Origin of the sequence: Flavobacterium stagni (assembly GCF_004122105.1) — a bacterium.
Lineage (GTDB): Bacteria > Bacteroidota > Bacteroidia > Flavobacteriales > Flavobacteriaceae > Flavobacterium > Flavobacterium stagni.
On sequence record NZ_SBKN01000001.1, the window covers coordinates 865,071 to 980,413 of the forward strand.

Here is a 115,343-nt window from a genome sequence, read left to right on the forward strand (position 1 = left end):
GAAAACAAAAAGAAAATCATCAACGGTTTTTGGCCATCATTCAACGGTTGAAAGAAGTGAAGCAACCTTCTTTACATTCAACCCAAGTAACAGAAGCGTCTGTTGAAAATAAAGCAATGGACCCTGAATTAGTGGAGAAAATACGGTCGGGCTTGTTACGACTAGAAGCCAAAGAATTTTATTTGAAATCGGATTTCAAATTGGCTACTGTGGCCAAAAAACTCACTACCAATACCGCTTATTTGTCCCAGTATTTTAATCAAGTATTGCAAAAATCATTTACCGATTACACCCAAGAATTGCGCGTTGAATATGTTTTGCAAAAGTGGAATGCTTCTTCTCAATTCCGCAATTTTACCCTTCAAGCCATTGCTGAAGAAGTAGGGTATAAAGATGCCAATACCTTTGTACGGGTATTTAAAAAGCAAACCGGACTCACCCCGAACTATTATCTTGAAAATCTTCAAAAGCAAGATGTAGTATCTTGATATGTAAAGTATTACAGATTATTTTCCCGTTGATTTTTTATAAATTATCCTACACACTAATTGTAGGTGTCAACGTGCTGCAATAGATTTACCCTCAATTACAGTAGTACGAGGAATTTTTGATAGGCGAGAGATTGGTTAAGTCTATTGGGAATAACACGCATTACTGTACCCTTGTAACGCTCTTATCAATGTATGGCTTTCCCTCTTTTTTAGTAATTAGTATGAATTATCTGCCTTTTTATCCTTTTGTTAATTCAATCAAAAGCAGTTAAACATGAAAAGAAAACCTTTATCAATCAGACAAAAGGAATTGTAAATCCCAAACTAAAAAAAGGAAGGTTAGCATTCGTGAAGGGGCGTTACTTTTTTAAAAACACATTAGAATCGTTAACTCTTCAAATTTTAATTTTATGATTAGAAAAATTACGTTTTTACTTTTCCTTTTTACACTTCCCATTTTCGGTCAACAATGTTGGCAATCGGTTTCGGGTGGAAATGAACACACCTTTGCGATTGGCAGTAATGGAACACTTTGGTGCTGGGGTGCTAATGACTATGGTCAATTGGGCGATGGAACAGGAATAAATAAATACGATCCTACACAAATTGGAACTGCTACCAATTGGATTAGTGCCGATACGGGGTATGATTACACTTTAGCTTTGAAGTCAGATGGAACGCTATGGGCTTGCGGAGATAATACAGATGGACAATTGGGCGATGGGACAAATACAATTCGCGCTTCCTTTGTACAAGTGGGTACAGCGACCAACTGGCAATCCATCAGTGTGGGTTACGGCCATGTTTTAGCCATTAAATCCAACGGGACTCTTTGGGCTTGGGGATATAATGGTTTGGGCCAACTTGGCGATGGAACAACTACGAGTCGTAACAGTCCGGTGCAAATTGGAACCGCTACCAATTGGGCTAAAGTTTATGCCGGTTCTGATCACACCATTGCCATCAAAACCAACGGAACCATTTGGGCTTGGGGAAAAAATAATTACGGTCAATTGGGAGATGGTACAACAACGAATCGTTCAACTCCAGTTCAAATTGGAACCTTAACCAATTGGTCTAAAATCGCAACGGAAGGCAATCATACCATAGCCTTGAAAACCGACGGTACGCTTTGGGCTTGGGGGCGAAATGATTACGGGCAATTGGGGGATGGGACAACAACCAACCGAACTGCACCGATTCAAATTGGAACTGCAAACAACTGGCAAAATATTTCTGCTGGTGCCGGACATACTTTAGCAGTAAAAACCAATGGAACACTTTGGGCATGGGGCGATAATTATACCAATCAAATTGGAGATGGCTCAACAACCAATCGCACTTCACCCGTTCAAATAGGAACCGAAACCAACTGGCAATTCGTGAATGCCTGTTATGAAAATTCATTTGCATTGAAAACCACTGGTGAACTGTGGACTTGGGGGAGTAACGGGTCAGGTCGTTCTGGAATTAGTAACTTAAGTTTTTCGAATATTACAACACCTAAGCGCATGGTTTGTCCAACCTCTATTTTTGTTCCTGCGATGTGTTGGAAAGCAGTTGCTCAAGGGGAATCGTTTACTCTTGCGATAAAAACTGACAATACGCTTTGGGCATGGGGTAAAAATAATTACGGTCAACTGGGTGATGGAACCAATAGTGATAAAACGACCCCAGTTCAAATCGGGACAGCAAACAATTGGAAAAGTATAGCTGCGGGAACGGCTCATGCTGTAGCAATAAAAACCGACAATACACTTTGGGGTTGGGGGTACAATAATTACGGTCAAGTGGGTGATGGAAGTACGGCAACCTACCGTAATCAGCCAGTTCAATTAAGTACAGCAACCAACTGGGCAAGTGTAGATGCTGGTGAAAATTATACCATGGCTATTAAATCAAATGGTACTTTATGGGGTTGGGGACGCAATAATTATAACCAACAAGGCGATGGTACCTATTTTAATAAAAATGTACCCGAACAAATTGGAACCCAAACCAACTGGTCAAAAGTTGCTTGTGGTTACAGACATACTCTTGGAATAAAAACCAACGGAACTCTTTGGGGTTGGGGCTATAATTTCAATGGAGAGTTAGGGTTGGGGAACACAACCAATCAAGACGAGCCGACTCAAATTGGAACCGATTCAAATTGGTCGATGATTGCAACTGGTTCAGATCACTCTCTAGCCAAAAAAACCAACGGAACATTATGGTCTTGGGGTGAAGGATTTAACGGACAGTTGGGATTAAATATTTATTCGGATGTATTGATTCCAACCCAAGTGGGTACGGCAACCAATTGGAAAAATATTGATTGTGGAGATTCTCTTTCCATAGCGACCCGAACGGATGGTACTTTGTGGACATGGGGGCAACACAGCTATATGCAATTGGGTTATTATGCTTCTTCAGATGAGGAAATTCCAACACAAGTTGGAACTGGAACGAATTGGAATTTAGTCGTAGGAGGATATCATCATACAGGCGCAATTCGATTGGATAACTCGTTGTGGGTTTGGGGAGACAATTATAACGGTGAATTGGGTGATGGTACCACAACTTTTAAAACTTCACCTCAGGCTCTAAACTGTTATACGAGTACGTTAGATGTAGCCGAAATAGCGAACAGTGACTTACTTCAAGCGTATCCGAATCCGGTGCAGGCAATTCTACATGTCACTGCAAGTGAAAATATTCAAAAAGTCGTGATTTACAATTTGATGGGGCAAGAAGTGTTGCAACAAACCTTTGATTCTAATACCGTTGACATTAATGTTGAATCACTATTCGCCGATGTTTATTTCGTAAAAGTAGTAAGCGGTAGTCACGTGAGTACCTTAAAAATTATCAAAAAATAAGCCCCTTCATGAAGAAAATTATTAGTACAGGACTTATCCTTGTTTTGGGAGCTATGTCTTCAATACAAGCTCAATTTAGTAGTACGTCCAATCCTTGGAATATTCCGATTGTTTCCGATTCGGAAGACTATTATGTATCGAGTAGTTTACACCAAGTTTTTGATATTAACGGGGATGGAAAAGTCGATTTTATCGATTCAGAAAATCAAAATTCCTCAGCAGCAGATGTGTTTTTGAATGGGAATCAAAAATATTGGAAAGTCTATTTAGGAAATGGATCGGGATTTAGCGCAACATCAACGCAGTGGAATATTCCGATTGTTTCGGATTCAGAAGAGTATTATGTGTCGAGTAGTTACCATCAAGTGATTGATATGAACGGTGACGGGAAACCCGATTTTGTGGATTCTGAAAATGAAGCTACCTCAGGCTCGGATGTCTTTTTAAATGGCAATCAAAAATACTGGAAAGTCTATTTGAATACGGGTTCGGGATTCAGTGCAACAGCCACGCAATGGAACTTACCGATTGTGTCCGATAACAGTGACTATATGGTATCAAGCGATTATCATCAAGTAGTCGATTTGAATGGCGATGGAAAACCCGATTTTGTGGATTCAGAAAACGAAGCGACTTCAAGTTCGGATACGTTTTTAAACGGCAATCAAAAATATTGGAAAGTCTATTTGAATACGGGTTCGGGTTTTAGTGCTACGGCCACTCAATGGAACATTCCGATTGTGTCCGATGATTATGATTTTATCGTTTCCTATTCCTTCCATCAAATCATCGATATGAATGGCGATGGAAAACTGGATTATGTGGATTCTGAAAACCAAAACTCGTCAAGTTCCGATGTCTTTTTAAATGGCAATCAAAAATATTGGAAAGTCTATTTAAATACCGGAACTGGTTTTAGTGCGACAGCCACGCAATGGAATATTCCAATTGTATCGGATGATAGCGATTATTATGTTTCGTACAATTTCCATACGACCATGGATATGAACGGCGATGGCAAACCCGATTTTGTGGATTCTGAAAATCAAAACTCTTCCAGTGCCGATGTGTTTTTAAATGGAAATCAAAAATACTGGAAAGTCTATTTAAATAATGGTGCCGGATTTAACGCTACTTCGTTGCAATGGAATATCCCCATTGTTTCCGATACAGAAGAATACTATGTTTCGGCTAGTTTCCACCGAGTGATGGATTTTGACGGCGATGGTAAAGTTGATTTTATTGATTCTGAAAATGAAGCGACTTCGAGTGCGGATGTTTTTTTAAATGGCAATCAAAAATACTGGAAAGTCTATACCAATACCTCTGTTTTGGCGATGGAAGATTTTAACAAGGCGGTAGTTTTGGGTTACCCCAATCCTGTTACTGATCAATTGCATCTTACATCGGAATCACCCTTGACTGCAGTAAAAATATATACGATATCGGGTCAATTGCTGGACTCCAAAGTAGTGAATTCATCAGAAGTTAGTTTAGATTTTTCAACCTATTCTCCTGGAATGTATATCGTTCAGGCCATAGCTGAAGCGGGAATGCAAACCCTAAAAATAAGTAAAAGGTAGTTTATTTTAAGTGAAGTGAAGAAGTCCCAAACACCAAAGGTTTGGGATTTTTTTGTTTTATTTTTTTGCAGAACTCCGTTATTGTTTTCTAAAAAGGGAAACATAGGTTTATGATAAAAAACACATTAAATCATTAAAAATCAAAAACATACAACTTAATGGTTTTCGGGTAATTTATAAATAGTCCAATGTATTAATTGTAGGAACAGATCTATCCACATAGATTTGACTTTGTAAACTAAGAGAAATGCGTTAAGGGAACATTTCTCATCCCGGATTATTTCTACGGAATTGGTGCGTGATTTCACAATGCTTTTTTAGTCATGAATACAAAATTCAATTCTCGTTTTGAGTTGCTTTACATCATCATTCAACTATAACTTTATTTAAACTACATGAAAAATCTTTACATGTTTGTATGGCTATTGTTCAGCGGTATAGCTTTCGGACAAAATTACAATTACACGATTTACAACACTACCAACTCCGGAATTGCCAGTAATTATGTTGGCGACATAAAAACAGACGCTAACGGATTATTGTGGATTTCATCCTTCAGTGGTGTTTCCACTTTCAATGGCACGACGTTTACCCAATACAATACAGGAAATTCGGGGATTGCCTCCAATGCCATTCTCGAAATCGAGATTGATAATTTGGGACGAAAATGGATGGCCACACAAAATAACGGAATCGTTTTGTTGAGCGGAACCACTTGGACCAATTACACGAGTTCTAACTCCGGACTCCCAAATAATGCAATTGTGGGTATTGCTGTGGACAGCAACAATAATCTTTGGGTTGCTACAACTTCCGGACTTACTCGATTCAACGGCACTACTTGGACGACATATAACGCTTTGACCGCGATAAATTCGATAGAAATTGATTATGCAAATGGTATTTGGGTTACTCAAAATGGTGTTTTATACAAGTTTAACGGTACCGATTTTAATTTCGTTGCACAAGGCACGGATAAATTATTAAAAACCTACGGCGATCTTATCTATGTGGCCGGTTTTGACAGTTTTATGATCTACACCATTGATGGAACATTTTTTAATAATTTTTACACAAACAATTCGTGTTTGGCAGGTATTCAATTGAATGCATTGGATATTGATAGTAACAACAAGACATGGATCGCATTCCAAGGAAATGGGATTCAAAATTTCACCGATTGTGTTACGTATAATACAACCAATTCGGGTTTACCTGACAATTATTTTAGCGCACTAAGAACGCAATCAAATGGGGTTATTTGGGCTGGAACCTTACAGTTGGGGTTGGTAAAAATGACGCCAAGCAGCACTACATGTAATCCTCCAACCAATTTTTCATCGACTAATATCACGTCATCAACAGCGACTTTAAATTGGACGGCAGCTACACCTGCGCCGACCACTTATTTGTATTTGTATAATACTTCTCAAACTGTTGGTGGAATAGACGGAAGTACAGTTTCTACATCAGCCAACTTATCGGGTTTATTGCCGAATACAGATTACCATTGGTGGGTTGCTTCGGTTTGTGGCAACACCCAAACGAATTGGGTGTATGGCGGTTCTTTCACCACAGCACCTGTAACCTGTTTTTCCAAATTGAGCTGTGCCGCATTAGGAGCAGCCGCTATCAAATCGGATGGTTCATTGTGGGCTTGGGGTTCGAGTGTCAACGGTTCTCTGGGTGATGGTACCAACACCAGCCGTAATTATCCTGTGCAAATTGGCACTGAAACTACATGGCAAAGTGTGTCAGAAACCGCTTTTACTGGAATGGCAATTAAAAATGACGGCTCACTTTGGGGCTGGGGACAAAATATTGGGAACATCAATTCCACCTCGCCTAGCGCTGTTGTATCACCCGTTCGCATTGGAACCGACAATAATTGGCAATCGGTTGCTGCGGGTACAACCCATACGGCGGCGATAAAAACCAATGGAACACTTTGGACTTGGGGCTCGAATGGCTACGGTCAACTGGGATTGTCTACAAGTTTAAATTACTTTGAACCCACCCAATTAGGTACAGGTACATGGACTACAGTTTCTGCAGGCTATGATTATACATTAGCGGTTAAATCCAACGGCACACTTTGGGCTTGGGGTTATAACAATAAAGGGCAGTTGGGTAACGGAACTTTGAGTGACAGTAATACCCCCGTTCAAATTGGTACGGCAACCAACTGGGCTAAGGTGTATGCAGGAAATGGAAGTTCGTATGCATTAAAAACTGACGGCACACTTTGGGCTTGGGGTGACAATCAATACAGCCAATTGGGAGACGGAACGGCAACCAACCGAACTACACCGGTGCAAATTGGAACTGCAAATGATTGGCAACAACTGGGTGTTGGAGGCGCACATGCTGTAGGTAAAAAAACGAACGGGACTATTTGGGCCTGGGGAATGAATAATTATACGCAATTGGGTAATGGCACAAACGTTAGCAGTAGCACGCCCATACAAATTGGCACAGCAACCAATTGGTTAACCATAGACGCGGGTGTTTCCACCACTTCTGCCATTAAAACCGATGGGACAATGTACGTTTGGGGGCGCAATAATTTGGGCCAATTGGGTGATGGAACTACATCACAGCGCAGTGCTCCCATCCCAATCAACTGTCCGACCACTAGCTTAGGCACGGATGAGGTTGTTGTTTTAACCAATGAAATAAAAGCGTATCCCAACCCGATGAATACTACGTTAACCATTGCTGGGGAAGTTGAAATTCAGTCGCTGGCGGTGTACAATGTGTTGGGTCAAGAAGTGATTGCCCAAACAATCAACGCACAAGCAAGTACACTGGATGTTTCCCAATTGCCATTAGGAACGTATTTAGTAAAAGTAAAAACGGACAATACAGTTCAAACGTTAAAAGTGATCAAACAATAATCCATTTTAAGCCATCTAAAATAATCCTCCCAAACTCGAAAGGTTTGGGATTTTTTTATGGTAGAGACGACTTGTTTAGCGCAACTTTTGGGTAACGGTAATTTATCGCAGAGAATTTCTTTTCTTTGTAGAATGCGTGAGCGATAGGAGCAAGTATCCTGCCGGACGAAAGGGAGGCAGATACTGCGGATAGCGCGACCCCACCGCAGGAACGGGTAAGGACAAACCAACTTCTTGGTGGGGGCACGCCCAAAAACAAAAAAACATGCAAAAAAACAAATCAGCGGCGATCGGATTTATTTTTATCACGATGCTCATCGATATTACGGGTTGGGGAATTATTATTCCGGTGATCCCGAAACTCATTCAAGAATTGATTCACGGCGATGTGAGTGAAGCTTCTAAAATTGGGGGTTGGCTGACGTTTGCCTATGCCATTACCCAGTTTGTGTGTGCGCCTTTGGTGGGGAATTTAAGCGATAAATTTGGACGTCGCCCCATCATATTACTGTCGCTTTTGGCGTTTTCGATGGATTATGTGTTGTTGGCTTTTGCACCTACAATCACGTGGTTGTTTGTTGGGCGAATTATTGCCGGACTCACGGGCGCGAGTATTACGACGGCCTCGGCCTATATTGCCGATGTGAGCACGCCTGAGAATCGCGCAAAAAACTTTGGAATGATTGGCGCCGCATTTGGCTTGGGCTTTATTATTGGTCCGGTTTTGGGCGGATTGCTCGGTGCTTACGGAGCGCGGGTGCCGTTTTATGCGGCTGCGGTGTTGTGTTTGCTCAATTTCTTATACGGATTGTTCATATTACCCGAATCTTTAGCGCCTGAAAATCGTCGCGACTTTAGTTTAAAACGCGCAAATCCGATTGGCGCCTTTTTAAATTTACGCAAGTATCCCGTGTTGATTCCGTTGGTAATTTCCATGTTTTTATTGTATGTGGCTTCGCATGCGGTGCATAGCAATTGGAGCTTTTTCACGATGTATAAATTTGGATGGAAAGAACGCATGATCGGAATTTCGTTGGGCGTTATCGGATTGTTAGTCGGATTGGTGCAAGGTGGCTTAATTCGTTGGATTAATCCCAAATTAGGCAATGAGAAAAGTATTTATTTGGGTATGGCGTTGTACACATTAGGCATGTTTTTGTTTGCGTTTGCAACCGAGAGTTGGATGCTTTTTGTCTTTTTAATTCCGTATTGTTTGGGCGGAATTGCGGGTCCGGCCATGCAGGCAGTGATTTCAGGAAAAGTTCCTGCTAATGAACAAGGCGAAATTCAAGGTACGCTCTCGAGTTTGATGAGTGCCTCCGCCATTGTGGGTCCGCCCATGATGACCTCACTCTTTTATTTCTTCACGCACAAAGAAGCGCCGTTCCAATTTGCAGGTGCGCCTTTTATATTGGGCGGTGTGTTGATGATGGTAAGTACGGTGATTTCTTATGTTACTCTTCGCAAAAAAGCATAAAAAACAAAACCGCCCCGAGAGGCGGTTTTTTTATTGTTTGATGATTTTTATGGTTTTCACTTGTTGTTCGCTTTGAACAGTGAGTAGGTAAATGCCATTTTCTAGAGCGCTCAAATCAAGGGTGGATTCGTTGGCGCCAATTTGTTTTTGTAAGACGAGTTGGCCTGTAAGTGTTCGAACCGACAGCCTATCTATGGTGAAAGCATTTGAAAGTGAAAGCAGTCCATTTGTAGGATTTGGCGAAACCTGTAGTTGGGTAAACACTTCTTCTAAGGTACCAAGATTAACAATAGTTGTGGATACCGTATTGGTAGCAATAGGTGCGTTATAATCAAAATAGATAAGCGCGTCATTGGTAATCACATCCCCAATAACGACATTGGTTTTGGGTTTGACTTTGTAAGTAATATACCCGTGACTATTAGGTTCGTCATTTGTTCCGGGAAGATTAATGCGCTCAAATAAAAACTCGTTTTGGTTGTTTTTGTTTTTTACACGACAAAAGAAACTAGACGATACGAATTGGAAAGTACTCCAGTCTAATTTGGGACTTAAAGTATTCAACACTCTGACATTAATAGCAGGTGAGGTTCCAATGTTTTGAAAGCGTATAGTATATTGCAAATAATCTCCCGCTTGTGCTAATGTAATCTGTGGTCCTTCTTGAACTACTATATCATTGGGGTCTTGCGAATTTACGGCAATTTGAGTTAAAGATTTAATGTTGTTTGCAACGGTATTGTCGCCACTTAATGGGTTAACTGTTCCTGTAATTGTAGCAGTTGTACCTAAATCTACCGCAGGTGGTATACCTACAATAAATGTCACCTGACCTAAATACCAAAAGGCAAATGGTTGTGTGTAGTAGTAATTGAAAGTGAGTGAATTGGCTGTTGTTGTATTTGGAGGTACAGTTGAAGATTGATACGTTAATTTAGAATTTTCATATTGTAATGTGATTTGCCCACTTAAGGTTGTTGTTCCCCAATTGCGGACGTAAATGGCATATTTAACCGCTTGTCCTGGAACCACTTGATTCAAAGGTATCAAGTAGAGTTCTACATCATTTACTGTATTATTGGCAGTTACACAAAAGGTAGGTACAATAACGGTTCCCTGAGAAGAAATTGTAAAGGTTTGTGAGGGCGGCGTAACTGTAAAATAAGGGGGTAAATCAAACGATATAATGTTTGTTCCGGCATCACCAATTAAGTAGTAGGAGTATGGATCCAAATTCCAATTTAATCCCGTATATGTTGTGTATGTCGTTGTTCCATTTACATTATTAATTGGATAATTGTTAATTATGAAATCAAAGTTATCACAACCATCGTTTTCATTATCGTATATAACTTTTCCAACAAATCGGTTGTGTAGTACTTCTACATAACTATAATTTGCTGAACATACACTGGGATCGCTATTAAGGCAAATTTGATACGGAACATAATACACACCTTCAGAAACAGATTGTGCAACATTTACATATCCATTACTATCAATCGAAAATCCATTTGGAATAGAGAGTGGTGTGATGGTGACAGGAATAGTGTTGTATAAGAGAGAATTTGCATATAAATCATTTTGGAGAATACTATAAGATGAACTCGAACCAGGGAGTACAACTCCTAAATGGTCAAATACAGCTTGCAAAGGACTTGCGCCAGATACAGTAATCATTACTGTTGTTGAGTTACTACAAATTGTTGCATTTACACATCCTGTATAATTAAGGATATAACTTCCAGGTGCTGTACCAGGCGCAACAGTAATTGTTCCATCTGTATTTAATGTGAATCCTGCGGGGAAATTTACAGGATTGCAAATCGTTAAATTTGTTCCACACGAGCTTAAATCGTTTAATAGTACACTAGGTGTTGTACCGCCAACAATGCTGTAAATAGGATATGAGTTAAAATTGTCAGCTTGAGTAATTGGACTGGGATACATAAAAGTAACAGTAATGAAAGCAAAATTGGAAATATTGTTAGGATTACCAGCTTCTTGTAGTTTATAAGCCAATGAATAACTATTAGTGCTATTCATGGGGTCGCCAGTAAAAAATAAATTTCCATAATCATCAAGGAAAAATGGATTTCCACTAAACCAAGTCAAAACATCCACATTTCTATTGGGTCCACCTGTTGCAATAGATCCATTGAAAAGATCTATGCCATTACCGTTATCTTGGAAAATATTTCCAATTACCTGGGAAAATGTATCACAAAGGTTAATCGTGAAATAATCGTTTTTAGGAACTATTTGAGAAGTAGCTGTGATTGAAAAAAACGTAAAAATAAAAAGGAGTACTGGTTTATACATAGAAAAAACATTTTACTCCTAATTTAAATAAATTGTAGTTAAAATTTTGATTTTAAAGGTTTTTGAGCGATTTTATTGATTAAACACCCTTTTTCAAGTATAATTTGTAATTGGCGTAGTCAATAATAGCATTTCCTAATAATAGCACATCGGCACCAATAATGCCATCAACGGCTTTTACGTTGTATTGGGCTAAGGCGGAATTCACATGGGTGAGATCGAAAACCACAAAGGGAAAATTAGGCTGTTTCCAGCGCCCGATTTGTAAGAGATTGTCCAAGGATTGTTCGGTGAACATTCCCGTGGCACCCGCTCCTGATGCTTTGGTGGCCGAATGTTGGGTCTCCAATTGGAATTTGGCCACACTGTCAAATCCGAGGCAACTATTACTCGCGCCTGTGTCTAGGATAAATCGGCCTTTGACACCGTTCACTTTGGCTTGTACTACCAAATGTTGGGTTTTACTCACTGAAAAAGCAATGCTTGTATAGTGCGCTTGTTGCAGAAAGGCGGGCAGTTGTTCCATAATTCACTGAAAAATCAAGGGCAAGGTTAGTGAAATTTCTTGAATCTAGAAAGGTTTCCTTCGTACCTTTGCGTCCGAAAATTACACCCATGATTTTAACCGATACCCATACCCATTTGTATTCTGAAGAATTTGAAACCGAACGCGATGCGATGATGCATCGGGCTTTTGAAGCTGGCGTACAGCGCTTGTTTGTACCTTCAATCGATTCTTCGTATACCCAAAAAATGTTGGATTTAGAGGCGCACTATCCCCACAATGTCTTTTTGATGATGGGCTTGCATCCGTGTTATGTCAAACCCGAAACGTTTGAAAAAGAGTTGGCTTGGGTGGAGGAACAATTGAATTCACATACCTATTATGCGGTGGGTGAAATCGGAATCGATTTGTACTGGGATAAAACGACATTGGCGATTCAACAAGAAGCTTTTCGTCAACAAATTCGCTGGGCGAAAGCGCGAAAATTACCCATCAATATCCATTGCCGCGAAGCTTTTGATGAGGTCTTTGACGTATTGGAAAGTGAAGCTTCTGCTGAGCTTTTCGGAATCTTCCATTGTTTTACAGGCGATTTTGAGCAGGCACAACGAGCCATTGGATTGGGAATGAAATTGGGAATTGGGGGAGTAGCCACGTTTAAAAACGGGAAGATTGATCAGTTTTTGAATCAAATTGACATCGAACATATTGTTTTGGAAACCGATGCACCGTATTTGGCACCTGTTCCCCATCGCGGCAAGCGAAATGAAAGCAGTTACACCGTGTTGGTTGCCCAAAAATTAGCCGAAATTTACGGTTGTACTGTAGCGGAAATTGCGGAAAAAACGACTGAAAATTCCAAAAATATCTTCGGAATATAACACGGATTTCACGGAAAAGTCATTATTTTTTTGTTCTTTTGTTTTCCTAATCAAACAAAAACACATGCAAAAGTTCGATGCCATTCGTCCGTTTTACGATGCGGAAGTCAATGCGGCACTTCAGGCGGTTTCCAACCATCCGATGATGAAAGCATTAATGAATTTTGCCTATCCCCAAGTGGATGAAGAGGTTTGGAAAGCCCAATTGATGCGCACCCATTCCATTCGTGATTTTCAAATTAATTTTGCCTATCAAGCGGTACAGAAAGTGTTGGAGAAAAGTTCGGACGGCTTGACAACTTCTGGTTTTGAAAAATTAGAACCCAATACGTCCTATTTGTTTATTTCTAATCACCGCGATATTATTTTAGATACATCAATTTTGAATGTTTGTCTTTTTGATCATGGTTTGGTGATGACCGCTTCAGCTATCGGTGATAATTTGGTACAAAAGGATTTTCTAAAAACGCTTTCTAAGTTGAATCGAAACTTTTTGGTTCAACGCGGACTTCCACCACGTGAATTATTGGAGAGTTCGAAACTTATGTCTGAATACATCGCACAATTGTTGTTGCGGGAGAATCGTTCCGTTTGGATTGCTCAACGCGAAGGGCGCACCAAAGACGGCAATGACGCTACGCACAGCGGAGTGTTGAAAATGTTGGCGATGGGTTCGGATGAGAAAAATATCATGAACTATTTCAAACGCATCAAAATAGTTCCCGTTTCCATTTCTTACGAATACGATCCTACCGATGCTTTAAAAATGCCGCAGTTGATGGCTGAGGCCAAAGAGGAGATTTACATCAAAGAGAAAAACGAAGATTTCATCACCTTGTTGAGTGGCATTATCGGTCAGAAGAAGCGTATTCATTTGCATGTAGGTAAGGTTTTGGATGAAGAAATTGACCAAATTTGTGCGGAAAACGACAATACCAATAAACAAATTCAGGCTTTGGCGCAAGCCATCGATGATTCGATTTTACAATCGTATAAACTATGGCCTACGAATTATATCGCTTACGATTTATTGCATCAAACGAATACGTATGCTGCGGAATATACAGAAGCGGAAAAGTCGTTATTTGAACGTCGTTTAGAAATGCGTATTGATGTTCATAATGAAATGGTACGCGATAGCTTTTTGGCGATGTACGCTAATCCGGTCATTAATCAAATGAAATACCGTCATGCAAGCCAAGCCTAAGATATTGTTGATCTACACGGGCGGAACCATCGGGATGATGAAGGATTTCAAAACCGGTGCGCTGAAGGCTTTTAATTTCAGCAAATTACTTCAAAAAATTCCCGAAATAAAACAATTGGATTGTGCCATTGAAACCGTTTCATTTGCCCAACCCATTGATTCCTCCAACATGAATCCGGAGCGTTGGGTCGAGCTGGCTTCTCTTATTGAAACGCACTATCACGATTATGACGGCTTTGTCGTATTGCACGGTTCAGATACGATGTCGTATTCAGCGTCTGCATTGAGTTTTATGTTGGAAAACCTTTCCAAACCTGTCGTGTTTACAGGTTCTCAATTGCCTATTGGAGATTTGCGAACGGATGCCAAAGAGAATTTGATTACCGCTGTTCAAATTGCATCTTTGCAACAAAAAGGCAAGCCGGTGATTCAAGAAGTATGTTTGTATTTTGAATATAAATTGTACCGCGGTAACCGAACGTCCAAGATTAACGCCGAACATTTCAATGCGTTTACCTCTCCCAATTACATGCCGTTAGCAGAATCAGGCGTGCATTTGATTGTGAATCATCATTTGTTAATGAGTTCCAACAAGAAGCCGTTGCAAGTGCATAAAGAATTGGATTCCCATGTAGTCATCATTAAAATGTTTCCAGGAATAAATGAATCAGTTTTAGATTCGTTGATTTCGATACCAAATTTAAAAGGTGTAGTGTTGGAAACCTACGGTTCGGGGAATGCACCTACAGAAGATTGGTTCATCAATGTATTGAAAAAAGCCGTCAAAAAAGGATTGCACATTGTGAATGTGACCCAATGTTCCGGCGGAAGTGTGAATATGGGCCAATACGAAACCAGTACCATGTTGAAGAAAATTGGGGTGATTTCTGGAAAAGATATTACAACAGAAGCGGCGGTTACCAAGCTAATGTATTTGCTGGGCCAACAAGTTGCACCCAAAGTATTCAAAACCATTTTTGAAACCCCAATTCGCGGGGAAATGATTTCCTAAAACATTTTGATAATTCCAGAAAATATACCACTTTTGCAGTCCAAATAGAGAGGTGTCCGAGTGGTTGAAGGAGCAAGCCTGGAAAGTTTGTATGTGGGTAACTGCATCGAGGGTTCGAATCCCTTCCTCTCTGCAAGACAAGGGCAGGCCGGTGGCCTGCCCTTTTTGCATCCGAAAAACCCAAAAGCTATGCTTTTGAAGGGTAGTAGGATGCAAAAAGGGCACAGTGCGAAGCACTGCCCTTTGTTTGTACCGGAATCCCCAAATGGGATCACGGCAGTAATCCCAATACGGAGGATTACATGAGTAATCGCTATGCTTTTGAAGGGTAGTAGGATGCAAAAAGGGCAAAGTGCGAAGCACTGCCCTTTGTTTGTACCGGAATCCCCAAATGGGATCACGGCAGTAATCCCAATACGGAGGATTACATGAGTAATCGCTATGCTTTTGAAGGGTAGTAGGATGCAAAAAGGGCACAGTGCGAAGCACTGCCCTTTGTTTGTACCGGAATCCCCATTGGGGATCACGGCAGTAATCCCAATACGGAGGATTACATGAGTAATCGCTATGCTTTTGAAGGGTTGTAGGATACAAAAAGGGCACAGTGCGAAGCACTGCCCTTTGTTTGTACCGGAATCCCCATAGGGGATCACGGCAGTAATCCCCATTGGGGATCACGGCAGTAATCCCGTTGCAATTTTCTTCGTTTTTTTACTACAAATGACAAAATACTCTTCTTTTGTTTTTCATTAATTCTTATATTTGAAGAGAACCCTAATTTTATAAGAACATGAAAAAAATTATTTTGAGTATTGCTTTGGCCTTTATTGGGCATTTATCTTGGAGTCAGACTAGTATTGGTACCTATGCCGAAATTTCAGAGCCCTCTACTGTTGGTGTGAGCTTTGAATACAAAAACGAAACAAAGAAAGACGGTCGTACAACAACCGGTTTACTCAATGTGGGTTATTCCACAATGACCTTATCCGATGGGCCATTGAGTGTAGATGGGAAAGGATATACCTTACAATTGGGCGGTCGCACCTATTATTCTGGTACTAAAGGTTGGTATGGTGAAAATTTTATAACCTACAGTTCGGTAAAATTTGAGGAAACAATTTTAGGAACTAAAGTGGATGGAAAATACAGTTATTGGTCATTAATCAACCCAGCAGTAGGGTATCGATTTGATTTAGGGAAATACATTATGATTGATCCTTATATCGGATTCAATTGGAAATGGGAAGTTAAAGGCACCGGAATTGTCGATAACAAAGCCGTAGATAATTTAATTTACAAAGCGGGAATAAAAATCGCATTTAAATTGTAATCTCTTCACCCGCCTCGTGCGGGTTTTTTAATGCTTTCTATTCACAATACAGAATTGATGGGAACTCCAAAAAAAGCTGTAGTTTTGTTTTTATAAATCCGCGCTATTTTGAAAAGTAATTGGTATTTGATTGTTTGTGTGCTATTCTTTGGTTCGATGCATTCCATTTGGGCTCAAGAGGAACAAAAAGATAAACCTGAAATTCAGGTCGTGGATTCCCTGTATCGTGAGGATCAATTTTATTTTACGTTTACTTACGACAGCGCCAATAAAGTGGAAGGATTATCACAAAATAAATTTTCTCCGGGAATTTCTTTAGGTTTCTTAAGAGATTTTCCAGTGAATAAAGCCCGTACGTATGCAATCGCTATCGGAATGGGATACAATTTATCCGTTTTCAATCATAATGTCTATCAATATGCCAATACAACGGGTGTGGGAACATCATATCAATACGAGTTTATTTCCTCAGATACCTATTATCAAAAGAATAAATTGACGTTGCATACCATCGAACTCCCCATTGAGTTTCGTTGGCGAGCTTCTACGGTAGGAAGTCATAAGTTCTGGCGAATTTACACAGGATTTAAAGTGGGATATGTGGTGTCCGACCGCTATCGTTTTCAAAATGATGTCCAAAATGTGTTGTTTAAAAACAATAGCGATTTACAACGAGTGCAATACGGTTGTTATATCTCTACGGGTTGGAATACTTGGAATTTCTACGCCTATTATGGGTTAAATTCATTGTACAAAAATGCAACCGTTTCAGGGAAGCCTTTGGAGCCGCATTCGCTAAATATAGGTTTGCAATTCTATATTTTATAGCCAAAAACACCAAAGACAAAGTTGCGGAACAACCCCACAAAGGTAACCCACCGTCAATTCTTCTTGCGTATGGGCGCGCATGTACAATCGGGAGGAAGCAATGATTCCGGTGAGCAAAACCAAGGAAGCAATGGTGTAAATGATATTGATTTGGAAGTGTATGCTGAGTCCGATTACAAAAAAATTCAACGCACTAATGGCCACCATGTGAATACTTGCCTTAAAATGAATGTAAATCAAAAGGAACACAATCAGCGTACTTATCAATCCTCCCAAAAAGAAAAAATACAATTCTGGAAAGCGGTCAATCGTAATGCTTTTTTGAAGTAATACAGCGGTAAGGACCATCTGCATGATCAAAGGGATTTTTCGTTGTTTGACTTCAGCCATCATGATGGAGTCTACTTTTCCAAAGGTTCGCAACAAATAAAAAAAGGATAGCGGTAAAAAAAAAGTAATAATAATTACTTGAAACAATACCAAATAATACTGTTCTACCGTATAGAGTCGCTCGCTAAAAATAATATAACTCAAGGTGCCCAATATCGGTATGAATATAGGGTGGAAAGCATACGAAAAAAAAGGGAGTATTTTTTTCATTGTTCCGAATGAATTACCGCATTCGTTTAAATTTTCTTGCGCATTCGTGCCACAGGGATATCTAATTGTTCGCGGTATTTTGCAATCGTACGACGGGCAATTAAATAGCCTTTTTCTTTTAAAATATCAACCAATTGATCGTCAGGAAGCGGTTTGCTTTTATCTTCCTCTTCAATAACGGTTTTCAATATTTTTTTGATTTCTAAAGTAGAAACGTCTTCGCCTTGATCGTTTTTCATGGATTCTGAAAAGAACTCCTTGATCAATTTTGTACCGTAAGGGGTTTCCACATATTTGCTATTGGCTACACGGGAAATGGTGGAAATATCTAACCCGACCATATCGGCAATATCTTTTAAAATCATCGGTTTGATTTTCAATTCGTCACCTTCTAAAAAGTAATCGTATTGAAAATGCATGATGGCATTCATCGTTACAAACAAGGTTTCTTGCCGCTGTTTAATGGCATCGATGAACCATTTGGCAGAATCCAATTTTTGTTTGATAAATTGAACCGCATCTTTTTGGGCATTCGATTTGTCTTTCGAATCTTTATACGTGCGCAACATGTCTTGGTAATCCCGCGAAACGAGCAAGGTGGGCGCATTTCTTCCGTTCAAGGTAAGTTCCAATTCTCCTTCTACAATTCGGATGGTAAAATCGGGAACAATATTGTCAGTAACGCGGGTGCTGCTTGAAAAACTGCCTCCGGGTTTCGGATTTAATTTCTCTACTTCTGCAATCGCTTTTTTTAATTGGTCCTGACTAATTCCGTATTTTGATAATAATTTGTCGTAGTGTTTACGCGTAAATCCATCAAATTGTTCTTCGATGATTCGGGTAGCTAAATCCACCGATTCAGTAGGGGTTTTATGCTTTAACTGCAACAACAAACATTCTTGCAAATCACGCGCGCCTACACCGGAAGGCTCTAATTCGTGAATGATGTTTTTTAAAATACTTTCTACCGTTTTCTCATCCGTGTAAATCCCTTGCGTAAAGGCCATATCATCGACCATATCTTGGATGCTTCTACGGAGATAGCCATCATCATCAATGCTTCCCACGATAAACTCTGCGATGTCACGTTCGGCATCACTGATGATAAAAGTTTGCAATTGATTGAGTAAATCTTGATGAAAACTCATTGCTGCAGCCAACGGTGATTCGCGATCATCATCGTCGTCACTGTAATTGTTGGCGGCTAATTTATAATCGGGAATTTCATCATCGCTCAAATATTCATCAATGTTGATGTCGTCGGCGTCAATGGATTCATTGCCATAATCATCATCAAAATCATCGCTGTTGTTGAAATCATCGCCTTCATACAATTCCTCTTGCTCGGTTGATCCTTCCAGGGCGGGATTCTCAACCAATTCTTCTTTTAAACGTTGTTCAAAAGCTTGCGTAGGCAACTGAATCAGTTTCATCAACTGAATCTGCTGCGGGGACAGTTTTTGCGAAAGTTTAAATTGTAGGTTTTGTTTTAACATGAAGATTAAGTTTCAAGTTTCAGGTTTCAGGTTTCAAGTTCTTCAAAAAACGCTTAAAATTCGGCGTTTTGTGGTGTTCTTGGGAATGGGATTACGTCACGGATGTTTGTCATTCCGGTTACAAACAATACCAAACGCTCAAATCCGAGTCCGAAGCCCGAGTGGATAGCAGTTCCGAAACGTCGGGTGTCTAAATACCACCACAATTCTTCTTCTGGAATGCCCAACGCGTTCATTTTTTCAACCAATACATCCAAACGTTCCTCTCGTTGTGATCCACCTACGATTTCGCCAATTCCTGGGAATAAAATGTCCATAGCGCGAACCGTCTGTCCGTCTTCATTCAAACGCATGTAAAACGCTTTTATTTTTGCCGGATAATCAAACAAAATTACCGGTGATTTGAAGTGTTTTTCAACTAAATAACGTTCGTGCTCACTTTGTAAATCAGCACCCCATTCTTCAATAATATATTGGAACTTTTTATTTTTATTTGGTTTCGAATTTTTCAAAATGTCAATCGCCTCCGTATAGGAAACGCGTTTGAAGTTGTTTTCCAAAACGAAATTCAACTTCTCCAACAAACTCATCTCACTGCGTTCTGCTTGCGGTTTGTTTTTCTCTTCATCAATCAAACGTTGCTCCAAGAATTTCAAGTCATCTGCGCAGTTTTCCATTGTATATTTGATCACATAACGAATGAAATCTTCGGCCAAATCCATGTTGTCATTCAAATCGTTGAAGGCCACTTCGGGTTCGATCATCCAGAATTCCGCCAAGTGACGTGAAGTATTTGAATTCTCCGCACGAAACGTTGGACCAAAAGTATACACCTGACCCAATGCCATCGCATAGGTTTCCGCTTCTAATTGACCCGAAACCGTAAGGTTGGTTTCACGACCAAAGAAATCTTCTTTAAAATTCACTTTACCGTCTTCGGTTCGAGGTGTACCATCAAAAGGTAAAGCCGATACACGGAACATTTCACCCGCACCTTCGGCATCACTTCCCGTAATAATGGGCGCATTGAAGTAGAAAAATCCTTTTTCATTGAAATATTTGTGAACGGCATACGCCAATACAGAGCGCACACGCATAATCGCTCCAAAAGCATTGGTTCGCACACGCAAATGGGCATTTTCACGTAAAAATTCTAAGGAGTGTTTTTTCGGTTGTATCGGATATTTCTCCGCATCCGAATCGCCTAAAATTTCCAGTTTGGTTACTTGAATTTCGTATTTCTGTCCCGAACCTTGGCTCTCTACCAACGTGCCTTGGATGTCCAATGCCGCTGAGGTAGTAATGCGTTTTAAGGTAGCTTCAGGTGTGTTTTCAAAATCAACAACACATTGAATATTGTGGATGGTCGAACCGTCGTTCAACGCGATAAATTGCTTGTTACGAAATGTTCTTACCCAACCGCGGGTTGCTACTTCCATACCGCCTTTTTCACTTTCAAGTAAGGCTTTAATCTTAGAATATTTCATGATTTTATCTTGATTTTCTGCTACTGCAAATATAATTTAATTCTCGTTTTTTTCCAGCGCATCCAATTCTTCATCGGTATGCTCCAAAATGTCAATGGTGGGTTCTATAAATTCTTGTTTATTAGCGAGTGATTTATTGAGCGAAAGTACCAAAGACGGTAATAAAACCAAATTCGATAACATTCCGAAACACAAGGTAATGGCCACTAATCCTCCTAACGCCACTGTCCCGCCAAAACTCGACAACATGAATACCGAGAACCCGAAGAACAATACGATGGAAGTGTAGAACATACTGATTCCCGCATCGTCAAAGGTTGCAAAAACCGACTTTTTAATTTTCCAATCGTTTCGCGACAATTCCAATCGGTATTGGGCTAAAAAGCGCAAGGTATCGTCGACCGACATTCCAAACGCAATTCCAAAAACCAAAAGGGTAGAAGGTTTTAACGGAATGCCGAGGAAGCCCATCAAGCCTGCCGTCATCAATAAGGGAAGAAGGTTTGGAATAATTGAAACCAATACCATTTTGAAGGAACGGAACATGATGGCAACTAATCCGCCGGTAATGAAAAAAGCAAACAACAAGGAAGATAATAAGTTGTCTAACAAATAATTGGTTCCTTTTTGAAATACCGAAGAACGTCCCGTGATGACCACATTGTAGCGCTCTTTTGGGAAAAGCTTGTCGGCTTTTTGACGAATTTGCTGTTCGATCCATGGCATTTTTTCACCATTTTCATCCTTGATAAAGGTGGTAATTCGCGCAATGGATTTGTCATCGCTTAGATAACTTTTGAAGAGATTGGCGTTTTTGCCTTTGGCAGTATTTTTTATGTAAGAAGCAATAAACAATTCCTCTTGTGAAGAGGGTAATTGGAAGTATTCAGGGTTGCCATTGTAATAGGCTTGTTTGGCATATTTGGCCACACTCACTATCGATAAGGGTTGCGAAAGATCGGGAATGTCGGTGATGGTTTCTTCCAACTCTTCCATGCGACGAAGATTGGTGCCTTTCAGCGCTCCGTTTTTCTTTTTGGTATCAATCATGATTTCCAACGGCATGACACCATCGAATTCCTTTTCAAAAAAGCGAATGTCAGTGAAGAAGTCGGTTTTCTTCGGCATATCCTCAATGATACTTCCCGAAATTTTGATTTCGTAAATCCCAATAATTCCGAAAATCAATAAGATTAAGGAAACGATATACACGCCCAAACGGTTGTATTTAACCGTATTGATGATCCAAACGAAAAATCCGGTGAGGTATTCGCGTTCAAGGTGACCCAAATGTCTTGGAATCGGTGCCGGAATATAACTGAAGAAAATCGGGATCAACAACAAACTCAGCACATAAACGGCTATGATGTTGATGGTTGTGAGTACACCAAATTCTTGAAGCAATACATTGTTCGTGGCAATAAACGTAGCAAATCCAACCGCTGTGGTAATGTTGGTCATCAACGTGGCGGTCCCAGTTTTGGTAATTACCCGTTGTAACGCTTTGGCTTTGTTGGCGTGTTTGTAGTATTCCTGGTGGTATTTATTGATAAAGAAAATACAATTGGGAATCCCAATTACGATCATTAATGTGGGCACCAATGCAGTCAACACCGTAATTTCATACCCCATTCCTCCCATGATTCCGAAGGACCACATTACGCCGATAATTACAACAATCATCGAAATTAACGTCGCACGGAACGATCGAAAGAAGAAAAAGAATATAAGTGAAGTAATCAGTAAAGCCGCCCCAATGAACAATCCAATTTCGTCAGTGATGGTTTTGGAATTGTAGGAACGAATATACGGCATTCCAGAAACCCGTAAATCCACACCATTTGCTTGTTCAAAGGCTTTGATTTTATCCGTAAAACGACCGAGAATATATTCTTTTCGCGCTTTGGTATTGACGATTTTTTTATTCAAATAGACCGCAGAGCGCACTGCTGTTTTGTGTTTGTTGTATAACAAACCGCTGTAAAACGGCAGTTTGTTTAGTAGATCTTTACGTACAGATTGCAAATAGTTGGCATCGGCAATTTTTGTTGAATCGACAAAAGGAACCAATTCAAAGGTTTGCAGCGAATCGTTTTTCTGTAAAATTTTTAAATTATCAACGGATAAAACTAAGCCCACTTCTTTGTCTTTGGCCAAGTTTTGTATTAAGGCGTTGTATGCCTTAAAAACTTTGGGCGTGAAAAGTTTGGGATCTTTTGTGCCAATGACTACCAGGTTTCCTTCTTCTCCAAAAACCTTCAAAAATTGGTTGTAATCCACATTGACTTGGTCATCGGAAGGAATTAAATTGGCTTCGGTATTGGAAAAGCGAATATTCTTCCATTGCAGTGCCAATCCTACTGTAATGAGTACGATGCCAGCAATGAACGCGATGCGGTTGCGAAGAATGATTCGAGCAATCAATTCCCAAAAACCGATTCCGAGTAATTTTTTCATAGGCTCAAAAAGGTGCGCAAAGGTAGTGAAAACCGCTGAAAACAAAAGGGTAACCTTAGAATCTTTTGTCAGAAAATGGAATTGAAATAGGGAGGCACTGCAAACGGATAAATTTAGCGATTCACTAACAGAAATTGCTGAAGAAATTCCCATATTTGTAAAACAAACCGCTTCAATTTTCAAATTCATGAAAAATCTAAAAAATGCACTTTTTTACTTGGGAGTCACAGGAGGCTTTACGGCTCTGATTTTTTGGATTGTTACCAAAGGGAAAGATCTTGAGCTTGGACGTCATATTGTTTCCAATGCCTCCAAAGACACCTTGTTCAATCAGTTTTTGGATTCGATGATTCATAATTTGAAGCATCCTTTGGCGATTTTACTCCTTCAAATCATCACAATTATTATCGTAGCTCGCTTTTTTGGTTGGATATTTCGAAAGATTGGACAACCGACCGTTATTGGTGAAATTATAGCGGGTATATTTTTAGGACCTTCAGTGGTGGGGATGTACTTGCCGGAATATTCCGCATTGCTTTTTCCAACAGAATCACTCGGAAATTTACAGTTTTTGAGTCAGATCGGTTTGATTCTTTTCATGTTTGTGATCGGAATGGAATTGGACTTAAAAGTGTTAAAAAATAAAGCCAATGACGCTGTGGTAATCAGTCATGCGAGCATCGTAATTCCATTTGCCTTGGGGATTGGTTTGTCGTATTTCATTTATCATAAGTTCGCTCCCGAGGGTGTCGAATTTTTAGCCTTCAGCTTGTTCATGGGGATCGCCATGAGTATCACTGCATTTCCTGTTTTAGCCCGTATCGTTCAAGAACGCGGCATTCATAAAACACGTTTGGGAACCATAGTAATCACTTGTGCTGCCGCCGATGATATTACCGCTTGGTGTTTATTAGCCGCCGTTATTGCGATTGTCAAAGCAGGAACATTTATGAGTTCGCTCTACGTCATCGGTTGTGCGACTTTATACGTGTTGATGATGTTGTTTATCGTCAAACCTTTCTTGAAAAAAGTAGGGGATTTGTATGCCAACCGCAGCGATTTAAGTAAACCCGTTGTGGCCATCTTTTTGTTGACGTTAATTGTATCGGCTTACATGACAGAAATTATTGGGATTCATGCGCTATTTGGGGCATTTATGACGGGTGCCATCATGCCGGATAACACCAAGTTTCGAAATATTTTTATAGAAAAAGTAGAGGATGTATCGTTAATCCTTTTGCTTCCTTTGTTCTTTGTGTTTACGGGGTTGCGTACCCAAATCGGGTTGATTAGCGATCCTGAACTCATGCGTATTACGGGTTACATCATTTTAGTGGCGGTGGCTGGTAAATTTGTAGGTTCGGCGTTGGCGGCCAAATTTGTAGGCCAAAATTGGCGCGACAGTCTTACCATCGGGGCGTTGATGAATACGCGCGGATTGATGGAATTGGTCGTGCTTAATATCGGGTATGATTTGGGTGTGTTGTCTTCAGAAGTATTTACCATGATGGTGATTATGGCCTTGGTGACCACGTTCATGACTGGACCCGCAATTGACATTATTAATTTTATTTTTAAACGAAAAGAAGCCATTCTTCCCAAGGAGAGTATTGGTGATGGTAAATTCAAAATTTTAATCTCTTTTGGGAACAATGAAAAAGGGAAATCGTTATTGCGATTGGCCCATAGTTTGGTCAAAAAACAAAAAGAAAACACCAATATTACGGCTTTGCACTTGTCGTTAAGCGATGAAATCCATTCCTATAATTTGGAAGAATACGAACAAGAAACCTTTGCGCCGATTCTTGCAGAATCCCAAGAACTCAATCAAGAAATTACGCCCATTTTAAAGTCAACCGTCGATATCGAAAATGACATTTCTGAAATTGCCGCGGAAGGTAACTTTGATTTGGTTTTGGTCGGACTAGGAAAATCCATCTTCGAAGGTTCATTGCTAGGGAAAGTACTCGGATTCACTACGCGCATCATCAATCCCGATCGTTTGTTGGATAAGTTTACAGGAAAAGAAGGATTGTTTGACAATTCCCCTTTTGATGATCGTACCCGTTTGATTATTTCCAAAAGTAAAAAGCCGTTGGGAATTTTGGTCGACAAAGAATTAAACCAAGTCAACGAAGTGTTTTTACCCATTGTAGTCACGGAAGATGTCTTTTTGCTGGATTACGCCCAAAAATTAATCGTAAACAGCAATGCCAAAGTGACGTTGTTAGATACCAACAATCATTTAAATACCCATTTTGTGGTAGAACAAGCGGTTAATGGTTTGCAACAAAAGTTCCCTGATAAAGTAGCAGTCATAGCAGAAGGTGACATCAAAGCCGGATTTATGGCGCATCAAGATTTAATGGTTATTTCATTGGAAAGTTGGAAACAACTCGTCGATGCTCAAACGTTATGGTTGAGTACGGCACCGTCTACATTAATCATTAAACCTTAAAAACCGAGGTCTAATACATAACTGATTTTCAACGAAAGATTGTCCTCAAATTTTGGCAATCCATACGGACCGTAACGGGTGAAAAAGGTTACACCAAAGCCTTTGAAGAGTTGGTTAACTTCGATACCGCTTTCAAAATAGCCTTTTTCCATCGTTTTATAGGTAAATCCAATATGGCGGTTTTGGTTTTCCATAGTACCAAATGCCACGCGGGATACTACCGAAATTTCGGGTTTGATTTTATAGGCCAATTTGACTTTGTTAAACGTGTGTCGCGCTTGCAAACTCACATACCGACTGGAGAAAAATTCATTGAAAAACATCGTTTCAAAACTGTATTTCCCTGCGAAAGTAATGCGTTTTAAAAGAGCGTCTTTATTTAAGTTGTTAGGCGCAATACTGTACAAATGCGTCAGTGGTGCTTCTCCAAAAACCAAACCGCTTTGAAGAATGAAAGCCGTTTCGTGTCCGGATAGATATTTAATCTCGTGCGTAATACGAAAATCTACTTTGGAATAACTAAAATCGGAACCCAATAAATGATTGAACGACTGGGTGAGTTGTAAGGCAAATTTTGGAAAACGTTTGTCGATTTCCAATCGTCCCGTTGAAGTTTGCATGTACGAACTAAACGGATTCCATTGTATCGCAAACTGCGCTGTGGTGAGGTTGTAATCGGTTAACGCTTCAGTTCCCCGAACATACGTATAATCAAACAGCGGTTTTACAGCACTTCGCGACAAACCAAAATACATTTCAGTCTTGGGAATGTATTTGCTTTCTATAAAAGCATTGGCCGTTTTATGGTTGTAAAAAGTCGAAATATTGATCGGTCGCGGATCGTAAATTTTAAAGCGACGGCTTTGTGTTGCAAATTGAATCTGACCAATTTCGGCGACATCATCGGTGTACGAAGCCGAAACCCAAGTGGTTGTCTCTTTGTCCAAAAGCAACGAGGGTGTCAGTTGGTATTTCCATCCATTGTCTTTTAATCCATATGCAACATAAGCTCCTAAACGGTATTTTTCAGATAATTTATCATTGGTCACCCCGCCAATCCCAAATCGAAATCCTTCGTAATTGTTATACTTCAACAAGGTTCGCAAATCAATATCAAAAAAGCTTACCGGTAAATAGCCGTTAAATATTTTCTTTCCTAAAAAGATTTTGTGCTCGATTTTCTCCGCGGCCGATAAACTGTCAATGTTGATATAAGTAGGCGCTTTTCTTCGGTCGATTGAGTCCCGTTGAAAATTACGCCAATAGCCTTCGGGCTTACTCATGCTCGATTCTGGAACTTCAATGCGAATGGCGGGTTGTTTGATGATGACATTCTCATTGATTTTGACATCATACGGTTTGGATTCCAATTTCAAATACATGCGGTCCGAGGCATTCTGTCCCAAACCTTCAATGCTGGAATTGAATTTGATGGTTCCACCAAAGATTTTTAAATCTTCTGTATTGTTGCCCTTTACAACGGTAAACGTTCGCTTTTCGGGAAACCAAATCTGGTGTTTTTTTAGGTAATTAAAACTAAAGGTCGCATTGATATTGACCACACCATAAACACGATAAAAAGCTTTCGCAATGGCAAAATTCTCGGCATCAATGTATAATAATCCACGAAGTTTGTTGGAGTTTAATTTTTTTGGTTGAAAATAGATGCGGTAGACTTTTCGATCCTGAATTTTAACAGTGTCGATCATTTTGAAAACAAACATTCTTCGCCCTGCATTGGAAACCGGATTTTGAACCGAAACTTCCAAGATGTCCAAATGGTTTTCATACAACGAATAGGAAACCAAATTCAGGCCCAAATATTCATACAACGGTTTTTTAAACCCGGCCATGCGCGAAGCCAAAACCGTTTCCTTTGTACCGTATTTACTGTGTTGAATTAAGTTGACCTTCTCCGTTTGGTAAATGTGCTGTTTTTCAACTAATTTTTTGAATTTATAATTGGTGGAATCCAAGACGAGTTTGGGCTTGCCAAACCAACGCGATTTATAGGTTGTGTCAATTTTTGAAGCAATCGAATCGGGATTTGCCGTTACCAATAAATGCTCGTAATTCTTGTATTCGTAGGTGTTGAGTACTTTCTCGGGTTGGTTTTGGTTCCGACTTTCAATCACCTTTTTAATCACCAAGTTGGTTTGGTTGTCGGTATACATTTCTTGGTTGGCTTGTGAATTGTCCGAAACCATTTTGATGATGATGTATTTGGCGCCCACGCTCAAGTAATGGCTTTTGTCGTGGTAACCTTTGTAGCTCACATTGATGGGTTTGCTTTCATCTTTGATGTCAACGGTGAATCGGCCTTCCCAATTGGTGTACAGTATTTTATTGTTGTAATTGATTTTAGCAAAAGCAATAGGAATCGTCGTGTCATAGTCAATCACTTGACCGTGCATGATTTTTTGGGCAAAAAGAATTTGGGTGAGAAAAAATAACCCGAGTATCCAACTCTTTTTCATGTTGCTTATTGGCTTTTGTAAGAATGACAAAGGTAGAAATAAAAAAATCCGTCAAGGAATTCCCGTTGACGGATTTTGTATAGTTTAACGAAAAACTTACACTTTCATGATTTCGGCTTCTTTTACTGCCAAATGTTCTTCGATTTTTTTGATGAAATTATCCGTTAATTTCTGAACATCGTCTTCTGCTTTTTTACACAAGTCTTCAGAAACACCGTCTTTTTCTAATTTTTTGATTTCCGTATTGGCATCTTTTCGGTGGTTGCGAATACCAATTTTTGCATCTTCCGCTTCATTTTTCGCTTGTTTTACCAAATCACGACGACGTTCTTCGGTCAAAGGCGGAACGCTAATGATGATTACATCACCATTATTCATTGGGTTGAAACCGATATTAGCCATCAAAATCGCTTTTTCAATCGGGGTCAACATGCTTTTTTCATACGGTTGAATGGTCAATGTACGTGCATCCGGCACATTGATGTTAGCAACTTGAGAAAGTGGAGTCATCGAACCGTAATAGTCAACGAAAACACTTCCCAACATTTGAGGAGAAGCTTTTCCTGCACGAATATTTAAAAACGATTTTTCAAGGTGCGCCACTGATGCGTTCATTGCATCTTTCGCTTCTTCCAGAATCAATTCAATATCTTCCATGAGTTTATTTGTTTAGCTACGATTAAATTTTAACTACAGTTCCTACGTTTTCGCCTTGACAAATTTTCAAAAGATTTCCTTCTTTATTCATGTCAAAAACCACAATAGGCAATTCATTTTCTTGACTCAAAGTAAAGGCTGTAGTGTCCATTACATTCAAGCCTTTTTTCAATACATCTTCAAAGGTGATGGTATCGAATTTAATTGCATTTTTATCTTTTTCTGGGTCGGCAGTGTAGACACCGTCCACACGCGTTCCTTTTAAAATTACGTCGGCATCCACTTCCACACCGCGTAAAACCGCAGCAGTATCTGTAGTGAAATACGGATTTCCTGTTCCCGCACCAAAAATCACAATACGCCCTTTTTCCAAATGGCGTACCGCTCTTCGTTTGATATACGGTTCCGCGATCGATTCAATTTTCAAGGCAGTTTGTAAGCGGGTTTGCATGCCTTTGTCTTCCAAAGCACCTTGCAACGCCATACCGTTAATCACCGTCGCCAACATTCCCATATAATCTCCCTGCACACGATCCATTCCATTGCTGGCTCCCGCTACACCTCTGAAAATATTTCCACCTCCAATAACAATCGCAATTTGTACTCCTTGATCGTGGACTTGTTTGATTTCATCCGCGTATTCAGCTAAACGTTTCGGGTCAATGCCGTATTGACGGTCACCCATAAGTGCTTCACCGCTTAGTTTTAAAAGAATTCGATTGTATTTCATAATGGTAGTTCTGTTGTTTCAATTTTTGCATTGCAAATATAGAGATATTCTCTCGTAGAAAAAGTGAGGCGAAAAAAATTATCCAAACTGGGCAGTGAATCGTTTTTTTGCTTCATCATAGCCTATTTGGAAAATTTCATCCATCTTGGATTTGTTGGTTTCAAAGGTACTATAATTGCATAAAGCCTCGGGTTCGATGACCAAATCACAATTACCAAACTTTTGCATGTGCGTGTGCGCATAGAGCAAGTCAAAAGCTCGCGTAGTTACCGCTTTGATGGAACGCAACTGATGGGCTTCTATTTTTTCAATCGGACTCACATAAATGCCAATGATAAAATCGCATTCGTCTGCGAGAATATCAGCTGGAAAATGATTGAGAATGCCGCCATCACTGTACATGGTGCCGTTGATTATATGAGGAGAAATCACCCCCGGAAAGGCAGAAGAAGCGAGCACGGCATCGGCGAGGGGAACTTCCGATTCAAATATTTTCAATTCGCCTTTAACCAGGTCGGTTGCTGTAATATAAAGCGGAATCTGAGAATCTTGAATTAAAGCATTTCCAAATAGCGCTTCAAAATATTTTTTAAACGAATTGGAATCAATCAATCCGGGTTTTTTTAGGGTGAAATGGGTCCAATGAAAAAAATAAATCGACTTGAAGAAATCGAGAATTTCCTCGGGTTTTTTCCCCCAAGCATAAAGTGCTCCCACGATAGAACCCGCACTAGTTCCCGAGATCACAGCCGGACGAATGCCTTGTTCTTCTAAATATTGAAGTGCACCAGCATGGGCCAATCCCTTGGTTCCTCCACCAGAAAGTACAAAACCAATGCGTTGCGCTTGAAAAATTGACATAGGCGTGTAATAAAGGTTACTTACCAAATGTACTAAAAGAACTACCTTTGTACAAACAAATTAACTAAACCCATGAACCCAATCATTGAAAACAGTTTACAATCGAGTTATTCCTATCAAGAATATCGAAACTTGATGCAAACCTACGCACAAGAAGGTAAAACCACGGGCGAATCCACAGAAGCCTATATTCATTACACGCATTTGAACGAAGCACGCATGCACCGTTTAGACAAAACAATGCAATTAACGCCAGAAGTTGCTCAACAATTAAAACAGTTAGCCACCGATTTTCTTTGGGTGGTTTTAGCCGAAACCTGGTGTGGAGATGCCGCTCAGGTATTGCCTGTTTTGGATAAAATGGCATCGCATACGGATAAAATAGAGTTGCGTGTTATCTTACGGGACGAACATCCGGCGGTAATGGATTTGTTTTTGACCAATGGAACCCGTTCAATTCCGAAGCTGATTATTATTGACAAAGTTTCTGGTGAAGTAATCGGTGATTTTGGGCCACGTCCTCAAGGAGCAAAACAGCTTATTCTCGATTACAAAGCAACACACGGTGTGGTCGATGAAACCGCCAAAACGGAGTTGCAAAAGTGGTATTTACAGGATAAAGGGGTCAGTATTCAAAATGAAATTATGGAGTTACTCAAACTTTCCATAGCATAAACAAAGAAAGGATTTGGAAACAAGTCCTTTTTTTATAATTGTTCTTCAAAGGCTATCGGCGTGATACCATTGGTTACGTCAAAATCCCCAATTTTGGTCCGACGTAAAGCCGTTAAATGCCCTCCCGATTGTAACGCTTTTCCGAAATCGTAGGCCAAGGAGCGAATGTAGGTGCCTTTGCTACACGTCACCCGAAAATCAATTTCTGGCAAATCAATGCGCGTGATTTCAAATTCGTAAATGGTCGTTTTTCGCGCTTCAATTTCAACTTCTTCTCCTGCACGGGCATGTTCATACAAACGTTTCCCATCTTTTTTTATGGCTGAAAAAACGGGTGGCTTTTGCATGATTTCCCCTTCAAAGGTTTGAGCAGTTGCACGAATCAATTCCTCTGTAATATGTGCTGTGGGAAAAGTGGCGTCAACTTCGGTTTCTAAATCATACGAAGGTGTCGTTGAGCCTACGGTTATCGTTCCTGTATATTCTTTGGTTTGCCCTTGAATTTCAGGGATTTTTTTGGTGAATTTTCCAGTGCAAATGATCAGCAAGCCCGTAGCTAGTGGATCCAGCGTACCCGCATGACCAATTTTAAAGGTTTTTGGAAATTGGTATTTGCGTTTTAAAGCGTATTTGATTTTATTCACCGCTTGAAACGAACTCCAGGTTAGGGGTTTGTCAATCAAAAGGATTTGTCCTTCTTTGTAGGCTTCAGCGGGTAAACTCATTATTTTCCTAAAGTGAAGTATAACAACAATACGGTTCCAGCAATGATTCGGTAGTAACCCCAGGGTTTAAAGCCGTATTTTTTGATGATGCCAATAAAAAACTTAATAGCCAAAATAGCCACCACAAAAGCGACTGCATTCCCAATTAAAAACAGTTTTAGGTTTTCACTGTGTTGGGTTAACAATTCATAGCCTTTTAAACCCGAATGCTCGTAAGTCTTTAAGAAAATAGAGTACGTTGTCACAGCCAACATGGTGGGAACGGCCAAGAAAAACGAAAATTCAGCGGCTGCAGCGCGTGTCAAACCTTGTTGCATGCCACCTATAATCGAGGCTGCTGACCGACTCGTTCCGGGCATCATGGCTAAGCATTGCCACAATCCGATGAAAAACCCTTTTTTTACCGTAATGTCTTCTTCAGAGGAAATGGTCGGGTTTTGAAAACGGGAATCGATAAACAATAGAATGAAGCCGCCCACGATTAATACAATCGCAATCGGAATGGGATTTCCTAAAACGGCGTCAATTTTATCATCAAACAATTTGCCCAAGACCAATGCGGGAACAACCGCAATCGCTAATTTGAGGTAAAAATGAATTCGTTTAAAATCAAAGAATTTGCGCCAATACAATACGACTACGGCTAATATAGCGCCAAATTGAATCGCCACTTGAAAGAGTTTTACAAAATCATCTTCTTGAATACCAAAAAAGGAACTGGTAAAAATCATGTGTGCCGTTGAAGAAACCGGTAAATATTCGGTTAATCCTTCTACGATGGCAATCCACAAGGCTTGAAGTAAATCCATGAATTAAATAGGTAAAGTACTTGAATTAAGCTTCTCCTTTTCCTTTGCGGAAAATAGAATAAATGGTAATACCAAACCCGATTAACACTACTGTAGGTGCCAAACGAATACGACGGAAACTCATGATGTCTGCATTCCAAACCTCAGGATTGTTGTTGCTGCTTCCCGACATTAGAATGAAGCCCAAAGCGATAACGCCCAATCCAATCAATAAGAATTTATAATTTTCTTTTCCAAAAAGGAAATCCGGTTTTTGTTCGTTGTTACTCATGTTTATTTCCTTTTAGTATAAATCGTCTGTTCGTAAATTTAAAAAGCGTTGCGTCGCAAAATAAGTGCTGATCCAAGTAATCAAAATACTCATACCAAGTACGGCTACTAAGACCAAAACGGTAAGTTCAATTTGGTTAAAAATATCCAATCCCGGGTAAGCCGTTTCAATGTTGAGTAGAACGATAACTAAAGTAACTACCGCTAAAATTCCGCCGATCAATCCCAACAACATACTGCGCAAAATGAAAGGGCGACGAATAAACGACTTGGTAGCGCCCACCATTTGCATGGTTTTAATGATAAATCGGTTGGCGTAAATTGAGAGGCGCATCGAACTGTTAATTAACAATACCGAAATCACCATCAAGACACCCGTAACGATCAACACCCAAAAACTGATTTTTTTGATGTTGTCGTTGACCAAAGTGATCAATTGTTTATCGTATACCACATCAGCGACAAAGGTGTTTTTGCGAATGGCGCGTTCCATATTGGCAAAGCCAGGATTTGAAACGTATTCCGCTTTCAAGTGAATGTCGTATGAATTCTGCAACGGATTCATTCCTAAAAACTGCATGAAGTCTTCGCCAACAATTTCTTTGTGCATTTTTGCAGCTTCTTCTTTGGGAACAAATTTGAAGTCTTTCGCATATTTTCCAGCTTTGATTTCTTCTTCAAATGCTTTAAAAACGGTGTCGTTGGCTTCATTTTTAAAGAAAACCGTCATCACAATATCTTCCTTGAAGTTGTCAGATAATCGCTTGGAATTGATGATGAATAATCCCAAGGCGCCCAACAAGAACAACACTAAGAATACACTCAACACCACCGAAAAATAGGAAGAAATTAATCTGCGCTTTTGATACTTATCGAAAGAAGATGCCATAGAGTTTGTTTTACGCCGTAAAAATAAAAAAGAAAATCATTTTACCCTTAATAACGCACAAAGTTTTCTCTTCTTACAATTATCGTGTAAATTTGCGCTTAATTTTTAAAAACCGCCTGAAAATCCGTGGTTTGTCGCGGATTTCAGGACCAAAGACTATTTTGTAACGCATCATGAAATATTTTCACGAACAAATTGAAGCCAGATGGCAAAAATATTGGGCCGATAACCACACGTTTGCTGCCTCCAATTCCTCCGAAAAACCCAAATATTATGTGTTGGATATGTTTCCGTATCCTTCTGGTGCGGGATTGCATGTGGGGCATCCGCTAGGGTATATTGCCTCGGATATTGTTGCCCGTTATAAACGCCATCAAGGGTTTAATGTGTTGCATCCGCAAGGCTATGATTCTTTTGGGTTACCTGCCGAGCAATATGCCATCCAAACAGGACAACATCCAGAGAAAACAACCCGTGAAAATATTGCGCGTTATCGCGAACAGTTGGATAAAATCGGATTTTCCTTCGATTGGGATCGCGAAGTGCGCACCTCCAATCCGGAGTATTACAAATGGACGCAGTGGATTTTCATTCAGTTGTTTGAATCCTACTATTGTTATGATGCGAATCAAGCATTGCCAATCGCTAATTTGGTGGCAATTTTTGAAAAAGAAGGAAATGCTGCCGTCAATGTTGCTTGTGATGACGATGTGTTTGTTTTTTCAGCCAACGAATGGAACGCATTTTCTGAAGATAAAAAAGCACGTTTGTTGTTGAAATACCGTCTGACCTATTTGGCAGAAACTGAAGTGAACTGGTGTCCGGCTCTAGGAACCGTTTTGGCGAATGACGAAATCGTAAATGGCGTTTCAGAACGGGGTGGTCATCCGGTAATTCGCAAAAAAATGACCCAATGGTCCATGCGTATTTCGGCTTACGCTGAGCGTTTGTTGGAAGGCTTGGAAACCATTGATTGGACCGAATCCTTGAAAGAATCGCAACGCAACTGGATTGGAAAATCCGTTGGAGCTTCAGTGAAGTTTCAAGTTTCAGGTTCCAAGTTTCAAATAGAAGTATTTACAACGCGTCCTGATACCATTTTTGGAGTCACGTTTATGACCTTGGCACCCGAACACGAGTTGGTTCCACAAATCACTACTCCTGAACAAAAAGCAGCGGTAGAGGCCTACATTGAAGCTACTGCAAAACGTTCGGAACGTGAACGTATGGCCGATGTGAAAACCATTTCAGGGGTGTTTACTGGGGCGTATGCCGAACATCCGTTTACCAAAGAACCCATTCCGGTTTGGATTGGGGATTATGTGTTGGCCGGATATGGAACCGGAGCTGTAATGGCGGTTCCGTGTGGCGACGAACGCGATTATGCGTTTGCCAACTATTTTAAAGGAACCTTGGGCATGCCCGAAATCAAAAATATTTTCAACCAAGATATTTCTGAAGCTGCTTTTGCAGAGAAAAGTGGGTTTGAATTGGTAGCTTCCGATTTCCTAAACGGATTGGATTATAAAGCGGGTACCCAAAAAGCCATCGAGGAATTGGAAAAAATCGGAGCCGGTAAAGCTAAAGTGAATTACCGTTTGCGCGATGCCGTTTTTTCGCGTCAGCGCTATTGGGGCGAACCTTTTCCCGTATATTATGTGAATGGCTTGCCGCAAATGATCGACACCCAACATTTACCCATCGTATTGCCCGAAGTAGAGAAATATTTACCGACGGAAGACGGTCAGCCGCCCTTAGGCAATGCGACCACTTGGGCATGGGATACAAAGCAGTGTGCGGTGGTTAGTAATCAGTTCATAGATAACGTAACTGTTTTTCCTTTAGAATTAAATACCATGCCGGGTTGGGCTGGAAGTTCGTGGTACTGGATGCGCTATATGGATGCGCAAAACGAATCCGAGTTTGCTTCTGAAAACGCGATACAGTATTGGCAAAATGTCGATTTGTACATTGGCGGTAGCGAACATGCTACAGGACACTTGTTGTATGCCCGTTTTTGGAACAAATTCTTGAAAGACCGCGGATTTGCACCCACCGAAGAACCGTTCAAAAAGTTGATCAACCAAGGAATGATTTTGGGAATGAGTGCGTTTGTGTATCGTTCAGAAGATTCAAAAACATTATATTCTAAAGGACTAATTGCTGGATTAAACGTACATCCCATCCACGTCGATTTGTCGGTAATCAATGATATTACCAACGAATTGGATATTGAAAAATTTAAAGCACATCCGTTATACTCTGATTATGTGAATGCGGAATTTATCTTAGAAGACGGCAAATACATCGTAGGTCGCGAAGTGGAAAAAATGTCCAAGTCCAAATACAATGTGGTCAACCCCGACGACATTTGTAACGAATACGGTGCTGATACCTTGCGTTTGTATGAGATGTTCTTGGGTCCACTAGAACAAGCCAAACCTTGGAATACTGCCGGAATTACGGGTGTGTACGGTTTCTTAAAAAAATTATGGCGTTTGTATTTTGACGACAACGGTTTGGTTGTGGTAAACGACGAACCTACAGCTGATATGTACAAAACCTTACATAAAACGATTAAGAAAGTAACGGAAGATATCGAGAACTTCTCCTTCAATACTTCGGTGTCGCAGTTTATGATTTGTGTGAATGAATTGGCGCAACAAAAATGCCGTCACCGTGCGATTCTCGAACCTTTAGCGGTGTTGATTTCGCCCTACGCACCACATATCGCGGAAGAATTATGGAATCAATTGGGTCATGAGGGTTCGATAGCCACCGTTGCTTTTCCTCAATTTGAAGCCAAATATTTGGTAGAAAGTGAAAAAGAATATCCGGTTTCGTTCAATGGAAAAATGCGTTTTACCATTAAATTACCTTTGGATTTATCCGTAGCTGAAATCGAAGCAATTGTGATGGCGGATGAACGTACACAGCAGCAATTGCAAGGGCGTACACCAAATAAAGTGATTATTGTCCCTGGGAAAATTATCAACTTGGTGGGGTAATTCATGTGCCGATGAGTCAATGAGCCAATGTGTCGATGTGGAAACCTGCCTGCCGATAGGTAGGTGAGCCGATTTATCAATAAATTAGAAATCCGTGGGGTGTATGCTTCACGGATTTTTTTCTGCCAACTTGTCACCGTTTTACGTACGGCATATATTTTGACGAAGTTTAAAAAAATTAATTAAAAAAATGGGATCAGGTTATATGTTATTGGCCCTATTGATAATGGGTGCCAGTTGGTTGGTGAGTAGTACGCTGAAAAGCAAATTTGAACATTACTCCAAATTGTATTTGCAAAACGGCATGAGCGGAAAAGAAATTGCCGAACAGATGTTGCACGACAACGGAATTTACGATGTAAAAGTAATTTCGACGCCCGGGATGCTCACGGACCATTACAATCCAGCGGATAAAACGGTGAATTTAAGTGAAGGTGTTTACAACCAGCGGAATGCAGCAGCAGCGGCAGTAGCCGCACACGAATGTGGGCATGCCGTGCAACACGCCAAAGGCTATCAATGGTTAACCATGCGTTCGCAGTTAGTTCCCGTGGTTTCCTTTGCATCTAATATTGTGCAATGGGTGTTGTTGGGCGGCATTTTAATGATAAAAGTCTTTCCTTCCTTATTGTTTATCGGAATCGTTTTATTTGCGGCTACCACCTTATTTTCCATCATTACATTGCCAGTAGAATATGACGCGAGTAACCGTGCATTAGCTTGGCTAAAAGACAAACGAATGGTAAATCAAGCGGAATATGCAGGAGCGGAAGACGCTTTGAAATGGGCGGCTCGAACGTATTTAGTGGCTGCTATTGGATCGATTGCCACACTGTTGTATTATGTATCGATTTTCATGGGCAGTCGGGAGCGTGAATAATGAGTCGACCTGCCTGCCGGTAGGCAGGTGAGTCAATGTGTCAATGAATTGATTTGAAATAAACGAATGAAATCCGTGGGGTGAATGCTTCACGGATTTATTTTTTTGCGGAAGAAAAAGCAAATAAGAGTACGAACAACGCTACCCAAGCTACTCCGTGAATCAAGATACATTTGGTGTAATTGCCTTTACCAAAAAGTTGTTTGACCAAATGAACCATGAAATACACCAAACTAATAGGGATGAATAAATACATCAAGGCAATGCCCATATTCGGGTTTTCTGTATCCCCAGGAAAGAGTTCGAAACAAATTCCCGCGGTTAAAAAATAGAGGATATAAAAGCCTAAGGCGATATTTTCTTTGGTGTATTTTAGTGCCATTAGAGTTGAATTTGTCGTTCGATTTGTTGTTCTAAAGAAATAAAAGTTTCGGTACGCGAAACGCCATCGATGGGTTGGATTTTTTTATTGAGGAGTTGCATCAAATGTTCGTTGTCTTTACAGATGATTTTTACCAAAATACTCCAATTCCCAGTCGTATAGTGGCATTCCAACACTTCTGGGATTTTCCGTAGTTCCCGCACTGCTTCTGAGTTGCTGGATGCTTTGTCCAAATAGATGCCTACAAATGCCATGGTTCGGTAGCCCAAGACTTTGGTATTGATGATGAATTTTGAACCTGAAATCACCTGGGCTTCTTCCAATTTTTTTAGTCGTTGGTGAATGGCCGCACCCGAAATTCCGATGCTATGCGCAATCTGTAAAATCGGTTTTCGCGCATCTTCCATCAATTGACGCAGAATCTCTTTGTCAATCCCGTCAATTTCAATTTGTAGCTGATTTATTTTCATTTTGAAAATAGTTTAAGCAAAAATACACATCTTGTTGTAAACAGCAATTGAAATGATTCGGTTTAATCCTTTTTTTAATTAATAAATGAATTAAGTTTTTATTAAGTCGGACTTAAGTCGCTTTAAAGATAGTCTGGCCAACTTTGTTATGTCGAAAGGCAGAAAACAATTATTAATTCAAAAAAATAGAAATCATGAAAAAAGTAGTAATGATGGTTGCTTTGGCAACTTTCGCAATCGGAGGAACAGTTTCAGCACAACAAACAAAAGCAGCAGCTGAAAAACCTAAAAAAGAGGTAAAAGCTGAGAAAAAAGAAGCTAAAAAAGAAGCCAAAGCTGAGGTGAAAAAAGAAGCCAAAGCTGCAACTCCTAAAAAAGAGAAAAAATAATAAAATCCCTGTTTGTTTTTTTAAGCGCCTGATTTTTTTGGTTTTCAATCAGGCGCTTTTCTTTTTATACAGCTTGTGTAATTTTATCAGGGTTATAGCCAATGTACGGCAAGGTTGTTTCTTTAAAAATAACCCCATATTCCTCCAATTCAGCTAAAATAGGTTCGTACACTTCTTTACGAATCGGCAATTGCACACCAGGCGTGGTGATTTTTCCATTTAAAATTTGGAGTGTAGCCATAGCCACCGGTAAACCCACCGTTTTCGCCATGGCGGTATAGGTTTGGTCATCTCCAATACACACCATTTTGGAATCAATTTGCTCTTCTTTTCCATTGAGTGAATACCCAAATTTGTGGTACATCACAATCATGTCTTTATCTTCGGGAGCTAAAGCCCATTTCTCATTTAAAATATGTTCGAGAATCTGCGCAGGCGTAGCATTCGGTAGTCCGACTTTTTTCGACCCATTAAACAAATCCAATTCGATCAATTTATCCCACATCACATCATCTTGCTCGATGCCCAATTGCAAACGCATTTTGATTTCAACGGAGTCGGTTGGGTGATAGGGTAGGAACGAATTCACAAAATCGCGGTAACTCATGTGCTCCGAATTTTCGATCACGTACGTATCATCAGTCATTCCTAATTGCACAAACATATTCCAAGCACGCGAATAACCTACACGACGAATCGTGCCACGATACAAGGTCAGAACATCATCCAATCCATAAACACTGCGGTATTTTAAAGAATCCCGATTGGCATATGCTTCGAATTTTCCATAGCCTTCAACATGTAAAAATTCGGTACGACGGAACAATCGATTATATGGAATGTATTTATATTTGCCTTCTTGAATGAATTTGGCAGCACCACCTTGTCCAGCCAAAACCACATTACGAGGCGCCCAAGTAAATTTATAATTCCAAAGATTAGTATCCGATTCAGGCGCTACTAAGCCACCACAAAACGACTCGAATAAAAGCATTTTCCCGCCTTTTTCACGGATTTCGTCTATCACTTTCATCGCACTCATGTGGTCGATTCCAGGATCGAGTCCGATTTCATTCATGAAAATAAGGTGGTTTGCTTTAGCTTCGGTATCTAAGGCTTGCATCGCATCCGATATATAGGAAGCGGTAACCATGTGTTTTTTGAATAGAATACAGTCTTTAGCCACTTCGATGTGCATGTGGGCAGGCAACATGGAAATGACAATGTCGGCTTTTGCGACTTCAGATTGGCGTTGTTCTTGGTTTTGAATATCCAATTGAATCGCTGTCGCATTGGGATGGTTATTTGTTTTGCGTTGGGCTAATTCCAAGGATAAATCGCCAATAGTTACGTGTAATTGTTGGTCATCAGATTTCTCCAACAAGTATTTGATTAAAGAGGAAGCCGAACGTCCAGCTCCTATGATTAATACATTTCTCATTCGGTTGGTTTGTTGTGCGACAAATGTATAAAAAGGAAGGCGGAATCAATAAAAAAAGTCTGCGATTAAGCAGACTTCCGTTATTCTAGATCTTTTTCTAATTGTTCGAGTTCTTGTTTGGCTTCTTGTTTGGCTTCTACTTTTTGTTGTTCAAAGACTTCATCTTTCGCGATTTCATCTTCCATCAAAAAGGTTTTGCCTAAAACGCCTAATGCACACACATAAGCAACAATAAATAACCGTTTTGGCCATTTGCGTTGGTCGGGAGCTGATTTTATGAAGGTCATGGTGATGAAAATCAAGGCTGGGATTATCATCACAAATGCCAAAGTGTCCAAAGGTAACACAGAGAATACTACACTAAGTGCAGTAAATAGATAAGCTAAAATTAAAAAGGTTTTTCTCATGTTACAATCCGGTTGCTGAGGTCAATTTTAATTCGCCCGTTCCTACAGGAATACTGAATTTCATAAGAGTCGGAACTTTATGATTGTCGGCTGTAAGCCAAATTAAGTTTTTGTCTTTGCCGCGCAAGGCATCCGTTTTGGCACCAATGGATAATTTATAACATGTTTTTGATCCCAAATTACCTGCCGAAATTGTCTCTGTTCCCATGTATTTGAGCGTTACTGGAATTTGTTTTTCGTCGAAAACAATGGTGAAGGATTGGGTTTGTCCTGCTTTCATTTTGGTGAAATCTACGGTACGAACCTTATAAAGTAGCGTAATGGCATCTACAGTATTGGCTCCAATAGTAAAGGTACGTGTCGTTTCCGGTTTGTTGCGTTTTTTGGAAGTACTAGTAACCGAAGTCCCTTTGAAAACATATTTTTCTTTTTTGGTATACCCACCTTCGTCGATGCTTCTTTTGTAAAGGTTGGGTTTTAAAGATCCCGGCGTCACATAGGATTCGTATAAATCTCTAATTTTAAAAAATTTATCCCATTTGCTAAACGTGGATAATTCACAGCTTAAATGGAGGTATTGATTTTTGGAAGTATTCACATTTTCAGTACTCATAGTGATTTGAGCAATATGCGTCATCAAGCCACTCATGTTGTAGGATCCAGCATACACTAATTTTTCACCGGCTTGAATTTCAGTAGCATCATCTGCTTTGAAGGAACTTAATAATAGGGCAAAGCCAAGGAATACAAAAATCTTTTTCATGATTGAAATTTGGTTGCAAATATAAAACTTTAAAATTCGACTCTTGTGAAAGAAAAGTCAAAATGACTTGGTAAATCAGTTGAATAACCGGTAATTTTGTGAAATAGTATTGACTTATGGATAAAAAAATTCTTTCAGCAGCAGGTTTTTTAGGCATGACGGCCATTGTATTAGGAGCTTTTGGGGCTCATGCTTTAAAAAAAGTATTGGATGCAGAGGCCTTAGCTACTTTTGAAACAGGAGTGAAATACCAAATGTACCATGCGTTATTTTTATTGTTTGTGGCGGTAAATAGTGCTTTGAGTCACAAGATGAAACAATGGATATATCGATTGACGTTACTGGGAGTTTTGTTGTTTTCAGGTTCCATTTATTTATTGGCTACCAAGAGTTTAAGTGGAATGGAGTTAAAATTTGTGGGTCCGTTAACTCCGGTTGGAGGCTTCTGCTTAATTAGTGCATGGGGCGTACTTATGGTACATTTTTTAAAGAAAAAAGCATAAAATTTTTCCCAACTACAACGTTGTAATAATTAATTTTTACCTTTGTGCAAAATTTAGATTAACACAACAAACGAATTATCTATGGATAACTACACCCAATTTACGAAAACGATTTCGTTAGAAAAGTACGGAATTACCAATGTACAAGAAATCGTTTATAATCCTTCATACGAGCAGTTGTATAATGAAGAGTTAAGTCCTGAACTTTCGGGCTATGAAAAAGGACAATTGTCAGAGTTGGGTGCGGTCAATGTGATGACGGGTGAATTTACCGGTCGTTCCCCAAAAGATAAATACATTGTCAAAGACAGTGTGACTGAAAATACCATTTGGTGGAATTCAGACAAGGCAGCCAATGATAACAAGCCCATTTCTACAGATACGTGGAATGCTTTAAAAGAAACGACGGTCAATCAGCTTTCTGGGAAACGGTTGTTTGTTGTAGATGCTTTTTGTGGAGCCAATGAAAATACCCGTTTGAAAGTTCGCTTCATCATGGAAGTAGCTTGGCAAGCGCATTTTGTGAAGAATATGTTCATTCGACCTACCGAGGAAGAATTGGAAAACTTTGGCGAGCCTGATTTTATTGTGATGAATGGTTCGAAGACTTCGTTTAAGGATTATGCCGCTCATGGCTTAAATTCAGAAGTTTATATCGCGTTCAATCTTACAGAAAAAATGCAATTGATTGGCGGTACTTGGTACGGTGGTGAAATGAAAAAAGGAATGTTCGCCATGATGAATTACTATTTGCCACTTCAAGGAATGGCTTCGATGCACTGTTCGGCCAACAAAGGAAAAGACGGAGATGTTGCGGTATTCTTTGGGTTGTCAGGAACAGGAAAAACAACATTGTCTACCGATCCAAAACGCGAATTGATTGGCGACGACGAGCACGGATGGGACAATGAAGGGGTTTTCAATTTTGAAGGCGGATGTTATGCCAAAACTATCGACTTGAGTAAAGAAAACGAGCCGGATATTTTTGGTGCCATAAAACAAGATGCGTTACTAGAGAATGTAACCTTAGATGCGGATGGTGTTATTGATTTTACCGACGGTTCGGTAACACAAAATACACGCGTTTCCTATCCTATTTATCATATTCAAAACATTGTTAAGCCAGTTTCAAAAGCGGGGCATGCGAATAAAGTCATCTTTTTAACGGCTGATGCTTTTGGGGTTATGCCACCCGTTTCTAAATTAACTCCTGAGCAAACAAAGTATTATTTCTTGTCAGGTTTTACTGCGAAATTAGCAGGAACGGAACGCGGAGTGACACAGCCTGAACCTACATTTTCCGCTTGTTTTGGAAAAGCATTTTTAACGTTACATCCCACGAAATATGGTGAGGAATTAGTGAAAAAAATGGAAGAGCATAAGGCTACAGCGTATATGGTGAATACGGGCTGGAATGGAACCGGTAAACGAATTTCTATTAAAGATACGCGTGCCATCATTGATGCCATTTTAGATGGATCGATAGAACATGCGGCTACAAAAACAATTCCGGTGTTTAATTTTAATGTTCCAACGGAATTGCCCAATGTGAATCCTGCGATTTTAGATCCGAGAGATACGTATGAAAATGCTGCTGATTGGGAGGTGAAAGCGGCTGATTTAGCGGGTCGTTTTATTAAGAATTTTGTTCAATATACCGACAACGAAGAAGGGCAACGTTTAGTGCAAGCAGGTCCGCAATTATAAAACAAACCAAACAAATTATAACTAACCCAACCTAGAAGTCCGACAATAATATGTCGGGCTTTTTTTATTCCATAAAAAACCCGAACTGTAAAAGTTCGGGTGGATATTTTAAGGATTGAGGGTCTTATTTTCCTTTATTGACTTCAGCGACATATTTTTCAAGCGCCATTGTCATCGAAGGAGTGTCGGGCGTTGGGGCTAAAATGTCGATTCGAAGTCCGTGCTCTAACGCTTCTTTTTGCGTTGTACTTCCAAAGACAGCAATACGTGTGTTGTTTTGTTTGAAGTCGGGGAAGTTTTTGAATAAAGATTTGATTCCAGTCGGACTAAAGAACGCCAAAATATCATAGTACACATCGGCCAAATCCGAAAGGTCACTCATGACGGTTTTGTAAAATGTTCCTGCAGTCCAATCCAATTTTAAATTGTTCAAGGTTTGCGGAATATCAGCATTCAATTGATCAGACGAAGGAAGTAAGAACTTTTCATCCTTGTATTTTTTAAACAAGGAAGACATGTCTGCAAAGTCTTTCTGACCCACATAAATCTTTCTTTTACGATACACCACATACTTTTGTAAGTAGTATGCAATCGCTTCTGATTGGCAGAAATAACGCAAATCTTCGGGAACTTTATAACGCATTTCCTCAGCCACTCTAAAAAAGTGGTCCACTGCATTTTTGCTGGTTAGGATAATGGCCGTAAAGTTGTTAAGGTCAATTTTTTGAGCTCTGACATCTTTTGCACTTATTCCTTCAACATGAATAAAAGAGCGAAAATCAACTTTTACCTTGTGCTTTTGCATCAAATCGTGGTACGGTGAATTTTCAACTTTTGGCTCGGGTTGGGACACCAAAATGGTTCTCACTTTTAGACTAGACATCGTAAACTCTAATTTTTTGTAATCAAATAATAGATGAAATAATAGGGCGCTATTTCAAGTGCGCAAAGATACAAAATAAAATAAAACAACTTCCCTATTACAAAATTTTGATAAATCTTCAAATAAAATAGATAAGTCAGTAAGTTTATTAGCAATAAAGTGCCAATAATGATGATTATAAGAGAATTTGTTGCGTAATCTCCATAATACATGATGGCAGACACTGGAAATAATAGTAATCCAATGTAGGTTCTAAAGTTAACTTTTTGTAAATTAAATTCATCGATAAGTTCTTCGATGTCAAAGGTTACAGCAATGATTTTTTCAATTAAGAATTTGGACAAAATAAATACAGTGAGTCCGGTAAATATTCGGGTAAAAAGCATCCAGTCCTTTTTTTCTCCCAAGCCATAATGGTCGAGCACTAATTGAATGAAAAAAGAAAATGAAACTAGATTTACCAGAAATAATAAGATATTAAAACCGTTCCATAGATGGGAACTATCTCTGTAAATTTTGGTGTATTTGTCCGAGACTAGGAGTCGGATGTAATCATTAAATCTAGATGAAAAGGCCGTGCGGGCAATGACAATTAGTGCCAAAGCAAGAATAAAAATCAGGGTTGCCCAATCTTTGCTCTCATAAACCCTCGGATGTAAAGCCCATACCATCATTGCATGCAAAAATACTAATTTTATTTCGCGCTGTATTATGAAATTATTAGCAGGAACGCATTTAATTTTGATTATTTTTGCCAAAATTTATTTCCTACATGAACAGCGGTATTGTAATTATTCCAACTTACAACGAAATTGAGAATATCGAAAGTATCATTCGTGCCGTTTTTTCATTGGAGAAATCGTTTCACATTCTAATAGTGGATGACAATTCGCCGGACAAGACTTCAGAGAAAGTACGAGAATTACAAGCTGAATTTGCAGATCAATTGTTTTTGGAAGTTCGAACCAAAAAAGCGGGACTAGGTACCGCTTATGTTCATGGTTTTAAATGGGCATTGCAACATCATTATAACTATATTTATGAGATGGATGCCGATTTTTCACACAATCCGACCGACTTAACTCGTTTGCATGACGCAACGGTACAAGGTGCCTCGATTAGTATAGGTTCGCGCTATGTGACTGGAGTTAATGTGGTGAATTGGCCATTGAGCCGCGTACTATTATCTTATTTTGCTTCTGTATATGTTCGTTTGATTACAGGAATGAAAATTATGGATACTACCGCAGGTTTTGTTTGTTATCAACGTCAAGTTTTGGAAGCTATCAATTTGGATCAAATAAAATTTGTAGGCTATGCTTTTCAAATTGAAATGAAGTATCGCGCTTGGGCAAAAGGATTTTCAATTGTTGAAGTTCCAGTAATTTTTACCGATCGAACCAAAGGGCAATCAAAAATGAGCGGCTCCATTATTAAAGAAGCTGTTTTTGGTGTTTTGGCCCTTCGCTTAAAAAAACTACTCAACCGACTATAAAATGAATACAACGCTAATTAAGAATGCCAAAATTGTCAATGAAGGGTTAATAACCGAAGGAGATGTTTTGGTAAAGGATGGTATTATTACGCAAATTGGAACCAATCTTTCCCATCCTACGGCTGTAGTGCTTGATGCAAAAGGGAAGTATTTGTTACCTGGAGTGATTGATGACCAAGTGCATTTTCGGGATCCAGGATTAACACACAAAGGTGATATTGAATCGGAGAGTCGTGCGGCAGTTGCAGGCGGAGTTACTTCATATATTGATCAGCCCAATACAGTACCGAATGCCATTACCCAAGAATTATTAGCCCAAAAATACCAAAATGCTGCGGGTCGTTCGTATGCCAATTATTCGTTTATGATGGGCGGTACGAATGATAATTTAGAAGAAATTCTAAAAACGAATCCGCGCAATGTAGCGGGTTTGAAATTGTTTTTGGGTTCGTCAACAGGTGATATGTTAGTCGATAGTTCAGCGGCAATCGAATCCATTTTTTCAAGTACGCCACTATTAATAGCAGTGCATTGTGAAGATGAGACTACGGTTAAAAATAATTTAGCCCACTACAAAGAACTATTTGGAGAAGATATTCCTGTTTCTTATCACCCGATTATTCGTAGTGAGGAAGCGTGTTATTTATCCTCTTCCAAAACGGTTGAATTAGCAAAAAAGACGGGAGCTCGTTTGCATGTTTTTCATATATCTACCGCTAAAGAGTTGGCGCTATTTGATAATTCAATTCCTTTAGAAGAAAAGAAAATTACAGCTGAAGTTTGTATACATCATTTGTGGTTTTCGGATAGTGATTATGCGACTAAAGGGAATTTTATCAAATGGAATCCGGCAGTAAAAACAAGTGCCGATCGAGATGCGCTTTGGAAAGCGGTGTTGAATGATACCATTGATGTTATTGCTACAGATCATGCGCCTCATACATTGGAAGAAAAGGCACAAGTGTATACCAAAGCACCTTCAGGCGGACCCTTGGTTCAGCATTCGCTAGTTGCTATGTTAGAGAAAGTTCGAGAAGGCAAGATTTCCATTGAGAAAGTGGTGCAAAAAATGGCGCACAATCCGGCGTTATTATTTAAAATTGAAAACCGCGGATTTATTCGAGAAGGCTATCATGCCGATTTGGTTTTGGTTGACCCAAATGCCAAATGGACGGTAGAAAAATCAAATCTTTTGTACAAATGTGGTTGGTCACCTTTGGAGGGGACAGTGTTTCATCATCAAGTGACGCATACTTTTGTCAATGGAAAAATGGTTTTTGAAAACGGGAAAGTCAATGATATTAAAGCAGGGGAACGACTTTTGTTTAATAGAATGTAAGGCAACTATGAAAAAAATAATTGCAATCGGATTATTGGTTTTTTTGGGAATATCATGTAAAGATGATGCCATTACTCCTCCCAAAAATAAAATCGATAAAGAAACCATGATTAATATATTGTATGATATGGCGGTTTTGGAAGCAGCCCGTTCACAATCGTATGTTACTCAGGTGAATTATCCTTCATCAGTGCAGTTTGTAAAGGAGAAGTACAAAATCGATAGTTTGACATTAGCAGAAAATACAAAGTTCTATGCCTCCGATTTGAAAGGCTTCAAAAAAATGTATGAAGAAGTTCGCAACCGGCTAGAAGAAAGTCGGAAAGCTGCGGGAGATGTTGTCAACCCTAATCCTGTGAATGCCTCTGAAGGGGTTGTGAAATAGAGTTACTTATAGCAGTTAATAATTTTTTTAAGGTACTCGTCTATAGCTTCAAACTTAAATTGAAGTGTATTTTTAATTTTTTCATTTGAAATTTGATCCCTATTCAGCAAGGCGTTTGCACTATGTTTGGATAATCTGCGACGGGTTCTAAAGATAAAACTTATCAAGGCATCCAATCGCCATCCCAATTCAAGCATCCCTTTTTTTACCTCGAAAGAGGGTTTTTTTGCGTTGAGTAATGAAGCAATAGAGAAAATAATATCCTTGTAGGTTCGATTTTCTGCCACCAATATGAATCGCTCTCCTGTAATCGATGAATTCATCAATTGGTGCATGGCTTTTACCACATCATTTACGCTGACATAACCAGTGCAGCCACTACTGTAAAAGGGCATTCCTTTTTTTATGGCAGAAAATAATGCTCCGCTTCCTTTAGTTTTGTCCCAATTTTCTGGATAAGGACCTAATATAATACCGGGGTTAACGATCACACATGGTAAACCTTCTTGTAGTCCGCGCCAAACTTCCATTTCAGCGCCATATTTAGAAATAGCATAGTCGCTGTGAGCAAGTTCTGGATTCCATTCCGAAGTTTCAGAAATTAAATGTTCATTTTGAGATAAGTTGCCTAATGCTGCGATAGAGCTCACAAAACAAAGTTTTTGCACCTTTTTTTCAATACAAAAATTGACAATATTAGCAGTTCCTTCGATGTTGGTTTTTCGAAGCAGGTCTTCATCATTTGGATCAAATGAGATTTGAGCAGCACAATGATACACATATGTGATATTTTCAAATGCCTTTTCTAAAGAAGGAATATCAAGTATATTTCCTTCAATCCAGAGAATAGATGAAAATAAATCTTCTTTTTGATAATATGTAAAAAGGGATTTTGTTTTTGCTATTTGTTGCTCAGAACGGTATAAGGCACTTACTTGTTGTTTGTCGTTTTCGAGCAAATACAACAGTAAGTGAGCCCCAACTAATCCAGTGCCTCCGGTAACTAGTATCATAAGTTCAAAGGTAAACTTTTCTTGATTGCGGATGAAAAGTTTGTTACTTCTTTCTGTATTTAGATCAAATAAATTATGATAATAATAAGTGTGACAATCAAAGAATATAGGGCAAATACTTTTAAAAATAATTTTCTCATGGGTTGTAAATTAAAATAGAAAACTGAGCCCTGAGAATCAGGACTCAATTTTCAAGAATTAACGAAAGTGAACGGTTAACCAATTTGATTGGTCAGTTTTATCATTTAGTTAGATAACAAAGTGATGTTGTTGGGGATAAAATAATCCTCATTTGAGGGTGAGATAATAGTGAGATTTACAGCATTGCTATTGAAAGTTAAGCGTACTGGAATAAATGTTTCCGAATAGGTGCTTTTTATCGTGCCTTCAAAAACATTTGTACTTACTTCATTGAGTTGTACTGTATTGGTGTCATTATCATTTGCACAGTCTATTTTTTCACCATTATTAAACACGCCACAATGGGTGCCTGTTATAGTTGTGCCATCCGTTAATAGATCCAAGCTAAAGGTGTTTTTTCCTGAAGGAGATTCCCATCTCCAAGAGGATTCCGACGTTGTCATTGCTTTTTGTGTGGTTTTTGAATGACTAGAATTGGTTGTGAATAAATAATTATTCATACCTGCATAAGTCCCTATTACTGTGAGGACTAACACTACTATTACGATTGGTTTTTTCATAATGTAAAAAATAAAATCTCAAATGGATATTTTTCAATTATGGCAGGAGATTTTCCTCTAGCCTTAATTTTAAGTAGAATTTATTTATCTTATATAGACTTTTAAATGTCCTTTTTGATCTATAAATGATAAAGTATTATTGCCATTTTCATTTATGCTCATGATGACGTTGCAAAATGTATTGTTTATATCATTTGTGAATTTGAGATACTCTACATTAGATGCTGTATTGCCATTGCAATCATTTGTAATTTCATAAGTGCAGGTCTCGGATACATTTGAGTCAACATACCATTTAACTGTTCCATCGTTAAGAAATTCAATTTTGTCTGAAGGTGAATTTTCCAAAGTCCAAACCCCTAAAATTTCACTATTTGTAGGTGGTGTAAGTACTGCTTTGGAGTTGAAAAAATTTTCTAGAATGCCAGAGCTTTTTGTAGCATAAATAATCCCAAAACAGAGGAATAGGCCAATAATAATAATTTTTTTTGTTTTCATGATTTAACAATTTAATTTGGATAGTGTTAGATTAAAATAGTTTTGTCTTTCAATAAGCATGTTTTTTTTAGCGCCTGGGTTAACATACCTTGTTACTCTATCAGAGGGCAGATTGTTTATATCTGTTTTGTCTAAAATATTTGTTTTAAAATACCATAATCCACTGAGTAAAGCATGGATTCCATTAGAGTTGCTCAAATCATTTGGTCCATTATAAGTAACATTAATGTTGTTGTTTTGAATATAATTAGCATAGGCCATATAATTGTCTTTGAATGTAAGTTGGAATGCTCCTCGGCCTCGATAATTCCATCCATCGCCTGAGTTTCTATCACCATTTCCATTGACACAACAATACACATAATTAGCAAGTGCTTGAGGGTTGTGTAAATAATTGTTTGGATTCTCTAGGTTTGGATTGGTGTAAGAGAATTTTCTGCTATACACCTGCAACAAACGTTGTGGGTCACTGTAATCTAAGTTTTCTTCTTGATTTAATAAGTTTACACCTCCAGTTTCCCCTCCAACCTGAGCCAAGAAATGTGCTATTTCCTCTTTGGTGTCAATTCCAAATTGAGAAGCATAGGTTTTAAAGAGATTTAAAAAATTTGTTTTATTCGCTGTAGAAGCATTTGGGAAAATTTCTCCCAATTTACTTACTGTTAGACAGTCTAACGGATTTTTCACAGGTTCCATAATGCCAATTAGTCCGTTTGGATTACAAGGGTCGTCTGCAGATCGGCACAGCGGGTTATAATTAAAACTAATGACAACCGTTACAGTGTAGCCTGGATACATGCCATTTCCGCATACGGAACTTGTGTAATTGTCCCAACTGTTGTAGGATCTACCACACGAACATTCTACAGTCACAACAGCTGTTAAGCAATCACCATTATTGGCGCCTCCAGAAGCGCCACCTCCAGTTCCTGGATTATTGCCCGGATTGTCACCTGGATTACTTGGGTCGGTTGCACCACCACCGCCTGGATTAGTTGGGTTTGTGGTATTTGGATCTGGAATTTCAACAACAACTCCTTGGCAAGGGTCAAGGATGGGTGTGAGACTTGTAGCTCCTACACGACCAGCAAATTCTTGAAAAGATTTCAATTGACTGTTATAGGCTGCTGCAAATTGTTCGGTCATTTTATATTCCATCATAGTGGCTTCAAAAACTCCTTGTTTTTCGGTCAAAATGAGATTATGAAATGTCTTATAATCATCTTGTGGATGATTAATGACTCGGAATGTATAGTTTTTCACACCCAATGTGTCCATAACTTCAAGAATGGAATTAAAATCAATAATTCCGCCATCTGTTCTGGCGAATTCGTTACTTTCGTCTAATACATGTATTGTACCTTTTTCTTTCAGAAGGGACATTAATTTATTACGAACTTGTTGTGCATCTTCGCCGTTTAAGGTTCGGATGGAATTCCCGCTATCTACTTTTTCATGGGGATTCTGTTGCACTTCGTCTTCTAGTTGACAACCGATAAAAATAAGGGTTGCCACAAGTAGTGTAGCCACTACATACAATTTACTTCGCTTCATTGTGTTTGATTTTGGATTATAAAAAATTTTTTGGCTTAGATGAAGGATATCTTAATGAGGAAGTTGAAAGGTGTTTTCTTTTTTAATGTTTCATAGGCGTATAATTTAATAGCATAAAATTAACAGTTCATTTTTAATAATCGGTACACAAAAAGTGTATATCGTGTTAAAAAACAGCGTTTTAGCTATTTTGTTTTTGAACGATTTGCTAAAAATGCGAATTGGATTACAAAACCTGTTGTTTAGCCCTGATCGAAGTGGAAATCCTGTTGGCGGGAGGTTCGGTTTTCCGACCGCCAACCGATTGCAACGAAGAGCAGGAAGAAGCTTGATGAAACGCTAAAGCTGCTGCTCCAAATCAATAAATCGTGTATCTTTGCGCAAAATTTTTATCCGATGAATAATATTGTTGAAGAATTACAATGGCGTGGTTTAGTGCATGACATGATGCCGGGAACGGAAGAGCAACTTTTAAAAGAGGCCACCTCGGTTTATATTGGATTTGACCCGACGAGTGATTCCTTACATATTGGGAGTTTGGTGCCCATTATCTTGTTGGTACATTTGAAAAATTTCGGTCACCGTCCCATCGCTTTAGTGGGTGGCGCTACGGGAATGATTGGTGATCCTTCGGGGAAATCTGACGAACGTAATCTTTTGGACGAAGCGAGTTTGCAGAAAAACGTAGAAGGAATAAAAGGCGTTTTGTCGCGATTTTTGGATTTCAATGCAGAAGGACCTACTGCTCCGGTTTTGGTGAACAACTATGACTGGATGAAAGAATTCTCATTTATTGCTTTTGCGCGTGATGTGGGGAAACGCATTACGGTGAATTATATGATGGCCAAAGATTCTGTGAAAAAACGTTTGACGGGTGAAGCGGGTTCTGGGATGAGCTTTACAGAGTTTACTTACCAATTGATTCAAGGTTACGATTTTTATCATTTGCATAAACACTACAATTGTTTGTTACAAATGGGCGGCTCTGATCAATGGGGAAATATCACGACAGGTACCGAGTTAGTGCGTCGCATGAATGATGAACATGCTAAAGCTTATGCAATGACGTGTCCGTTAATTACGAAAGCTGACGGATCCAAATTTGGTAAAAGTGAAGGCGGAAATGTATGGTTGACTGCGGATAAAACATCGGTGTATAAATTTTACCAATTTTGGTTGAATACGACGGATGTTGATGCAGAAAAGTATATTAAGATTTTCACCTTTTTAGATAAAAATACGGTTGCTGGATTAATTGAAGAACATCAACAAGCTCCCCATTTACGGGTGTTACAAAAACGTTTAGCCGAAGAAGTGACGGTGTTTGTGCATGGTCGTGAAGAATTTGACAAAGCGGTATTTGCCTCGGCCGCATTTTTCAGTCCGACCATGGAAGAGTTGAAGCAATTGGATACGCAAACCTTTTTAGAAGTTTTTGAAGGTGTTCCTGTAGCTGAATTAGCGGCTTCCGAATTGGAAAACGGTTTGGATATGGTAGGCGCTTTGGCTGCAAAAACGGGCTTTTTGAGTTCGAACAGCGAAGCCATGCGTGAATTGAAACAAAATGCGATTTCCTTAAATAAAGTAAAGGTAACTTCAGAGTATAAAATTACCTCCAGTGATTTGATCCACGGCAAATATTTGTTGCTTCAAAAAGGGAAGAAAAATTACTATTTGATTGTAGTAAATTAAAAAATAGAGGGTCCGATAAGGGCCCTTTTTTATAGTACCATCAGATTACAGCCCCGAATATCAGAATGGTCAAAACGGCCCAAAACTTCAAAGGAATTGTCGGAGTATTTTTTGCCTAAGTCTTGTGTAGCGATGAAGGAACACGAATTGTAATTGGCCAAATCAATCACATTGATGCCGCCATTTTTTCCGTTGGGGACATACGACAAGGCATCTTCAGGATCACGGATGAGAATGTGCATCCAATTGGGACATTCAAATAGTCCGTCACCAAATGAATAGGCTTGAGAAAGTAATTCGGTCATCCCGTATTCGGAATGAATCGTTGGCACACCAAATCCTTGGCACAACACCTGATGAAGTTCTTCGCGAATCATTTCTTTTCGGCGTCCTTTCATACCGCCGGTTTCCATGATAATGGTGTTTTTGAGTTGGAAGGTTTCTTTTTCGATGAGATCCAATAAAGCATACGTCACACCAATTAAAAGAATATTTTGACCCGATGCATCTAGTGTTTTTAATGTGGTGATGAGTTCGTCGTAATTGTTCAAATAAAACCCGCTGTTGGCGTTTTGCGAACCTTCAATTAAGTCTTCCACCATATAAATGAGTGATGAACCTTCCCGTTCCAAGTAGGAGGGAAGTAGTGCTAATACGGCATAATCTTCAATATTGCCATAAAAATTGGAAAAAGCGGAACGAAAACTTTGGGTGTACAAACTTAGGTCGGTTACATGATGCTGACTTGTAATTGCGCCAGTGGTACCACTAGAGGTGAAAGTAGTTTGTATGGGCTCGTTGTTTGAAACCACTTTCCGACTTTTAAAAAATTGAATGGGTAAAAAGGGAATGGCTTCGAGTGATTTTACCTCTGTTTTTTCTACTTTTAATAAATCACAAAATTCACGATAGACGGCATTGTTTTCGTGTTGATGGCGAAAAACTTTGAGTGCCATTTTTTCAAATTGCTTGGGATTTGCTATAGAAAATATATCGTGAGGATTCATTGGGCAAAAGTACAGAATAAAAAAAGCCCCGACAAATTGCCAGGGCTTGTGTTTATTTGAACTGTGATAATTATTCGATGATTAATTTTTTCACAGCTGTATTTCCATTTTCAGTGATTTGTACTAAATACAAACCTTTGTTTAATCCGCTTACGTTTACTGCGTCAGTAGTTGTAGTATTGATAACTTCTTTACCGATCATGTCATAAACACGAACTGATTTGGTAGTGTTTGCTTCAGTATTGATGTAGAAAACACCATTTTTAACTGGGTTTGGATATACTGCTAATCCCGCAATAGTGTTGTTGTTTACAGCAAGTGCTGGAATAGTTAATGCAACACGTAATTCATCAATTTGAATTGATGGTGTGCTGTTGTCAGCATCTTGACGTAATAAGAATCCACCTAGTGTAGTGATTGCAGTAGCTGGAGTGTCTGTTAAATCAGGTGTTGTTGTGTCATTAAATGTAGCAACTGTTGGATTGAACCATGCTTTTAACGTGTTTGAATTAAAATCATACCCTAAAATAACATATACAACATCACCTACATTAAATAATGTCGCTGCATAATTTGTAGTAGAAGTTCCTGATGTCAAACCTAATTGGTATTGTGCAGCTGCTTTTTTAATGAATAATCTAGCTTTGAAGTTAGCAGGATTTCCATCAGTTAAAATAGCAAAGTACGTTTGTGTACCATCTGTAGTAACATTTGCATAATCAGATACGTTCATTAAAAATGAAGTATATAAAGTGCCTTCTGTAACTGTTGTAGCCGTAAAAGGTGTATGGCATTCAGCACCAGCACCAGTAAATGAAACTGAATTTCCTGTTGAAGTGATACCGGTGTAATTTAAGTTTCCAGAAGTTACATTAATATTGTCACCAGAGTTTCTGTTCGTCCAAGTTTGTTGCGCTCCTAAAGCAGCATTAGCTGTATAGTTAAAATTCTCAACTAATGGTAATGCATTAATTGGTTTACATTCCGGGGAAGCAACAGTTTTTGTTAATCCGCAAGATCCAGTAACAGTTAAAGTAACAGTAGTTCCTTCAGGTATATTGCTAATTGTGATATTACCAGCAGCCGTTGTTGATGGATTATCTCCTCCAATCGTCCCAGCTGAAGTAGATAAGTTATAAGTACCTGATGCACCTCCTGTAAAAGGAATTGTTGCAGTATAAGTGTCAATATTTAAAGTAATGGCGTCACACAAAGTAGTTTCTGCGCCTAAGCTTAAACTACATGGTGTAGCTCCAAACCAAGTTGTATAGACTTTAACTTCGTCTACAACAATATTTTGTGTAGCACTATATTGGCGTAAATAAAAACCACCTACAGTTGCTGAACCTGATCCAGAAGCCGTTGCATCTGCAGTTCCGGCAGCTGCTTCTGTAGCAGGTACTCCGGAAGATTTTACCCAAAGGCTTAAAGCTCCAGTAGTTGAAACATCATATTTTACAATGATTAAATAGGTGGCGCCTAAGTCAAAATCTGTAGTAGAATATGAAGCTGTGTTTGAGTTGGCAATACCAAAATTAACTTTTCCAGTTGTCGTAGATGGCTTTGTAAATACTTTTCCTACGAAAGTTGTGCCACTTCCTAAGTGTGCAAAATAACCATCAACAGCTGTATTGATTTTTACAAGGAAAGAATAATAAATGCTACCTGTTGTAACAGGAGCACTAAAAGTTTTGTTTACGTCTTCACCAGTGTTGTCTAATTGAGCTGCGTTTCCAGCCAAAGTGTTGTAACCTGTATACAATAAACCATTTGAAGCACCAACATCAATAGAGTTAGTGCCAGTTCCTGAATGAGCTGTCCAACCATTTGCAGTAAGCAACGCATTGTCAGCATAATTAAAGTCATCCGTTAAAAGCTGTGCGTTAGCAAATGCACAAGTCAATAGAAAAGATAAAAAGTAAATTTTTTTCATAATTGAAAATTAAATTAAGCACACAAAGATAAGCACTATTTTTAGAATTAAAAAAAGCGTAAGTTAAAAAAAGGTAAATAAGAGATTTTTAACTATCTGACAATAAGTTTTCTAGTAGCCGAAGCGTCACCTTCTTCAATTTTAATGAAATAAACTCCCGGCTGTAGTGTCGATAAATTTAATTCACGAGAAGATAAAACGGTTTGAAAAACTTTTTTGCCTAAAACATCATATATGGTGATGTTTTTGTCATCATTGTTGCGTGTAGTGATATAGAGTTTACCACCTGTCACTGGATTAGGATAAAAGCTCAGACCCTCGATGGAGTTGCTCTCCTTCAAGTTTGGCTTAGCTTCTTGTGCAGCTACACTAGCTGTACCAAGAACTAAGAAAAATAAAACACTATAAAAGTAATTTTTGGTCATGAGTATACAATGATTAAAACAAATATACTGGAATTATTTCAAATACAATGCCACAAAATGAAAAAATCCCTCCAAAAGAAGGGATTTTAACATATTTTGAGAAAAATTCTTATTGAATCAAGTTGGTTCCATCTACAGTAGCCCATGCGCCAGGCGACAAAGTTGCTCCCGTAGCTGAAGTACTTGTAGTGAATTGTCCTGAAGGAAACGCCACTGTAAAGGTATTGGCTCCTGTAGCAACATCCACCGAAGTATTTGTAATTTTGAAGTTCGTCAATTTGATTTTACTTCCATTCACTTGATTGGTGTTCGTTGTGACATCTTGAATTTTGATAGCAGCACCTTGATAAGTTGTAGTCCCTTCTGTGTAAGTTCCATATCCATCGATAACTACGTTACTAAAGTCACCATTACCTTCTTTTTTAAATTGAATAGCATCAATTTCAATAGCTCCAGCAACTTCAGGTACACAACCTGCAGCACGTTTTAACGTGATGTTGGTGAATTTTGGATAAAATGTATTGTTGTTTGAAGAAGATTCAATTTCAATTCCGAAGTTCCCTTTCGTTACTTGATACGCTAACCAGTTGGTGTTGTTTTGACCTTGCCATCCATCTTGCCAGTCGAATGAATCGTCATAATTACCATACGAAATAGCATTGGTTAAACTTGCTGTTCCACCATAAAATTCGAATCCATCATCAGCTCCTTTGTAGGATACTAAGTGATCTAAAATCGTTCCAGAACCCACTGCATAGAATGAAAATCCGTTCAACTCTTTTGTACCATCCGCTAATTTTTTACCAGCATATTCAATACGTGCATAACGTAATGATCCACTACTGTGTGTAGCATTTGTACCTCCGTAAGTATACGATAATCCATCTTCTGAAGTAGCCGTTGAACCACCACCCAAAACTTTTACAGGAGCATCACCATACATGATGATACCACCCCAAGACCCAGGAACTTTTGAAACTTCAGTAAATACAACTGGAGCAGATTCAGTTCCGTTAATTACTAATTTACTTCCGTTTTCAATTACAAGTGCATTATCACCGTTGTTTTTATCACAAGTAATCGTACTACCAGCTTCAAAAGTTAATGTAGCTCCATTTTGAACTTTTACAATTCCTTTTAAAGTATAATTTCCGTAAGCATAGGTTTTGCTTGTTGTAATGTTTCCAGTAATTTCACCTACTTGTGGAGTTACTGTATTTTCGTCTTCATTATCACTAGAACAACCCGTAAATACAGTTGCTAAAAGGGCAAGACTAAAAAGAAATTTTTTCATTGTGTTTTAATTTAGATTTAATGTTTTGACAAATTTCCGATTCGTTTCACGAATGGGTGTTAGTTCAAAATCATCTTATTTTTATTGAATTTTAAATCAATAGTTAATTCAATGTTAATGGTGTTAGCCTAGTATTATTAGAACGTATAACTTAAGTTAAGCGAGAAGCCTACTCCTTTTTTATAATCTTGAATACGGTGCGAAGCCTCTGTAAACGTGTCTTTGTTGTTGTCTCCCAATTCCAAACGGTAATACGGATTCAAAAGATTGTCTGCAGAAAATTTAACATCAATGTGTTTGTTTACTTTGCTTGTCCAAACAAAATCCAATTTACTCACCGGCAATTCATATACATGGTCAATTCCCGCCGTTCCTAAACTATAAATACGTTTTCCAAAAACGGAGTACACTAATGTTACAGTATTCGTCCAATCTTTTGTGAATTTAAAATCGTATTTCACATCTGAGTTGATTAACCATTTTGAAGCACCTTGTAATTCACGCTCTCTGTGTGTTTCGATGCTCTGACTCACATTTCCTGTCGGACTGATATTCGTAGAAGGAACCGTTACCTTGGTATTCATTACTGAAGTGTTGAATCCCCAAGTAAAATCTTTTAAGCTCTCAGAGAAACGCGATAAGTCAAGGATGAATTCCGCCTCAATACCATATAATACAGCTTTTTCAGAATTTAAAAAGGACATGATGGTAGTTCCAGGATTCGCTACAAACGTGCGCTCAATAGGATCTTTGATGTTTTTACCAAAGGCACCCACCGCTAACATTTCTTTTCCAGTTGGGAAAAACTCATATTTAAAATCAACATTTGTATTGGTGCTGTTTTTCAAATAAGGGTTTCCTTGAAATACCGTTCCGTCTGGATTTACGATTGAAATCGGGAACGACTCCATAATGACCGGTTTAGTGTAGGTTTGAGAAATCGCCAAACGTAAGTTGGTTTTTTCATTCAAACTGTATTTCGCATTTACAGAAGGCAATACATACAAATCGTCGGTTTTGATTTTTAGATAATTTTGATCCCAACTTCCGATTTCCTTATACTTCGTAATACGGTTGTATTTTTCTAAACGCAATCCAGTATTTATTCCCAAGTTTTCATTGATTTTGAAATAAATATTGGCATAACCTGCATTGATGGTTTCTTCTAATTTCGATTTCCAGTTGGCATTACTTTGCTCTTGGAATGAAATCTCATAATCCAATAAATCTTGACGGATTACATTGTCAATTTCATAAGGGTTTACCGTAAAGGTCGATGCCGAGTTGAAGTTTTTGATGGTATTGATAAAACGGTACGATGATTTTGTAAAATTGTGGTTACCGTTATACCCAACAGTTAACTTATTATCCGATCCAAATTTCCATTGGTATTCTAAAAAGGCCGATGAAAATAAGTTGCTCTTAATATCTAAATATTGACGTAAGAAGTTATTCCCGCCATAGCTTACAATCACTTCTTGGTCGTTTACATACGTTCCCGTATAACTGTTGCGGTCGGGTTGACTGAATTTTGTTTGTGCCAAAGACCCTCCGTATTTCAATACATGATTTTTGTTTTTTGTGATTTTATAATCCCCAAAAATTTGACCGTTGTAAAAATCAGATTGCTCGAATTGGTTGGTGCGAATCAAGTAATTTGGATTGTTGGCAAAGGCACTTTGTACCCCCAATTGATCTTGAATCTGACTGTCGGTTGATTTTAAATACAATAACGAAGAGGAAATCGTGAATCGTTCAGTACTGAAGTTAATCCCAACAATTGAAGATAAATTCGTTTTGTAATCGTAGGTTGTTCTGCGGAAATTGTTCGAATATTGGATCAAACTTCCCGCTTGTAATGTGCGGTCAACTCCTTGACGGAATTGATAACTGTTGTCAAAATTGATCGAAAACAAATAACTCAATTTATTTTTTCCAACGTCAAATTTTTCAGCATGTAAAATACCTACACTAGTATTCAACGGACTTTTCGATTTCTCCATGCCAAATCCGTTTTTGAACGCATTGATAGCATCATTACGACTCACCGTAACCGGAGGGTTGGGTGTTGAACCAAATACGGATGGTAAATCGCGATCACTTCCTGAAAAGCCAAAAAACCCTTTAGTAGATCCCGCTGAAGTGGGTAAATTAAAATCGCGTAAGTTGTTGTTGGTAGTAAAACCCGTTCCCAAACTCAATTTGGTAATGCTTTTTATTGGTTTTGTCGTTGTCACTACATTAAAGGTAGCTCCCGCAAAATCCCCATAAATATCGGGATTGAATGTTTTGTACGTTTCAATCAAACTCACCACGTCAGTCGGAATTAAATCCAACGGAATAATCTTTTTAAAAGGATTGTTTGAGGGTACCGCCAAGTTGTTGATCAATAAATTGTTGTAGCGGTCTTCCAATCCACGTACAAATAATCCGCGCGAACCTACTTTGGAAATCCCAGTGATTTTTGTCAAACCTTCTTCCACATCGCTCACCCCTTTACGAGACATTTCTTGGGCACCAATACTTTGTTTGATTTCAACAGCTTTCTTTTGTTCTAATAACAAAACCGTTTCTTTTTCGCGATTCACCGATTTTTGAATGACAACATCTTCCAATTTGAAACTTCCAGAACCCAACGCTTTGTCAATGGTTACCGTTTCACCTGCTTTTACATGGATTGGCACTTCAATCGTTTCATAACCTACAAAACTAAATACTAAGGTGTAATTGCCAGCTTCTGCTTTTATACTGTATTTTCCTTTTTCATCGGTAGTAACTCCAACTCCAGCGCCTTTCAAACCTACATTAGCAAATTGTAAAGGTGCATTATTCATGTCTTTATCGGTGACAGTACCGCTGATGGTTCCTTTTTGTGCGGTCATTACCAGGCACATAAAAAAAGTAAGGAAGAAAAATTTAATTTTCATTGTTTTTTATTGTGTTAAATTTCGGTGCAAAGAACGACTCGATTTGTAAAGTTCAAGTTACTCGTAATTTATCTTTAAGTTTTGGAATCATTAACCCAATGTTAAGAGATTAAATTACTGTTAACTCCAATTTTGAGTTAACGGTTGCATTGATTTAGTACTATATTTACATCGAATTAAAAATTGCGTAACTTTACGTTATGAAGAAAAAAGACATCAAGATCTTGTTGGTTGATGATGAGCAAGATATCCTCGAAATTGTTGGGTATAACTTGGCTCAAGAAGGTTACAAAATAGTAACTGCTACCAATGGAAAAGAAGCCATTGCTGCCGCAAAAAAAGAACGTCCTCATCTCATTATTATGGATGTGATGATGCCCGAAATGGATGGCATGGAGGCTTGTGAAAACATTCGAAAAATCCCTGAATTAAGTAATGTAATCATTACATTTTTGACAGCACGTAACGAAGATTATTCGCAAGTGGCCGGATTTGATGCTGGTGCTGATGATTACATCGCTAAACCTATTAAGCCAAAGTTGCTTGTAAGTAAGGTAAAAGCGTTACTTCGTCGCCTTAAAGATGATACAGTAGTCAATGAAAATATTACGGTTGGCAGTATTGAAATCAATCGTGAAGAATACAAAATTATTCGCGATGGTGAAGAAATCATTTTACCTCGAAAAGAATTCGAACTTTTCTATTTACTCGCTTCAAAACCTGGTAAGGTATTTAAACGCGAAGAGATTTTAGATAAAGTTTGGGGAAATGAAGTTATTGTTGGCGGTCGCACTATTGATGTTCACATTCGCAAACTTCGTGAGAAAATTGGCGATGACCTCTTCAAAACCATCAAAGGAGTTGGTTATAAGTTTGAATTATAATTTCCGTACCTTTATCGACACCAACCGATGAAATTCATGGGAATTAAACTCAAAAAAACGTACACCTTTGCGGTGGTTTCCGCGTTATACATTATGTTGTTTTCTGCTTCATTATTGACGTTGATTCAACTGCTTTTCTTTCAGTTTTCATGGGGGCTTACATTGATTTTTTCAGTAGGAATTCTCATTTTTTCCTTCTTTGTTATTCAATACCGTTCGGAGCTTTTTATTTATCAACGGGTAAAAAAAATCTACGATGATGTTTCATTGCTCGATTCAACTACTCTTCGAAGTCAGTCTATTACTACGGATATGGCGACTCTGGAACGAGAAGTTAAAAAATATGCTACCGATAAAAAAGTAGAATTAGAAAACTTAAAAGAACGCGAAGAATACCGTCGCGAATTTATGGGTAATGTATCCCATGAATTAAAAACGCCTTTATTTACGGTTCAAGGTTATATTGACACATTGATTGATGGTGTCAAGGATAAAGAAATTCGGAAAAAATACCTCAATCGTGCCCAAAAAGGAGTTGAACGACTCGTATATATTGTAGAAGATTTGGATATGATTGCCAAATTAGAAATGGGCGAACTCACCCTTGACTATTCCGAATTCAATATTGTCGATTTGATTCAGAGTGTGTTTGATATGTTGGAAATGCAAGCCGACAAAAAAAATATCATTTTGATGTTTGATCGGAAGTACAGCAAGGACATCAAAGTAAAAGCCGATAAAGAAAAAATTCGTCAAGTCTTGATCAATCTAGTCATGAACTCTGTAAAGTACGGGAAAGAAAACGGCACAACCGAGGTCACCATTGAAGATTTGGTTAAAAACAAAGTGATTGTTCGCATTCGCGATAATGGTGAAGGCATTGAAAAACAATTCATTCCGCGCTTGTTTGAGCGGTTTTTCCGTGTGGACAAAAGTGGGGCGCGCAGCGAAGGTGGCTCCGGATTAGGGTTGTCCATCGTGAAACACATCATTGAACGCCACGACGAAAAAATATATGTAGAAAGCGAATTTGGAAGTGGCTCCGAATTTTCATTTACGCTTGAAAAGGCGAAATAAATCGTTAGGGAGCCCTTTGCGATTGGGTTTGGGTAATCCTTTATAAAAAGGTGCCGACTCCATTTTTTTTAATGAAAATTCTTCCTGTTTACACATGGCCACCAAACCTTCCCGATGAAAACGTTTGGCCAAATATTCTTGCTCAAATTGTCCGGGTGTCGGAATGAAAAAGGCTTTCTTTTCCATTTCTACTAAATCCATAATTGTGGTATAGCCCGATCGGCATATTACTTTACGACAACTTGCAATCGCCTTGGGTAAATCAACCGAAGTTAAATAGTTGACTATGGTAAAAGGGGGTTCGTGTCGAACAGGTTGGTCCTCAATCACACCGCGAATGAGCAACAATTTACCCTCAAAATCCTGCATTTCTTTCCGGATTTTTTCTTCCAATAAACTGCGCTGAGGCTCTGGACCCGAGAGTAAAATGGTATAATCGTATTCTTGCGGAACATCCATTTTTTGCAAACGACTCAAAGGACCAATATACCGTACATTGGAAATTTTCTTGTTGGGATGGCCCAATTCTCCAGTTAAGTTTAACACGCCATTCCAGTCGGGGACCCAACATTCCTTAAATTTTTTGATGAAAAAATGATGCAAACTGCTCGAAATCCAAGTCGTTTTTCCCGAGAAAACGGTCAGTTGATGGGTGATAATAACCGAAGGAATTTTTTTACTATACACTCCTAATCGATTATCCGAAATAATGCCTGCCAATTGAAAATCAGAAATCCATTGATTCACCAATTTTTTCTCTTTAAAAATGGCAGCAATGGTTTTCGGACTGTTTTTCAACAATTTCCATTTAAAATTCTTCGGATTTTTTGCGTAAGCAATGTGATAGGAAGGGAGTTCCAAACATTGTACGTTCGGAAATTCTTTCTTTAAAAGCGCTAAAGCAGCTCCATCGCTCGCGATTATGGGGTTGTATCCCTCCGTCTGCAATTGACGAATAATCGGAATACAACGCGTTGCATGGCCAAGCCCCCAATTCAGGGGTGCCACTAAAATGTTGTTCAAGGGTTCCACATTGCAAATATAAAAGAATTTATTATGTCCTACTTTTCGTTAATTTTGCCAAAACTTTAAGAAATCTCGTGGGAAGTAAAAACAAATTAAAACGATTCAACGAAAACGCTAGCTTTAGTAATGTTATCCAACCAACACGCGAGGAAGTCGTCGAAGGACGTTTTCCACACCGTGGCTCTTGGCGTCAATTTTTTAATAATGACAATCCGATTATAATCGAACTCGGTTGCGGGAAGGGTGAATATACCGTAGGTTTGGCCCAACGCAATCCGAATGTTAATTATGTGGGAATCGATATCAAAGGGGCCCGATTTTGGCGCGGGGCAAAAACCGCTGTCGATAAGGGTTTGCATAATGTAGCTTTTGTGCGTACGCAAATCGAACTCATCGAATATATTTTTGCAGAAAATGAAGTCGATGAAATCTGGATTACCTTTCCTGATCCGCAAATCAAATACAAACGCACCAAACACCGCATGACCAATGCCGAGTTTCTCAATCGCTACAAAAAGATTTTAAAACCCAATGGCGTGGTGAATTTGAAAACGGATAGCGAGTTTATGCACGGTTATACGTTGGGATTGCTGCATGGTTTAGGACATGAAGTCTTATATGCCAACCACAATATTTACCATAATCTCGGTGCCCCCGAAGAAGTAACCGAAATAAAAACATTTTACGAGCAACAATATTTGGAAATCAACAAGGCGATTACGTATATTCGTTTTAAAATCAATTAGTTTCCAATTTAACCCTATTTAATGACTCTTTTCATCCCATTTTTAACGGGATTGGTGGCGGCAATTGTGGGCGTACTTCCGCCTGGTCTCATCAATATGACTGTCGCCAAGGTTCGATTGACCGATGGGTTGAAACGGGCGATGATTTTTGTATTGGGTGCCTTGTTGGTCATTGCAATACAAACTTATGTGTCTGTTCTGTGCGCGCGATATATCAGTCAGCACCAAGAAATTGTTACCACCTTGCGCTTGATTGGATTAATTGTTTTTGTCGTTTTGACCCTCTATTTTTTCTTTTTTGCGAAAAAACCGGATCTCAACGATAACCGCATCCAACTCAAAAGCAAACGCAGTCGGTTTTTTATGGGAATGTTGATTTCAGCCCTGAATTTATTACCTGTACCGTATTATGTAGTCATTAGCGTGACGTTGGCTTCTTACGGCTATTTTGATTTTAGTTGGGGCCAAGAAGTAAGTTTGGTCGTGGGCGTTGTGGCGGGATCCTTTTTGGTTTTCTATAGTTATATGATTTTTGTGGCGCATTTAAAATCCAAAACTGATTTTTTCTTGCAGTACATGAATCGGATGATTGGTTCAATCACCGCTATAGTTGCTTTACTTACCCTTTGGAATATTCTCAAATAAATGAAAAAACAACCCGATAACGACCATTTTTTCGAACGGGTATATGCCATCGTTCGGCAAATTCCGGAAGGGAAAGTAACGTCGTATGGCGCTATCGCGAAAGCACTCGGGGCAGCACGTTCAGCGCGTATGGTGGGTTGGGCGATGAATGCGAGTCACAACCGCGAAGATGTACCCGCCCATCGTGTTGTTAACCGATTGGGTTTACTCACCGGGAAACACCATTTTGAGGGAACGAATTTAATGCAGCAACTGCTCGAAAGCGAAGGTATTCGTGTAGAAAACAACCAAATCGTTGATTTTAAGAAACACTTTTGGCAACCGGCAATTAGTTCCGAATCAACTCCATAAATTGTTCAACCAACTGGTTTTCATAATCGAAATTTATTTCCTCTTCTATATTTTCTTGGCGAACAAAATCCGTTTTGTGGTGGTAGATTTTCCATCGTTGGTGATGGTATTCCAAGGCGGTTAAGTTTTCTACCCAGTCGCCCGAGTTGAGGTAGAGGGTCGAACCCTTTTTTGTTGTCACCGTTTCCATTTTGGGTTCGTGAATGTGGCCACAAATCACATAGTCATAGTGGTTTTCAATCGCAATTTCAGCGCAAATGGTCTCAAAATTGGAAATAAATTTCACCGCACCTTTTACACTCGATTTGATTTTTTTGGAAAGCGAATAGGGTTCTTTCCCCATTTTCTTCAAACCCCAATTGATACAACGGTTCAAAACAATCATCAAGTCATAGCCCCAACCGCCGAGTTTGGCCAGCCATTTGGCATGGGTAATCGACGCATCAAAAACATCGCCATGAAATAGCCAGGCCTTTTTACCGTCAAGATTCAAAGTGAGTTTGTTTAACAATGAAAAGTTGCCCAAATGCACATCGGTGAACTTGCGCAAGAGTTCGTCGTGGTTCCCCGTTAAATAATAGACTTTCGTTCCTTTGGCGCTCAACGAAATAATTTTCTTCAATACTTTTTGGTGCGCAGGCGGAAAATACGATTTCCGAAATTGCCAAATATCTACAATGTCGCCATTTAATACCAAGGTTTTGGGTTTGATGGAATTAAGGTATTCCAATACTTCGGTGGCATGACAGCCATAGGTGCCCAAATGAATGTCAGAGAGCACAACTAGTTCTACTTTTCGTTTTTTCACGATTGTTAGTTTTCTTCAAAGTTAGAACGAGCATGTTGCGCCACCGTAATGCACAAATTATCAAAAAGTAAAGGATGATCGCTGCACGTTACGTCAAAGTTAGCCCCGATAGCAGTGGAAATCCTGACGGCGGGAGGGCGGTTTATCCGACCGCCGGCAGATTGCAACGGATAGCGGGAAGCAGCGTGAAAAGTGCAGCCTACTGCCGCTCCAAATTCACTATAATTAAATGCCCTTTTCCCATAAACATTTTCAATTCTTTAACGGTCGTTTCTTTGCATTTCCTTGTATCTTTGCAATCTAAAATCAGTCTTAATAAAAATGAAATTAGATCGTAAAGATATTCTCAAGGCGTTGGAATCCATTTCTGTGGCCGGAGAAGGTAAAAATATGGTGGAGAGCGGTGCGGTAAAAAACGTCATGACCTTTGGCGATGAAGTGGTGGTGGACTTGGTATTAACCACACCGGCCATGCACATCAAAAAACGCGCTGAAGACGATATTCGCAAACTCATCCACGACCAATTTTCAGCCGAAGCGGTGGTGAAAGTGAACATCAAAGTAGAGGTGCCCGAGAAAAATGAAATCAAAGGCCAACCCATTCCGGGTATCAGCAATATTATTGCAGTAGCTTCAGGAAAAGGCGGTGTTGGAAAATCAACCACTACGGCGAATCTAGCTGTAACCTTAGCCAAAATGGGCTTTAAAGTGGGAGTGCTCGATGCCGATATTTACGGACCATCGATGCCAATCATGTTTGATGTTGAAACCGAAAAACCGATTTCCATCGAAGTAGACGGCAAGTCCAAAATGAAACCCATCGAGAGTTACGAAATCAAATTATTGTCTATCGGTTTCTTCACGTCACCGAGTCAGGCCGTGATTTGGCGCGGACCCATGGCAGCCAAAGCCTTGAACCAAATGATTTTTGATGCCGCATGGGGCGATTTGGATTTCATGTTAATCGATTTACCGCCTGGAACGGGTGATATTCATCTTTCGATTATGCAATCGTTACCGATTACAGGTGCCGTTGTGGTGAGTACGCCGCAGCAAGTGGCCTTGGCCGATGCCCGCAAAGGGGTAGCGATGTTCCAGTCGGAGTCCATCAACGTTCCGGTTTTGGGAATCATTGAGAATATGGCCTACTTCACACCTGAAGAATTGCCGAACAACAAATATTACATCTTCGGAAAAGAAGGTGCCAAAAATTTGGCCGACGACTTGCAAGTACCCTTCTTGGGGGAAGTGCCGTTGGTACAAAGTATCCGCGAAGCCGGCGATTTCGGTCGTCCCGCTGCCTTGCAAACCGCTTCTCCGTTGGAGAAAGTGTACGAAGACATCGCGCGCAATGTGGTGAGCGAAGTGGTGAGTCGCAACGAACATTTGCCACCCACCGAAGCCATCAAAATTACCACGATGGCCGGATGCTCTGCTGTAAAGAAAAACTAATCCATTAACCCTAGTGCGGTGCCCATCGCCCTAGGGTTTTATACTATTTTGAGAACATGAGTCAGGATCAATTAATTGAAAATATTGAAAAAGCCCTCGAGGAAATTCGACCCTTCTTAAATTCAGACGGTGGCGATATCAAATTGGTTGCCATCGAAGAGGATAAACACGTGAAAGTGCGTTTTGAAGGCGCTTGCATCGGCTGTAGTGTGAATCAAATGACACTCAAAGCCGGCGTAGAAACGACCATCAAACGCTATGCACCCCAAATCGAAACGGTAGAAAACGTACTGTAATTTGATTTTGGGCGCGCCCCCGCTGGTCACGGTTGTGCAATACACAGCATAAGCCATCATCGGGGTCGGGCTTTTGGCACTCGCGTCCCTTCGGGCGCGCTCAAACAATGCCGCAATCCCTCGCGCAGTGCTCGCCGGACGTGACAATTATCATAGAATGTTTCGAGAAGTGGGTCGAAATTTGGATCCGACTTTTAAACCCAAAAGACAAATGATTACAACCGATATTTTAATAATTGGGGCCGGACCCACCGGACTCTTTGCTGTTTTTGAAGCGGGACTTTTACAGATGAAGTGCCATTTGATTGATGCTTTGCCCCAACCGGGCGGACAGTTGGCCGAACTCTACCCGAAAAAACCGATTTTCGATATTCCCGGTTACCCTGAAGTTTTAGCGGGTGATTTGGTGAACAATTTGATGGAACAAATCAAACAGTTCCAACCCGGATTTACCTTAGGAGAAACCGCTGAAACCATCGACAAATTAGATGACGGAACGTTTATTGTAACCACCAACAAAGGGACAAAACACCATGCTAAAGCGATTGCGATTGCAGGTGGATTAGGAACCTTTGAACCGCGTAAACCGCTCATCGATAACATCGCCGAATACGAAGAAAAAGGCGTGGAATATTTCGTGAAAGATCCCGAATTGTTCCGCGACAAGCGCATTGTCATCGCAGGTGGTGGCGACTCCGCTTTGGATTGGAGTATTTTCTTGTCCAATGTGGCGAGTGAAGTGACTTTAGTACACCGACGCAACGAGTTCCGTGGCGCTTTGGATTCGGTAGAAAAAGTACAAGAATTGAAAAAGTTGGGGAAAATCAACTTGATTACTCCCGCAGAAATTACCGCCATCGAAGGAAACGGTCATGTGGAACGCTTAACCTTAGACATCAATGGTGAACAACAAACGCTCGACACAGATTTCTTTGTTCCGTTGTTTGGTTTGACTCCGAAGTTGGGCGCTATTGCCAACTGGGGCTTAGAAATCGAGAAAAACGCCATTAAAGTAAACAATGCATTGGATTATCAAACCAACATTGACGGCATCTATGCCATTGGTGATGTGAATATTTATCCGGGCAAATTAAAATTGATTTTGTGCGGTTTCCATGAAGCGACGTTAATGTGTCAAAGTGTGTACAATCGTTTGAATCCAGGAAAACGCTATGTGTTGAAATACACTACGGTTTCAGGAGTAGACGGTTTTGACGGTACCCGTAAAGAAGCCGAGAAAGCGGTAGTAAAATCAATCGAATAACGTATGGCAACCGATATTACAATTTCCATCACCGATCGTGACGGGGTCACCCATGAAGTACAAGCACCCACCGATATGAACATGAATATCATGGAGTTGGTGCGCGCCTACGAATTAGCCCCCGAAGGAACCATTGGGGTGTGTGGCGGTATGGCCATGTGTGCCTCGTGTCAATGTTATGTCTTGAATGAGGTAGCCTTACCTGAAAAAAATCCCGATGAAGAGGCCATGTTATGGGAAGCCTATAACGTAAAAGACAACAGCCGCTTGGGCTGTCAAATTCATATCACCCCCGAAATTGACGGATTGGCTATTGAATTAGCGCCATATGCTTAATTCGGGAGCCCTAGCTTTTGTAAAGCTACCGGAAGAATACGTTCCACAAACTTCGTGTAGGCTAGGGTAGAAGGATGCAAACCGTCGGAGGCTACCAAATTGGGTTGTTGTAGTCCCAATTGTGTAATATCCGTAATATTTACAAACGTAATTTGCTGTTGCGCACAGTAATCCGCTGCAAATTGGTTGTAGGGGAGTAATCCATTGGTAATCGCCGGATTTCCGCCGCCATATGGTGTGAAAGCATAATCTGGAATTGAAACCACAATGACTTTTGATTTATCGCCTTTTGCTTTTTGAATGGCCGTTTGTACCAATTCGGGGAATTCGGTTTGATACAACGAAAACGGTTGATTTTGGTATTGATTATTCACCCCAATTAATAAGGTAACCAAATCATAGTCATTTGGAACATTCGCTTGATTAATTCCATTTTTTAAATTGTAAGTTGTCCAACCCGTTTGGGCAATAATTCGTGCCGTGGTGAGGGTGTTTTTTCTTCGTCCGTTGATACTGTCTCGAAGTTGTGAAGGGAAATTGCACGTACTGCAAACCGATTCGCCTTTGGTATAACTATCGCCCAAAGCAAGAATATTGATCATTCGTGTATCCGTTGGTGTTGATACAGTGCTATTTTCTGAAGAGCATCCTATAAGTAAGAAGGTGACCCCTAATGCAATGAGTTTTCGCATGAAATTGCCTTTTAACTACTTACGAAAGTACGAGACATAAGGATGAAAAAAAAGGCACAATTGTTAAACTGTGCCCTTTTTTCAATTAGAATAAACATTTATTTTTTCAGCAATTGCAATGTTTTAAAGCTGTCTTGTTTGATTACTTTGACAAAATACACCCCACTTTCCCAGTTTTCAGTGGAAAGGGTTAAATCGGCACTTGAAGCAACTTGACCTTCAGCGATTTTTTGTCCCAAAGCATTAAATACTTGATACGCATCGGGTAAGTCCGTTCCTTCTGAGATATTGATAATAACCTTATCAGTGGCTGGGTTAGGATATAGTTTTAGGTTGTCCAATACGCCAAATTCAGAGCGACTTAAAGGCGCTTGGCAAGCCAAGGAAGTTGGTAATGTACTTCTACGAGGCGAATTTTGAATCACGGCCAAAATTCGTGCTTTTTGATTTAAAGTAAACGTATTCATACAACTGTCATTCGTGTAATCCATATAGTTTTCGGTCATATCATTTCCTGTTGCAGAAGGACACGAATCATAGGTTGCAGCACAATCGTAGTTTTCATTGGCGGCAGCCGGTGTATCGGGACAATAATCTTTGGCGCTATCGGTAGCGTTAACCGTGCAACTAGTATTGTCTCCCCAAATGTGGCGTAATCCAAAACAGTGACCGATTTCATGAGTTGCTGTTCGACCCAAATCATAATCGGTGAAGTAAGTTCCAGGTGCAATTTCACTAGTGCCAAAACAACGGTAATCGATGATTACACCGTCGGTGTTCGCTGTATTGGTTACCCCTGATAATCCTGAAAGTCCAGAGCCGTAAGGAAATTGTGCATAACCCAAAACCCCTCCCAATTCTGCTGAAGCACTTGTGCTAAATGCACACACCCAAATGTTGAAATATTGGGTGGGATCCCAAATAGTATTGGGTTTTAAGGTGCCTTCTACACTGGATTCAGTCGCCCAATTGGCAGTGCCCAAATTTACACGGTCAATACCATTGGTTGCTGTTCCATCCGGTTTGCGTTGCGCCATACAAAATTCAACTTCAATATCAGCTCCTACCGCATTGTCATTATAGCCGTTTGTATTTAACATTCTTCGGAAATCTTGATTTAATACCGTGATTTGCGATAAAACACGCGCATCAGAGATATTTTCATTGCTACCTACCGCATCACCATTATGAATCACGTGAACCACAACGGGAATGGTTACTACAGTTGCAGTAGATTTTCCACTCAATAATTGATTTTTGATATTTTCTACTTTTGGAGCAATCCATTGTTCAAAAGCAGTCGTGTTTCGAGAGGCGTCCTGACTTTGTAAATAGTTTTCATATTCAGTTGAAACACATTTAATTAAACCATTGTTTGGGTTTATTTTTTCCACTGTGTTACCAAATACGGTTCGTTGTGATTGACCCCAAGAAGCATATCCTGCAACAAGAGCCAACAATGTAAATAGTTTTGTTTTCATTATAAATTGATCATTAGGGAGCTAATGTATTTCGCTATCATTTTAATTACAATAAATTGAGGTAAATAGGATTTTTTGGGAGGTGAAATTCATTTTTAGCCAAAAAAAACAATGAAGGAGCTCAAAACTTGAAACTCCTTCATCATGAAAAAAACTAAACACATTACTTAATTCACAACAAGTGTGATATAGCAAACTCAATTAAGTTTGTCCTTAATTGCTGATTCAAAATTGAGATTAATTTTTTTGACAAAAAAAAGATTGAGGTAAACAGCAGTATTCTTGCGGTTAATTACCGCATCATGTTTAAAATTTCATCACGATACGTGTCACCAATAGGGAGAACAAAGTCTGCTAAGGTGATGGTTTTGTTTTGTATCGATTTAATTTGATTCGTGGCCACGATATAAGAACGGTGAATCCGTATGAACTTTTGATCGGGGAGTTTTGCCAAAATACTTTTCATGGAATACCGCGCGACAATCTTTGAGCCGTTAGTTTGGTGAATTTGGATGTAATCGTCCAAACCTTCTATAAAAAGGATGTTATCGAATTCAATGCGATACAATTTATAGTCGGCTCGAATCATCAAATGCGTTTGAACAGAACGGTTTTTTCTGAACTCAAATTCGTTGCGTGCTTTCATTGCGGCCTGTACAAAGCGTTCTTCAGAAAATGGTTTTAACAAATAATCTGTGGCATTAATATTAAAACCTTCAACTGCAAATTCGCTGTAGGCCGTTGTAAAAATTAAAATCGGATCCGCATTTAACGATTTAAAAAAGTCAATTCCATTTTTTTGCGGCATATTGATGTCCAAGAAAATTAAATCAACCGGATAATTACGCAAATACTTCATCGCTTCATTTTGTTTGGTAAATGTTTTTTCCAAGTGGATAAAGTCAATTGATTTTGAGAAATGACTAATTATTTCTAGCGCTAAAGGTTCGTCGTCTAAGGCAATTGCTTTTATCATTCCAAATAGATTTTGAGTTGGATAGTATAAACAGTTTCGGACTCAAACACCCTAAATTGATGTTTTTTGGGATAAATAAATTCCAGACGTTTCAAAGTGTTTTCTATGCCTTGTTCTGTTTTGAATTCTTCAGAAATTTCAGCATTCACAATGGAATTTTCAACCTCTAAGTACAATTCATTTTCAAAAATTTTAATCAAAATGGAAATGTAGCTTTGTTCATCGGGATTAATACCATATTTAAAGGCATTTTCAATAAACGGAATTAATACCAAAGGCGCAATTTGTTTATTATTACTATCACCTTCAATATTGACTTTCAAATTAACCGATTCATCCAGTCGTAATTTTTGTAGCTCGATATAATCCTGAATGTAATTAATTTCTTTAGATAAAGATACGTGTTCTTTAGAGCTTTCCACGACTACATAGCGCATAATACCGGATAATTTTAAAACGGCCTTAGAAGCTTCGTCTGATTTTTGAAGGGTCAAAGCATATAAACTATTCAAAGTGTTGAATAAAAAATGCGGGTTGATTTGCGCTTTCAAATAGGAAACTTCAGCGCTTAATTTTTCATTTTTTAATTCAGAAAAGCGTTGGTTCATTTTTAACAAATAGGATAATCCTAAAATGAGTCCGGCCTTAAAAATCCCTCCTTCCATGAAGGGACCAAAAAATCCATTCTTGGGCTCGGGGAAACTTTTCATAGAAGGAATTTCTCCCATCATCGCATTCGGAGGTAATTTATTTTCTCCCATATGAAAAGGAAAAAAATAGGAGGGAATTGTAAGTATTAAGGCTAAGAATAATCCATTAAACAAGTAATAGTAAAGCGTTGGGTTTTTGCCAAAAAAGTAATTTGGAATGAGCCAATAATAATTAATGTAAAAAAGAATCAGTAAAAAAAATTGCTGGCTAAAATGGTTTAAAAAGGGATTGATCCGAAATAAATTCCATCCCGTATTTACATCCGGTGATAAAAGTATGGGTAGGCTTAAAAAGGCAATGCTTCCCAATAGATGAAGGAAAAAGTTTTTGTTTTGCATGGTTTTGTTTCTATGACCTAAAGATAAACAATGTGTTGGTTATGTATATTTTATTGAGGTAAAACGCTTTTTTTTGGAGGTAAAATGTAGTTGACCTACAAAAAGCTGCGGTTAACCGAATTCTTTTTTTTGCAAAGACATTTCAATCTACTTTCACAAAATATTACCAAATTGTTAAGAAATTGAGAAATTTATGCATGAAGTTTTTGATAATTTCGTCTAATCAAGTTTAAATAATTTAGTAAAAATGAAAAAACTCTTAACTTGTTTTGTTGTTGTTCTCTTTGCAGGAATTGTGAAAGGGCAGTCCTTTTACGACACCAACACCATTCAAACTATCGAAATTACTTTTTCCCAAACGAATTGGGATGCCATTTTAGATGCGGCAGAAGCTTCTGATGTTTACACTCAAGCGCAATCGGTTTCTATTAATGGCACTGTATTTCCCAATGTTGGGGTGAAATACAAAGGGAATAGTTCGTATAATCCCAATAATGTTAAAAATCCATTTCACATTGAATTGGATGCCTATGTTAATCAAGACTATCAAGGCTATACCGATATTAAATTGAATAATGTTTTTTCCGATCCATCCTTTGTGCGTGAAACGGTTGCCTATGATATTTTACGCCAATACATGCATGCGCCCAAAGCCAATTATGCAAAGGTGTATGTGAATGGGACTTTCATCGGTCTGTATACCAACGTAGAGTCCATCTCTAAGAAGTTTGTTGATGCGCATTTTGGTTCCAATGGAAATGCTTTTTTTGATTGCAGTCCGCCAGCTGGAGCTGGTCCAGGTTCGTCCAACTATCCAAGTTTGGAATATTTAGGAACTTCCAGTGCGAGTTATACTGCCGCTTACGATATGAAATCATTGGATGGCTGGAATGACTTAATTAATTTGTGTAATGTGTTGAATAACAATACCGCCTCAATTGAAACCGTATTGGATGTTGATCGTGTACTTTGGATGCTAGCCTTCGATAATGTGATGGTGAATTTGGATAGTTATATCGGTAAGTTCAAACAAAATTATTATTTGTACAAAGACGATAACGGGCGCTTTAATCCAATCGTTTGGGATTTGAACATGTCGTTTGGAACGTTCAGTGATACAGGCTCGGGCAACCTTACCACAACTGCTGCAAAACGTCAAATGTCACACACCTTGCATTCAGCCGATGCGGCTTGGCCGTTGGTGAGTAAATTATTGGCTATCCCAACGTATAAGCGCAAATATTTAGCCCATTACAAAACGATTTTGGCAGAAAATATTTCCAACAATTCCTATTACACCAAAGCGCAAAGTTTCCAATCCTTAATTGCAAGTGATGTTGCTGCCGATGTCAATAAATTTTTTACTACCGCTCAATTTACGGCCAATTTGACAACTGATGTGGCTTCAGGGATGCAAACGGCACCAGGGTTATCGAGTTTAATGAATGGTAGAAATACGTATTTAGTGGCACAGTCCGATTTTACTGCCACGCAACCTTCTATTGCAGCAATAACCGCGGTACCTGCTGCACCCGCTTTAAATAGTACGTTCACCATGCGGGCTACCGTTACCAATGCCACAGCAAGTTCGGTGTACATCGGTTACCGGTTTAATGCACTCCAGCCTTTCACCAAAGTAACGATGTATGACGATGGAGCGCATAATGATGGTGCCGCCGGAGATAATGTCTATGGTACTCAACTTACGTTAGCAGCCATTTCAATGCAATATTATTTGTATGCAGAAAATGCAACCATTGGTAAGTTTGCTCCCGAGCGCGCCGAACATGAGTACTATACTTTGTTGGGCGATTATCCCGCAGTTACTTCAGGTCAAGTAGTGATTAATGAATTGATGGCACAAAATAACAGTACGATAACGGATGAGGTTGGCGAATTTGAAGATTGGGTAGAGTTGTATAACAATATGAGTTATCCTGTCGATTTAAGCGGATTTTACCTTAGTGATAATACCACCAATTTAACCAAATGGCAATTTCCTGTAGGAACCATTATTCCTGCCAATGGGTATTTAATAGTTTGGGCTGATGACGAAGCCATTGATGGTATACTCCATGCCGCTTGGAAATTATCCGCAACCGGTGAATCGGTTACGTTAGCCAATCCCGCACAAGTTGTCATTGATCAGGTGGTTTTTAATGCACAAACAGTCGATATGGGGTATGCCCGTGTACCAAACGGAACTGGAAATTTTGTGATTCAAGCGCCAACATATAATGCGAATAACAGTCCGCTGGCCACCGCCGAATTTGGAAATCAAACCCCAACCATGCAGATTGTACCCAATCCAACCCATGGTTCGGCAACGGTAGTGTTAAATCAAATCAATGAGAATACTAAAATTGAAGTATACAATATGTTAGGTCAATTGGTGCAAGAAACCAATGCTCAATTGGAAACCGTACTCAATTTTGATAGTAGGGTTTCTGGAACCTACCTTGTTAAATATGGAGCGTTAACCCAAAAAATAATTGTTATAAATTAAACTATAGTCATGAAAAAACTAGCATTTTTAGTAGTAATTACGATATTATCCTTGTCTTGTTCTCACGATGAAGGATACGGTGGATTGGCCACTATTCGAGGAAAAGTATTTGGAAAAGATTACAATTCGAATGGAAATGTTGTGGGACAAGGTTATGTGGGTGGTTTCAAAGTCTATATCAGTAAACACGGCGAACCCAATTATTTTGATAGTAAAGACTCCGCTCCCGATGGTTCATTCAAATTTGATTATCTCTACGAAGGGAAATACGATATTTGGGTCTATGGCGATTGTGATTATTGCGCTTGGGATCAAGTCTATGTGTTAAAAACCATAGAAATCACTTCTAAAAAACAAACGGTTGAAACCGAGGATTTTGTCGTTTCATTCTAATTAAAATAATGAATTTGCACCCACTTCATCCTACTATACAGCGCCTTCAAGGCATTTCATTGCACGAACTCGATGGTGTTGCTTTGCAAAATCGTATTGACTCGAAATACGTATTGACAAGCTCCCAACTCGAGGCATTGATGCCGATTATTATGCAGCATTATCAAGTGCTTGACATAGATGGCAACCGTATTTTTACCTACGAAAACAATTATTTTGATACTCCCGATTTGCGGTTTTATTACGATCATCACAATGGATATACCCAACGTATCAAAGTGCGAAGTCGGAAGTATGTGGAAACAGGGGCAAGTTTTTTTGAAATCAAGAAAAAGGAAAAGGTAGAGCGTACCCAAAAAATTCGGCAACCCCTTACCGACATTCTTTACCGATTGGATTCGGCTCGACAAGAATTAATTGATGGGTTTTCTAGAAAAAATGTGAAGAATCTGGAAGTAATACTATCCAATACATTTCAACGTATCACCTTTGTAAATAATGAATTTACCGAACGCATGACGTTGGATTTCAATATATCGTTTTCCAATGCTACAGATACCAAAGCATTGACCGATTATTACGTGTTGGAAATCAAACAACCCAAGTCGACCAATTCCCCCATAGTTAATGCATTAAAGTTGGACGGAATTCGTCAACGCGGTTTTAGTAAATACATCTACGGTGTGATGTTATTGCATCCAAGAATCAAAAAGAATAATTTTTTACCTCTAATTAAAAACTTAAATAAACTCAATGGAAATGGAAGAATTGACCACAACGAATGCCTTTAATTTACTTGATTTTGGTTCGCGCGCTGCAATTGATGTAGTTGCTTTACTTGTGTTAGTCGGGTTTATTTATTACCCCAAACACCGCAACAAAGACTTTGTCTTCACTTTTGTGTTGTTCAATATCATCAATTTTATGATTTGTTTCTTGTTGGGGACGGCCAAGATTAAAATGGGATTTGCCTTCGGGTTGTTTGCCATTTTCTCGATTATTCGTTACCGAACCATCATGGTGTCCATAAAGGATATGGGCTATTTCTTTGTCTGTGTGGCATTAGGGATGTTGAATTCTTTAGCTTCTTCCAAAGATGGATTTTTATTGTTAGCCGTTTGTAACGTGATTATTTTGATTATGACGTTCTTTTTAGAGCGTTTGAATTTTATCAACAACGAAAGCTACAAAGAGATTTTATACGATAATGTGCTTTTAATTCGCCCTGAACAACGCCAAGAATTAATGGAAGATTTACGCAATCGTACCGGATTGGAAGTGCACAAAGTAGATATTGTTTCCATAAATTATTTAAAAGATACCGTGTTGTTAAAAGCGTATTATTATTCAGCAGAAAGCGAAAATTCATTACCAACGAGTATTGACAATGACTAAGAAAATTCTCTTCTTTTGCCTAATGACTATGAGTTTGGCTGCTCAAAACATTGACAATCAATTGCGGTTGTCAGCGGCTGTGGATTATCAATTTGCAAAAAAATGGAAAGTAGAAACCCAATACCGCTATGGATTAGACCATGATTTTGGGGCTTTTCAATCCAGTGTAATTCAGACTGGTATTACGTATAAGTTGACGAAAAAATGGGACATCGAAGCCGGTTATCGTTTTGCTACCGCGTTCGATCATGATAATCACCGTTTGTTTGCCAGTGTAAAATTTGAACATAAATTCAAAAAGCAATACAGTATTAGCGCCCGAATACGCTACCAATGGACTACGCAACAATTTGATGCTGATTTCATGGCTAATTTTAAAGCGCCTTCGCAGTATCTTCGTGAACGCATTGCTTTTGAATATAATGTGCCGAAAAGCAAATGGTCATTCAATGTGGGCCCCGAATTTTTCATCCGTCTGGATAAAAGTCCGATTGCCTATCACCGAATCCGGTATTATGCTGGTGCCAAATACGATTTGAAGTATGGACAAGCCATCGGAATCACGTACTTCTTTGAAGATCGATACAAAGCCACTCAAGATGATCGCTCGGTATGGAATGTCAATTACAGCTTGTCCCTAGATACCTTATTGAAGAAATTGAAAAAGGGGAAAGACAAAGAAAAAAAGACTAAAAAAGAAAAAGCCGACTAAACGAGTTCGGCTTTTTGTACTACTTGCTCTTCAATCGCATTCCATAATCCAATGCGTTTTTCCAAGGCTTGTTGGGAAACTTCAAGCACTTCATTCCATTTGGATGCGCTGTCTCCACATAATTCGGTAATCATTTGCATCGCCATCGGACCGTGTTCGTCGGCATCCAATTCAATATGGCGCTCAAAATAATAGATCAGTTTTGACAAATCGGTTTGCGGGAAGTTCTGCTGAAAATTCTTTAAAATTTCCGTAAACATGTTCGGAATCAAATCTTCTCGACCAAACGTAAATGCCGCCGCAATTTTGTGGGGTTTTCCTTCTTCAATCACACGGAAGGTAAAATCTAAGAAAGCACGTACGTTGGGATGTACATCCGCATGCTTGATGGAAACAAAAATATTTTGAGTTTTTTGAATGTCTTCTAAAAATTGGCTCACCGTCACTACGTTGGCACCGCATTGGGCCATCGCATCCAAATACATTTCGTAATGACTCATTCGTCGTCCGTCTAAGGCAATATCCGTTTCTTCTGCTACAACAATCCCGTTGATTAAATAACGAATTTCTGGATTTCCCACAGGCAACCATGGTGTAGTTGTACAGGTCAACTTTTGTTGTAGAGCCTTCAATAACGACATAAAATCCCAAACCGCATACACATGGTTTTCCAAAAAACAGTGTAAATCTTCTGGGGTTCTCACTTTCTCGTATAACGAATGCTGCAACAACTGGTCTTTTAAAGGTTGAATAGCATTGTTAATTTCTCGGATTGTCATAGCGTATTTTTTTGTAAAAATAAAAAGGCTACCTAAATAACGGAAGAATTTTAAATCAATTTTATTTATTGTTTGATTTTTGGTTGGAAAAAAATGGTTGCTCTCATAAGTTAGCTTTGAAATCACAAGTAAGCCCTGTCAGTAATTTCAGAATAATCACATGTTAATTTTATTTTAAAATACGATAGTCTATTATCTAAATCGTATTTTTAGCCAACTAAACTCACAAACATGAATAGTAAATTCTTAAAGGTTTTTGTATTGTTTTTGCTTTTTTTCAATATAAAAACGGTTGCTCAAAAAAAGGATAAAGGTGCTCCACCGGTAACGCAAGAAGCCAAAAAACCGGAGACGAAGAAAGAGCCAAAGCCCTATAAAAAAGTAATCGATTCAACGGCAGTTACTCAAAAAGGGTTAATCGATGTGCACAAAGTTTCAGATAAATACTTGTTTGAAATTCCGGATGCTTTACTAGGAAAAGAAATTATGACCACCACACGGTATTCCAAAACACCTGCTGGAGGCGGAATTTTTGGTGGAGAAGAAGTAAATCGACAAGTTGTTCGTTTTGAAAAAGGGTTAAACAATACCCTCATTTTGCGTTCAATTACCTACGTAATCAGAGCAACTGAAGAGGATAAACCCATTACACAATCGGTTAAAAATTCCAGCGCCGACCCCATAATCGGGATTTATGACATATTAGCTTACAAAAAAGACGAGGCTGGGAAAAACAATGTAGCGAGCGTTATTGACATGACGCCCACTTTTGAAGCCGATGTGCAAACCTTTTCTTTGGATCCGATCAAAAAGCAATTGTTAAGTATACAAGCGTTTCAAAAAGACAAGTCGTTTATTCAATATGTAAAAAGTTTCCCCATCAATACTGAAATTAGAACTACAAAAACATTTAGTACGGTGGCGCCTCAAATTTCGCGTTCTCCTGCGCCCAAAATCGGAGTTGATTTGCCTGCAGGTTTAGACGCGGGTGTGGTGACAATGGAATTAAATACCTCTTTTATTTTGTTGCCTGAAAAGCCGATGCGCAAGCGTTCATTCGACAAACGCGTAGGGTATTTTGCCAATCGCTATGAGGTCTTTGAAGAGGATTCACAAAAAGCAGATACCGATGTTTTTGCAGTTCGCTGGCGCTTAGAGCCCAAAAATGAAGAGGATGCGCAAAAACAAAAACGGGGCGAATTGATCGAACCGTTAAAACCCATCGTTTATTACATCGACCCAGCAACACCTGATAAGTGGAAGCCGTTCATCAAACAAGGAATTGACGATTGGCAAGTTGCCTTTGAAGGTGCGGGTTGGAAAAATGCCATTCGTGGGGAATATTGGCCTGAGAACGATCCAACCATGAGCTTGGAGGATGCCCGTTTCTCAGTGTTGCGCTACTTTGCAGCCGAAATTCAAAATGCCTACGGTCCAAATGTGCACGATCCCAGAACGGGTGAAATCATGGAAAGTCATATCGGTTGGTACCACAACATCATGAGCTTATTGCGCGATTGGTATTTAATTCAAACCGCGGCTGTCGACCCGAAAGCACGCAATAAAAAGTTTGACGATAAATTGATGGGCGAACTCATTCGTTTTGTAGCTGCTCACGAAGTGGGACACACCCTAGGCTTACGCCACAATATGGGAGCTAGTAATGCGACTCCGGTGGAAATGTTGAGAAATCCCGAATACCAAAAGAAAAATGGACACACGTCTTCCATTATGGATTATGCCCGTTTCAATTATGTGGCACAACCAGGCGATGGGGTAACCGATTTGTTTCCACGCATTGGCGATTATGACAAATGGGCCATCAAATGGGGATATTCCTATTTTCCAGATGCGAAATCCGAAGACGAAGAGAAAGCCTTGCTGAATGAAATGACCAAAGAAGCGTACAAAAATCGCCGACTATGGTTTGGTACCGAAAGCAGTCCTTTTGATCCGCGTTATCAAACGGAAGACTTGGGAGATAATGCCATGAAAGCTTCAGAATATGGGATTAAAAACCTAAAAGTAATTTTGCCGAATCTCATCGAATGGAGTAAAGAAAAAGGTGAAGATTATTCCGAATTGGAAGATATGTATATGGCTTTAGTGGGTCAATTTAGACGCTATATGGGCCATGTAACGAAGAATGTGGGCGGAATTTATGAAACGCCAAAAACCTATGATATGCAAGGGAATGAATACGAAACGGTACCGTCAAGTATTCAAAACGAAGCCGTAGACTTTTTGAACAAGCAATTATTTAAGACACCTACGTGGTTGTTGGATCAAAATATTTTGGCAAAAATTTCTCCGGATAAAGGGGTCGAACTCATTCGCGGCATTCAAGACGGAACGCTTTCCAACTTATTGTCCTTAGATCGAATGGCACGCTTGCAAGAAACCGCTTCTTTAGGGAAAGAAAACTATTCGGTTGACGAATTGATGAGCGATTTGAAAGGCGGAATTTTCTCAGAACTAAAAGCCAATGCGCCTATTGATGTATACCGAAGAAATCTACAAAAAGCCTTTGTTTCGAAACTCATCGATGCCATCAAAATGGATAAAAGTGCAGTGGCCAATTTCAACGGAAGACGCATTGTTATGGTAGACACCGATTTGCCGTCTATTGCTCGCGGTCACTTGATTGAGTTGAAAGGTCAGCTAAAAGCGGCTTATGCCACAGCTACAGATCGATTAAGTAAATTCCATATCGCTGATTTAATTGCTAGAATTGACCAAGCGTTAAATCCGAATTAATATCTATAAGACACAAAAAAAATGCTTCACAATTCGTGAAGCATTTTTTATATCGAGTATTCTTATTTTTATTTAAAAGCCGCAAAACCGGTAATGTCCATACCTGTAATCAACAAGTGGATGTCGTGTGTACCTTCATACGTAATTACGGATTCTAAGTTCATACTGTGACGCATGATCGAATATTCACCGGTAATTCCCATACCACCCAAAATCTGACGTGCTTCACGAGCAATGTTAATCGCCATATCTACGTTGTTGCGTTTTGCCATTGAAATCTGAGCCGAAGTCGCTCTTCCTTCGTTACGCAATACGCCCAAACGCCACGTCAATAATTGCGCTTTGGTGATTTCGGTAATCATTTCGGCTAATTTCTTTTGTTGCAATTGCGTTGCGGCAATCGGTTTGTCAAATTGTACGCGCTCTTTCGCATAACGTAAAGCGGTGTCATAACAATCCATCGCAGCACCAATGGCTCCCCAAGCAATACCATAACGCGCCGAATCCAAGCAACCTAGCGGCGCGCCCAATCCGGATTTGTTGGGTAATAAATTTTCTTTGGGAACTTTAACGTTGTCAAAAATCAACTCCCCTGTTGCCGAAGCACGCAACGACCATTTGTTGTGCGTTTCCGGAGTTGAGAAACCTTCCATGCCGCGCTCCACGATTAACCCGTGAATACGACCCGTTTCATCTTTGGCCCAAACTACGGCAATGTCTGCAAAGGGTGCATTCGAAATCCACATTTTAGCCCCGTTCAACAAATAATGGTCACCCATATCTTTGAAGTTGGTCACCATACCTCCCGGATTCGATCCAAAGTCGGGTTCGGTCAAGCCAAAACAACCCATCATTTCACCGGTCGCCAATTTGGGAAGGTATTTCATGCGTTGTTCTTCGTTGCCGTATTTCCAAATTGGATACATCACCAAAGACGATTGTACCGATGAGGTCGAACGTACGCCCGAATCCCCGCGTTCAATTTCTTGCATAATCAAACCATAGGAAATTTGGTCCAATCCTGCACCTCCGTATTCCTCGGGAATGTAGGGGCCAAATCCGCCGATTTCTCCCAAACCTTTGATGATTTGTTTCGGGAATTCCGCACGTTGCGCATAATCCTCAATGATGGGAGAAACTTCGCGTTTCACCCAAGCACGGGCTGCATCACGTACCAATTTATGTTCGTCTGTCAATAGATCATCCAACAAATAATAGTCGGGTGCCTGAAATAAGTCTGGTTTCATTTGTTTGTTATTGTTGTTGACGGACTTACCGTCGGATTGTTATTTTACGAAAACGTTTGCAAATTTAACAAAACCAACTTCAGAAAGAAACGAACAACTGTTATTTTTTGGAGCTTTTTCCTGCTGTCCGCTGTACTTGCCTTCCGGAGAAGGGAGGTCTCCCTCCTTACGTCGGGAGGATGTCGCTCCTACCTGCCAGCCAGCAGACAGGTCAGGAAGCTAGGGCTTGGGTGCAACAATGACCGCTTGGCCTTCGAATTCCTTCTTTTTCTGCAAGAAAAATTCCGTTAATTCCAAGCCGTCTTCACGCGCCAAAATGGGTTTTATTTTAGGGTCTTGAAGGCAGTAAGCTATAAATACCTCTTTTTGTTCGGGTTTGATATGAAGGGTGGTTTCCCAATAATCTTCTGTAAACCGACTTTCGATAAACTCGTTTACCGTTGGCGCAGGAGCAGTTGTCGATTCTTCGGATTTCTTTTTGAATAAACCGCCCAGTTTTTTGAAAATACTCACAAAGTCGACACCAAGGGGCATCGAACCGTTGTAAACCCCCGTGTAACGTTCAAATTCGGCATTTTTAATAGCGGCCATTTTCGCGTCTGCGGGATCAAATTTTACTTTTACTTTGTTTAACTTGGTAACGTCCACTTCGTCCAGTTGTATGGCTTTTGGGGTGAGTTCTTCTTCATAAAGCCAGGTGGTCGCACTCATGATAATGATTTTTTTGACTTCAAAATCGGGGTGCACCAAATACAACACATCGTCCAACGCCACATCGATTTCGAAATAACCATTGGCATCGGTTGTGACATGTTTTTTGGTGCGCTCGTTGGCGACATCCACTTTGGAAACGTATAGTTCTTGAGAGCGCAACGTACCGTGAATGCGGAATTCTTGGGCGTGTACCCATGAAAAACTGAAAATGAAAAGGAGAGCAGCGAGTATTGGTTTCATGGTCTTGTGGTTGTACAACGAAAGTACGAAGGTTGCCACCGACCCTTTTCCAAAGTTTTGTTAATTAAAAACTAGCGAAATGTGAAAGTTTTTCTACATGATTTGAAAAGCGGCAGGTCTTTTTTAGCCCCGATAGGAGCAAGCTACCGTGTAGCGCGGATAGCGGGGAGGTACGGGAAAATAAATGGGGCTACAGCTCCTAAGTCGGCTTATTTGATATAAAACTCTTGTGTCAATGTTCGGTAAGCTTCCGTGTAATTGTGACGCGTGGTTTCAATAATTAAGGAGTCGATTTGTGGTTCTTCGGGTTGTCGGGAAAACGCCAACAAACTGCGTTTGATTTCGGATTCGGGCGTACCTTGAACGCGGGTGATTTTAAACGGGAAAAGGTCGTTTTCTGCAGCGAGAGCAATAAAATTCTCTTCTTCTTTGTGGGGAATGATAACGGCCAAAACGCCATTTACAGTGAGGAGAATGCCAGCGGCTTCGCAAAGATCTTCAAAAGGCAAGGATGCTTTTTGACGGGCTTGATCCCGTTGTTCATTACCGGACGACACGGTTTCCGAGTAAAAAGGCGGATTGGAAACAATTAAATCATATTCCTCGTCTTGGAGATCATCCATGAAGTCGTCGAGTGAGGCATGAAAACAAAAGAGACGGTCGTTCCAGGGCGAATTTTCAAAATTTTCAACCGCTTGTTCGAAAGCATCACCATCGATTTCTAGCGCTTCAATTTGTTCGGCAAAGCAGCGTTGCGCTACCATCAATGCAATCAGACCTGTTCCGGTTCCAATATCCAACACGGAATAGGGTTGGTGCTCCAGTGGACACCAAGCGCCCAGCAGCACACCGTCTGTTCCCACTTTCATGGCACAACGGTCTTGTTCAATGGTGAATTGTTTGAATAGAAACATAGGGGTGAAATCTAAGTGGGGAAATTCCAATTTGGAAATTCCAATATTAAAAATTCCAAAAAAAAAAAAACCGAAATTCCGATGGGCAAAATTAGGAAGAACTTTTGGATATAATGGCGGAAAATATTTTTCTTAGTTCATCGGCTTCCTCAAATAATGAAATGGAGTTATCATTATAATCAGGATTTAATTCTTGCAATAGTCGTATCCAATATTTCGATTCTTTTGCTTCTTTTCGGGATATTTTTATTCTAAACAAAAAGTCTTTATCGCCAAGTTTTTCATTAGCTTCAATGTAATTCGCCCCAACCGAACCCGATGAACGAACAAGTTGTTTTCCATCTTCTATGTTTGAAATTGTTTTGGGAAGTTTTTGAATGTATAATCTGCAGTTTTTTGCAAATAAATAGGTTCTTTCTTCTAAGTCATAAGGCTTTTCCATAAAATCTTGATTTGGCGTTTAAAAAAAAAATTGGATTTTGGAATTTAAGTTATTGGAATTTGGCTTTTAGGGTATTGGAATTTAGAAATTAAGTTGTTGGAATTTGGAATTTTTAATATTGGAATTTCTAAATAAAGGTATTAGAATTTCCTAAATATACAAATCCACCAATCCCACCGGTGTATTAAGTACAATTTTCTTTTGAGCACGATTCACCTCGATGATGAAGTCGTCAATCATAGGAACGAGAATTTGTCGGGTGTTCCACTCGATTTCAAAAAGGGGTTGGGCAGAAGAGTCATTAACACCTGTGATTGTTCCTATGGGTCCGAGGCGTTGGTCTTCAACCGCAAATCCGATAATTTCGTGAAAGTAGAATTTATTGCCTTCCAGTTGCGGCAAGGCAGATAGCGGGAGGTAAATTTCGCAGCCGATAATTTCATCAGCTTCCGCTTCACTGTCCACATCTTCAAATTTTACGCGTAAGAAGTCGCCTTTGTGAAGATTGGAATTTTCAATAAAAAATGGAATCAGATCTTTGCCAAAATCGACAAATACTGATTCCATATTTTCATACATTTCGGGTTCGTCCGTGTCTAGATAGATGAGAACTTCCCCTTTAAAGCTAAATTTTTTCGCGATTTTGCCGAGATAGAAACAGTCTTTCTTACGCATTACCGCTGGGTATATTAAGCTTCAGTTTCGTTGTTTTCTTCAGCAGCAGGAGCTTCTTCTGTAGTTTCTTCAACTGCAGGAGCTTCTTCAGCAACTTCAGCAACTGTTTCTTCTACAGCTTCTTCAGCAGTAGCTTCTTCAGCAGCCGCTTCAGCTTCAGCCGCTTTTAATGCTTCTTCAGCCGCTTTTGCACGTTTTTCGTTAACTTCTTTTTCAGCTTTTAACGCTTTTGCTTTTGCATCATCTTTTGCTTTAGCCAAACCGTCTTTTTTCGCATCAACTTTAGAAGCTTTTTCTTCTAACCATGCAGCTAATTTTGCATCAGCTTGTTCTTGCGTTAAAGCACCTTTACGAACACCGCCATCTAAGTGGTGTTTTAATAAAGCACCTTTGTACGATAAAATAGCTCTTGCAGTATCAGTAGGTTGAGCACCATTGTGTAACCATTGAACCGCTTTGTCTAAGTTTAATTCGATCGTAGCAGGATTCGTGTTTGGATTGTAAGTTCCTACTTTTTCTAAGAATTTACCATCGCGTTTTGAGCGTGCATCTGCAGCAACAATCCAGTAAAAAGGCTTCCCTTTTTTACCGTGTCTTTGTAATCTAATTTTTACTGACATAATCTATTGATTAAATTATGGGGTTCCCGACCCCGATTAATAAGGGCGCAAATATACAAAACTTTTTAAATCAACCGACTGGTAATTAAAAATTTAGTGAACCAAGATAAAATCGTTAAAAAATGACCGATAATTCGCCAAAAAAACTATTTTTGTGCTGATATAAACGATATTAGAATTCATGAAGAAATACATTGCCCTTTTTCTAGCTGTAGCTTCATTCGTTTCCTGCAGTGAAGAAGTGAAGTTTAACGATCCCGGTTTACAAGGATACCGTGACGGAATTTTATTCCGCGGTATTGATGTAAAAGCCTATAAATCCTCAAATGGAGCGATTAGTCTTGTAGGTTTGGCGCAAGATGAAGATTTAACTATGGATGTAAGTTCAGGAAATGTTGGAACCTATTATTTTGGAACCACCAACACAGCAACTAAAGCAACATATACATCTTCATTCAACGATATTGTGGTGGATTATGAAACCAAAATCATTAATGGCCCTGTTGCTGGTATTGCCAAAAATTTCCCTTCAGCGGGTTCGGGTTACACGCCCAATTGTACTACCTTGAATGGTGTATTAACGTGTAGCGGTTCGTATCCTACAACGGGTGGAAATGGTAGTGGTTTAACCTTATCTATTGCAACCAATGCTGCGGGTGGTGTGACTTCTGTAAAAGTAGCTTCTCCCGGAAACAACTACAAAGCCGGCGATTTAATTACGATCGTTGGTGGCAATAACAATGCTAAAGTTCGCGTTTTGAATGTAGAAGGAAGCAATGGTGAATTAGTCATCACTGAAAACACGGGAAGTACAATTTCTGGAACATTCAAATTCAATGCGGTACAAACTTCAAACAATCCTTCTTACGGAGAATTGGTAAATTTCCAATACGGAACATTTTATAAAGTGCCGATTTTACCGGCACCGTAATATTTACAACGCATACACAAAAGCTGTCCATTGGGCAGCTTTTTTTGTTGATAACTATTCCTTGAAACTTCCTTGCCGAAAGTGTATTTTTGAAAAGTAAGGCCGCTAAATGAAACAGCCTCTTTTTCAGGAATATGTATTTAATTTTTGATACCGAAACCACGGGTTTACCCCGTAATTGGGCAGCCCCCATTACCGATACCGACAATTGGCCGCGTGCAGTGCAAATTGCTTGGCAGTTGCACGACGAGCTCGGAAACTTGATCGATAATCAAGATTACCTTGTAATTCCCGAAGGATATGATATTCCCTATGATGCGGAACGCGTACATGGAATTTCTACTGAATTGGCACATAAGTACGGGGTACCGTTACAAGAAATGCTCTTGAAATTCAATGAAGCTTTAGCGCAAGCTAAATTTATTGTGGGTCAAAATGTAGGTTTCGACGTCAATATTATGGGGTGCGAATTCTATCGCGCCGGTATTGCAACAAATTTGGCGCAACTCCCCGTTTTGGATACCTGTACCGAAGTTACCGCTGAAATGCTCAAACTTCCGGGCGGTCGTGGCGGTCGATATAAATTGCCTACGTTAACGGAATTACATCAGTACTTGTTTGGCGAACCTTTCGGCGAAGCTCATAATGCCACCGCCGACGTAGAAGCGACTACGCGTTGTTTCCTTGAATTGATTAAGCGGGAGGTGTTTACCAAGGAAGAATTGGATGCGCCAAGCGATTATTACCGCCGTTTTCAAGAGCACCATCCAGGAGTTATTCGGCCTATCGGACTCACGCATTTGAACCTGAAAAAGGAATCGGAGGATTTGCGTAAAAAAGCCGCACCCGTAGCTGCTGCGCCCGTTTCCACACAAGATATTCAACAAGGTCAAGCCGAAATGGCCGCCGTCGATTTTGTGCATTTACATAATCATACCCAGTTTTCTGTTTTACAATCCACCATATCTGTTAAAGATTTAGTAAGTGCGGCTGTGAAGCAGAAAATGCCAGCCGTGGCCATGACGGATATGGGTAACATGATGGGAGCTTTCCATTTTGTTCGGGACGTTTTGGCGCATAATAAATCCGCCAAACAAAAAAATGAACAAGCCCTTGAAGCGGGTGAATCGCCTTCTGAAACAATCATCAAACCGATTGTAGGTTGTGAATTCAATGTGTGTGACAACCACAAAGATCGTACGCGCAAAGACAACGGCTATCAAGTAGTTTTTTTAGCCAAAAATAAACGCGGTTATCATAATCTGGCCAAAATGGCTTCCATCGCCTATACGGCTGGATTTTATTATGTGCCCCGAATTGATCGCGCGATTATCGAACAATACAAAGATGATATCATCGTCTTAACAGGAAGTTTGTACGGCGAAGTTCCAAGTAAGATTTTGAATATCGGACTTAATCAAGCGGAGGAAGCGCTTTTGTGGTGGAAATCCCAGTTTGGGGAAGATTTGTATATCGAACTCATGCGCCATAATCAGGAAGATGAAAACCGCGTGAACAGTGCGTTGATTGATCTTTCGCGCAAGCACAACATCAAAACGGTGGCGACTAACAATGTTTTCTATGTACAAAAAGAAGATGCCAATGCGCATGATATCCTGTTGTGTGTGCGGGATGGTGAAAAGCAATCTACACCCATAGGTCGCGGTCGTGGCTACCGTTTTGGATTGCCCAACCAAGAATACTATTTTAAGTCGGGTGCCGAAATGAAGCAATTGTTTGCCGATTTCCCCGAAGCCATTACCAATATCGCTGAAGTTGTAGATAAAATTGAAATCTACGAATTGGCACGAGAAGTTTTGTTGCCCAAATTTGAAATTCCGGCCGAGTTTGAAGACCCGTTAGACGCTGAAGATGGCGGAAAACGAGGTGAGAACAAATACTTAAGCTACCTTACGTTCAAAGGGGCTGAGAAACGCTACCCCGAAATCACTCCCGATATCAAAGAACGCCTCGATTTTGAGTTGGCTACTATTGAACGCACCGGTTACCCGGGTTACTTTTTGATTGTACAGGATTTCATTGCGGAAGCTCGAAATATGGGCGTTTCCGTGGGGCCCGGTCGTGGTTCGGCGGCGGGAAGTGCTGTAGCCTATTGTTTGGGCATTACGAACATCGACCCGATTGCGTACGATTTACTTTTTGAGCGTTTCTTGAATCCGGACCGGGTGTCCATGCCCGATATCGATATTGACTTTGACGATGAGGGTCGTAGTAAAGTCATGGACTACGTAATTCAAAAATACGGTTCCAATCAGGTGGCGCAAATCATTACGTACGGTACAATGGCTGCCAAATCCTCGGTGCGTGATACCGCTCGGGTATTGGATTTGCCCTTATTTGAAGCCGATAAAATTGCAAAGTTGATTCCGAATAACTTGAATTTGGCTAAAATTTTCACCTTAGAAAATGACAAACTCAAAGCCGCTTTGCGTTCGGATGAATTTGATAAAGTCAAAGAATTAATTGAATTGGCAAATGGCGGTGATCTCAGTTCGGAGACCATTCAACAAGCCAAAGTTTTGGAAGGAAACCTACGGAATACCGGGATTCACGCCTGTGGGGTAATTATTACGCCTAGTGACATTACTGATTATGTTCCGGTGGCTACGGCGAAGGATTCCGATTTGTATGTGACTCAATTTGACAACTCCGTTGTTGAAAGCGCGGGATTGTTGAAAATGGACTTCTTGGGTTTGAAAACCCTAACCTTGATAAAAGATACCTGCAAGTTGGTGAAATACCGCACCGGAATTGAATTGGATCCCGACACTTTCCCGATAGATGATGTGAAAACCTATGAGTTGTTCCAACGCGGAGAAACAGTAGGGATTTTCCAATACGAATCTCCGGGGATGCAGAAATACATGAAAGAGTTGAAGCCAACGGTTTTCGGGGATTTGATTGCGATGAATGCCTTATACCGTCCGGGACCGTTGGAGTATATTCCCTCGTTTATTCGCCGTAAAAATGGGGAAGAACCCATCACCTACGATTTGGATGCCTGTGAGGAATATTTGAAAGAAACCTACGGAATTACGGTCTATCAGGAGCAGGTAATGTTGTTGTCGCAAAAGTTGGCCAACTTCTCCAAAGGGGATGCCGACGTTTTGCGGAAAGCAATGGGTAAGAAGCAAAAAGATGTCTTGGATAAAATGAAATCCAAGTTCATTGATCAAGCCGTTGCCAATGGGCATGAGGCGGAAAGATTGGATAAAATTTGGAAAGACTGGGAAGCGTTTGCTAGTTATGCCTTTAATAAATCGCATTCCACTTGTTATGCTTGGATCGCCTATCAAACGGCTTATTTAAAAGCGCATTATCCAGCGGAATACATGGCGGCCGTGCTTTCTAACAATATGAATGATATCAAACAGGTGTCGTTTTTTATGGAAGAATGTAAACGAATGGGCTTGAATGTTTTGGGTCCAGATGTGAACGAATCCTTTTATAAGTTTACGGTTAACGAATCGTATGCCGTTCGTTTTGGAATGGGTGCGATAAAAGGGGTAGGTCAAGGTGCTGTAGATACCATTGTGGCCTGCCGTAAAGATGGAAAATACCGTTCAATCTTTGATTTGGCAAAACGCATAGATTTGCGGGCTGCTAATAAAAAGGCATTTGAAAACTTAGCTCTTGCGGGAGGATTTGATTGTTTTGAAAATACCCATCGGGCGCAATATTTTCATCACGATGGGGACAATATCACGTTTTTAGAAAAAGCGATGCGCTATGGATCGAAGTTTCAAGAGAACGAGAATTCGGCGCAAGTCAGTTTGTTCGGCGAAGCGAGTGAAGTGCAAATTGCCGAGCCTCAAATTCCGCCCTGTGAAGAGTGGACGACCATGGCTAAATTGGCGCGAGAGCGTGAAGTAGTAGGAATTTACATTTCGGGACATCCGTTGGACGATTACCGTTTTGAGATGAAATATTTCTGCAATGTGAAATTGGAGCATTTGAGAAATCTAGAAGGTTTGGTTAATAAAACGGTGACCTTTGGAGGCATTGTGTCCAATGTACAATACAAAACGGGCAAGAATGGAAAAGATTGGGCAATGTTCACTTTGGAGGGTTATGACGAAAGTTTTGAGTTCCGCATTTTTGATGAAGAATATTTGAAGTTCCGTCATTTTTTGGTGAACAATCAATTTGTGTTTTTTAAAGTGTTGGTACGTGAAGGTTGGGTGAATCGTGAAACAGGAAAACGCTCGGATCCCCGAATTACGTTTCAAGAGGTGAAATTGTTGGCCGATGTATTGCCGACTTTTGCCAAAAAATTGGTTATCCAAATGAATATTCAAGAGTTGCATCAAGCGATGATTGAGCAATTGGCGGTCCTATTCCAGACACACAAAGGCGACCACCAAGTGTCGTTTGAGGTTATGGAGTTGGAGCGCGTAAAGAAAAAAGTGGAGTTGGCTGCTAAATCGGTTGAAGTAACAGCAGAAGAAACTGGAGAAGAAGATTTGGATGCGGATTCATTTGATGCTGAAGTTCCTGCAGAAACCGAAGAAATTAAGGTGGTCACGTATTTGGCCATGCCTTCGCGCAAAGCAAAAATCAAGATTTCAAGTGAATTGTTGAGTGAGTTGGAGAAGTTGCAAGTCAATTTCAAATTGAACTAAGTATCAGTTTCAATGATTAAAAAATAATTAAAAGTAATCCGAAGGGGAAAGGTGTACATTTATAATTAATTATCTTTGTCCTTCAAAACGAATACATAACTAAATAAAGACAGATATTATGGCATTAGCAATTACCGATGCTACTTTTGAAGATGTAGTGTTAAAATCCGAGAAACCGGTATTAGTAGATTTTTGGGCAGCTTGGTGTGGTCCTTGTAGAATGGTAGGTCCGGTTATCGATGAAATTTCTTCAGAATACGATGGAAAAGCGGTTGTTGGAAAAGTAGATGTAGATGCAAATCAAGAATTTGCAGCGAAATATGGTGTACGTAACATTCCAACTGTTTTGGTATTCCAAAATGGAGAAGTGGTAGGTCGTCAAGTAGGTGTTGCACCGAAAAAAACCTACACCGATGCAATTGATGCGTTATTATAACGGATATACGAAAGTGAACGAAAAGCCTGAAGAAATTCAGGCTTTTTTTTATCTTTGAAGGTATGAAGATCGAACAAGAAAAAGAACTCATCTCTGGATTTAAGCATTTGGAAATTTTAGCCAACCAAGTTGTGGAAGGTTTTATTTCGGGGATGCACAAATCGCCTTTTCATGGGTTTTCGGCTGAGTTTGCCGAACATAAAGTCTACAACAAAGGGGAGAGTACCAAGCATATCGATTGGAAATTGTTTGCCAAGACGGATCGTTTGTATACTAAGCGGTATGAGGAAGAAACCAATTTGCGTTGCCATTTGATTGTGGACAATTCTTCGTCGATGCATTATCCCGTGTTGAAGTCGGGCCAACCGTTTTACGAAAGTAAAATTGGATTTTCGGTACTGGCATCGGCGGTTTTGATGAATTTATTGAAAAAGCAACGCGATGCCGTGGGTTTAAGTGTATTTTCGGATCATTATGAGTATTATGCTCCCGAAAAGGGTTCGGATCGGCATCACCGCATGTTATTGTCGATTTTAGAAGGCGTTTTGGAACAACCCAAAGTAGCGAAGCGCACCGATACGATTACGTATTTGCACCAAATCGCTGAAAAAATGCACCGTCGTTCGATGATTATCTTGTTTACAGATATGTTTCAAGGCGAAGTTCATGAAAAATTATTCAGTGCTTTACAGCATTTAAAACACAATAAACATAAAGTGGTGGTGTTTCATGTGGTGGATGAAGCGACCGAGTTGCAGTTCAATTTTGACAACCATCCGCGTAAATTTATCGATGTAGAATCGGGTGAAGTGGTCAATTTATTTGCTGAAAATGTCCAAAAAGAATACGAAAAACGGGTAGAAAGTTACTTTAAAGACTTGGCGATGGCCTGCGCACAGAACAAAATTAAGTACGTTCCCGTCAATGTTGGCGCGGATTTTGAAAAAATATTGACCACCTATTTGGTTGAAAAACAAATGTTTGGTTAGTAGTCCAAAAAATTATTTGAAAATTTCTGCAAAAACGTTTGCAAAGCTGAAATTTGCTCGTATATTTGCATCCGCAATAAAGCAAGGTTTGGTAGTTCAGTTGGTTAGAATACATGCCTGTCACGCATGGGGTCGCGGGTTCGAGTCCCGTCCAGACCGCTAAATTGGGAGAAGCGTTCCGTTATACGGAGCGCTTTTTTGCCCAAAAAAGCATTGGAATGATGCTTCTGAATTGCAGGAAGCACATTTAAAATAGTTGTGTTGTTTCGTCTCGTGTAACAACGAGACAAGGTTTAGTAGTTAGACCAATGAAAAGCTTTTCCGATTCATTTCGGAATAGCTTTTTTGTTTTTTAGCAAGGTTTAGTTGTCTCTTTTGGGATTAAGAAATAGCTATGTTAGGTTTTCTTTGCCACGAGACATGAAGACACTAAGTTTGATGGTTGTAAGTCGCAGTCACAGTCCATGTTTTACACGCAGTTGTATAGGCATTGCTCAGTGGCTTAGTTGCTCAGAAGCTCAGTAACTCAAAACTCAAAAAGATATATCATTAAAAATATAAACTTGTAAGTTAGCCCCGACCTGCCTACCGGCAGGCTGGTTGAGGCATTGTTGGAGCTCTTGGAGTATTAGCGGAAAAGCGACTGCCGAAAGCGGGAAGACACGAGATTAGAACACGCAGTATGTGCTCCAAAAAATGAACTAACTGTTCCGACTGCCATTTCCATTAAATTTACTATTTTTGGTTTCCTTCAATGGTTGAGTTATGCAAAAGTTACTATGTTTTTTTGTCTTGTGGATGGGAATGGTTTTCGCGATACCCGCTGTGCATGCACAAAATTCATCCGATCCTGATTTGGCGATGAAGCACGCTTTGTATACCAAGTACCGCAAAGAGGTTTTGGCCTATGACAAAAAGCATTACGACGAACTGTTTTTTGCGTTTTTTGAAAAACAAAACGACCCCAATATTACGTTGACCAAAGAGGAGTATTACACCTACACCATTAAAATCGCGATTTATTCGGAGAAATTGGGAATGCTCTACAAAGACCAAAAAGATGTAGCGGAACAGACCAAGCGCGAATGGTTTGATAAACGGTATGAAGCCTATTTGCAATCCAAAAAATAAGCTGTGAAACGAATTGTTGTGCTTTTGGCGTTCGCCTTGACTTCTTGTAGTTATTTTGAAAAGCAAGTTCCCAATGAACAAGAACTTTTGCAAAAAGAACTCAAAGCCATCAATTGGAATCAAGTCGATGAATATCCTTCTATCGCTGAATGTGAAAAGCTAACGGATGCTACGCAGCGCAAACAATGTTTTTTCGAATTTTTATCGAGTACGATCCAACAAAAATTGGATACCGATACGTTGTCGGTATTGTATCCTGAATTGGATACCATTGAAGTGAAAATTACCGTAAATCCCGATGCGACTCTTGTATTTGAACCGCAATTTCCACAAGATTCAACCGCTTACGATAAAAAAAAAATAGATAGTATTTTGCGGGTCCGACTTACGGATTTGCCAAAAATTAATCCGGCCATCAAGCGCGGAATTCCGGTGAAAACACAATTTATCTTACCCGTTATTATTCGAGGTGAATAATTAGCGTTGAAATGTACGCCCTTTCCATTGAAAGCCGCCGAACAGTGCGCAAATTCCTGTCACACTACTAAAAAACGGATAAATCACACTACTCGCCAAGGGCAAGAAGAACTTTCCGTGTCGTAAAAAAGCATTCGTTCGATACATTACCGCAAAATCCACCGCATATTTTACAGCCCACATGCTCCAAACGATGGCCCATAGCAGTTGCTGGTTGAAGGCGAGAATGACGGCAGTTACCCAACTGAGATTCATCAACAAAACGACAACGGCGAGCATTTTTGCATAATTATTGGAATAGCCCGTTGATTTAGCTGCCCAACGAATGCGCTGTTGAATAACTGCAAAAGCATCATCGATAGGTCGGGTTTTGACCAAAGCGTCCACACTTTTCAAATAGCCTACTTTTTGCGGTTGTTGTTTTAATGCTTTTTGTAACAACAGTACATCATCACCGCCCGCGTATTGATTTAGTCCGTCAAAGCCTCCCAATTCATGGAAAAAAGAGGTGGTATAAGCAAAGTTGGCACCGTTGCACATGAATCCTTGGTTATTGCCAAAACTACCGATAGTAGTGCCTTGTAACGCTAAAGTTTCGAATTGTTGAAAATCGTGAAACCAGTTGTTTTTTGTTTTTAAAATAACGGGTCCGGCCACCATTGCGCACTTCGTCTCTTGAATAAAATCGTGATAGGTTTGTAACCAATTTTTAGGAAGGATGCAATCGCCATCAGTAGTAATGACCCACGAATGTTTAAGGATGGGCAATGCACGGGAAATGGCGTCTTTTTTAGGAGAACCTGTGCGGCGAACGTTTTCCAAATAGGTGGTGTCAAACTGACTGTGGGATAAACGCCAATTCAAATAGATTCGTTCACTTTGGTCTTCAGAAAAATCGTCGATGATGATAACTTCAAAATGTTCGGGGGGATAATTGAGATTTGCTATGGATTGTAATAGTGCCGGGAGGTTTTTCGCTTCATTACGAATGGGAATGACGATTGAAAATCCGGTAGTTGGTGTTGATTTTTTGGAAACAAAAACAGGGAGTTTTGCAATTCCTGAATAAATTTTTAAAAGATATCCGGTATAGATTGCCGTTATTAGTCCGAAGCCGATGTAGATGCCCATTGAGGTTTAAAAATTAAGATGAAATAACTTCCGAGGAGCACGGGAACCACAACATTCATAAGCCACATCAGTGTGCTGATGAAAACGACGGTCCAATCGTCTACTCCCAACTTTCCAAAGAAAAACAACGCAACACTGCCTTTTACTGCAAAATCCAAAAACTGAAAACTCGGTAAGGACGATGCCATAAAATAGACGGCTGCAATAGCGCCCATCAAAGTTGCATAAGGTAAATGTACCTCAAAAGCCCGAAATAAAAAATAGTATTGGTGCGAAAAGATGAGGTAACGGCCTAAGGCTAAGAGGTTGTTTTTTTGGTGAACCAGCTTTGGAAGTGCTTGAATTTTGGTGTAAAGGAAATGAAATGAATACCCTTTGAGGGTAATTTTTTGGGTAAAATAAAAAAGCAATCCCATCGCGGTAGCCAATGCGATAACGCCCCATGCCCATTCGGAATATCCTAAGATGAAAAGTCCGATAGTGCCAAAAACAACCGTGAGCACCATTTGAATACCGTTACAAATCAAATTTAAAAAAACGACTTGTCCCGCCTCTTTTTTGGGAAAATAAAAGGCTTTACCTGCATATTCTCCAATCCCGTTGGGCGTGAAAAGTCCGGCAGTTAGGGCGGCTAATACTTGTTTGGTAGATTCCCAAAGCGAAAGTGGGCGCAGGGTCGAACCCAAATTTTGCCATTTTAAAATTTCTAAAAAACGGTTGCTAAAGGTCAAGGCAAACAATACGAAAATCATCCCGGGATGGGCAATTTTTTGAAGTGCTTCGCGAAATGAAGTCCATGACAACTGGGGATCTGCACTTAATTTGTGGTAAATCACAAAAAACGCACCCGATACAATCACAATTTTAAGGAGAACTGTGAGGAATTGTGTAGCTTTGTCTGACCATGGATTCATGGTGCAAAGAAACTGCTTTTTAGCGACAACTCCCGAATTATTTGACATTGGCAAACGAACGTATCATATTAGGAATTGACCCAGGAACCACGATCATGGGCTTCGGACTCATTCGTGTGGTGAATAAAAAGATGGAATTTATTCAGTTAAATGAATTGTTGTTGAGTAAATACGACGACCATTATATGAAGTTGAAAAAAATCTTTGAACGCACCATTGAGTTAATCGATACCTATCATCCCGATGAGATTGCGATTGAAGCGCCTTTTTTCGGAAAAAACGTCCAATCGATGTTGAAATTGGGTCGGGCGCAAGGTGTTGCGATGGCCGCGGGTTTGTCTCGTCAAATTCCGATTACCGAATACGAGCCCAAAAAAATCAAAATGGCGATAACCGGTAACGGAAATGCCAGCAAAGAGCAAGTCGCTAAAATGCTACAACAATTATTGGGGTTAAAAGAATTACCCAAAAATCTTGACTCCACAGATGGTTTAGCCGCTGCGGTTTGTCATTTTTTCAATACGGGCAAAGTGGTTGCTGGGAAAAGTTATTCAGGTTGGGATGCCTTTGTGAAACAGAACCAAGAACGAATTAAGTAAAATTTTCGCTACAAATTTTTCTAGTTTTCAAGGAAATTAATTCGTTGATTTTGAATGCTAAAAAAAATAATGCAAATTTGTACATCGACATACGTAACTTTTTAATCCATTATACACCATGAGAAAATTGAGCATTTTTGCAACTCTTTTAGTAACTTTTCTATTATTTTCTTGTTCAAATTCAGAGAACTCAAGCAGTTCAGGGCAAAGTCAGAATGTTGTCACTTTTACATCTAATTCGGTAGCCAAAACGGTAACTAGTTTTCAAGCTCGAAAATCAGAAAATACCATTGCAATTACGGCAGTGACCAGCGATGGATACGGTTTAGAAATTAATTTCAACAAATTTGGCGACTTAAATAAAGTTTCTACTTACAATTTGATGGGCTCTGAAAGTAATACGTCTCACATCAATTTTACATCTCATTATTTTACCTTTAACATGACATCTATTGATGAGTCAAATAAGATTGTAAAAGGTGATTTTACAGGTCGACTGTATGAAAATGAAAACGATTTAAGTTCGCCTTATGTCACAGTAAGCGGTAATTTTGATGTAGTCTATACTGAAGTGACACCCACTGTTCCTAACCTCGAATGTTATGCAAAAATTGCGGGACAAGATTGGTACAGTACCAAAGGCTATCAAAATAACGGATTTGGAATGGATGACTTTATTATGCAAAATCTTTCCGATGATGATGTTTTAATTGGCATGGGTTTTAATTCTACGAATAACGGGCCTGGAGTCTATAATTTTACGCCTTCAAGTACCACAAATTTTGTCCACTTCTCAAAGTTTAACACCACAACTTTAGAATACGATTTGTATAATTGTACAGGAACCATGACGGTAGTATCTAAAACGCCTGCGATTGTAGGTTATATTATTGATGTAAATTATAGTTTAACGGCTGTGAATCCCGCGAATTCAAGTCAGTCCATACAAATTACCAACGGACATTATAAAGATTATTACAGTTGGTAATTCCTAATGTAAAATTTAGAAGTCGGTTCAAGTAACCGACTTTTTTAGTTTATTTTTGGTTCGAGAATAAAAACTTGAAACCTGTACCTTCACGATGAGTGGCATCTACCTCCATATTCCTTTTTGCAAACAAGCCTGTCATTATTGTGATTTCCATTTTTCGACTTCTTTGAAAAAAAAGGAAGCGCTGGTGGCTATGATGGCGCGCGAAATAGAGTTGCGGAACACTTGGATGGGTGACCATACCGTGATTGAAACCATTTATTTTGGAGGGGGAACGCCAAGTCTATTGACGATTCCTGAACTTCTTTTTCTTATCGAAACCATTTACCAGCATTTCAAAGTGGTAGAGCACCCCGAAATCACACTGGAAGCCAATCCCGACGATTTAACTCCGGACTATTTACATGCTTTGGCACAAACTCCGGTGAATCGGTTATCCATTGGAGTACAGTCGTTTTTTGAAGAGGATTTACGCTTGATGAACAGGGCACACAATGCGCAAGAAGCGTTGGCTAGTTTGCAATTGGCGACTACACTATTTGATAATATTACCTTGGACTTGATTTATGGGATTCCCGGACTCACAAATGAAAAATGGTTGGCCAATATCCAAACAGCATTGGATTTGGGGGTATCGCATATTTCGAGTTATGCGTTGACAGTCGAACCCAAAACGGCCTTGCATTCTTTTGTACAAAAGGGGATTATTCCCAATCCTGATGATGGCCAAGCCCAAGAGCAATTCTTATTGTTGATTGACCAACTCGAAGCAGCGGGTTTTGTGCATTATGAATTGTCTAATTTTGGGAAAGAAGGTTATTTTTCAAAAAACAATTCAGCCTATTGGTTGGGCAAATCCTATTTAGGAATTGGTCCTGCAGCACATAGTTTTAATGGTATCCAACGCGGTTGGAATATTTCCAACAACTCCAAATACATACAAACCCTCGAAGCCCATGAATTGCCTTTGGAATTGGAAACCTTGTCCCTGACCGATCGCTATAATGAATATGTGATGACAGGTTTGCGTACGATTTGGGGTGTCGATTTGAATCGTTTGGAAACGGAATTCGGACCCCGATTCAAGACGTATTTTCTGCAACAAGCCGAAGTGCATTTGGAAGACCATTTGCTCTTCATAGACGGTGATATCGTTCGAACTACCCGTAAAGGAAAGTTTCTAAGTGATGGGATTGCGAGTGATTTATTCCTACTGAATTTATAAATTTATACCTTAGCGTACTTTGCGGTAATTTCTCAACTTATGATTCTACAATTTGATACCTATACCTTTGATACTTCGCAACCCATTGACATTTCGATTCCCTTAACCAATACCGATGCGAATCCAATTGCGTGGTATTTGGAACAGCCCGTGATCGAACCCGTTCGTTTTGGTGATTGGGTTGGAAAAGTGGCAGAAGGTAGTTCGACCAACTTCAACAACATCCATTTCAACCCGCATGGACATGGAACGCATACGGAATGTTTGGGACACATTACCCGTGATTTTTACAGTATAAATCAATGTTTGCAAACCTTTTTTTTCCGTTCCGAATTGATTTCGATAACGCCTGAAGTTCATGCAAGTGACGGAATCATTACCCAAAATCAACTGGAAAAAGCCTTGGCAGGAAATACGCCCGAAGCCTTAGTGATTCGAACTTTACCAAATCTAGAATCGAAAAAGCACCAAAACTATTCCCATACTAATCCGCCGTATTTGGCAGCGGAAGCCGCACATTATTTGCGTGAAATTGGGGTAAAACACCTCTTGATTGATTTGCCCAGTGTCGATCGGGAAGAAGACGGTGGTGCCTTGGCGGCGCATAAAGCCTTTTGGAATGTAACTGATGTCAACCAACTCAATGCCGATGCGCGTTTGGATTGCACCATTACGGAATTAATTATTGTGCCGGATACGGTGCCAGACGGGAGTTATATGCTGAATTTGCAAATTGCTTCGTTTGAAAATGATGCGTCGCCCAGTAAACCGGTTTTGTATGCTTTAAATGAAAAGTAAAATGATTGAAGTCAGTACGGATAAATCCCGTTTGGATGTTCCTTTTGTCCAAAATTTCTTGAAAGATATCTATTGGGCGGCAGGACGAACAAGGGAAGAAGTGCAAACTACCATTGACGCCTCGGTGTGTTTCGGACTTTATTTGGACCAACAGCAAATCGGTTTTGCTCGAGTAATTACTGATTATGTGGTGTTTGCTTATGTGATGGATGTCTTTGTGGATGCCGATTATCGCGGAAATGGTTATGCTTCAGTGTTGATTGAAGCCATGATGAACGAACCCCAATTGCAAGAAGTGAAAATTTGGCGTCTAGCAACCTCGGATGCTCACATTTTATATAAGAAATTTGGATTCAAAGCGTTGGCGCATCCCGAAAAGATGATGGAATACATTCGATAATTGGATACTAATAAATAAAAAAGCATGAATATTCAGCAACTGTACGACTATTGCCTGTCTAAAAAAGGAGCGACCGAACATTTCCCGTTTGATGAAGACACGTTGGTGTTTAAAGTAGGAGGGAAAATGTTTTGTTTGACCTCTTTGAAGGAATGGGAGAATGGATCTCCTTCTTTAAATTTGAAATGCAATCCCGAATGGGGAGAAGAGTTGCGGGCACGTTACGATGCCATTCAAGCAGGTTATCACATGAGTAAAGTACATTGGAATACAATTGCCTTTCATGGAGATGTTAGCAATGTATTTATGTGTGAATTAATAGATCATTCCTACGATTTAGTTTTTAAAGGTTTAACCAAAAAAGTTCGGGAAGAAATCCTTCAAAGTGAAATTTAGGCATTACTTTTGTAGCCATCGATTCGTTTAAAAAAGTAACTAAGACCATGTTAGATAATCTCAAAAAAATACTCAACGAAGATCAAGATCCCAAAGCGATTGAAAAAATCACGGCTAAATTGGAAAACCTATTAATGTCCCATGAAGAAGTGGGCTACATTGCCGTTCAAAAGAAACCTGCGATTACCGTTTTTCCCGACAGCATTGTGGTGACCAACAAGCGCATCATTTTATGCAAACCCAAAAACTTGGGCTTGTCCATGGAATTTGTGGATTATGATTGGAATGACATTGCAGGAACATTCGTTAAAGAAGGGATTTTAGGTTCCGATTTTACGTTTACCACGCAATCCGATTTGACACATACCGTCGATTATTTGCCTAAAAATCAAGCGCGAAAATTATACACTTTTGCTAAGGAACAGTTGGATGCCTTGAAAAATCCCGTAGCCGCGCCTGTTGCAGTTCCCGTTCAAGAAACTCTAGTTCAAGAAACTCCAGCTGAAATTGTGGAAGAACCTGAAGTAGAAGAAGTGACGAATTTTGCTGAAATCATTCCATCACCTGCTATGGATTCTCCTGCTGACAATTCAATTTCAACGTCCACAGCTGAGAAAAAATTAAGCGATTTGTCGAAGGAAGAATTGTTTGAAAAATTACAGAACTACAAAAAGCTTTTGGATAACGGTTTGATCTTGCAAGGTGAATACGATCGCTTGAAGGCAGAAATTTTAAACTATTTATAAAAGTAAACATTATTCTATACTTGAAATGCGCATTAACTACGGTAAATGCGCATTTTTTTTGTTACATCGACAGCGTTCGTCTACAGGTAAAGTGTTTTGAACGACTTTTTGATAACGACCAACGAAAATTAAATTATATAGTAGATATTTGAGTAAACTTTGTTAGAACAATGAAAAGCTCTGTGCGAATGCTATTGTTGGAAGACGATCAAATTGAAATTATGAAATTTGAACGCGTCATTCAATTAGTAGATGCTTCTTATCACGTTCAAATCGCTAAAAACGGTGAAGAAGCATTGGACTATTTACAGACATGCCATCCGTTGCCAAATTTGATTTTGTTGGATTTAAACATGCCTAAATTTAGCGGGATCGAATTTTTAAAGGCGTTGAAAAAACATGAAAAATGGTACCATATCCCTTGTGTAGTATTGACTACCTCCGATAATAATGTAGATTTATTGGAGTGTTACCGTGAGGGAATTGCGGGCTATTTTTTAAAGCCGTTACGCTATAATGAATACGTAGAGCTCATTCATATGCTGTTAAATTATTGGAATAAAAGTCTCACTGTAAAATAGTGCCATGTACGGGATATTTATCAATTCTATTAAAGATTATATCATCCAAAACTTTGGAATGGAAGTTTGGGAAAAAGTGTGCGAACATGTGGGCTTAGAAGAAGATTATTTTATCAATTCAGAGTTTTATACCGATGATTTATTGGAACGAATTATTAGCGCCATAATCAATTTGCAAGATCGTGAAACAGATGATTTGTTTTACGAAATTGGTTATTGGTGGGCGTTGAAATTTGTGCCGAAACTCTATTTGGGGAATGTGACCAAAGGACAAGATCATTTTAAAAAGTTTTTGATTGATTTTCCTTTGTTTATTAACCGATTGGCTTTAATTTACCCCAATTTAAATTTGACTGAATTTCATTCCCGTCAACTCTCAGAAAATGAAATTCAATTTTTACATGCGCCATATAAATTAAAAAAGCCAACGTTTACCAAAGGAATTTTGAAAGGTTTTGGCGATTTATTTGAAGCCCACTTTGAATTAACTTTACTGCAAGTCGAAAGTGAAAATAGTTTGTATAACGAATACAAAATCACCTTTATGGCATGATGGATAAAGGATTCTATTTTGATCAACAATCGTTTTCAACGCTATTTCCATTTTATTTCATCATGGATAAGCAACAGCGTATTTTAAATTTTGGACCCAGTTTGAAAAAAATGATTCCTGAATTAAATTACAACGATTCATTTGATCTTTTTTTTCATTTTAAATCCCCTATTTTTTTAAAAAATGCTGCAGAAATAACCGTTGAAAAATTAGAAGGGACCTTAATTGTTCTTACCGTATTAAATCATACCAAAACGTTTTTGCGAGGGCAAATGATTCCTTATGGGGATGATATCTTATTTATTGGGTCACCTTGGGTTTCCAGTATTGATGAGCTCGCTGAAAAGAAATTGGAAATGACCGATTTTGCCATTCATGATACCAGTATCGATATGCTCAATATGTTGCGTAGTCTTGAAATTAGCAACAACGATTTGAAGTATATGGTGCATGCGATTACTTCCCAAAAAAGAGAATTACAACGCGATAAAGAAGAAATTAAAAAACTTTCTTTGGTGGTAAGTACCAACGAAAATGGCGTGGTGTTGACCGATATAAACGGCGAGGTTTTTTGGGTAAATGAAGCCTATATGTCCATGACAGGTTATCGTGAAGAATCTGTTATTGGAAATACTTTATATCGATTGGGGGTATCCGAGTTTACGGATAAAACGGTACTCGATAAAATGTTAGAAGCTTTCCGTAAAGCCGAGGTTTTTGACTACGAAGTGATACATAAACGTGCTGACGAGAGCTTTTTTTGGGCACGAATAAAGGGACATCCTGTTTTTGATAATTTGGGAAATTTCATCGAATACTATACGATGATAGAAGACATTACCCATGAAAAGGAAATGCAAGACCGGCTTAAAGAATCGGAACAACGTCTGCGTTCCCTTATTTTAAACTTACATGATGGTATTCTCTTGGAAGATGAAAATCGGAAAATCCTTTTGGTCAATCAAAAATTCTGTTCCATGTTTGGAATTCCGGTAGCGCCCGAGTTGTTAATTGGATCGGATTGTACCAATTCCGCCGAAGAATCCAAAGACTATTTTAAAGATAATACCCATTTTATCAGCAGAATCGAGCAAATTTTAAGCGATAAACAACCCGTATTGCATGAAGTGTTGGAATTGGTGGACGGACGTGTTTTTTCACGCTCTTACATTCCTGTTGTGATTGATAATGTGCACAAAGGCCATTTGTGGACGTATGAGGATATTTCGCTCGAACGCCATTTCCAGGATAGTTTAAATAATGAAAAAGAGAAATACCGTCGCATTATTGAAAACATGAATATTGGGTTGTTGGAAGTAGATAATGACGACCGAATTTTGATGGCCAATCAACGGTTTTGTACCATGAGTGGCTATACGCCTGAAGAACTCGAGGGTAAAAAAGGGGTGGATGTTTTCCTAAATGAAGACACTAAACGATTGTTAACCGAAAAATCACAATTGCGTCGCAGTAAAATCTCTGATTCATACGAATTGGAAGTCCGCGGCTCCGATGGCGAAGAACGGGTTTGGTTGGTCAGTGGCGGACCCAATTACGATCTTACCGGGTCAGTAATCGGTTCCATCGGATTGCATTTTGATATTACCGAAACCCGAAATCTAGAAATTCAACGCGAGCAATTATTGGAACGCTTAGAGCGTCAAAACCGCCAATTGAATGAATATGCGCAAATTGTTTCACACGACTTGAAGTCACCGCTTCGTAGTATACATTCTTTAATTACTTTTATAAAAGAAGATAATGATAAAGAATTTAACGAGCAAACAGCCAAATACTTTAATCTTATCCAAGAAAAAGTAGAGAAAATGGAGCTCTTAATTCAAGGGATTTTGGCCTATTCCAAAATTGATAGTCCTACCTCACGAAAGGAATCTATTGATTTGAACGATTTAGTCAGATCTATTGAATCTATAATTTATATCCCTAATCATATTTCACTACAAATAAAAAGACCATTGCCTACTGTAAAAGAAGATCTTTTCCGAATGCAACAACTCTTTTTGAATTTGATTAGCAATGCCATTAATTATAATGACAAGTCGATTGGATTTGTAGAAATCGATGTGGAAGAAGAACCCCTACGCTACATTTTTAGTGTTCGCGATAACGGCATCGGAATCTCAACGCGTAATCAATCCCGTATTTTTAAAATGTTTGAGTCCATTAATGGTAATGAAAAATCAACCGGAATTGGCTTGAATATTGTCAAAAAAATATTGGAGAATATCGGAGAGGAAATCTGGCTCATCAGCGAAGAAGGTGTTGGCACTACGTTTTATTTTACCTTACAAAAACATGATAAACGAAACCCCAAATCTTGAGTATCTAGAACAGTTGGCTGCTGGTGATCCAAAAGTCAGACAAACCATCTTTGATGTTATGGTCAAAGAGTATTTTGCAGACTATCAGGAATATAAAGCAGCAATTGCGCAAAATGATGTCAAAAAAAGCATTACCTTTGTTCATCGCTTGAAACATAAAATTGGCTTTTTAGGTATGGAGTATTCTTACCAAATAGCTCATCGTTATGAAGAAGAATTGCGTCGAAATTCGGATCGATTTCAATCCGAATTTGAAGCGGTTTTACTTAAAATTCAAGAATTTATTAATTCAACGCCAAGCCTATGAAATGTGTAATTGTTGATGACGAATTGTTAGCACGGGAGGTGTTATCGCATTTGGTTTTAAAAACGCCCGACTTGATAGTCACTGAGACTTTTTCCAATGCGATTGACGTGATGAAATACCTCAATTCCAATCCCGATGTGGATTTGATTTTTTTGGACATTCACATGCCCAATTTTTCTGGATTTGATTTTGTTCAAACCATTAAAAACCCGCCACTCATTATATTGGTAACCAATGATAAAAATTTAGCCTTGGAAGCCTTCAATTATGATTGTATTGTGGATTATTTGGTAAAACCAATTCTTCCTGAACGCTTTGAACGTGCTATGGAACGCGTACGCATGAAATTGCATGTGGGCTACATTAAACCTGTTGACTCCAATGATCCCCAAGAAATTTATGTGAATATCGACAAACGGTTAATAAAGATTGATTTGAATGCGATTAACTATATCAAAGCCAATGGGGATTATGTCATCATCAAAACCGAACAACAAAATTACATTGTGCATACGACCTTGTCCAAATTACAAGAGAAATTGCCCAAAACCCAATTCTTAAAAACGCACCGTTCTTTTATCATTAATATTGCCAAAATCATTGATATCAAAGACTCTACCGTATTAATTGGCAAAGATGTTATCCCTGTGAGCAAGAACAATCGTGCCGAATTAATTGAGCGATTGAATTTGATCTAACTCGTTAAAGCGGAAGCAATGAATGTTTACCATTTTGCTTCGTCGACACCGAATCCACTTTCGTCGACAGTTCCCTATGGATCTGTCGATTTTTTATTTTACTGCACTGTTATCGAACTACATTTGGTATAGATTTCAACCCCAAGTTAAATCTACCCTATGGAAAAGTTAGAATATAAAAATAATTTCGGTTTACTCTTTGAGTCCCATTTCTGTGTTTTACAGTCCGGTTTGATGAAAGATTATTCTTATGACGGATTTCGTAAAATACGCTTGTTTAAAATCCGAAACTATCATTACAACTTGGTGTTGTTTTTAGTTTCCATTGGCATGACGATGCTTGGTTTTGGTTTACGTTCTTATGATCCGTCAATGGTGGTGTTGGGTGTTGTTGTTGGTGCTGTTATGCTTTTTCTGAGTTATCGTACCAAAAAATACCGGTATCAATTGCAAATGGTGACTTTGAATTACGAACCGATCGTTGTTGAAGTGGCCGCAATTATCCACGAAGATGCGAAAACCATAGTACGAAAATTGAATCGAAAACTCAATCAAAAATCGACCTATTTACAGGCGGTATAACGATTATGGCAACAGCAAAATTAGCAGTGTATGATACCTCCAAAGGGTTTTCCTCTTTTGTGAAACATTACTTCTCAAAAAGAGTGGATATTGAGGTATGCACCAGCAAGAAGAAATTCAGCTTGGAATGGTTTAAAAACTTTAAACATTGCTTTTTTGTGGTGAATGATATTGAAGATTTGTTCAATTTGATGAAAGTGGCCCAACTACATAATGACGTTGTTGCCGGTTCGCCGAGTCGAATTTTAGAAATGAAAATAAAAACAGTAAATGATCAAGACGTGAAAGTAATGGACTTTAGTCTTAACAAAAACGAATTGATGCTTTACATTGATAATTATTTGAAAAATAACCAATTATTGGAATAATATAAATCATGGTTGATTTTAGCAGATTGTTTTTTAGAGTGTGACAATCTGTACCAAAAAGCTAACCGGCACAACCATTAGGTTGCAGAAAGTTGTTAGGGTTCTATCTGTTGTCCGGTTAGTTTTTTTTGATTTGAATGATAAAGTCCCGGTAACGGGACTTTTTTTTATTCCAAGGCTTTCTTTTGTTTCGCGACAAAACCATCCGCTTGCAATTGGAGCAATTCCTTAGCGCCTTTGCGCTTGTATTGGTAAAGCTCTTTATCTTCACGGATATCGGCATAAATTTTATCGTTAATCGCAGCATCCGTTTGTTTTTGCAGATTGCTTTGGTAACGGTTTTGTTCCAAGACTGTTTTTAACGCCATTTCTTGATCTTCGATTTTAAAATCGTATTCGCCTTTTGGAGACAATAATTTTGCAATTACAGGCGCCGTTTCAATCGCCAAAAACAACAGCATAATGAAAAATGAAGGTAAAAAAGGCAACTTTCCTAGAGCATTAATACGCGCCATGAGTCCGTCAAAACCATCAATAACCGGTTGGGTTTCACTCACTTTTTTATCCACATCGGCTTGTAAGGTTTTAGCACGCGATTCTTTTTCGGCTAGGGTAGTAGCGGTTACTTTTTTTAACGAATCCAATTGCAAGGCGGCACGATCGTAAGCCGCACGTTTTTCTTTGTAAATCGGACCCTTGCCCATTTTCTTGGTGCCCGCCGTACCTTCTGCTTCGGTGATGTAGGATTGGTACAAGGCGGCGACTTCTTTTTCTTTGGTAGCAATCGAACCTTTCAAACTGTCCATTGTAGCTTTGTTTTGGTCCAAATCGGATTTGTAGAAATTGGCTACTTGTGTTTTGTTGGCGAGCGCCATCTCATTTTTCTCTTTTAAGATGACCGTATTAATTTCCTTTTCAAAAATTTTAATTTCCAACGGTTTTGAAATTACGATGGCGATGATTAAAGCCAGCACAATTCGCGGCGAGGCTTGAATGAATTCATCCAAAAAAGAATCTCTTTTTTTTAAGGTAGACACGATAAAGCGATCCAGGTTGAAAATGAGTAAGCCCCAAACCAAGCCAAAAGCGGTGGCTGTATAATAGTTGTCAAAAACGGTGAACAGCGCATAACTCCCCGCGAGGAAAGCCATGAAAGCCGTGAAAAATACCGTTGCACCAATTCCGGCATACTTGTTTTGTTCCCCATTGGAACAGCCGGCAATAAGGTCTTTGTCCACTCCCGAACAAAGCAAGAAGAAGCGTTTTAACATGATGATTGATTTTTGATTGATGATGATTATACAAAAGTAACGCCAAAAGTGGATTGCTGGTATGTTAAACTTGAAAAAGTGCGGTATTTATTTGAAAAACAGCGTTTTTGCGATTTCATTTTGTCTTTGATAAGGCAGCAGCAGTAACGGTAATTATCCAGTGCCTTCCCGTTATCCGTTGCAATCTGCTCCGCTTCGCTCCGCAGGATTTCCACTGCTACCGGGGCTGAGGTTGGAGTGCCAATTTCTAAAAACGTTCTTTCAAAATGCAGTTACCCGCTTTTTGCACATTCGCGTGAGGGATGGAAGTAAGGTGCCGCGCACCACGGACAGCCCGACCCCGTTCCCGATAATTGATTTGGAAGCTAAAACGTGATGAACGGGGGCACGCCCACAAAAAAAGCTGCCTCTTTCGAAACAGCTTTACTTTTTATTTGCTTAATTCCACAAAATACTTGTAGAACAACGGGATGGTTTCAATGCCTTTGAGGTAGTTGAAGATGCCATAATGTTCGTTGGGCGAGTGGATGGCATCGCTGTCCAATCCGAAGCCCATCAAGATGGTTTTGGATTTTAATTCTTTTTCAAACAAGGCCACAATAGGGATACTTCCGCCCGAGCGCACCGGAATGGCAGGAACACCAAAGGTTTCCGTATAGGCTTTGTTGGCGGCTTGATAGCCAATGCTGTCGATCGGGGTCACATAACCTTGGCCACCGTGGTGAGGTGTTACTTTTACCGTAACAGAAGGCGGCGCAATGCTCACAAAGTGTTTGGCAAACAAATCGGTGATTTCTTCCCAGTCTTGGTTGGGTACCAAACGCATCGAGATTTTGGCATAGGCTTTACTCGCGATTACGGTTTTGGCGCCTTCGCCGGTGTAGCCGCCCCAAATGCCGTTGACATCCAAGGTTGGGCGAATCGAATTGCGTTCGTTGGTGGAATAGCCGGCTTCGCCATAAACATCGGCAATGTCCAAGGCTTTTTTGTAGGCGTCTTCGCTGTAAGGGCGTTTTGCCATTTCGGCACGCTCGGCCTGCGACAATTCCTCTACTTTATCGTAAAAACCAGGAATGGTGATGTGGTTGTTTTCATCATGGAGCGAAGCGATCATTTTGGCTAAAATATTGATCGGGTTGGCTACCGCTCCTCCATATAATCCGGAATGTAGATCGCGATTGGGTCCGGTCACTTCCACTTCCACATAGCTCAAACCGCGCAATCCAGTTGTGATTGACGGTTGTTGGTTGGAAATCATGCCTGTATCAGAGATCAAAATTACGTCGTTGGCCAATTTGTCTTGGTTGCGTTCTACAAACCAACTCAAAGACTTGGAGCCCACTTCCTCTTCACCTTCGATCATGAATTTCACGTTACACGGCAAGGTGTTGGATTGGATCATGTATTCAAATGCTTTGACGTGCATGAACATTTGTCCTTTGTCGTCACAAGCACCGCGGGCAAAAATTGCACCTTCGGGGTGGATTTCGGTGGTTTTAATTACGGGTTCGAACGGAGGTGAATCCCATAAATCTATCGGGTCGGGCGGTTGCACATCGTAGTGCCCGTAGACCAATACTGTGGGTAATTTCGGGTCGATGATTTTTTCTCCGTAAACGATAGGGTAGCCGGGGGTTTCGCACAATTCGGCTACATCGCAACCGGCTTTGAGTAGGCTGTCTTTGACCGCATTGGCGGTATCGATGACATCTTGCGCGTAGGCGCTATCGGCACTCACCGAAGGAATTTTTAAGAGTTCGATGAGTTCTTGAATAAAACGTTCTTTGTTTTGTTGAACGTAGGGTTTAATATTATCCATTGTTGAAATTAAATTGTCGTATTCAAATTTACTAAAAAAGACGGTTAAAAAAATTTGTTATTCATAATTCGTTATTCATATTTATCTTTATATTTGCACTCACAATTCGCGGGTGTGGCGAAATTGGTAGACGTGCCAGACTTAGGATCTGGTGCCGCAAGGCGTGTAGGTTCGAGTCCTATCACCCGCACTTTAAAAATCTCTAAAGCGCTTTAAGTAAGCGATTTGGAGATTTTTTATTTTAATATTCCCCAATAATTCCCCTTTTTTTATTTTTCATTTACTTTATTTAATTTCATTAATTTCGATTAACTAAAGTTAAAGCCATTAGATGTCACAAAAGTTTTTTAAAATACTTGATTCATTACTATTTTCTGAATTGTCAGAAAGTGAACAAAAGGCTATGTTGATTCAAACAAAAGTTTATGTAAAGGGGAATAGTACACCAATAGAGTTAAATTTGGAAGATGGGGAAATTTTGAGTAATAGTTATGGTAGCCCCAAGTATATTGGTCTTGACTTTGAATTTAATGAAGTTAATTACAAATTAAATGATGATTTTTTAAGTGAAGTTTTTAATGAATGTATCAAATGTTTTAAATCTCATCATATTCCTTTGATCGATAATCAAATTGAAACTCTCAATTTACAAGCAGATTTTTCAGGTGATCGTTTTGTTGAAGAAATGCGACAAAAAGAAATTAATAATTACAACACTAATCTTTCAATAAAACTATTTAAAAAACTACATTATCTAGGCTTTGAAAATGAGCAGGCTCATTTAGATATAATGAAGACTTGCCTAAGTTTAAATTGGGTTGATTTATCAGATTATTTATTTGGCTTAAATAATATACCTAATTTTCATATACTTCATAATTATTATAACTATGTAAGATTGAATAGAGTATTATTGTTATTAGTTTCCAAGTTGTTATTAAAAGAATCCGATGAAAATAATAACATAAAATTCAGTAGGCCAAAATTTATAGCTATGCTAAATGAATTGGGTTTTTTTAAATGGGAATTGATTAAAGATTTAACCAATGTTCAAAAAGCAAAAGTTATTCTAGCATTAATGCAACAAGATTACGAAAATGAAAACGCCATACATAATGTGGTAAAGAATATACAAACACTTAACTCAAAAAGTGAATTGAATAATAAAAAATATACTGCTTGGACACACATGGAAGCCGTGAAAATGATTATTTGTAAAATAACAAACAAAAGTTAAGTGTGTCTTATTTAATTATAGTGGAATAAGTAGTGGATTCCACCCCCTCCTATGTGAATTAATTTTGACTTATAATAATTTAATTACATTATGAGAGAAACTATTCAAATTGAAAACATTAATTCAGAGGACTTCAAAAACGAAATAATTAATGGTGTTGTTGAGCGGATTAAAAATTTGGCTCAAAATTTTACTTCAAATCAAGAAGACAACATTTTACTAACCCGTGAAGAAACTGCAAAATTGCTTTCCATTTCACTTGTTAAACTTTGGAGCTTAACAAGAGATAAAAAGTTTCCAGTTTATCACATTGGCAAAAGTGTTAGGTATAAGAAAAGTGAAGTCTTAAATGTATTGAAGGTAATTAACAATAATGATCACTGATTAATTATTATGAGAGCTTACAATGAAATTGTTTTACAAGATGTATTTATTCATCTTACAAAACTAAAAGCCGATTTTGCAAAATTAACAATTGAAAATAACAGAAATCAATTAATAGTTTATGCAATGCAAAATTTCAATAATAAAATTGAATTGATTGAACAAATAATTAAAAGCTATGACTCATATAACTTTAAATCAATTACCAATAAAATTAATGCAGTTTTATTAGAAGATCCAGAGTTGCATTGTGTGAAAGTTGATATTAAAAAAAGTAAGTGTTTACCTCAAATTGATAAATCCAAAACAGCTTTAATTATTCATCTAATATGAAAGATATTAAACAATATATCAGGGTAGGAACAGAGTATTTAAAGGAAATAAATCTACCATTGATTAGTGGAGATTCGACAAAAATCTATTCAAAATGGAACAAGCAAACAATTATTGATGATTTTGGTCGGGATGCCCTAAATAAAATAAGAAAGTATGAAGGATTCTGCATAATTCCATCACATTTAGAGTATAAAAAAGAGGTGAATAATTTTATTAATAGATATGAACCTTTGTCCTATGAAATTTCAGAGAATGGTAAATGGGAAAACATTGAATTATTTCTAAGACATATTTTCATGGAACAATATGATATAGGATTAGACTATCTAACTATTCTTTGGAAGCATCCAATACAAATACTGCCAATTTTATGTTTGGTAAGTTCTGAGAGAAATACTGGAAAATCAACTTTTTTAAAATTGTTGAAACTAATTTTTGAAGGGAACATGACAATTAATAAGAATGAGGATTTTAGAAGTCGTTTTAATTCAGATTGGGCTTCTAAATTAATTATTGCTATTGATGAAGTGCTACTAGATAAAAAAGAAGATAGTGAACGGATCAAGAATCTATCAACATCCGGTCATTACAAAAGTGAGAGTAAAGGAGTTGATAAAGCAGAGATTGAATTTTTCGGGAAGTTTATTTTATGCTCAAATAATGAAGAAAATTTCATTAAAACTGACAATAAAGAAATTCGGTATTGGGTTAGAAAAGTTGAACCATTTACAACAGAAAATCCAAATTTATTGGAAATGATGAAAGACGAAATTCCTAAATTTATTTGGTTTTTAACCCATCGAGAAATTAAAACAAAGCGAACCACGAGAATGTGGTTTACTAAGGAACAAATTCATACTAAAGCACTCGATGTTTTAGTTAAAGGGAATAAAACTTATACAGAAAAAGAATTAGAAAGTTTTATTATAGATCAATTTCAAACACTTGAGTTAGATGAATTATGCTATTCGGCAAATGATCTTGTTGAAGAATTAAATAAAGCAAATATTAGAGTGGCCAAAAGTTATATTACTTCAGTGATTACAGAGCATTTTAAATTAGAATCTAAAAACAGTTGTTATAAATTGTCACGTTTAGATTTGTCAACTGCGAATAATGGGAGCTGGAGTGTTTATCAAGAAAACAGAAAGGGCAGATTTTTCACTTTTAGAAAAGAAGATTTTATAAAATAAAGTTGAATTGTTGATAATTCAATTCTACGTTAGTAAAATCAAGGTATGGATATAACAACACAACTTCAACAAACATTCAACATTTGAAAATTGTAAATTACCAAAAATTAATATGTTGAATGTTTGTTGACTATTTGTTGTTAATTACTACCAATAAATACAAGTGCTTGTGTAAATTTTTCAACAAATCAACAGCAGATATTAAATTCATATCATAATTGAATGTGGCGGCAGTTTTTTTATACAAAATAAAAAAATCAATTAAACAATGCATTACACATATGCAATTGTTGATTTGTAATTGCAT

General features: G+C 39.1%; 106 protein-coding genes, 3 tRNA genes and 1 pseudogene (1 of these 110 only partly in view). 63 read left to right on the forward strand and 47 right to left on the reverse strand.

The window, feature by feature from the left end; translation table 11 throughout:
- From EQG61_RS03760 to EQG61_RS03780, 5 genes and pseudogenes are all read left to right on the forward strand, one after another.
- A protein-coding gene (locus tag EQG61_RS03760; protein ID WP_164974876.1) for a helix-turn-helix domain-containing protein crosses the window boundary here: on the forward strand, positions 1-488 show its 3' end. Its footprint begins 1,234 nt before the window's first position; the window shows 488 of its 1,722 coding nt (coding positions 1,235-1,722); its start codon lies beyond the left edge, outside the window; the stop codon is at positions 486-488.
- Positions 489-901: 413 nt separating this feature from the next.
- Positions 902-3,352 (forward strand): RCC1 domain-containing protein, encoded by a 2,451-nt coding sequence (locus EQG61_RS03765; protein ID WP_129460552.1) that lies wholly within the window; start codon positions 902-904, stop codon positions 3,350-3,352.
- Positions 3,353-3,360: 8 nt separating this feature from the next.
- Positions 3,361-4,935, forward strand: a complete 1,575-nt coding sequence (locus tag EQG61_RS03770; RefSeq protein WP_129460553.1) for a T9SS type A sorting domain-containing protein — start codon at positions 3,361-3,363, stop codon at positions 4,933-4,935.
- Positions 4,936-5,330: 395 nt separating this feature from the next.
- A complete protein-coding gene (locus tag EQG61_RS03775; RefSeq protein ID WP_129460554.1) occupies positions 5,331-7,832 on the forward strand; it encodes an RCC1 domain-containing protein in 2,502 nt (833 codons plus the stop codon).
- Between the two features lie 256 nt (positions 7,833-8,088).
- A pseudogene (locus tag EQG61_RS03780) lies at positions 8,089-9,309 on the forward strand (TCR/Tet family MFS transporter); the annotation flags it as partial.
- 30 nt (positions 9,310-9,339) lie between these two features.
- On the opposite strand, the gene EQG61_RS03785 reads toward EQG61_RS03780, so the two are convergent.
- Both EQG61_RS03785 and EQG61_RS03790 read right to left on the reverse strand, forming a co-directional pair.
- A complete protein-coding gene (locus EQG61_RS03785; RefSeq protein ID WP_129460556.1) occupies positions 9,340-11,631 on the reverse strand; it encodes a T9SS type A sorting domain-containing protein in 2,292 nt (763 codons plus the stop codon).
- A gap of 79 nt (positions 11,632-11,710) precedes the next feature.
- Positions 11,711-12,157, reverse strand: coding sequence for a retropepsin-like aspartic protease (locus EQG61_RS03790; RefSeq protein ID WP_129460557.1), 447 nt, complete (start codon positions 12,155-12,157; stop codon positions 11,711-11,713).
- A gap of 89 nt (positions 12,158-12,246) precedes the next feature.
- Here EQG61_RS03790 and EQG61_RS03795 point away from each other — a divergent pair, with 89 nt between their 5' ends.
- The 6 genes from EQG61_RS03795 (at position 12,247) to EQG61_RS03820 (ending at position 17,394) form a co-directional block, all read left to right on the forward strand.
- Positions 12,247-13,017 carry a TatD family hydrolase gene (locus EQG61_RS03795; protein WP_129460558.1) on the forward strand — a complete coding sequence of 257 codons (771 nt, stop codon included), beginning with the start codon at positions 12,247-12,249 and terminating at the stop codon, positions 13,015-13,017.
- A 64-nt stretch (positions 13,018-13,081) separates the two neighbouring features.
- Positions 13,082-14,224, forward strand: a complete 1,143-nt coding sequence (locus EQG61_RS03800; RefSeq protein WP_129460559.1) for a 1-acyl-sn-glycerol-3-phosphate acyltransferase — start codon at positions 13,082-13,084, stop codon at positions 14,222-14,224.
- Positions 14,208-15,236 carry an asparaginase gene (locus tag EQG61_RS03805; RefSeq protein ID WP_129460560.1) on the forward strand — a complete coding sequence of 343 codons (1,029 nt, stop codon included), beginning with the start codon at positions 14,208-14,210 and terminating at the stop codon, positions 15,234-15,236. The genes EQG61_RS03800 and EQG61_RS03805 overlap by 17 nt, the downstream gene beginning before the upstream one ends.
- Positions 15,237-15,282: 46 nt before the next feature.
- A tRNA-Ser gene (locus EQG61_RS03810) sits at positions 15,283-15,369 on the forward strand.
- 657 nt (positions 15,370-16,026) lie between these two features.
- Positions 16,027-16,566 carry a hypothetical protein gene (locus EQG61_RS03815; protein ID WP_129460561.1) on the forward strand — a complete coding sequence of 180 codons (540 nt, stop codon included), beginning with the start codon at positions 16,027-16,029 and terminating at the stop codon, positions 16,564-16,566.
- Positions 16,567-16,674: 108 nt separating this feature from the next.
- Positions 16,675-17,394 carry a porin family protein gene (locus EQG61_RS03820; RefSeq protein WP_235829022.1) on the forward strand — a complete coding sequence of 240 codons (720 nt, stop codon included), beginning with the start codon at positions 16,675-16,677 and terminating at the stop codon, positions 17,392-17,394.
- Here the strand turns inward: EQG61_RS03820 and EQG61_RS03825 are convergent.
- Genes EQG61_RS03825 through EQG61_RS03840 form a run of 4 tightly spaced genes read right to left on the reverse strand, consistent with a single transcriptional unit; the run spans position 17,389 to position 23,434 of the window.
- Positions 17,389-17,994, reverse strand: coding sequence for a hypothetical protein (locus EQG61_RS03825; RefSeq protein WP_129460562.1), 606 nt, complete (start codon positions 17,992-17,994; stop codon positions 17,389-17,391). The genes EQG61_RS03820 and EQG61_RS03825 overlap by 6 nt on opposite strands.
- 26 nt (positions 17,995-18,020) lie before the next feature.
- Positions 18,021-19,490: an RNA polymerase factor sigma-54 gene (gene rpoN, locus EQG61_RS03830; protein ID WP_129460563.1), complete on the reverse strand. Its 1,470-nt coding sequence runs from the start codon at positions 19,488-19,490 to the stop codon at positions 18,021-18,023.
- A gap of 53 nt (positions 19,491-19,543) precedes the next feature.
- Positions 19,544-20,977 carry an asparagine--tRNA ligase gene (gene asnS, locus EQG61_RS03835; protein ID WP_129460564.1) on the reverse strand — a complete coding sequence of 478 codons (1,434 nt, stop codon included), beginning with the start codon at positions 20,975-20,977 and terminating at the stop codon, positions 19,544-19,546.
- A gap of 36 nt (positions 20,978-21,013) precedes the next feature.
- Positions 21,014-23,434, reverse strand: a complete 2,421-nt coding sequence (locus tag EQG61_RS03840) for an efflux RND transporter permease subunit (RefSeq protein WP_129460565.1) — start codon at positions 23,432-23,434, stop codon at positions 21,014-21,016.
- A 187-nt stretch (positions 23,435-23,621) separates the two neighbouring features.
- Here EQG61_RS03840 and EQG61_RS03845 point away from each other — a divergent pair, with 187 nt between their 5' ends.
- The gene (locus EQG61_RS03845; RefSeq protein WP_129460566.1) at positions 23,622-25,892 is read left to right on the forward strand and encodes a cation:proton antiporter domain-containing protein; all 2,271 of its coding nucleotides are present in this window, start codon (positions 23,622-23,624) and stop codon (positions 25,890-25,892) included.
- Here EQG61_RS03845 and EQG61_RS03850 read toward each other — a convergent pair.
- The 4 genes from EQG61_RS03850 to EQG61_RS03865 form a co-directional block, all read right to left on the reverse strand.
- Entirely contained in the window at positions 25,889-28,369 is a 2,481-nt protein-coding gene (locus EQG61_RS03850; protein WP_129460567.1) for a DUF5686 family protein, read from the reverse strand. The genes EQG61_RS03845 and EQG61_RS03850 overlap by 4 nt on opposite strands.
- A 96-nt stretch (positions 28,370-28,465) precedes the next feature.
- The gene (gene frr / locus EQG61_RS03855) at positions 28,466-29,026 is read right to left on the reverse strand and encodes a ribosome recycling factor (RefSeq protein WP_129460568.1); all 561 of its coding nucleotides are present in this window, start codon (positions 29,024-29,026) and stop codon (positions 28,466-28,468) included.
- Between the two features lie 22 nt (positions 29,027-29,048).
- Positions 29,049-29,756, reverse strand: coding sequence for a UMP kinase (gene pyrH, locus EQG61_RS03860; protein ID WP_129460569.1), 708 nt, complete (start codon positions 29,754-29,756; stop codon positions 29,049-29,051).
- Positions 29,757-29,834: 78 nt separating this feature from the next.
- Complete coding sequence (locus EQG61_RS03865) at positions 29,835-30,617, reverse strand: patatin-like phospholipase family protein (protein ID WP_129460570.1); 783 nt, start codon at positions 30,615-30,617, stop codon at positions 29,835-29,837.
- A gap of 72 nt (positions 30,618-30,689) precedes the next feature.
- On the opposite strand from EQG61_RS03865, the gene EQG61_RS03870 reads away from it, so the two are divergent.
- Entirely contained in the window at positions 30,690-31,292 is a 603-nt protein-coding gene (locus EQG61_RS03870) for a thioredoxin family protein (protein WP_129460571.1), read from the forward strand.
- Between the two features lie 32 nt (positions 31,293-31,324).
- Here EQG61_RS03870 and truB read toward each other — a convergent pair whose 3' ends face one another.
- From truB to EQG61_RS03890, 4 genes are read right to left on the reverse strand one after another with little or no spacing between them, the layout of a single operon-like run.
- A complete protein-coding gene (truB, locus tag EQG61_RS03875; protein ID WP_129460572.1) occupies positions 31,325-32,017 on the reverse strand; it encodes a tRNA pseudouridine(55) synthase TruB in 693 nt (230 codons plus the stop codon).
- The gene (locus tag EQG61_RS03880; protein ID WP_129460573.1) at positions 32,017-32,826 is read right to left on the reverse strand and encodes an undecaprenyl-diphosphate phosphatase; all 810 of its coding nucleotides are present in this window, start codon (positions 32,824-32,826) and stop codon (positions 32,017-32,019) included. The genes truB and EQG61_RS03880 overlap by 1 nt, the downstream gene beginning before the upstream one ends.
- A 25-nt stretch (positions 32,827-32,851) precedes the next feature.
- Positions 32,852-33,097, reverse strand: a complete 246-nt coding sequence (locus tag EQG61_RS03885) for a DUF3098 domain-containing protein (protein ID WP_129460574.1) — start codon at positions 33,095-33,097, stop codon at positions 32,852-32,854.
- Positions 33,098-33,109: 12 nt separating this feature from the next.
- Positions 33,110-33,985 carry a cell division protein FtsX gene (locus EQG61_RS03890; protein ID WP_129460575.1) on the reverse strand — a complete coding sequence of 292 codons (876 nt, stop codon included), beginning with the start codon at positions 33,983-33,985 and terminating at the stop codon, positions 33,110-33,112.
- A gap of 173 nt (positions 33,986-34,158) precedes the next feature.
- On the opposite strand from EQG61_RS03890, the gene leuS reads away from it, so the two are divergent.
- Together leuS and EQG61_RS03900 are read left to right on the forward strand one after the other, a co-directional pair.
- Positions 34,159-36,993: a leucine--tRNA ligase gene (leuS, locus tag EQG61_RS03895; protein ID WP_129460576.1), complete on the forward strand. Its 2,835-nt coding sequence runs from the start codon at positions 34,159-34,161 to the stop codon at positions 36,991-36,993.
- Positions 36,994-37,183: 190 nt separating this feature from the next.
- A complete protein-coding gene (locus EQG61_RS03900; protein WP_129460577.1) occupies positions 37,184-37,873 on the forward strand; it encodes a zinc metallopeptidase in 690 nt (229 codons plus the stop codon).
- A 97-nt stretch (positions 37,874-37,970) separates the two neighbouring features.
- On the opposite strand, the gene EQG61_RS03905 is transcribed toward EQG61_RS03900, so the two are convergent.
- Entirely contained in the window at positions 37,971-38,255 is a 285-nt protein-coding gene (locus EQG61_RS03905; protein WP_129460578.1) for a hypothetical protein, read from the reverse strand.
- Entirely contained in the window at positions 38,255-38,725 is a 471-nt protein-coding gene (locus EQG61_RS03910; protein WP_129460579.1) for an Lrp/AsnC family transcriptional regulator, read from the reverse strand. Before EQG61_RS03910 ends, EQG61_RS03905 begins: the two co-directional genes overlap by 1 nt.
- Before the next feature lie 194 nt (positions 38,726-38,919).
- On the opposite strand from EQG61_RS03910, the gene EQG61_RS13860 reads away from it, so the two are divergent.
- Positions 38,920-39,114 carry a hypothetical protein gene (locus tag EQG61_RS13860; RefSeq protein WP_206733869.1) on the forward strand — a complete coding sequence of 65 codons (195 nt, stop codon included), beginning with the start codon at positions 38,920-38,922 and terminating at the stop codon, positions 39,112-39,114.
- 64 nt (positions 39,115-39,178) lie between these two features.
- Here the strand turns inward: EQG61_RS13860 and EQG61_RS03920 are convergent, their stop codons facing one another.
- The 3 genes from EQG61_RS03920 to EQG61_RS03930 all read right to left on the reverse strand — a co-directional run bounded on the left by EQG61_RS03920 (position 39,179) and on the right by EQG61_RS03930 (position 41,725).
- Positions 39,179-40,555 carry a saccharopine dehydrogenase family protein gene (locus tag EQG61_RS03920; protein WP_129460580.1) on the reverse strand — a complete coding sequence of 459 codons (1,377 nt, stop codon included), beginning with the start codon at positions 40,553-40,555 and terminating at the stop codon, positions 39,179-39,181.
- 80 nt (positions 40,556-40,635) lie between these two features.
- The gene (locus tag EQG61_RS03925; RefSeq protein ID WP_129460581.1) at positions 40,636-40,962 is read right to left on the reverse strand and encodes a UbiA prenyltransferase family protein; all 327 of its coding nucleotides are present in this window, start codon (positions 40,960-40,962) and stop codon (positions 40,636-40,638) included.
- A 1-nt stretch (position 40,963) separates the two neighbouring features.
- On the reverse strand, positions 40,964-41,725 hold the full coding sequence (locus EQG61_RS03930; protein ID WP_129460582.1) for a DUF3108 domain-containing protein: 762 nt from the start codon (positions 41,723-41,725) through the stop codon (positions 40,964-40,966).
- A gap of 116 nt (positions 41,726-41,841) precedes the next feature.
- On the opposite strand from EQG61_RS03930, the gene EQG61_RS03935 reads away from it, so the two are divergent.
- Entirely contained in the window at positions 41,842-42,228 is a 387-nt protein-coding gene (locus EQG61_RS03935) for a DUF423 domain-containing protein (protein WP_129460583.1), read from the forward strand.
- Between the two features lie 81 nt (positions 42,229-42,309).
- Positions 42,310-43,935, forward strand: a complete 1,626-nt coding sequence (gene pckA, locus EQG61_RS03940; protein ID WP_129460584.1) for a phosphoenolpyruvate carboxykinase (ATP) — start codon at positions 42,310-42,312, stop codon at positions 43,933-43,935.
- Positions 43,936-44,059: 124 nt separating this feature from the next.
- On the opposite strand, the gene EQG61_RS03945 is transcribed toward pckA, so the two are convergent.
- Entirely contained in the window at positions 44,060-44,818 is a 759-nt protein-coding gene (locus EQG61_RS03945) for a uroporphyrinogen-III synthase (protein ID WP_129460585.1), read from the reverse strand.
- Between the two features lie 8 nt (positions 44,819-44,826).
- The gene (locus tag EQG61_RS03950) at positions 44,827-45,492 is read right to left on the reverse strand and encodes a DUF4271 domain-containing protein (protein WP_235829024.1); all 666 of its coding nucleotides are present in this window, start codon (positions 45,490-45,492) and stop codon (positions 44,827-44,829) included.
- A gap of 98 nt (positions 45,493-45,590) precedes the next feature.
- Between EQG61_RS03950 and EQG61_RS03955 the strand changes: the two genes are divergently transcribed.
- Genes EQG61_RS03955 through EQG61_RS03965 form a run of 3 tightly spaced genes read left to right on the forward strand, consistent with a single transcriptional unit; the run spans position 45,591 to position 48,037 of the window.
- Complete coding sequence (locus EQG61_RS03955; RefSeq protein ID WP_129460586.1) at positions 45,591-46,313, forward strand: polyprenol monophosphomannose synthase; 723 nt, start codon at positions 45,591-45,593, stop codon at positions 46,311-46,313.
- A gap of 1 nt (position 46,314) precedes the next feature.
- A complete protein-coding gene (locus EQG61_RS03960) occupies positions 46,315-47,652 on the forward strand; it encodes a dihydroorotase (protein WP_129460587.1) in 1,338 nt (445 codons plus the stop codon).
- A gap of 7 nt (positions 47,653-47,659) precedes the next feature.
- Positions 47,660-48,037, forward strand: a complete 378-nt coding sequence (locus tag EQG61_RS03965; protein WP_164974877.1) for a DUF4296 domain-containing protein — start codon at positions 47,660-47,662, stop codon at positions 48,035-48,037.
- Between the two features lie 2 nt (positions 48,038-48,039).
- Here EQG61_RS03965 and EQG61_RS03970 read toward each other — a convergent pair whose 3' ends face one another.
- From EQG61_RS03970 to EQG61_RS03985, 4 genes are all read right to left on the reverse strand, one after another.
- Positions 48,040-49,050, reverse strand: coding sequence for an NAD-dependent epimerase/dehydratase family protein (locus tag EQG61_RS03970; RefSeq protein ID WP_129460589.1), 1,011 nt, complete (start codon positions 49,048-49,050; stop codon positions 48,040-48,042).
- Positions 49,051-49,295: 245 nt separating this feature from the next.
- Positions 49,296-49,727 (reverse strand): hypothetical protein, encoded by a 432-nt coding sequence (locus EQG61_RS03975; RefSeq protein WP_164974878.1) that lies wholly within the window; start codon positions 49,725-49,727, stop codon positions 49,296-49,298.
- 108 nt (positions 49,728-49,835) lie between these two features.
- Complete coding sequence (locus EQG61_RS03980; RefSeq protein WP_129460591.1) at positions 49,836-50,249, reverse strand: hypothetical protein; 414 nt, start codon at positions 50,247-50,249, stop codon at positions 49,836-49,838.
- Positions 50,250-50,252: 3 nt separating this feature from the next.
- The gene (locus EQG61_RS03985) at positions 50,253-51,803 is read right to left on the reverse strand and encodes a glycoside hydrolase family 19 protein (protein ID WP_129460592.1); all 1,551 of its coding nucleotides are present in this window, start codon (positions 51,801-51,803) and stop codon (positions 50,253-50,255) included.
- A 396-nt stretch (positions 51,804-52,199) separates the two neighbouring features.
- On the opposite strand from EQG61_RS03985, the gene tyrS reads away from it, so the two are divergent.
- Complete coding sequence (tyrS, locus tag EQG61_RS03990) at positions 52,200-53,495, forward strand: tyrosine--tRNA ligase (protein WP_129460593.1); 1,296 nt, start codon at positions 52,200-52,202, stop codon at positions 53,493-53,495.
- 29 nt (positions 53,496-53,524) lie between these two features.
- On the opposite strand, the gene EQG61_RS03995 is transcribed toward tyrS, so the two are convergent.
- From EQG61_RS03995 to EQG61_RS04015, 5 genes are all read right to left on the reverse strand, one after another.
- On the reverse strand, positions 53,525-54,502 hold the full coding sequence (locus tag EQG61_RS03995; protein WP_129460594.1) for a LuxE/PaaK family acyltransferase: 978 nt from the start codon (positions 54,500-54,502) through the stop codon (positions 53,525-53,527).
- A gap of 70 nt (positions 54,503-54,572) precedes the next feature.
- Complete coding sequence (locus tag EQG61_RS04000; protein WP_129460595.1) at positions 54,573-56,435, reverse strand: T9SS type A sorting domain-containing protein; 1,863 nt, start codon at positions 56,433-56,435, stop codon at positions 54,573-54,575.
- A 92-nt stretch (positions 56,436-56,527) separates the two neighbouring features.
- On the reverse strand, positions 56,528-56,860 hold the full coding sequence (locus tag EQG61_RS04005; RefSeq protein WP_129460596.1) for a T9SS type A sorting domain-containing protein: 333 nt from the start codon (positions 56,858-56,860) through the stop codon (positions 56,528-56,530).
- 109 nt (positions 56,861-56,969) lie between these two features.
- On the reverse strand, positions 56,970-58,154 hold the full coding sequence (locus EQG61_RS04010; protein WP_129460597.1) for a hypothetical protein: 1,185 nt from the start codon (positions 58,152-58,154) through the stop codon (positions 56,970-56,972).
- A gap of 137 nt (positions 58,155-58,291) precedes the next feature.
- Positions 58,292-61,081, reverse strand: a complete 2,790-nt coding sequence (locus EQG61_RS04015) for a TonB-dependent receptor (protein ID WP_129460598.1) — start codon at positions 61,079-61,081, stop codon at positions 58,292-58,294.
- Between the two features lie 200 nt (positions 61,082-61,281).
- Between EQG61_RS04015 and EQG61_RS04020 the strand changes: the two genes are divergently transcribed.
- Together EQG61_RS04020 and EQG61_RS04025 are read left to right on the forward strand one after the other, a co-directional pair.
- Positions 61,282-61,965, forward strand: a complete 684-nt coding sequence (locus EQG61_RS04020; protein WP_129460599.1) for a response regulator transcription factor — start codon at positions 61,282-61,284, stop codon at positions 61,963-61,965.
- 36 nt (positions 61,966-62,001) lie between these two features.
- Positions 62,002-63,042, forward strand: coding sequence for a sensor histidine kinase (locus EQG61_RS04025; RefSeq protein WP_129460600.1), 1,041 nt, complete (start codon positions 62,002-62,004; stop codon positions 63,040-63,042).
- On the opposite strand, the gene EQG61_RS04030 is transcribed toward EQG61_RS04025, so the two are convergent.
- Entirely contained in the window at positions 63,016-64,074 is a 1,059-nt protein-coding gene (locus EQG61_RS04030) for a glycosyltransferase (protein ID WP_394345555.1), read from the reverse strand. The two genes, EQG61_RS04025 and EQG61_RS04030, sit on opposite strands and share 27 nt — an antisense overlap.
- Positions 64,075-64,142: 68 nt before the next feature.
- Here EQG61_RS04030 and trmB point away from each other — a divergent pair, with 68 nt between their 5' ends.
- From trmB to EQG61_RS04045, 3 genes are read left to right on the forward strand one after another with little or no spacing between them, the layout of a single operon-like run.
- On the forward strand, positions 64,143-64,814 hold the full coding sequence (gene trmB / locus EQG61_RS04035) for a tRNA (guanosine(46)-N7)-methyltransferase TrmB (protein WP_129460602.1): 672 nt from the start codon (positions 64,143-64,145) through the stop codon (positions 64,812-64,814).
- Between the two features lie 21 nt (positions 64,815-64,835).
- Positions 64,836-65,459: a LysE family translocator gene (locus EQG61_RS04040; protein WP_129460603.1), complete on the forward strand. Its 624-nt coding sequence runs from the start codon at positions 64,836-64,838 to the stop codon at positions 65,457-65,459.
- The gene (locus EQG61_RS04045) at positions 65,460-65,810 is read left to right on the forward strand and encodes an MGMT family protein (protein ID WP_129460604.1); all 351 of its coding nucleotides are present in this window, start codon (positions 65,460-65,462) and stop codon (positions 65,808-65,810) included. It begins immediately after the preceding gene.
- On the opposite strand, the gene EQG61_RS04050 is transcribed toward EQG61_RS04045, so the two are convergent.
- The gene (locus EQG61_RS04050; protein ID WP_129460605.1) at positions 65,788-66,618 is read right to left on the reverse strand and encodes a UDP-2,3-diacylglucosamine diphosphatase; all 831 of its coding nucleotides are present in this window, start codon (positions 66,616-66,618) and stop codon (positions 65,788-65,790) included. The two genes, EQG61_RS04045 and EQG61_RS04050, sit on opposite strands and share 23 nt — an antisense overlap.
- A gap of 321 nt (positions 66,619-66,939) precedes the next feature.
- Here EQG61_RS04050 and EQG61_RS04055 point away from each other — a divergent pair, with 321 nt between their 5' ends.
- The 4 genes from EQG61_RS04055 to EQG61_RS04070 all read left to right on the forward strand — a co-directional run bounded on the left by EQG61_RS04055 (position 66,940) and on the right by EQG61_RS04070 (position 69,966).
- Positions 66,940-68,070, forward strand: coding sequence for an Mrp/NBP35 family ATP-binding protein (locus tag EQG61_RS04055; protein WP_129460606.1), 1,131 nt, complete (start codon positions 66,940-66,942; stop codon positions 68,068-68,070).
- Between the two features lie 56 nt (positions 68,071-68,126).
- Complete coding sequence (locus EQG61_RS04060) at positions 68,127-68,366, forward strand: NifU family protein (protein ID WP_129460607.1); 240 nt, start codon at positions 68,127-68,129, stop codon at positions 68,364-68,366.
- A gap of 211 nt (positions 68,367-68,577) precedes the next feature.
- Positions 68,578-69,630 (forward strand): NAD(P)/FAD-dependent oxidoreductase, encoded by a 1,053-nt coding sequence (locus tag EQG61_RS04065; protein ID WP_129460692.1) that lies wholly within the window; start codon positions 68,578-68,580, stop codon positions 69,628-69,630.
- Positions 69,631-69,633: 3 nt separating this feature from the next.
- A complete protein-coding gene (locus EQG61_RS04070; RefSeq protein WP_129460608.1) occupies positions 69,634-69,966 on the forward strand; it encodes a 2Fe-2S iron-sulfur cluster-binding family protein in 333 nt (110 codons plus the stop codon).
- On the opposite strand, the gene EQG61_RS04075 is transcribed toward EQG61_RS04070, so the two are convergent.
- From EQG61_RS04075 to EQG61_RS04090, 4 genes are all read right to left on the reverse strand, one after another.
- The gene (locus tag EQG61_RS04075) at positions 69,963-70,658 is read right to left on the reverse strand and encodes an SGNH/GDSL hydrolase family protein (protein ID WP_129460609.1); all 696 of its coding nucleotides are present in this window, start codon (positions 70,656-70,658) and stop codon (positions 69,963-69,965) included. The two genes, EQG61_RS04070 and EQG61_RS04075, sit on opposite strands and share 4 nt — an antisense overlap.
- A gap of 98 nt (positions 70,659-70,756) precedes the next feature.
- The gene (locus EQG61_RS04080) at positions 70,757-72,139 is read right to left on the reverse strand and encodes a T9SS type A sorting domain-containing protein (protein ID WP_129460610.1); all 1,383 of its coding nucleotides are present in this window, start codon (positions 72,137-72,139) and stop codon (positions 70,757-70,759) included.
- A gap of 292 nt (positions 72,140-72,431) precedes the next feature.
- Complete coding sequence (locus EQG61_RS04085) at positions 72,432-73,115, reverse strand: LytR/AlgR family response regulator transcription factor (protein ID WP_129460611.1); 684 nt, start codon at positions 73,113-73,115, stop codon at positions 72,432-72,434.
- Positions 73,112-74,164, reverse strand: a complete 1,053-nt coding sequence (locus EQG61_RS04090; RefSeq protein ID WP_129460612.1) for a sensor histidine kinase — start codon at positions 74,162-74,164, stop codon at positions 73,112-73,114. Before EQG61_RS04090 ends, EQG61_RS04085 begins: the two co-directional genes overlap by 4 nt.
- Before the next feature lie 247 nt (positions 74,165-74,411).
- Here EQG61_RS04090 and EQG61_RS04095 point away from each other — a divergent pair, with 247 nt between their 5' ends.
- Genes EQG61_RS04095 through EQG61_RS04115 form a run of 5 tightly spaced genes read left to right on the forward strand, consistent with a single transcriptional unit; the run spans position 74,412 to position 79,170 of the window.
- Positions 74,412-76,670 carry a CotH kinase family protein gene (locus EQG61_RS04095; RefSeq protein WP_129460613.1) on the forward strand — a complete coding sequence of 753 codons (2,259 nt, stop codon included), beginning with the start codon at positions 74,412-74,414 and terminating at the stop codon, positions 76,668-76,670.
- Positions 76,671-76,679: 9 nt separating this feature from the next.
- A complete protein-coding gene (locus EQG61_RS04100) occupies positions 76,680-77,063 on the forward strand; it encodes a hypothetical protein (RefSeq protein WP_129460614.1) in 384 nt (127 codons plus the stop codon).
- An 8-nt stretch (positions 77,064-77,071) separates the two neighbouring features.
- Positions 77,072-77,854: a polyphosphate polymerase domain-containing protein gene (locus EQG61_RS04105; protein ID WP_129460615.1), complete on the forward strand. Its 783-nt coding sequence runs from the start codon at positions 77,072-77,074 to the stop codon at positions 77,852-77,854.
- A complete protein-coding gene (locus EQG61_RS04110) occupies positions 77,823-78,458 on the forward strand; it encodes a DUF4956 domain-containing protein (protein WP_164974879.1) in 636 nt (211 codons plus the stop codon). The genes EQG61_RS04105 and EQG61_RS04110 overlap by 32 nt, the downstream gene beginning before the upstream one ends.
- Complete coding sequence (locus EQG61_RS04115; protein WP_129460617.1) at positions 78,451-79,170, forward strand: DUF2490 domain-containing protein; 720 nt, start codon at positions 78,451-78,453, stop codon at positions 79,168-79,170. The genes EQG61_RS04110 and EQG61_RS04115 overlap by 8 nt, the downstream gene beginning before the upstream one ends.
- Here EQG61_RS04115 and EQG61_RS04120 read toward each other — a convergent pair.
- Positions 79,167-79,949: a DUF3050 domain-containing protein gene (locus tag EQG61_RS04120; protein ID WP_129460618.1), complete on the reverse strand. Its 783-nt coding sequence runs from the start codon at positions 79,947-79,949 to the stop codon at positions 79,167-79,169. The two genes, EQG61_RS04115 and EQG61_RS04120, sit on opposite strands and share 4 nt — an antisense overlap.
- A 231-nt stretch (positions 79,950-80,180) precedes the next feature.
- Here EQG61_RS04120 and EQG61_RS04125 point away from each other — a divergent pair, with 231 nt between their 5' ends.
- Positions 80,181-82,706: a zinc-dependent metalloprotease gene (locus EQG61_RS04125; protein ID WP_129460619.1), complete on the forward strand. Its 2,526-nt coding sequence runs from the start codon at positions 80,181-80,183 to the stop codon at positions 82,704-82,706.
- A 68-nt stretch (positions 82,707-82,774) separates the two neighbouring features.
- Here the strand turns inward: EQG61_RS04125 and EQG61_RS04130 are convergent, their stop codons facing one another.
- The 6 genes from EQG61_RS04130 to EQG61_RS04155 all read right to left on the reverse strand — a co-directional run bounded on the left by EQG61_RS04130 (position 82,775) and on the right by EQG61_RS04155 (position 87,558).
- Positions 82,775-83,953, reverse strand: a complete 1,179-nt coding sequence (locus EQG61_RS04130) for an acyl-CoA dehydrogenase family protein (protein WP_129460620.1) — start codon at positions 83,951-83,953, stop codon at positions 82,775-82,777.
- A gap of 219 nt (positions 83,954-84,172) precedes the next feature.
- On the reverse strand, positions 84,173-84,907 hold the full coding sequence (locus tag EQG61_RS04135; RefSeq protein ID WP_129460621.1) for a hypothetical protein: 735 nt from the start codon (positions 84,905-84,907) through the stop codon (positions 84,173-84,175).
- Positions 84,908-85,116: 209 nt separating this feature from the next.
- Positions 85,117-85,821: a tRNA1(Val) (adenine(37)-N6)-methyltransferase gene (locus EQG61_RS04140; protein WP_129460622.1), complete on the reverse strand. Its 705-nt coding sequence runs from the start codon at positions 85,819-85,821 to the stop codon at positions 85,117-85,119.
- A 91-nt stretch (positions 85,822-85,912) separates the two neighbouring features.
- Positions 85,913-86,263, reverse strand: coding sequence for a four helix bundle protein (locus tag EQG61_RS04145; protein ID WP_129460623.1), 351 nt, complete (start codon positions 86,261-86,263; stop codon positions 85,913-85,915).
- A gap of 150 nt (positions 86,264-86,413) precedes the next feature.
- The gene (gene rimM, locus EQG61_RS04150) at positions 86,414-86,938 is read right to left on the reverse strand and encodes a ribosome maturation factor RimM (RefSeq protein ID WP_129460624.1); all 525 of its coding nucleotides are present in this window, start codon (positions 86,936-86,938) and stop codon (positions 86,414-86,416) included.
- Between the two features lie 14 nt (positions 86,939-86,952).
- Positions 86,953-87,558 carry a 30S ribosomal protein S16 gene (locus EQG61_RS04155; RefSeq protein ID WP_129460625.1) on the reverse strand — a complete coding sequence of 202 codons (606 nt, stop codon included), beginning with the start codon at positions 87,556-87,558 and terminating at the stop codon, positions 86,953-86,955.
- A gap of 181 nt (positions 87,559-87,739) precedes the next feature.
- Here EQG61_RS04155 and EQG61_RS04160 point away from each other — a divergent pair, with 181 nt between their 5' ends.
- The 7 genes from EQG61_RS04160 to EQG61_RS04190 all read left to right on the forward strand — a co-directional run bounded on the left by EQG61_RS04160 (position 87,740) and on the right by EQG61_RS04190 (position 96,165).
- On the forward strand, positions 87,740-88,489 hold the full coding sequence (locus EQG61_RS04160; RefSeq protein ID WP_129460626.1) for a DUF6252 family protein: 750 nt from the start codon (positions 87,740-87,742) through the stop codon (positions 88,487-88,489).
- A gap of 134 nt (positions 88,490-88,623) precedes the next feature.
- Positions 88,624-93,132: a DNA polymerase III subunit alpha gene (dnaE, locus tag EQG61_RS04165; RefSeq protein ID WP_129460627.1), complete on the forward strand. Its 4,509-nt coding sequence runs from the start codon at positions 88,624-88,626 to the stop codon at positions 93,130-93,132.
- A gap of 118 nt (positions 93,133-93,250) precedes the next feature.
- Positions 93,251-93,568, forward strand: coding sequence for a thioredoxin (gene trxA / locus EQG61_RS04170; protein WP_129460628.1), 318 nt, complete (start codon positions 93,251-93,253; stop codon positions 93,566-93,568).
- A gap of 62 nt (positions 93,569-93,630) precedes the next feature.
- On the forward strand, positions 93,631-94,557 hold the full coding sequence (locus EQG61_RS04175; RefSeq protein ID WP_129460629.1) for a DUF58 domain-containing protein: 927 nt from the start codon (positions 93,631-93,633) through the stop codon (positions 94,555-94,557).
- Between the two features lie 85 nt (positions 94,558-94,642).
- A tRNA-Asp gene (locus EQG61_RS04180) sits at positions 94,643-94,716 on the forward strand.
- A gap of 606 nt (positions 94,717-95,322) precedes the next feature.
- Positions 95,323-95,688 carry a hypothetical protein gene (locus EQG61_RS04185; protein ID WP_129460630.1) on the forward strand — a complete coding sequence of 122 codons (366 nt, stop codon included), beginning with the start codon at positions 95,323-95,325 and terminating at the stop codon, positions 95,686-95,688.
- Positions 95,689-95,691: 3 nt separating this feature from the next.
- The gene (locus tag EQG61_RS04190) at positions 95,692-96,165 is read left to right on the forward strand and encodes a hypothetical protein (RefSeq protein WP_129460631.1); all 474 of its coding nucleotides are present in this window, start codon (positions 95,692-95,694) and stop codon (positions 96,163-96,165) included.
- On the opposite strand, the gene EQG61_RS04195 is transcribed toward EQG61_RS04190, so the two are convergent.
- On the reverse strand, positions 96,166-97,296 hold the full coding sequence (locus EQG61_RS04195; RefSeq protein ID WP_129460632.1) for a glycosyltransferase: 1,131 nt from the start codon (positions 97,294-97,296) through the stop codon (positions 96,166-96,168). It lies immediately after the preceding gene.
- The gene (locus EQG61_RS04200; RefSeq protein ID WP_129460633.1) at positions 97,269-98,210 is read right to left on the reverse strand and encodes a lysylphosphatidylglycerol synthase domain-containing protein; all 942 of its coding nucleotides are present in this window, start codon (positions 98,208-98,210) and stop codon (positions 97,269-97,271) included. Before EQG61_RS04200 ends, EQG61_RS04195 begins: the two co-directional genes overlap by 28 nt.
- 47 nt (positions 98,211-98,257) lie before the next feature.
- On the opposite strand from EQG61_RS04200, the gene ruvC reads away from it, so the two are divergent.
- The 14 genes from ruvC to EQG61_RS04270 all read left to right on the forward strand — a co-directional run bounded on the left by ruvC (position 98,258) and on the right by EQG61_RS04270 (position 108,796).
- Complete coding sequence (gene ruvC / locus EQG61_RS04205; protein WP_129460634.1) at positions 98,258-98,809, forward strand: crossover junction endodeoxyribonuclease RuvC; 552 nt, start codon at positions 98,258-98,260, stop codon at positions 98,807-98,809.
- Positions 98,810-98,927: 118 nt separating this feature from the next.
- A complete protein-coding gene (locus EQG61_RS04210; protein ID WP_129460635.1) occupies positions 98,928-99,797 on the forward strand; it encodes a hypothetical protein in 870 nt (289 codons plus the stop codon).
- Positions 99,798-99,891: 94 nt separating this feature from the next.
- Entirely contained in the window at positions 99,892-101,025 is a 1,134-nt protein-coding gene (hemW, locus tag EQG61_RS04215) for a radical SAM family heme chaperone HemW (protein WP_129460636.1), read from the forward strand.
- Positions 101,026-101,064: 39 nt separating this feature from the next.
- A complete protein-coding gene (locus tag EQG61_RS04220) occupies positions 101,065-101,823 on the forward strand; it encodes a cyclase family protein (RefSeq protein ID WP_129460637.1) in 759 nt (252 codons plus the stop codon).
- Position 101,824: 1 nt separating this feature from the next.
- On the forward strand, positions 101,825-102,223 hold the full coding sequence (locus tag EQG61_RS04225) for a GNAT family N-acetyltransferase (protein ID WP_129460638.1): 399 nt from the start codon (positions 101,825-101,827) through the stop codon (positions 102,221-102,223).
- Between the two features lie 24 nt (positions 102,224-102,247).
- A complete protein-coding gene (locus EQG61_RS04230; protein ID WP_129460639.1) occupies positions 102,248-102,619 on the forward strand; it encodes an MmcQ/YjbR family DNA-binding protein in 372 nt (123 codons plus the stop codon).
- Positions 102,620-102,666: 47 nt separating this feature from the next.
- Entirely contained in the window at positions 102,667-103,365 is a 699-nt protein-coding gene (locus tag EQG61_RS04235) for a PH domain-containing protein (RefSeq protein ID WP_129460640.1), read from the forward strand.
- A 170-nt stretch (positions 103,366-103,535) separates the two neighbouring features.
- Entirely contained in the window at positions 103,536-103,946 is a 411-nt protein-coding gene (locus EQG61_RS04240) for a response regulator (protein ID WP_129460641.1), read from the forward strand.
- Between the two features lie 4 nt (positions 103,947-103,950).
- Positions 103,951-104,499, forward strand: a complete 549-nt coding sequence (locus tag EQG61_RS04245) for a heme NO-binding domain-containing protein (RefSeq protein ID WP_129460642.1) — start codon at positions 103,951-103,953, stop codon at positions 104,497-104,499.
- Positions 104,496-106,841, forward strand: a complete 2,346-nt coding sequence (locus EQG61_RS04250; protein WP_129460643.1) for a PAS domain S-box protein — start codon at positions 104,496-104,498, stop codon at positions 106,839-106,841. The genes EQG61_RS04245 and EQG61_RS04250 overlap by 4 nt, the downstream gene beginning before the upstream one ends.
- The gene (locus tag EQG61_RS04255; protein ID WP_129460644.1) at positions 106,816-107,148 is read left to right on the forward strand and encodes an Hpt domain-containing protein; all 333 of its coding nucleotides are present in this window, start codon (positions 106,816-106,818) and stop codon (positions 107,146-107,148) included. Before EQG61_RS04250 ends, EQG61_RS04255 begins: the two co-directional genes overlap by 26 nt.
- On the forward strand, positions 107,145-107,846 hold the full coding sequence (locus tag EQG61_RS04260; RefSeq protein WP_129460645.1) for a LytR/AlgR family response regulator transcription factor: 702 nt from the start codon (positions 107,145-107,147) through the stop codon (positions 107,844-107,846). Before EQG61_RS04255 ends, EQG61_RS04260 begins: the two co-directional genes overlap by 4 nt.
- 159 nt (positions 107,847-108,005) lie before the next feature.
- Positions 108,006-108,428 carry a hypothetical protein gene (locus tag EQG61_RS04265; RefSeq protein WP_129460646.1) on the forward strand — a complete coding sequence of 141 codons (423 nt, stop codon included), beginning with the start codon at positions 108,006-108,008 and terminating at the stop codon, positions 108,426-108,428.
- A 5-nt stretch (positions 108,429-108,433) separates the two neighbouring features.
- Entirely contained in the window at positions 108,434-108,796 is a 363-nt protein-coding gene (locus EQG61_RS04270; RefSeq protein WP_129460647.1) for a hypothetical protein, read from the forward strand.
- A gap of 167 nt (positions 108,797-108,963) precedes the next feature.
- Here the strand turns inward: EQG61_RS04270 and EQG61_RS04275 are convergent, their stop codons facing one another.
- Complete coding sequence (locus tag EQG61_RS04275; RefSeq protein ID WP_129460648.1) at positions 108,964-110,067, reverse strand: DUF4407 domain-containing protein; 1,104 nt, start codon at positions 110,065-110,067, stop codon at positions 108,964-108,966.
- Between the two features lie 430 nt (positions 110,068-110,497).
- On the reverse strand, positions 110,498-111,886 hold the full coding sequence (locus tag EQG61_RS04280; RefSeq protein ID WP_129460649.1) for a dipeptidase: 1,389 nt from the start codon (positions 111,884-111,886) through the stop codon (positions 110,498-110,500).
- A gap of 108 nt (positions 111,887-111,994) precedes the next feature.
- Here EQG61_RS04280 and EQG61_RS04285 point away from each other — a divergent pair.
- The 5 genes from EQG61_RS04285 to EQG61_RS04305 all read left to right on the forward strand — a co-directional run bounded on the left by EQG61_RS04285 (position 111,995) and on the right by EQG61_RS04305 (position 115,036).
- Positions 111,995-112,076, forward strand: a tRNA-Leu gene (locus tag EQG61_RS04285).
- Between the two features lie 141 nt (positions 112,077-112,217).
- Positions 112,218-113,123, forward strand: coding sequence for a hypothetical protein (locus EQG61_RS04290; RefSeq protein WP_129460650.1), 906 nt, complete (start codon positions 112,218-112,220; stop codon positions 113,121-113,123).
- Between the two features lie 90 nt (positions 113,124-113,213).
- A complete protein-coding gene (locus EQG61_RS04295; protein WP_129460651.1) occupies positions 113,214-113,507 on the forward strand; it encodes a helix-turn-helix domain-containing protein in 294 nt (97 codons plus the stop codon).
- Positions 113,508-113,516: 9 nt separating this feature from the next.
- Entirely contained in the window at positions 113,517-113,840 is a 324-nt protein-coding gene (locus EQG61_RS04300) for a hypothetical protein (RefSeq protein ID WP_129460652.1), read from the forward strand.
- Positions 113,837-115,036 carry a primase-helicase family protein gene (locus tag EQG61_RS04305; protein ID WP_129460653.1) on the forward strand — a complete coding sequence of 400 codons (1,200 nt, stop codon included), beginning with the start codon at positions 113,837-113,839 and terminating at the stop codon, positions 115,034-115,036. The genes EQG61_RS04300 and EQG61_RS04305 overlap by 4 nt, the downstream gene beginning before the upstream one ends.
- Positions 115,037-115,343 lie beyond the last annotated feature (307 nt).

Excerpts from the sequence above, each read along its gene's own strand:
- EQG61_RS03765 (WP_129460552.1), top strand. The coding sequence starts at position 902 with ATGATTAGAAAAATTACGTTTTTACTTTTCCTTTTTACACTTCCCATT.
- EQG61_RS03770 (WP_129460553.1), top strand. The coding sequence starts at position 3,361 with ATGAAGAAAATTATTAGTACAGGACTTATCCTTGTTTTGGGAGCTATG.
- EQG61_RS03775 (WP_129460554.1), top strand. The coding sequence starts at position 5,331 with ATGAAAAATCTTTACATGTTTGTATGGCTATTGTTCAGCGGTATAGCT.
- EQG61_RS03785 (WP_129460556.1), bottom strand. The coding sequence starts at position 11,631 with ATGTATAAACCAGTACTCCTTTTTATTTTTACGTTTTTTTCAATCACA.
- EQG61_RS03790 (WP_129460557.1), bottom strand. The coding sequence starts at position 12,157 with ATGGAACAACTGCCCGCCTTTCTGCAACAAGCGCACTATACAAGCATT.
- EQG61_RS03795 (WP_129460558.1), top strand. The coding sequence starts at position 12,247 with ATGATTTTAACCGATACCCATACCCATTTGTATTCTGAAGAATTTGAA.
- EQG61_RS03800 (WP_129460559.1), top strand. The coding sequence starts at position 13,082 with ATGCAAAAGTTCGATGCCATTCGTCCGTTTTACGATGCGGAAGTCAAT.
- EQG61_RS03805 (WP_129460560.1), top strand. The coding sequence starts at position 14,208 with ATGCAAGCCAAGCCTAAGATATTGTTGATCTACACGGGCGGAACCATC.
- EQG61_RS03815 (WP_129460561.1), top strand. The coding sequence starts at position 16,027 with ATGAAAAAAATTATTTTGAGTATTGCTTTGGCCTTTATTGGGCATTTA.
- EQG61_RS03825 (WP_129460562.1), bottom strand. The coding sequence starts at position 17,994 with ATGAAAAAAATACTCCCTTTTTTTTCGTATGCTTTCCACCCTATATTC.
- rpoN (WP_129460563.1), bottom strand. The coding sequence starts at position 19,490 with ATGTTAAAACAAAACCTACAATTTAAACTTTCGCAAAAACTGTCCCCG.
- asnS (WP_129460564.1), bottom strand. The coding sequence starts at position 20,977 with ATGAAATATTCTAAGATTAAAGCCTTACTTGAAAGTGAAAAAGGCGGT.
- EQG61_RS03840 (WP_129460565.1), bottom strand. The coding sequence starts at position 23,434 with ATGAAAAAATTACTCGGAATCGGTTTTTGGGAATTGATTGCTCGAATC.
- EQG61_RS03845 (WP_129460566.1), top strand. The coding sequence starts at position 23,622 with ATGAAAAATCTAAAAAATGCACTTTTTTACTTGGGAGTCACAGGAGGC.
- EQG61_RS03850 (WP_129460567.1), bottom strand. The coding sequence starts at position 28,369 with ATGAAAAAGAGTTGGATACTCGGGTTATTTTTTCTCACCCAAATTCTT.
- frr (WP_129460568.1), bottom strand. The coding sequence starts at position 29,026 with ATGGAAGATATTGAATTGATTCTGGAAGAAGCGAAAGATGCAATGAAC.
- pyrH (WP_129460569.1), bottom strand. The coding sequence starts at position 29,756 with ATGAAATACAATCGAATTCTTTTAAAACTAAGCGGTGAAGCACTTATG.
- EQG61_RS03865 (WP_129460570.1), bottom strand. The coding sequence starts at position 30,617 with ATGTCAATTTTTCAAGCGCAACGCATTGGTTTTGTACTTTCTGGTGGA.
- EQG61_RS03870 (WP_129460571.1), top strand. The coding sequence starts at position 30,690 with ATGAACCCAATCATTGAAAACAGTTTACAATCGAGTTATTCCTATCAA.
- truB (WP_129460572.1), bottom strand. The coding sequence starts at position 32,017 with ATGAGTTTACCCGCTGAAGCCTACAAAGAAGGACAAATCCTTTTGATT.
- EQG61_RS03880 (WP_129460573.1), bottom strand. The coding sequence starts at position 32,826 with ATGGATTTACTTCAAGCCTTGTGGATTGCCATCGTAGAAGGATTAACC.
- EQG61_RS03885 (WP_129460574.1), bottom strand. The coding sequence starts at position 33,097 with ATGAGTAACAACGAACAAAAACCGGATTTCCTTTTTGGAAAAGAAAAT.
- EQG61_RS03890 (WP_129460575.1), bottom strand. The coding sequence starts at position 33,985 with ATGGCATCTTCTTTCGATAAGTATCAAAAGCGCAGATTAATTTCTTCC.
- leuS (WP_129460576.1), top strand. The coding sequence starts at position 34,159 with ATGAAATATTTTCACGAACAAATTGAAGCCAGATGGCAAAAATATTGG.
- EQG61_RS03900 (WP_129460577.1), top strand. The coding sequence starts at position 37,184 with ATGGGATCAGGTTATATGTTATTGGCCCTATTGATAATGGGTGCCAGT.
- EQG61_RS03905 (WP_129460578.1), bottom strand. The coding sequence starts at position 38,255 with ATGGCACTAAAATACACCAAAGAAAATATCGCCTTAGGCTTTTATATC.
- EQG61_RS03910 (WP_129460579.1), bottom strand. The coding sequence starts at position 38,725 with ATGAAAATAAATCAGCTACAAATTGAAATTGACGGGATTGACAAAGAG.
- EQG61_RS13860 (WP_206733869.1), top strand. The coding sequence starts at position 38,920 with ATGAAAAAAGTAGTAATGATGGTTGCTTTGGCAACTTTCGCAATCGGA.
- EQG61_RS03920 (WP_129460580.1), bottom strand. The coding sequence starts at position 40,555 with ATGAGAAATGTATTAATCATAGGAGCTGGACGTTCGGCTTCCTCTTTA.
- EQG61_RS03925 (WP_129460581.1), bottom strand. The coding sequence starts at position 40,962 with ATGAGAAAAACCTTTTTAATTTTAGCTTATCTATTTACTGCACTTAGT.
- EQG61_RS03930 (WP_129460582.1), bottom strand. The coding sequence starts at position 41,725 with ATGAAAAAGATTTTTGTATTCCTTGGCTTTGCCCTATTATTAAGTTCC.
- EQG61_RS03935 (WP_129460583.1), top strand. The coding sequence starts at position 41,842 with ATGGATAAAAAAATTCTTTCAGCAGCAGGTTTTTTAGGCATGACGGCC.
- pckA (WP_129460584.1), top strand. The coding sequence starts at position 42,310 with ATGGATAACTACACCCAATTTACGAAAACGATTTCGTTAGAAAAGTAC.
- EQG61_RS03945 (WP_129460585.1), bottom strand. The coding sequence starts at position 44,818 with ATGTCTAGTCTAAAAGTGAGAACCATTTTGGTGTCCCAACCCGAGCCA.
- EQG61_RS03950 (WP_235829024.1), bottom strand. The coding sequence starts at position 45,492 with ATGATGGTATGGGCTTTACATCCGAGGGTTTATGAGAGCAAAGATTGG.
- EQG61_RS03955 (WP_129460586.1), top strand. The coding sequence starts at position 45,591 with ATGAACAGCGGTATTGTAATTATTCCAACTTACAACGAAATTGAGAAT.
- EQG61_RS03960 (WP_129460587.1), top strand. The coding sequence starts at position 46,315 with ATGAATACAACGCTAATTAAGAATGCCAAAATTGTCAATGAAGGGTTA.
- EQG61_RS03965 (WP_164974877.1), top strand. The coding sequence starts at position 47,660 with ATGAAAAAAATAATTGCAATCGGATTATTGGTTTTTTTGGGAATATCA.
- EQG61_RS03970 (WP_129460589.1), bottom strand. The coding sequence starts at position 49,050 with ATGATACTAGTTACCGGAGGCACTGGATTAGTTGGGGCTCACTTACTG.
- EQG61_RS03980 (WP_129460591.1), bottom strand. The coding sequence starts at position 50,249 with ATGAAAACAAAAAAAATTATTATTATTGGCCTATTCCTCTGTTTTGGG.
- EQG61_RS03985 (WP_129460592.1), bottom strand. The coding sequence starts at position 51,803 with ATGAAGCGAAGTAAATTGTATGTAGTGGCTACACTACTTGTGGCAACC.
- tyrS (WP_129460593.1), top strand. The coding sequence starts at position 52,200 with ATGAATAATATTGTTGAAGAATTACAATGGCGTGGTTTAGTGCATGAC.
- EQG61_RS03995 (WP_129460594.1), bottom strand. The coding sequence starts at position 54,502 with ATGAATCCTCACGATATATTTTCTATAGCAAATCCCAAGCAATTTGAA.
- EQG61_RS04000 (WP_129460595.1), bottom strand. The coding sequence starts at position 56,435 with ATGAAAAAAATTTACTTTTTATCTTTTCTATTGACTTGTGCATTTGCT.
- EQG61_RS04005 (WP_129460596.1), bottom strand. The coding sequence starts at position 56,860 with ATGACCAAAAATTACTTTTATAGTGTTTTATTTTTCTTAGTTCTTGGT.
- EQG61_RS04010 (WP_129460597.1), bottom strand. The coding sequence starts at position 58,154 with ATGAAAAAATTTCTTTTTAGTCTTGCCCTTTTAGCAACTGTATTTACG.
- EQG61_RS04015 (WP_129460598.1), bottom strand. The coding sequence starts at position 61,081 with ATGAAAATTAAATTTTTCTTCCTTACTTTTTTTATGTGCCTGGTAATG.
- EQG61_RS04020 (WP_129460599.1), top strand. The coding sequence starts at position 61,282 with ATGAAGAAAAAAGACATCAAGATCTTGTTGGTTGATGATGAGCAAGAT.
- EQG61_RS04025 (WP_129460600.1), top strand. The coding sequence starts at position 62,002 with ATGGGAATTAAACTCAAAAAAACGTACACCTTTGCGGTGGTTTCCGCG.
- EQG61_RS04040 (WP_129460603.1), top strand. The coding sequence starts at position 64,836 with ATGACTCTTTTCATCCCATTTTTAACGGGATTGGTGGCGGCAATTGTG.
- EQG61_RS04045 (WP_129460604.1), top strand. The coding sequence starts at position 65,460 with ATGAAAAAACAACCCGATAACGACCATTTTTTCGAACGGGTATATGCC.
- EQG61_RS04055 (WP_129460606.1), top strand. The coding sequence starts at position 66,940 with ATGAAATTAGATCGTAAAGATATTCTCAAGGCGTTGGAATCCATTTCT.
- EQG61_RS04060 (WP_129460607.1), top strand. The coding sequence starts at position 68,127 with ATGAGTCAGGATCAATTAATTGAAAATATTGAAAAAGCCCTCGAGGAA.
- EQG61_RS04065 (WP_129460692.1), top strand. The coding sequence starts at position 68,578 with ATGATTACAACCGATATTTTAATAATTGGGGCCGGACCCACCGGACTC.
- EQG61_RS04070 (WP_129460608.1), top strand. The coding sequence starts at position 69,634 with ATGGCAACCGATATTACAATTTCCATCACCGATCGTGACGGGGTCACC.
- EQG61_RS04075 (WP_129460609.1), bottom strand. The coding sequence starts at position 70,658 with ATGCGAAAACTCATTGCATTAGGGGTCACCTTCTTACTTATAGGATGC.
- EQG61_RS04080 (WP_129460610.1), bottom strand. The coding sequence starts at position 72,139 with ATGAAAACAAAACTATTTACATTGTTGGCTCTTGTTGCAGGATATGCT.
- EQG61_RS04085 (WP_129460611.1), bottom strand. The coding sequence starts at position 73,115 with ATGATAAAAGCAATTGCCTTAGACGACGAACCTTTAGCGCTAGAAATA.
- EQG61_RS04090 (WP_129460612.1), bottom strand. The coding sequence starts at position 74,164 with ATGCAAAACAAAAACTTTTTCCTTCATCTATTGGGAAGCATTGCCTTT.
- EQG61_RS04095 (WP_129460613.1), top strand. The coding sequence starts at position 74,412 with ATGAAAAAACTCTTAACTTGTTTTGTTGTTGTTCTCTTTGCAGGAATT.
- EQG61_RS04100 (WP_129460614.1), top strand. The coding sequence starts at position 76,680 with ATGAAAAAACTAGCATTTTTAGTAGTAATTACGATATTATCCTTGTCT.
- EQG61_RS04105 (WP_129460615.1), top strand. The coding sequence starts at position 77,072 with ATGAATTTGCACCCACTTCATCCTACTATACAGCGCCTTCAAGGCATT.
- EQG61_RS04110 (WP_164974879.1), top strand. The coding sequence starts at position 77,823 with ATGGAAGAATTGACCACAACGAATGCCTTTAATTTACTTGATTTTGGT.
- EQG61_RS04115 (WP_129460617.1), top strand. The coding sequence starts at position 78,451 with ATGACTAAGAAAATTCTCTTCTTTTGCCTAATGACTATGAGTTTGGCT.
- EQG61_RS04120 (WP_129460618.1), bottom strand. The coding sequence starts at position 79,949 with ATGACAATCCGAGAAATTAACAATGCTATTCAACCTTTAAAAGACCAG.
- EQG61_RS04125 (WP_129460619.1), top strand. The coding sequence starts at position 80,181 with ATGAATAGTAAATTCTTAAAGGTTTTTGTATTGTTTTTGCTTTTTTTC.
- EQG61_RS04130 (WP_129460620.1), bottom strand. The coding sequence starts at position 83,953 with ATGAAACCAGACTTATTTCAGGCACCCGACTATTATTTGTTGGATGAT.
- EQG61_RS04135 (WP_129460621.1), bottom strand. The coding sequence starts at position 84,907 with ATGAAACCAATACTCGCTGCTCTCCTTTTCATTTTCAGTTTTTCATGG.
- EQG61_RS04140 (WP_129460622.1), bottom strand. The coding sequence starts at position 85,821 with ATGTTTCTATTCAAACAATTCACCATTGAACAAGACCGTTGTGCCATG.
- EQG61_RS04145 (WP_129460623.1), bottom strand. The coding sequence starts at position 86,263 with ATGGAAAAGCCTTATGACTTAGAAGAAAGAACCTATTTATTTGCAAAA.
- rimM (WP_129460624.1), bottom strand. The coding sequence starts at position 86,938 with ATGCGTAAGAAAGACTGTTTCTATCTCGGCAAAATCGCGAAAAAATTT.
- EQG61_RS04155 (WP_129460625.1), bottom strand. The coding sequence starts at position 87,558 with ATGTCAGTAAAAATTAGATTACAAAGACACGGTAAAAAAGGGAAGCCT.
- EQG61_RS04160 (WP_129460626.1), top strand. The coding sequence starts at position 87,740 with ATGAAGAAATACATTGCCCTTTTTCTAGCTGTAGCTTCATTCGTTTCC.
- dnaE (WP_129460627.1), top strand. The coding sequence starts at position 88,624 with ATGTATTTAATTTTTGATACCGAAACCACGGGTTTACCCCGTAATTGG.
- trxA (WP_129460628.1), top strand. The coding sequence starts at position 93,251 with ATGGCATTAGCAATTACCGATGCTACTTTTGAAGATGTAGTGTTAAAA.
- EQG61_RS04175 (WP_129460629.1), top strand. The coding sequence starts at position 93,631 with ATGAAGATCGAACAAGAAAAAGAACTCATCTCTGGATTTAAGCATTTG.
- EQG61_RS04185 (WP_129460630.1), top strand. The coding sequence starts at position 95,323 with ATGCAAAAGTTACTATGTTTTTTTGTCTTGTGGATGGGAATGGTTTTC.
- EQG61_RS04195 (WP_129460632.1), bottom strand. The coding sequence starts at position 97,296 with ATGGGCATCTACATCGGCTTCGGACTAATAACGGCAATCTATACCGGA.
- EQG61_RS04200 (WP_129460633.1), bottom strand. The coding sequence starts at position 98,210 with ATGAATCCATGGTCAGACAAAGCTACACAATTCCTCACAGTTCTCCTT.
- EQG61_RS04210 (WP_129460635.1), top strand. The coding sequence starts at position 98,928 with ATGAGAAAATTGAGCATTTTTGCAACTCTTTTAGTAACTTTTCTATTA.
- hemW (WP_129460636.1), top strand. The coding sequence starts at position 99,892 with ATGAGTGGCATCTACCTCCATATTCCTTTTTGCAAACAAGCCTGTCAT.
- EQG61_RS04220 (WP_129460637.1), top strand. The coding sequence starts at position 101,065 with ATGATTCTACAATTTGATACCTATACCTTTGATACTTCGCAACCCATT.
- EQG61_RS04225 (WP_129460638.1), top strand. The coding sequence starts at position 101,825 with ATGATTGAAGTCAGTACGGATAAATCCCGTTTGGATGTTCCTTTTGTC.
- EQG61_RS04230 (WP_129460639.1), top strand. The coding sequence starts at position 102,248 with ATGAATATTCAGCAACTGTACGACTATTGCCTGTCTAAAAAAGGAGCG.
- EQG61_RS04235 (WP_129460640.1), top strand. The coding sequence starts at position 102,667 with ATGTTAGATAATCTCAAAAAAATACTCAACGAAGATCAAGATCCCAAA.
- EQG61_RS04240 (WP_129460641.1), top strand. The coding sequence starts at position 103,536 with ATGAAAAGCTCTGTGCGAATGCTATTGTTGGAAGACGATCAAATTGAA.
- EQG61_RS04245 (WP_129460642.1), top strand. The coding sequence starts at position 103,951 with ATGTACGGGATATTTATCAATTCTATTAAAGATTATATCATCCAAAAC.
- EQG61_RS04250 (WP_129460643.1), top strand. The coding sequence starts at position 104,496 with ATGATGGATAAAGGATTCTATTTTGATCAACAATCGTTTTCAACGCTA.
- EQG61_RS04255 (WP_129460644.1), top strand. The coding sequence starts at position 106,816 with ATGATAAACGAAACCCCAAATCTTGAGTATCTAGAACAGTTGGCTGCT.
- EQG61_RS04260 (WP_129460645.1), top strand. The coding sequence starts at position 107,145 with ATGAAATGTGTAATTGTTGATGACGAATTGTTAGCACGGGAGGTGTTA.
- EQG61_RS04265 (WP_129460646.1), top strand. The coding sequence starts at position 108,006 with ATGGAAAAGTTAGAATATAAAAATAATTTCGGTTTACTCTTTGAGTCC.
- EQG61_RS04270 (WP_129460647.1), top strand. The coding sequence starts at position 108,434 with ATGGCAACAGCAAAATTAGCAGTGTATGATACCTCCAAAGGGTTTTCC.
- EQG61_RS04275 (WP_129460648.1), bottom strand. The coding sequence starts at position 110,067 with ATGTTAAAACGCTTCTTCTTGCTTTGTTCGGGAGTGGACAAAGACCTT.
- EQG61_RS04280 (WP_129460649.1), bottom strand. The coding sequence starts at position 111,886 with ATGGATAATATTAAACCCTACGTTCAACAAAACAAAGAACGTTTTATT.
- EQG61_RS04290 (WP_129460650.1), top strand. The coding sequence starts at position 112,218 with ATGTCACAAAAGTTTTTTAAAATACTTGATTCATTACTATTTTCTGAA.
- EQG61_RS04295 (WP_129460651.1), top strand. The coding sequence starts at position 113,214 with ATGAGAGAAACTATTCAAATTGAAAACATTAATTCAGAGGACTTCAAA.
- EQG61_RS04300 (WP_129460652.1), top strand. The coding sequence starts at position 113,517 with ATGAGAGCTTACAATGAAATTGTTTTACAAGATGTATTTATTCATCTT.
- EQG61_RS04305 (WP_129460653.1), top strand. The coding sequence starts at position 113,837 with ATGAAAGATATTAAACAATATATCAGGGTAGGAACAGAGTATTTAAAG.